The sequence below is a fragment of the Spirosoma gilvum genome (genome assembly GCF_054776815.1).
On the sequence record NZ_BAAHBH010000004.1, the window covers coordinates 1 to 115,343 of the forward strand.

The following is a 115,343-nucleotide window of genomic DNA, read 5'->3' on the forward strand; positions in this document are numbered from 1 at the left end:
AAAAGTTAAGGCTCGACAAGTGGGTGAAACCATGTATCGAGTACGTACCAGGCTGTTTTCCGACTATTTGAGTCAAGAATTAGCGAACCCCAGAATTACAGCAATTACCCTATAAGCGAAAGTCCTAGATTAATTGGCATGCTTTCGAACCCGGTTGGTTCGGATGCCAAACGGCAGGTAGAGAGGACAGGTACTAACCAGGCTGGTGACGATAAACATCCCAGCCACTACCAGACTTACAATCCCCCACGTGCCGGTTAGGGTACTTGTTGCAAAAAGACCAATCAGAATAATGGCAACAATAATCCGAATAATTCGATCAGTAGAACCCATGTTCTTTTTCATAGCCGTATTTTTTAGGCTAAGTACATACATTGGGAAACTGGTTTCAGTGATAAAAATCACACAACGAACTAAATATTCGGCTCTGTCAGGATCAGGTTGAATGGACTTCGATTAGCTTAATTCAATACCTTCGAATCGGTAGCTGTCTTCACCGAATTTGTCCCTGTTTTTGCCATGTCTGGCCGGTAATTCACAAAGAAGTTGATCCAGGTTCGTCGGGCAAGCCGGAAGAAGAATGGAGTCAGAATGATCAAGGATGGCAGAAGAACAATCAGGTAATAGTCCAGATTGATATTCAGTATAGCGTAAAAGAGCACAAACGAGCTAATAATAAACGCTACGTAGTAGGCATAACTCACGTACATGGCTCCGGTAAAAAAGCCCGGTTCGGGAGAATACCGCAGATGGCAATGATTGCACTCTTCGTGCATTTTGTCGAACTGCTTCAGGTTGTAGGCACTTTTGCTCACAAAAAAGTCTCCTTCCTGACAGCGCGGGCATTTATTGAAAAGAATGCTATAGAGTTTGGTTCCCTTTACCATGACCTTGTCGAGTTTATGTACTGATCGGGCCATTTACTGGCTGGCGATCAATTACATCTCAAAAGTAGCCGGTCATTTTACCGTAATCTGTGATAATTGTTACACAGGAAGCTGATTCTGGTAAGTAAGAAAATCCTGTGAATCCTGTCAAAAACTTCATCGACAGGATTCACAGGATTGCTTGTTATAGAAACGATAATCAGTCTTTCTTCAGGGTACTTGGACAGACGTAGTCAGTCGTTTGGATACGCCCGGCCTTCTGGATGGCCCCAAAGCCACCAGCCACATCGATCACGTTATCGTACCCCCGCGATTTCAGAATGGAAGCCGCCATCATGGACCGATAGCCACCCGCACAATGAATATAGAACGGTTCGTTTTTAGGAAACTCAGCCATGTTCTCGCTGATGTAATCGAGCGGGACGTTCTTAGCTCCATCGATATGCTCGGCAGTGAATTCTCCAGGCTTCCGAACGTCGATAACCGGAATAGGACTCTGTTCAAGGCGGTCGGCCAGTTCATCAGCCGAAATTGAGGTGATGGTATCGACCTCTTTCCCACTAGCGGCCCAGTTTTCGAAACCACCCGCCAGATACCCCAGCACCTGATCGTATCCCACTCGTGCCAGCCGGGTCAGGGCTTCCTGTTCAGTACCGGTTTCACATACCAGCAGCAATTCCTGCCGAACATCGGGAATTAGCGCACCCACCCAGGGAGCAAACTGCCCACCTAAACCGATATTGATCGAGTTAGGAATAAAGCCTTTTGCAAATACCTGCGCCGAGCGAACATCGAGTACTACAGCCCCCGTTTCGTTGGCGGCCGCTTCGAAAGCTTCCGGACTAAGCGGTTGCGTACCCCGATCCAATACCGCGTCGATGCTCTCATAGCCCTGCTTGTTCATCAGCACGTTTTGCGGGAAATATTTCGGTGGGGCCAGCAGCCCGTCAGTCACTTCTTTGATGAATTCATCACGAGTCATAGTAGCCCGCAACGCATAATTGAACCGTTTTTGATTACCCAGCGTGTCGGTCGTTTCCTTGCTCATGTTTTTGCCACAGGCCGATCCGGCACCGTGCGCCGGATACACGATCACGTCGTCGGGAAGGGTCATGATTTTAGTACGAAGCGAGTCGAAGAGATAGCCAGCCAGGTCGTCCATGGTCAGGTCTGATTTCTGAGCCAGGTCGGGTCGCCCGACATCACCAATAAACAGCGTATCACCACTGAACAACGCCTTCTCGTTGCCGTATTCATCAACCAGCAGATAACAGGTCGATTCCATCGTATGCCCTGGCGTATGCAACACCCGGATTTTCACCTTGCCCAACGGCAACTCTTCCCCATCTTTGGCAATATGAGCTTGAAAGCCCGTTTGGGCATTAGGGCCATAGACAATGGTAGCGTCGGTCTGTTTGGCTAAATCGAGGTGACCCGATACAAAATCAGCGTGAAAATGAGTTTCCAGCACGTATTTAATGGTAGCCCCTTCACGTTCGGCCCGTTCGATATAAGGCTTTACTTCCCGGAGTGGATCAATAATGGCTACTTCGCCTTCACTTTCAATGTAATACGCTCCTTGTGCGAGGCAACCGGTATAAATCTGTTCTATATGCATGATCATCAACGATTAACGAATGAAGATAGATTGAGTCTCTTAAAAAAGAAGCTCTTTGGCAATGATGTAAACCCCCATACTGAGTACAAACCAACCAAACGCCTTTTTAAGTTTCTCACCGGCTACATAGCGCGACAGATAAGAACCTACAAAAATGCCCACGACCGAAAGAGCCGTAAATTCGAGCAGAAAAGGCCAATCGACCTGCATGTTGGATAAATCGCCCAGAAAGCCAATTAGCGATTTGGTGGCAATGATTAGTAATGAAGTACCAACTGCCATTTTCATCGGTAGTCGTGCCAGTAATACCAAGGCCGGAATAATCAGAAATCCACCACCGGCTCCCACAATACCCGTCAGCGTACCGACTAAGGCTCCTTCGAGGGCAATTAGTGGTAAATTAAACTGTAATTTGCTGCTATCGTTGCCCAATTCGCCTTTTTTGTCGCGAATCATCGACATAGAAGCCGCCAGCATAACCAACGCAAAAAACAGCATGATGGCCACATTCCGGCTAAGGGCAAAGGTTCCTAGGGTGAACACTGGGTCGGGGATAGCCGGAACCAGATACTTGCGGGTCAGAAAAACAGCCAGAAAGGAAGGAAAAGCAAAAACAAAGGCGGCCCGATAATTGACCTGCTCTTTTCGCATGTAATTGACCGAGCCCACCAGCGAGGTAGTACCCACAACAAACAAGGAGTACGCCGTCGACAGAACAGGGTTAATCCCCATCATATAGACTAGAACTGGAAGCGTCAGAATACTGCCTCCGCCACCGATCAGTCCGAGACTCATACCAATAAAAATGGATGCAGAAAAGCCAATAAGTTGACTGGTTGTCATGCTTGCTAAACGTTTATGCAAAGCAACGGCATGGCCAAAGGCTTTTCCGTGATAATTGTTACATAGCCATTAATTGGGCAACATCTCAATCTTACCTCGCAGCAATCGGAGTTTTTTCATCTTTTCGAGTTGCTTCAACAGCCGCGAAATTACCTCACGGGAAGTAGCCAGTTCATTGGCAATTTCCTCGTGCGTAATGGTCAGTTCACGGCATTGGCAACTCTGTACTTTTTTCTGAAGATAAGCCAGCAGCCGCTCATCCAGTTTATGGAAAGTAACTTCGTCGATGGTAGTGAGCAGATTGTCGAACCGTTTCTGATAGGTTTGAAAAACAAACTGTTTCCAGGTCGAATAGCGGCATAGCCACTCATCTACTTTATCGACAGGTATGGCAATCAATTCGGTATCTTCTTCGGCAACGGCTGTTATTTCGCTGCGTCGACTACCCAGACAGCAGGTCAGCGACATGGCGCAGGCGTCCAACCCACCCAGATAATACAGCAGTGCTTCGCGACCCTCCTGGTCGGGCCGCATGATTTTGACCGAACCCCGAATAATAATCGGAACCGAACGGATGTATTCGCCAGGCCGGATCAGATATGCACCAGCCGGTACTATTTTGTGTTGGCCAACTTTAGTTAGATCGTCCAGTAACGCGTATTCAAACTGTCCTTTAAAGATTTCCTGCAAGTAGGGAAGAGCTACGTTCATAGCGACAAACGGGATCGGAATTTCCGCTATCATTAACCAAAGCCAGCTGAAGCAAGTTGCAAACAGCCATAAAAACTCAAACGGTCGGCCGTCAGAATATCACCTCACCTTTCAGGCTCCTTTCCCAAATTCCCGATTTGACGGTTTCTTTATCTGCCAGAACAGCCAATGGCACTATGGGTTTATAAGCCAATCGACGGGTAGTGCTTCGATCAAGCAGCAGGTCGAGTAACGAACGGTGGTGCGAAACGGTTACCAGCAGATCGACATAATTCGACTCTACATAACTCTCGATGCCAACCTGCAAACCCATGTGCGATTCGATGGCTTCCAGCGTATAAAGATCGGCGAACCGAGCCTGAAAGGCTTCACGGTCAACTTTATCCGGGGCCGATTTCATGGCATCCTCCGATAAAATAGTCAGAAAGGTAAGCTGAGCATGGTGGCTATCAACCAGATCATGCAATGTCTTTGCATTAGCAATGCCAAGCGGTTGATAATCGGTCGCAAACACCACATTCAATAGCGGTCCTGATTGGCTCGTAGCGGGTACTACCAGCACATTACAACGGTTAGATCGTACCAGCGCCGTAGCCAGACTTCCAAAAGTAATGGCCCGATCACTACCGGTTGCGCCAACTACTACCCAATCGAAATGCTCAGTCTGGAGCATCATGTTAATGGCCAGATCCGGCTCAACAGCCATCGCAACGGTTCGAAACTGGCAGTTTGTATCACCGCTCCCACTGGCTAATCCATCGGCTAGTTTACGTAAATTGGCCTCAACCTGCTCGGTCAGATCGGCATACAACGCCAATCCATCGGGCGATACGCCCAGTGTAGTTCCGCAGGCATTTAGCAGCACAAATTCAACGGGCGTTTTGGAAAAGTAACGGAGTGCGTGCCGAATCGCATTTTTCGATGCGGCTGAAAAATCGGTTGGAAGCAGAATCTTTTTCATAAAGCGTGAACATTTTGCATCAAGACAAACTAACCCTGCTCTTTCCGATAACCCAATGATGCTGGTTACCCATTTGGCTGATTTAGCGCACCAACGTCCATCGCTTTCAATAAATCAGGCCGGGTAAATCGCCCGGCCTGACAACTATGATTAAGCCACTAATTCTTCTACTTCTTTTACAGGTTTCGGAGCAGTATTCACTGACCAGCCCGTTTGTAAGCCCAGAATAAACCAGGCCAGCGCCACAATGCCCGCAGCAAAGACCGTATCGCCAATGGCACGCAGCCAACGTAGCGTTTGCATCAGATCGGTTTGCATGAACTCCATCGACCGGGCATACCAGAGTCCGTGTTCAATACTTGCCCAGGTTTGCAGCAACCCGATTGGGAACACGCTGAGCAGTACCATCAGCCCTAACCCACTATTGATAGCCCAGAATGCAAACCGGATGGCCCCCTCTTTCCAGACAACACTGGTGTTCATAGTTCGCAGGCAGAAGAGCATCAGGCCAATACCCAGGATGCCATACACGCCAAACAACGCCGTATGGCCGTGTACCGGGGTGGTGTTTAGCCCCTGCATGTAGTACAGCGCAATCGGTGGGTTGATCAGAAAACCGAACACACCCGCTCCAACCAGATTCCAGAAGGCCACCGCCACAAAGCAGTAAATAGGCCACTTATAGGCACTAATCCACGTTGTTGATCGACTGATTTTCAGATTGTTGTAGGCTTCAAAACCTAACAGCACGAGGGGTACTACTTCCAGCGCACTAAAGGTGGCACCCAGCGCCATAACTGAGGTTGGCGTTCCGCTAAAGTACAGGTGGTGACAGGTACCGATGATACCGCCAAACAGGAATATGATGGTCGAAAACAGTACCTGCCCGGTTGCGTGCTGAATCCGAAGCAGTCCCAGCCGCACAAACAGGAAGGCAATGACCACCGTAGCAAATACTTCAAAGAAACCTTCAACCCAAAGATGAACCACCCACCACCGCCAGTACTCAGCTATGGCCAGATTGGTTTGCCGTCCCCACATTAAGCCAGCCCCGTAAAAAGCCGCAATGGCAATGGATGAAATCAGAAACAGGATCAGCAATTGTCGGCTTTGAGCGGGTCGACCCGAAGCGTCGCGTTTGAGGGCGGGGTAGATGGCTCGTCCCATCAGGAACAACCACAGGATCAGTCCCACCAGCAGAAATATTTGCCAGAAACGGCCAATATCTACATACTCGTAGCCCTGATGCCCCAGCCAGAAGTTTTCGACCAGCCCCAACTTCTGCATAACGCCAAACCACTGACCGGCCAGCGAACCTACCACAATAACCAGTAACGCGATGAAGAGAAAATTGACACCCAGCCGTTGAAATTTAGGCTCAACACCCGAAACCGCCGGAGCAATATACAAGCCCGTAGCGAGCCAGGACGTTGCAATCCAGAAAATAGCCAATTGAACGTGCCAACTCCGCGAAACAGAATACGGAAGGTACTCGGCCAACGGGAAGCCAAAGAACCCCTGGCCTTCTACCCCAAAGTGGGCTGTTACAGCCCCCAGGCCGATCTGTACAACCATCAACGCCGTAACAATCCAGAAATATTTTTGGGTGGCTCGCATGGAGGGTGTTGACACCAGACCCCGAAACGGATCGCTGGCAGGCAACAACTTTGGATCAAGTTCTTCCTCGGGCGTTGATGCATGGTACCACACCAGCAGTCCAATCCCCGCCAGCAAAATAATCACACTGAACCCGGTCCAGAAAGTAAGATCGGTGCTGGGTGTATTTCCAACCAGCTTTTCGGAGGGCCAGTTATTGGTGTAGCTGACGGCTTCGTTCGGACGCTCGGTAACGCAGGCCCACGATGCCCAGAAGAAAAAGGCGTTCAGCTTCCGCATCCGTTCGGGATCTTTCACGCTGTTTTTCGGAATGGCATACGCCGTCCGCTCGGCTTCCAGCGCTTTCTCGTTCATGAACAAGCCCGCATAGTATTGGCTATTTGCCTGAATAGCCTCGGCACGAATGGGCGCAACGGTCAGCGTTTTTGCTGCTTCGTCGTACGTGTTTTTGCGCAACAGTTTCTGAAGCCTGACCGTTAAAGCCGCCTGTTGTTCGGCATTCGCGCCAGCAAAAGATTTGTCGGCGGTTGCTTTTGTCCAGGAGTTCAGAATGAAGGTCGCTTCGCGGTGAAGCCAGTCGGCAGTCCAGTCGGGCGCCACGTAAGCACCGTGTCCCCAGATAGAGCCCACCGCATGACCACCAATGGATTGCCAGACGTTTTGACCATCTTTAATGTCCTGCCCGGTAAACAGTACCTGCCCGGCAGGTGTCACTACGTTTTCGGGAATGGGGGGCGCCTGCCGGTAAATTTCTGAGCCGATATAGCCCAGGACGGCAAAGGAGCCGATCATGACCAGTGCAAAGCCCCACCAAAGTCGTCGATAGTTCATATACGTATAAATTATATAAAAGATAAAAAGGTCTTTTTTTCCGCAAAAATGACACGAAAGTCTCCTCTCCGACATGAGGTTCCTCATGCATGCGTCTGTCTTATATCAGTTAGTTGATTTGGGGAATTAATCAGAAAACCTTCAAACCAATGAGTTAAGTACCCTATCGAAAAGCGACTAGACCAATTTATACCTGATTACCAGTAGTATGTAGTTTAGTGTTTTAACGTCCTCATGGATTGAGCGATCCAAACAGCCAAGGGTTCCATTTTTGGCTTAATTACGACAGTCCAAACGCCCCAGTTGGTTAGACTTTGTTAATGGCAGTGTCCTAAAGCAAAAAGGCTAATTTTGTCAAATGACAAACCCGCGCACATTTGATATTAAAATCGATAAGCTTACTCGCTAGATTGAAAATGCTATTTCAGGCGACAGTTTTAAAACAGAGATTCTTGAGTTAACTTCAGATGACTTAAAACGGGTAAAGAAAACCGACTGGCTATTTAATTGGAAATATGAAGCTAAACAAGCAGACAAAACCGTTTACAAACTTGTTATAGAGGGGAATTAACATATTATTCAGGGACTAATAAGCATTCAGGACAGAGGTGATCATATTTTTATGGCTCTTATCGAGAGTAGCAAATTCAACCGTGGTGCTAAAAAGCTTTATTTAGGCGTACCCGGAAACCTTGTTGCCTTCGCTTGTAAGCTTTCTTTTGACAAGGGCTATGCTGGTTACGTTTCTTTTGAAAGCAAGACAAAATTGAAGGACCACTACCAGAAATCATTGGGGGCACACGTACTGTTCGGTAACGTAATGGCGATTGATACGAAAGCCGCCCACAAACTTGTCAATCAATATTTTCCAGAAAACTCGTAATTTACTGCTATGATAAAAGAGCCAAAGACTATTGATTTCTATACGTCAGGACGACAATTGTCAAACGAGGATTTCGCTTTGATTAGTCAATGGATTGCTACGGACAAGAAAAAGCAATCAGACAAGAATACAAAAGGCCGGAAGAAACATCAAAAAAATCTCGCTCAGACTGAAGGAATTGAGAATGACTAATATCAGGCAGATTTAGCTTTTTTATAAGCCTAATATCCGGTGACAGAAAATGCTTCCTGAAACAAAACAGGTGACTAAAGGCCAAAAGCCATATTCAGTCAACTTGTGTACTCAACCATCACCTATTCCTATAATTGACATTGGCTGGATTGAGCCCTGGCTGGTTCTGAACCCACAGCCACACTACCGCGCCCCACAATCCTACGGAGCCCCAGAACAGGATCGGGCCAAAATCAGGCAGAAAAGAGCCTATCCGCTGTAGCACCGATTCGATGACCAGAACGGATTCGGTAAGGGCAAAAAAGAAGACGATTAATAGGAAGGCTAGCCGGGAAAATCACAGTAGCTGGTGCTGGACTGCCCAGGCTAGTAAAAAGAAGCTGATAAACCCAATAAACACCAGGTGCAGGTAAGCAATGACCAGATGGCGTTGCCCATATGTCCACTCGGCAGCCCAGGGCATAGCAGACAATGCCTGAAGCAGAAGTTTAATGCCAAAACAGGCAAACGCCAGCCGGGCAACGAGATAAGCCGAGGCACTCAACTCCCGGCGAAGCTTGTCCCGATGTTGCCAAAGCCAGTGAATGAGCCAGCCACCAGCAATGAGTTGCCCAACAGCAGCGGCACCACCCACCAGCCAAACCCAACCGGCCGGTTGCGTCCATAAGGCCGAAAGCGTAACCGTTCCTGCTGCTGATACCACCATAGCCGCCAGAAATCGCCTTCCGGCTGACGTTGAGGGTGTTAGTCCCCGATCTTCCAGCCAACGGAAAAGCAAAGCCAGACAACCGAACACAAACCAGCCGTTATACAGAAAGTGCAGATAGTAATAGATGGCCAGATTATACCAGATCGTTTCCTGCATGTGTCGGGCTTTTAGTATCCCCAGCGCATAGGGCCCAGCCGTTGACAATACCAGAAACAAAAGCCCCCATCGCAACAGACTGATGGATAGCCGGTTGCCTTCCCGTAGATCAGTCCATAATCGCCAGGCAACATAATAGGATATGAATACGTGCAGCGTAGAAAATACAATCGATCCGGCGGCATAGCCCTGTATGGGAAAAAAAACCAGCATACCCAGCAGGGAAAGCTGGAAACCCAGCCAGCTCCATTTATACCGGCTTTGCTGAGGCTGGGGCACAAAGCTGGCTACCACGGCCAGAAACAGCGCGTTGAACGTCCAACCCAGTAACACAACGTGCGAATGGGCATGAAGCCAATAGGCATAGTTCAACTCGGCTGTCGGCCAGGCCAGCATATACCGCAACCCTACTCCGAGCAGGCCGGCAATCACCCACCAGCCGAGCGCAACCCGCCAGTGAGACGTCCCAAAAACGGATGGTAACGTTTGCTGAAGCGGCTGAATGACTGGTTTCATACCCACGAATTTATACGGAAGCATCATCTGCTCTACGTTTTTGAAAAACGGTGCAGCACCGACAATCCTTCTTCGACATCGGCCACCATTTCCTGAACGGTAAGGGTTTCCAGCGTGTGCCGCAGCGAATCCCGAAAGCCAACTACCCGATTATGCAGTGGACAGGGATTAGTGCCATCGCATTCGGGAAGGCCCAGAAAACAGCGTCGAAACATACCCAGTCCATCAATGGCGTCGATCACATCAATGAGGGGTGTCGTTAGCGTATGGTCATTGACAAAAAAGCCACCACTTGGTCCTTTGGTAGAGTTAATAATGCCCCGCCTGACCAGCCCCTGCATGATCTTACCCAGAAACGGTTGCGGCACGGCCAGTTCGTCGGCCAGTTCATGAATGCCAACCTTGTGAGTTTCTGAGCTTTTCGATGCCAGATAAACCAGCCCCCGAATGGCATAACCGCTTGTTTTCGAAATCATAGCTTGTCATTTCTGTAAAACCGCAAAGGTGTAAAGTTTAACTGAGTATTTTTGTCCTTCCGAGGCAGGAGGGGCACCAAACTTTTCTTAAAACGGAGTTGATACTCTTCGTTCCCCGGATGGACAAAAAAACTATAGATTAATACCTGTTCGTTTCGCCTTAGCCTCCTCGCGGTTCAATTAAATCTTCCTTCCAGCGCCAACGCTTTCGGAAACAGGATGTTGTTTTCCAGATGGATATGATGCATCAGATCGGCTTCCAGTTCGGCCAGTTTCGACAGCATCAGACGATGCGAGTTGCAGGCATCCGCCGGGGGTGTATAGTCATTGGTAAATTCCCGAAGCTGAAACAGCAGTCTACCCGCATCGTCATGCTCATGCTCCATACACTCGACCGGTTTTTTAATCGACATCGACTGATTCGTATTTTCCTGGGGTTCGTTGGTAGTAGCCCAAAGGTGTTTGATATATGGAAACAACGCCCGTTCCTCTTTTTGCAGGTGCGCCAGCAGTTCAGCTTTTAACTCGTCGAATAGCTGCCGAACCACCAGAAGCGTCGGATTCCGTTGGCCATGCTTAGTCGATACCTTCCAGACCAGTTCTTCAATAAATGGGAGGTTATTGTACAAATACTCGTGGTGAACATTGACAATGTAATCCGCTAGAAAATCAGGATTCCAGTACGTATAGTGTAACGGGTTGGCGCTAGACTCCTGCCCTAATTCATTTAGCTTTTCCAGTACGGTCTCAACGGACACTTCGGCTTTCTGGCAGGCGGCCGCCAGCGTTTGTTTTCCATTACAGCAGAAATCGATGCCAAGCCGCTTAAACACTTCGGCCGCCCGGATATCGTCGGCCACGATCTCTCCCACTGTAATTGCATTCGTATTCTTATCGAGTGTTGCCTTCATAGCACAGTAACAAGTTTGGTTCTGGCACAATACGATGTGCTCAATTCGGGGATAAAGATATTCGGGTCTTTTTTTCTGAAACTTGACATTAATAAGGTCGACTGCTGATGTTAGTCATATTTCCACCGATTTTATCCTGTTTCCTTTGCTCAAAAATAAAGGATGCTTATATCTTTTATTTAATCAGGACGAACCTTAATAAGGAAACAATCATGAAAACAAAGGTTATGGCGATTCTGCTAACAGTAGCTGTCGCCGGGTACGGCTGCTCCACCGACGGAGCCAAACAGCGGGCTGATGCCCCTCCTACCGATCCGGGAGAAGCCATTGCGCAAACGGAAGTGCATGGCACAGAGGTGAAAGAGGTAGCACTTTCTACCCCCCTCGATGCGGCTATGATCACAAAAGGCAAAGGAATATACGACCTAAAATGCGGCTCCTGCCATAAACTGGATAATACCAAGTTGGTTGGACCGGGCTGGAAAGGGGTCACAGAACGACGGAAACCGGAGTGGATTCTGAACATGATTCTGAACGTAGACATGATGCTCGACAAAGACCCCGAAGCCCAGAAGTTGCTGGAACAATGCCTGGTCCGTATGCCGAACCAGAATTTGACCGAACCCGATGCCCGTTCGGTACTGGAGTTTATGCGCTCAAACGATGGCGTAAAATAACATGGAGAACCTTTCTACCATCAATTCATTAACTTGTATGATTACCAAACTATTCTCAACCTCTGTGGCTGTTGCGGCACTGGGCCTGAATCTGACCAGTTGCAAGCCTAAAGATGCCGGTTCGGCTGTTTCGGGTGATGCCGCCCAGAAAGTATATGTAGCCCCCGGCAAACACGACGAATTTTATAATATCGTATCCGGCGGCTTCAACGGGCAGATGTCCGTATATGGGATACCGTCAGGGCGATTGTTTCGGATTGTGCCCGTGTTCTCTACCTTTCCGGAAAATGGCTGGGGGTACAGCGAAGAAACCAAACCTATGCTGAATACGTCTCACGGATTCATTCCCTGGGATGACCTGCACCACATTTCGCTATCGCAGACGAAAGGCGAACACGATGGCCGTTGGGCGTTCGGTAATGCCAACAATACCCCCCGAGTGGCCCGTATTAACCTATCGACCTTCCGAACCGACGAAATCCTGGAATTGCCTAACTCGGGCGGAAATCACTCCTCGCCGTTCATTACTGAAAATACCGAATATGTGGTAGCCGGTACGCGGTTCTCCGTTCCGGTCGATAATCAGGGCGATGTACCGATTAGCTCGTTCAAGAAAAATTTTAAAGGCTACATCAGCTTTATCAGCGTCGACCCGAAGACGGGCCATATGGGCATTAAGTTTCAGTTGAAAATGCCGGGTATCAGCTTCGACCTGGCCCGCGCCGGAAAAGGGAAGTCGCATGGCTGGTTCTTTTTCTCCTGCTACAATACCGAACAGGCCAATACGCTGCTGGAAGTAAACGCTTCGCAGAAAGACAAAGATTTTATTCTGGCCGTCAACTGGAAAAAGGCTGAAGAATACCTGAAAGCGGGGAAAGGCCAAACCGTACCGGCTAAATACGCGCATAATGTGTATAACGAAAAGAATCATTCGGCAACCTCAACGATTATCAACGAGGTGGTAACGCTCGATCCGAAAGATTGCCCCGGTCTGGTATATTTTATGCCTTGCCCCAAATCGCCCCACGGCTGCGACGTCGACCCTACGGGCGAATTTATTGTCGGCTCGGGTAAACTGGCGGCTGTTATTCCGGTCTTTTCCTATGATAAAATTCAGAAAGCCATTGCCGATAAAAGTTTCGATGGTGATTTCGACGGTATTCCGGTCTTGAAATACGAAAGCGTTCTCTACGGTGAAGTGCAGAAACCGGGTCTGGGGCCATTACACACCGAATTCGACGGCCAAGGCAATGCCATTACTTCGTTCTTTGTCTCGTCGGAACTGGTGAAATGGAACATCAAAGACCTGAAAGTGCTCGACCGGGTTCCTACCTATTATTCCGTCGGTCACCTCAGCATTCCGGGCGGACCAACCAGCAAGCCACACGGCAAGTACGTGATCGCCTATAATAAAATCACGAAAGATCGTTACCTGCCAACCGGCCCCGAACTGGCGCAATCGGCTCAGCTATACGACATCTCGGGCGATAAAATGAAACTGCTGCTCGACTTCCCCACCGTTGGCGAACCTCACTATGCCGAGGCCATCCCCGCCAGTTTGATTGAGAAAAACTCGAAGAAAATCTTCAAAATCGAGGAAAACGCTCACCCATATGTTGCCAAAGGCGAGAAAGAAGCCAAAGTAGTGCGCGACGGCAAAAAGGTCCACGTTTACCTGACAGCCATACGTTCGCACTTTACGCCCGACAACATCGAAGGGATACGACTGGGCGATGAGGTGTACTTCCACGTCACCAACCTGGAGCAGGACTGGGACGTTCCTCACGGGTTTGCCGTAAAAGCCAGCAATAACGCCGAGATTCTGATTATGCCCGGCGAAACCCAGACCTTAAAGTGGATACCCGATCGGATTGGCGTTGTGCCCATCTATTGCACAGATTTCTGCTCGGCGCTGCACCAGGAAATGCAGGGATACGTGCGGGTTTCACCAGCCAATAGTCAGTTGCCAATCAGCTTCAGCACCGGCAAAACCCCTGCACCGGATGACAAGACGGTAGCCAGGAAATAACCTAACAGATGAAAGAGTGAAAGAGCGAAAGAGTGAGAGAGTGATTTGTTGTCCTACTATATAAAATTCTGATTTTCAAGCGCTGATTCGCTCTTTCACTCTTTCACTCTTTCGCTCTTTCGCTCTTCAAACTCAAGTCGTATGAAAACGTACTCACGTGTGGCTGTTCTGCTGGCGGCTCTGTCGTTGATCGGAACGTATTTTTTGCCTCTCTGGCGCATTGACCTCTGGGCTCCGCAATATCCCGAGGGGCTGGTCATGAAAATCTGGCTTTCCAAACTGTCGGGCGATGTGGAGGTGATCAATGGACTGAATCACTACATCGGTATGGCTCATATCAAAGCCGAGATGTTTCCTGAATTTGGCTATATGCCGTATCTGGTGGCTTTTTTCATCGCGTTCGGGGTTTTAACGGCCCTGCTGAAAAGTCGAAACATGCTGCTGGCCAACTTCGGTATGTTTGTGTTGGCCGGTGTGGCTGCCCTATACGATTTCTGGCAGTGGGGTTACGAATACGGACATAACCTGGACCCCAAAGCGCCGATTCAGGTACCGGGCATGGCGTATCAACCGCCTTTATTGGGCTACAAAGCTCTGCTCAATTTTGGGGCCTACTCGATACCCGATCTGGGCGGTTGGATTTTTATCGTAGCCGGTATATTGGTGGCGATCGCCACGGCTAGTGAGTGGCTTTTTAGCAAACAACCGTCGACAACTAACCCGAAACGGAAAGTAGGTGGTAGTCCTATAACAGTTGCCTTATTATTGTTTGGTGTACTAATGCAGGGTTGCTCTATCGAACCGGACCCTATTCGCTATGGTCAGGATGCGTGCCATCACTGCAAAATGACGATTGTCGATCAAAAGTTTGCGGCTGAGTTTGTCACCGCTAAAGGAAAAGCCTATAAGTTCGACGATGTGGCCTGTCTGGCTCATTATCTGGCGGAAAACAAACTGGCCGACAATGAACTCGCGCTGGTGCTGGTCAATGCGTACGCAAAACCTGGAACATTGATCGATGCCCGAACGGCCGTGTTCGTCCAGAGCGACGCCATCCATAGTCCGATGATAGGCAACACTGCCGCTTTTACCCCAACAGACGATCGTTCTGAGTGGAACAAAGCCACTGCCCGGAACTGGCAGCAGATCTTAAGCCACCTACACGAATGAACAAGCCCAGACTGACCATCTTCGGACTTCTTCTGCTGCCTGCGCTCCTGTTGCCCTGGCTGGTTTCGGCCCGAACCATCCGCGTCGGAAAACAGGAACGCATTCAGACGATCCGTCAGGCACTGGTGGCTGCGGCAGCCGGTGATACCATTCGCCTAGGGCCCGGCCTCTACCGCGAACACGGACTACTGGTCGATAAACCACTGTATGTGTTTGGAGTGGGGTTTCCGGTGGTAGATGGTCAGTACAAAGGAGAGCTTATTTCGGTGACGGCCAGTAATGTAACCATCAGCGGACTCGACCTTCGCAATGTGGGGCGCACCAGTACGGTCGACTGGGCGGCCATTGGGATTTTTTCGGCCCAGCAGGTTCGGCTCATCGGCAATCGCATTCGCAACGCTTATTTTGGCGTATATCTTTCTAATGCCAGCAATTGCCTGGTGACCAAGAATACGATTGTTGGGACGCCACGGGTTGAACAGACAACTGGCAACGGTATTCATGCCTGGAAATGCGACCACTTACGCATCGAATCGAACCAGATCAGCGGCCACCGGGATGGCATCTATTTCGAATTCGTGACGCATTCAACCATTCAGCAGAACCTTAGCACCCATAACATCCGGTATGGCCTGCACTTCATGTTTTCGCATGAGGATAGTTACTTCCATAACACGTTCCGTCAGAATGGCGCTGGGGTCGCGGTCATGTACACCCGACAGGTAACCATGCGCCAGAATACATTCGAAGAGAACTGGGGCAGTGCCGCTTATGGGTTGCTGTTAAAAGACATTTCGGATAGCCGAATTGAGCAGAACACGTTTCGAAAGAACACGACGGGCATTCTGATGGAAGGCACCAGCCGCATTAGCTGCCAGCATAACCGGCTCACCGAAAACGGCTGGGGAATGCGAATTCAGGCCAGTTGCGCCGATAATACCTTTAGTTACAACACCTTTCTGTCCAACACGTTTGATGTAGCCACCAACGGCAATACTGTGCTCAATACCTTCGATCAGAACTATTGGGACAAGTACAACGGCTACGACCTGAACCACGACGGTACCGGCGATGTGCCTTACCATCCTGTGAGTCTGTACTCGGTGATTCTGGAACAAATGCCCCACGGTATTGTATTGCTCCGCAGTTTTATGGTGAGCCTGCTCGATCAGGCTGAGAAGATGATCCCGAGTCTGACGCCTGAAGCGCTGGTCGACACGAAACCCTTACTAAAAATACCATGATTACAATTTCCAATCTCACGAAGTCGTACGGACGACAAACCGTGTTATATCCCCTGTCGGTGCAGTTACAGGCAGGCCAGGCCGTGTCGTTGATTGGGCCGAACGGAGCCGGGAAAACCACCCTGATCAAGTCGATACTGGGGTTGGTTGTGCCCGATTCGGGGGATATTTGGTTTCATGGTCAATCGATTCTGGGCGGCTGGCAGTACCGGCAACACATTGGCTATATGCCTCAGATCGGCCGCTACCCCGACAACATGACCATCCGGCAGGTATTTACTATGCTGAAAGAGCTTCGGGCAACCGCCCCACAAGTCGCCAACATACCACTGGATGAAGAACTGATCGATGCCTTTGCCCTGAACAGGCATATGGATAAACCCATGCGGTCGCTATCGGGGGGCACCCGACAGAAAGTGAGCGCCTGTATGGCGTTTATGTTCAACCCTGGGGTGCTTATTCTGGACGAACCCACAGCAGGACTCGATCCACTGGCCACTGAAATTCTGAAAGATAAAATTCGCCGTGAAAAAGAAAACGGCAAGCTGATTCTGATTACGTCGCACATCCTCAGCGACCTGGAAGAGCTAACCACAGAAATCATGTATTTACAAGATGGACGATTGCAATTCTTCAACAGCGTCGACTGGCTTAAAGACGTTACCGGCGAGCAGAAACTGAGCCGGGCCGTGGCCGCCGTCATGAAAGAACGAAAGAGCGAATCGGAACGCCGAACCGGAGTGAAAGAGCGATTGAGTGATGTGGTTAATTACAATACAAGTGCCTGATTTACACAAGTAAACCCGCTCATTCTCTCAATCACTCATTCACTCTTTCTCTCTTTCGCCATGAACAAGATCATCAAATACGTCTGGCTCGACATTCTTCAGAACCGCATTGTGATTGCCTACACCCTGTTTTTACTGGTGGTTTCCGCAACGCTGTTTGGACTGGAAGATAATCCCAGCAAGGGACTGATGAGCCTGCTGAACATCGTGCTGATGGTAGTGCCGCTGCTCAGCCTGATTTTCACGACTATTCATTTTTACAATTCCTACGAATTTATCGAGTTGATGCTGGCCCAGCCGATTCACCGGAGCAAGCTGTTGCTGAGCGAGTTTGCGGGCGTTGCTTCGTCGCTGGTAACGGCTTTTCTGGTCGGAGTAGGCGGTCCAGTACTGTTTTTTGCAGCCGGTCCAACGGGAGCTGCTTTACTAGCTGCGGGTATTCTGCTCACCCTGATTTTTGTCGCCCTGGCCTTTCTGGCTTCGGTCTGGACCCGCGACAAAGCCAAAGGCATTGGGCTGGCCTTACTCATCTGGTTTTACTTCGCCCTGCTCTACGACGGGCTGGTGTTAACGATCCTGTTCACGTTCAGTGATTATCCGCTCGAAAAGGCGATGCTGGTGTTGACTACCCTGAACCCGGTCGATCTGGCCCGGATTTTTATCATGCTGCAAATGGACATATCGGCGCTGATGGGCTATACCGGGGCATTGTATCAGGAGTTTTTCGGTAGCCTGATGGGTTCTGTATACGCACTATCGGTGATGGCGGTATGGATTGTGCTACCTATCTGGGGAATGGTACGGGTATTTGCCCGAAAAGATTTATAGCCATGAAGCCCATACAACAGACCACTACTAACCAGATGACCGTTCACTCAATGGCACAATCACTCAATCGCACAATTGGGTATATCCTACCCTTAGCCGGGCTATCGCTACTGCTGGGGCTGGTGACGGGTTTGCTTCGGCTTGGCTGGTCGATTCCGATGACCGAGAGTGCTGGTCAGCATGGCGCGTTGATAGTCGGCTCGTTTCTGGGTACGCTGATTCTGCTCGAACGTGCCGTCGTGTTTCCGCAACGCTGGGCGTTGTTGGCTCCCTTGCTGAATGGGCTAAGCTTACCGGCGTTTGTAGCAGGATATCCGACAGTAGCGCAAGGCTTATTATTCATTGGTTCGCTGGGAATGGTCGGAATGACCTATCTGTTTTTATTGCGGCATCGGCACAGTTATTATTATTTGCTGGTGGGTGGCAGCATGTGTCTTGCTATTGGTAATTTACTCTTGCTGAAAACCGGATTTTATCCGCTTGCCGTTCCCTGGTGGATAGCCTTCCTATTGCTAACGATTGTAGCCGAACGACTGGAACTCAGTCGATTTTTACCCGTAAGGCTCTGGCGCCGAGGTCTGTTATGGCTAGCTGTCAGTATATTTCTGACAGGTATAGCACAACCCTTTCACGGCAATGGTCAACAATGGATGGGTGCAGGTATGATCATGCTGGCCTTCTGGCTATATCGTTTTGATATGGCCGCAAAGTCGGTACGTAAACCCGGACAGGCTCGCTATAGCGGTGCGCAGTTGCTAATCGGATTCGGCTTTCCAGACAAATCCCGGCTGATCGACGGTAAAATATTGCTCAGCCTCGGCAGGCATCCATTTCCCATCCGGGCGTGTCCGCATTAGTCCTTCCTGACGAAGCCGAACGGTATGGATTTTCTCTTTACCCACTATGCCCGCCTTTTCTAACCACTGCTTTACCGGCGTGGGTAAATCGGCCAGCATATCCGTCGTAATCAGGGTTGAATCTGACTCGGCCTGTTTCAAAAGTTGCTGAGCATCCTGATTGGCCTGTCGCTCAAATCGCAGATTGGCATAGGCAAACCCTAGAACCACCAAAATTACCAGATTGGCTATTGTTCCGGCTTTAGCATCAGGCCAGTACACAATGATGAGCGCCTGTGAGAGAACAACGCTCCCCAGGGCAAGCCCGATCCACCAATTCGTCTGCAACCAGTACCCAATAGCGGCTGCAACAAGACCAATACAGGCTAGCAACCAGCACAAACCCAACACTTTCGACAGATCAGCCGAAACCGGAATAACTGTTTTACCCGTCATTTGACGAATGACTGCTAACTGCCATTGACTGGCAAAGCCGAGCAGATGAATGAGTCCATGAATCAGGAGCAGGGACGAAAAAAAGATACGTGCCACGGTGAGAAGAGTTGAAAAGTCCTTTGAATGACTTATGAAACCAGGCCTTAACACATCGACGCTTTGGTAACCAGACGTGTTTGCTGGTTGTCGTAAAAGCTAAACTGATTGAGCAGGTTGCGAGCCGTTTGCTGAAGGGCTTCCTGGGTGAGGAATGCCTGGTGCGCTGTCAAGAGTACTTTCGGGTTAGTACGCAGTCGGTTCAACAGCTCATCCGTAATCGGTTGGCCAGAATAATCGTAATGAAACCAGGCCTGCTCGTTTTCGTACACATCAGCCGCGTAGCCCGCCAGTCGCCCGCCATCCAATGCGATTAGAACCGCTTCGGTATCGACCAGCCGACCACGAGCCGTATTTACCAATATAGCGTCCGGTTTCAGCAGGCTTAGCGATTGCCCATTAACAAGCTGATAGGTCTGCGGGGTAAGTGGGCAATGCAGGGATATGATATCGGCCTGCTGCAATACGTTTGGCAACAATACATACCGAACGCCCGCTTCCATTAATTTTTGATCGGGTCGGATGTCGCAGGCCAGCACGTTGCACCCAAACGCCAGCATGATCCGGGCAACTACTTTTCCGATACGTCCGGTACCCACTATGCCTACGGTTTTCCCATGCAGGTCGTTACCCACCAGGCCATCAATCGAAAAATCACCTGCCTGAACTCGATTATGGGCTTCGGGCAGGTGACGAATCAACCCCAGTAGCAGCGTAACGGTCTGTTCGGCTACCGAATACGGCGAATGACCGGGCATTTGCAGGAGCGTCATGTTCAACTCCGCTATAGCTTCCTGATCGACATTGTCCAATCCTACCGACCGCATACCGACGATAGAAATGCCGTTTTGTTTCAACAGTCGCAGCACAGGTCGGCTTAGGTCGTCGTTCACAAACGCGCACACAGCCCGATGACCTTTGGCCAATTCTGCTGTTTGGAGATTGAGCGGCTTGGTGATGTAGGTAAGTTGATGATGGCCAGCGTATCGCTCAAACCAGGTTTGCTCAAAGGGCAGGGCACTGAAAAAAGCAATGTTCATCGCAGTAAGCAATTAGTTGGTCCAAGATTCACAAAGGTGGCTTACGCCCTCATTCAGGTAGTGGTTTAGCCAAATCCGTTTCGATATACTGGCCATCGTTACCAAAAACGGCTACTACCGATTTTCCATCCTGCACAAAATGGGCGTACGAATAATCTGAATTATGATTCCATTTTACAGAGTCCACCTGACCAAATTTTTTCGCAAACGCTTTCTCTACTGTTTCATTTTTTGCCCCATTCGGAGAGCAGGCTAACAGAAATGTACTTAACGTAATGACAGCGGCTCCTTTTGTAATCCATTGCATAGCATTCTTGATTTAACTAGTTCGACATAAAAATCTTGTTGACAAAACAGCGCATTAGCGAGTGTGATGCAGCCACCTATGAGTCCAGCTTCCACCAGCCATATACGTCTTTATATACCACAATAGCCCCCTGCTCGTCAATGTCCAGCAAATTATAGGTAACGATTACCGGAATTGGTTGCGGAATGGCTACTGTCCTGGGTGTAGCCTTTTTGGAACAGGTTGTCAGAAAAGTGGAATCGAAGCGTGGTTTGCCCAGCGCCAGATTAGCCAGCTCGACCGGTTTTTCGACCCGAATACATCCGTGGCTCAGCGTTCGCCGTTCATTGGCAAACAGGGAACGCTGATTGGTGTCGTGCAGATAAATATCGTAGGGATCGCTGACGTTGAACTTCATCACGCCCAGCGCATTATCGCAACCAGTCGATTGCCGCAGCCGATACGGAAACGTTCTGACCGTGAATGCCGACCAGTTTATGGATTCAGGCGAAACAATGGCCCCTTTGCTGTCGATGATTTGCAGGTTCATTTCGGCCAGTATCCCAGCCGGATTTTTCCAGATTTTCGGTAACAATTCGTTCACCGCAATGGAGCGCGGCACGTTCCAGTAGGGATAGGTGACGATGCCCGTGATCTGCGCATTGAACAGAGGGGTTGGTGTACTGGCTTTCCCAACAATCACCCGGCTGGCCAACAGCGTAGTTCCATCCCGATTAATCACCCGCAGCGTAGCCGACGGAATGTTGACTACCACGCGTTTGTCGGCTGGAAATCGATTAAGCCATCGGTAAAAATTAAGCGTAGATTTGACCTGCTCAATTGTCAGTGAATCCGCCATATAATCATCGACAAGGCAACGTATGCAGTAAGCTTTTAGCTGTCGATAAGTAGGATCATGCGACTCCAGCGAATCCAGTAGTGGGCACCAGTTGGCTCCAGCCAGAAATTGATTCGTAAGCCGATTGATGCGGGTCGTATCAATTTGCTCCTTCAACGCCTGGTAGCCCAATCTTGCATGGGGTTTACCATAAACGATGTGGGTAAAATAAGCCCGAAGGCAGGTGGTATCGGGCGCTGCACAGGGCTGCTCTACACCAATTTCGCTAGCGTACTGCTGTAATCTCGCCCAGTCGTCGGGTTGCTGGGCAAAGGTCAGTAGAGGCAGGCTTACTAATATGGTAATCAGGCGGTACAGCATATGGAGCATGTAGTAATGACAGCCCAAAACTGCACACGATCAGTTTATATCCAACTGATAATGATCAGTATACACATTGAAACCAGTCAATATATTTCCTGACGTATATCATGGACAGTGCCGAAAAATTAGCCTATTTTTGAATTTAATAATCTTGACATCTACTCTTTCTAGCCAATGACGTTCGAACCTGCCTCCCAAATTCTGGCATTTGTGTTGCCAATGTCGTTTTTACGATGCGACTTAACGTTTAGCAAACGAAACGGTGCTCAGGAAGATATCCATATACCGGTTCGGCCAACCAGCAAATCCCGGTATGTGGTATCAACAGAGAAGCTTGCGAAGGGGCTTTGGCGAGTTTATCTGGAATGGTCAGATGGACGGCGGCAGTACCACGATGAACGGGAAATTAGCATCGTCTGATACGTAGGTCAGATATTATCAACAATAGTCAGGTGTTGTCTCTCATTCTCATAAGCATATAAAAAGCAAAAGCCGCTTCCGTAGAAGCGGCTGAACTCATCTATAGGCAACAGAACCATCTCTGGGCTCCGGAAGAAAGTTCGGAGGGGTGTTTAAAACAAGTTCTTAATATCGATCCGGCGGTGCATCTGCTCTTCATCTTTAAAAGGCAGCATGACCATAACCCGACCCTGCTCATGAATAGCTTCGATATGATCAGCGTCGACAAAGGACGGAATGTCCAGCACCCGAAGGAACATTGGTACCGCCAATCGTTGGCTGATACCATCTTCCTGATGTTCGCTTGTGCCAACTAGTAAGGTATAGAGAACGAGTTTACTGCCCTCAACCAGCACATTAAACGAGTTGGCTTTGACACCAGGTGCCGATAGGGTGATAATTAAGCGTTCATCTTCCCGCTCTACGTTCATAGTGGTCTGACTAGATCCACCATAAAGGGTATTCAGCAAGTCGATCTGCCCGCCTGTTCCCTGAAACACGTTTTCTATCGCTTTCATAGTGGTGTTGTTTACTGTTCAATTACTGTATTATAGACAAACCTCGTGCCTAAAGGTTTATTTAGCTTTTTTCGGCCAGTATGACAGACAAAATCATGGAAATCTTGCCGAATAATGCCTTTTTGACACGACTGAAGGCATATATGCCAATTTTTTCTCTATACATACGCTTCTACAGACTGTTGCGATTTTTGGGCTTTCTGTGGAAAGTCAGCCACACCACAATACACGCTCCTGATTGACGGAAAGCTCTCGTTCATGCTGTATCTTTGTGAATCATGCATATTCGAATTGGAACCCGAAGTAGCCGCTTAGCCGTTTGGCAGGCCGAGCATATTCAGACGTTACTTAAACAGGGCGGATTAACGTCTGAACTGGTATATATAGAAACTAAAGGTGATCTGGTACTCGACCGATCGCTGGCCAAGATTGGCAGCAAAGGTGTATTCACGCAGGAACTGGAAGACCAGCTTCGTGATGGCAGTATCGATATTGCCGTCCACAGTGCCAAAGATTTACCATCTAGCCTACCGGCCGACCTGACCATCATTGCCTTTACCGAACGCGAACAGGCCAACGACGTGCTTGTCAGTCGGGATAGCTCACTTTCGCTCAGCAGTGGACAATCTTTCCGTATCGGCACCTCATCGACGCGCCGGGTAGCGCTGCTCAAACACTATTGCCCACACCTGACTACGGTTGAGATGCGGGGAAACCTGCAAACGCGTATCCGTAAGCTCGACGAAGGCCAATGTGATGCGCTGCTGCTGGCTTACGCCGGTGCGCACCGTATGGGTTACGATGATTTGATTGCCGAATACCTGCCTATTACCGAATTTATACCCGCTGTAGGGCAGGGAACTATTGCCATTGAAGCCGCCACCACGCTGGACCCATCGATAAGCGAAGCTATTGCATGGATCGTCAATCATGCGCCGACAGCAGCGTGCCTTCGCGCCGAGCGTGCGTTTCTGGCCCGGCTGGAAGGTGGCTGTAGCATACCCTCGTTTGCGCTGGCCCACTGGACAACGGAGCAAACCATTAGCCTTACGGGTGGGCTTGTCAGCCTGGATGGTAGCCGACTGCTCCGCGAAACCTTTACTGGTGCTCCAGCCGAAGCAGCCGTAGTAGGTCATTCGCTGGCCGAAGCCATTCTGGAACGAGGGGGCGACGAAGTATTACAGCAAATCCGCCAACAACTATGACCATTAAAATTGCGACTACCGACGCCGAAATTGAGCGGTGTATACCCGCTATGCTCGCCCTGCGTTCGCACCTAACCCCAGCCGATGCTTTCGAGCGGATTCGCTCCCAACAGCAAACAGATGATTTTGTACTGGCTTACGTCGATACAGGCAATCCGGAAGAGCCGGTTCCGGCTGTGACGGGCTATCGGTATTTGAATTTGTTGTATAGCGGCAAAACCCTCTATATCGACGACCTGTCTACCTTGCCCGAAGCCCGTGGCAAAGGTTACGCTAGTGCGCTGGTAGACTTTATCGTTGATCAGGCTCGCCAGAACGGTTGTCAGTGTGTATCGCTCGATTCGGGACAAAATCCCGCCCGGTACGACGCCCATCGGCTGTATCTGAACAAACGGTTTAACATCGTCAGCCATCATTTCAAACTGGACCTTTAGGTTAATGAATAATGCAGAATGAATAATGCATAATTAGCCTGGCAGTTGTTCATTTTACATTATCCATTGTTCACTATCCATTAAATTACTTCAGAATGAATCTTTTCCGAATTAGTTGGAGTAATCTGCGGGACAAACCCCTGAGCAGCTTTCTAAGCGGTCTGTTGATGACGTTTGGCATTACAATTATCTCGCTGCTGTTGCTGCTTAACAAACAGTTGGATGACCAGTTTCGGAAAAATATTCGGGGCATCGATATGGTGTTGGGAGCCAAAGGAAGTCCTTTACAACTGATTCTGTCCAGCATCTATCAGATCGACTCGCCCGTTGGCAATATCCCACTCGATGAAGCCGAACGGCTCTCGCGCAATCCGATGATCAAAACGGCCATCCCACTAGCTATGGGCGACAATTATCGATCGTTCCGCATAGTGGGAACGAACAAAAAATACCTCGATCATTTTGACGCTACCGTTGGTCAGGGGAAGTTATTTCAGAATGATCTCGAAGTGGTTATCGGCCCTCGTGTAGCCGAGGTAACGGGCTTAAAAATTGGCGATACGTTTGCCAGTTCACATGGTTTGGATAAAGATGGCGAAGAACACGGAGATTCCAAATACAAGGTTGTCGGCATTCTAAACCCAACCAATACGGTCACTGACCAACTCATTCTGACGCCCGTATCGAGCATATGGACCATTCATGGGCACCACGACGAGCACCATGAAGCCGGTGAAGCTCACGAAACCGGCGAAGAACATGAGGAAGAGCCACGCGAAATCACCAGTATGCTCATCAAGTTCCGCAATCCGATGGGTATGATGCTGGCCCGAGGCATCAACAGCAACTCCAAACTTCAGGCAGCCTTGCCGAACATCGAAATCAACCGGCTTTTTTCACTACTTGGCATTGGCGTTGAAACCTTACGCGGATTAGCTATTGCCATTATGCTGATTTCTGGGATTAGCGTGTTCGTATCGCTTTACAATTCATTGAAAGAACGGCGCTACGAAATGGCGCTTATGCTGTCGATGGGAGCCACAAGGGCCCAGTTGTTTGGGATGCTCCTGCTGGAAGGCATCGTGCTGGCCTTGATTGGCTTTGTACTTGGTATTGTCCTGAGCCGAGTTGGGTTATGGTTATTCTCCGGAACCGTTTCGGATGAGTATCACTATAATCTGGCCGCGTTTGGCATCCTGCCCGAAGAATGGGCGCTACTTGGTATTGCGCTGCTTATTGGCATCTTAGCCGCTGCCCTTCCTGCCCTGGGCGTTTACCAGATGAACATCTCCCGCACGCTGGCGGAGGAATAAAAAAATGGATAATGGATAATGGACAATGTACAATGACTCTATTATCTATTATCCATTATCCATTATCCTAATACTTATTAATAATCGAATCAGGTAGCACCTTCACATCGATCCCGTAGGCTTTCATCAAGTTAGCCCGGTTGTTTTGTCCATCCACATAAGCGGGGTTCACAATCATGGATCGGTTGTAGTAGTACGATGCCAGTTCCAGTTTCTGACGGTTGTTCTGCGTCTGCCCTTCGCCCTGATAAATTACACCCAGGTTGTTGTAAGCCGGTGCATAGGCGTTGGCTGCCCGAATGGTTTGTTTGTAATAATACTTGGCAGAGTCGACGTTCGGCGTAATTTTCTGGAACACGTAAGCCATCGAGAAATAGGATTCTCCAAAGTTCGGATAGATCCGGGTTGACTCCTGCAGGTGATCGAGTGCCCAACGACCGTGTTTGTTGGCATGAGCAATGTTGGTATCGATCAATGCCTGCGCCTTCTTGATCTGTTCGGGGGTCGGCTTTGGCTTGATGGCGTTGGTTGCATTGGCAATCGAATCGGCCTTAGCCCGGTCTTTCAGCCCTTTTTCGATCCACTCATTCGCTACGTGTCGCTGCACCTGACAGCTATTGGGCGCATAAGGAAGGGCCGAATTAAACAGAATAAAATTGTTTTCCCAGTCGCGGTTACGCTCAACGGTTTTGAACGAGTACAAGCCAGCCACAACGGCCATTAGCCCCAGCAACGGTGCGTACCGAACCAACATCGGCTTGGCTGTGGATGCATCTGCTGATTCTGATTTGTCCCGAACAATTAGCTTCTGCAAAGCCCAGATCAGGATAAAGGCAAAACCCATCACGGCGGCATAGGCGAAACGTTCGGCGAAGATACCACCGCGCATCCAGATAAAGCCCAGTCCCGGAGCCATCGTCACAAAGAACCAGAAAATCCCAAAGCCCCAGAGCGTACGCTTCATAAACCCTTTCCAGCCTAACCAGATCAAGCCAAGCAAGGATAGGAAGCCAGCCCAGGTGAGTAGATCACCCTTACTACCCGATGGAATCACATTGTAGGAGTAATCATAGACCAGCGGGTGTGGTAGGACCAACAACCGGATGTAATACATCAAAAACTTAAAGGTCGTTGATTTCTCAGTCTGTAAAATCTTATACGGGTAGTTAGCCCAGTCGACCGGGGGAGTACCGCTTAAAGTACCGATCATCTTCTGTTTCTGGAAGAAAAACAAAGCGGCTACAATCAGGAACGGCCATAGGCTAATGAGCGACTGCCACACATTTCGACGGGCAAACCAATACTGCATAGCCGGGATCAGCGCCAGACTCACGATGGACGACTCTTTAGACAGGAAGGCAAAATACAGCGATACACACGCCAATCCTACCCAACTTGCCGATAGCGAACCCATGATCAGAACGCCAACAATACCGCCAAATGTACTCCCTGTCAAACTACTACCGATTACCCAGCCACCGACAATGGCAAACAACCCGAATAGCCCGCCAAAAGCCCAGTCGACTACAGGCCCTTTGTACCAGAACGGTGAATCTGATTCCAGGTGCTTCCAATAGGACAACAGCATCAGGGAGATAAACAGGAAGCTCAGAATTTCGTCACGTCCTTTGATATTGGCGACAATCTCGGTATGCATGGGATGCGCAATAAACACCAGCCCAATCAGGAAGGCGATGATCGTTTGACCCGGCAACCATTTCTGAAGCAATGCCCCAATGGCCAGGCCGGTCAGGGCATACAACCCGGCGTTGATCATGTGGCTGATATTTGGATTATCTTTGAAATACTCCTGCTCCATCGCAAAAGTGATCAGCGACAGCGGTCGATAATACCCCAGCGAGATGTTGCTGAAATGCCAAAACTCCGTACGCAGTAGATCAGGAATACCAGCCAGCCCTTTTTTAACGAATAAATTCTGCCCAACAGCGGCAATATCGTCGAGTGCATATTGATGCCCGAACGTGTTTATATATAGCGCAAAGGCTAACAGTGCCAGAGCAGCTACCGGCCACCAGACAACCGGCCGTTTCTCAATTGGCAAATCAGACGACGGCTCTGCGGTCGTAGCTTTAGAAACCGTTGGACGGGTTACCGGACGTTGTGGAGTCTCGTTTGCACGGGATGCACTTGGTCGGTTCGAGGTGGTTGCGGTGGTTTGAGCAGGCTTGGGTGTTGCCGGGCGAGTATTCTCGTAGGCAGGGGATTGCTTCTTTTTAGCCATGATAGCAGGTACTCATCTTATTTTGGCCGTATTAATTCTCTGGGTTGAATTGGCAATAGACTAAGTAGAGAATTACTACATTTATGGATTGATTGTAAAGTTCCGTAAGAATGTTAGCAAAATCAATTCAGATACATTATCAATTAAAAACATTTGCTTTCGCTATTGGCGTAAGCATCCTGGTTAGTGGTTGCGTGACGGTACGCCCGACCTTGCCCGGAACGAGTACAAAGGTAACTACGCTTAGCCGGGCCGATAACCTTGCACTGGGCAATCCCAGCGCTGCCAGCAGCACCGATCCCGACAATTACTTGCTGGCAAAGCCGCAATACACCCTTTCGTACAATCGTAGCCGTGGCATTGCCAACTGGGTAAGCTGGCGGCTGACATCTGCCTCAAAAGGCGATAGTAAGCGGACCAACGATTTCCGACCCGATCCTACGCTGCCAGCAGGCTGGTATGCTGTCCGATCTACCGATTATACCAATACCGGTTTCGACCGGGGCCACCTTTGCCCTTCCGACGACCGCGATGCAACCCCTGAAGACAATGCGGCTACGTTTCTCCTAACCAACATCGTGCCACAAGCCCCGCGACATAACCGTGAGGTCTGGAAAAATTTAGAAGATTACGAACGACAACTGATGAGCAACGGTAACGATGTCTATATTATTGCTGGTGTAAGCGGCACAGGTGGTACGGGTCAGAATGGGTATGCAACCTCGATTGCTAACGGAAAAATAACCGTACCAGCCACGCTCTGGAAAATCCTGATTGTTGTTCCTGCGGGCTCCGATAATACCTTTCAATTAACCGAGAACACGCGCATTATTGCGGTCAATATTCCCAACGACCAATCGGCAGCCGATAAACCCTGGCGAGCGTATATTACCAGTATCGACGCGCTGGAAACGTTGACAGGCTATGACTTTATTTCAAACGTTCCCACCGATATTCAACAAATTATTGAAGCACGAATTGATGGCGGGACTAATTAGAGCAGAACTACAGTAAGCTAAAAGTCCCTGAGAAATCGTTTAATTCTCAGGGACTTTTGATGTAGACTAAAGCTAGGCAACCGCAACTTGTGAGGCTTCCAAAACGGGACTAGTAGCCGTAATTCGCTGCGTACGCCGACGCAACACAGCCAGTGCTTCTTCCTCATTGGCAAATGCACCATTCGCGTTCACCATATTTTTCACCAGTACATCATACCGACCACGCATCAGCAGGAAAAATATTTGCAGGAAATCCAGGCCATCAAAAATAATGGCCTGATTCTTAGCGTACTTATCGATTGTTTTCAGAAAGAATGTAGGATGCTCAGTCCAGTGCATGCCTGGCCGCACATGGTGACTAATGTGGTAGCCGTCATTCCAGCACTTTTTATTGTATTTCACATTGATGCAGGTAATGCTGTTTTTATAGGCATTGCCTGGCTCTTCGCTATCGACAAATGCATGCTGCGTCCAGTTACCCATCATGGCTATAAGCCGATACACCACCAATGGCAATAGGAATACCAGCACAGTAGCCGCCCAATTCACATAAAGTAAAATACAGGCTATAACACCAAAAATGATTTCACCGGTGAGCGCACGGGTAGCCAGTTTCGAACGGTTTTTCCGTCGGAGGTACGCCAGCAGATTACGCACGCCTATAACAAAGAAACGGCCAAAATAAGCCAGAAAACTCCGGAAGCTGTCTCGTTGAAATGTCATGGTACTGCTGTCATCATCCTCCAGATTGTTCTCAGGATGATGCATGCCGATATGATGGCTATAGTAGGTTTCGGGGGTATGTCCAAAAAATGGGGCAATAATCCACGGCAGATAATTATTCATCCAGCCGTATTCATTCTTAAAAAACTGGCGGTGGCTCGTACAATGCAGCATCAGCCCAAATGGCCCTTTAAACACAAAATTACTTACATAAAAATGTGTAGCCGCCACTGTCCACCAGACCCAGCCCGTGACAAAAGGCATAAACAGCAGAATACTTAACGGAATAAGAATAAAGGTGATGCGAAGGGTAAGGTAAATAAAGGGTAAATCGCGTTCGTCTTTGATAAACTGAAGGAAAAAACGATCAACCTGAGTATAGTTTTTTTCTGTAAACGTAGGGTCCTTGATTGCGCCTAGAAGCTTCATAGTAGCTTTTACGGTGGTTAAGACTAAAGAAAAAAGGTTCAGAAGATTTCGATATCGCTATGGACGACAATCGAAACTGCCCGAACCTTCGTGTAATACTAACGAAAAAAACCGAACGGAATTGAACTTTTTTCCGTTTATGCGAAATTTATTTTTTTTCAACCGCATGTCCGCCGAACTCATTCCGCAGCGCAGCTACTACTTTTCCGGTAAAGGTATCGTCCTGCAAAGACCGATAGCGCATTAACAGCGATAGAGCAATAACGGGGGTTGGGACCTCAAGGTCAAGGGCCGTCTCGAGTGTCCATCTCCCCTCACCCGACGAAAACATCTTCCCTTTGATCGAATCAAGTTTGGGATCTTTACTGAATGCATCCTCCGTCAATTCCATTAACCAGCTACGAATCACCGACCCGTGGTTCCACATTTTTGCAATAGCCTGGAAATCGAGCGGGAACTGACTTTTGGATAATACCTCAAATCCTTCGGCAATCGACTGCATCATCCCATATTCAATACCGTTATGTACCATTTTGGTAAAGTGGCCACTACCCGAAGGGCCGGTATAGAGATAACCATCGTCAACCGAAATATCTTTAAAAACAACATGTAGCGGTTCAATAACATCAGGATCGCCACCAACCATCGTGCACGCTCCATTCAACGCACCACTCATACCGCCACTGGTTCCGCAATCCAGGAAACCGATTCCTTTTTGCTTCAGGTATTCATGCCGTCGCATCGAGTCTTTATAGTGCGAATTTCCTCCGTCAATTACCACGTCGCCAGCCTGCATAAACGGCAGTAATTGTTCAATTACCTTATCGACTAAAGGACCGGCAGGAATCATCAGCCATAGTACTCGGTTCGGAGGAAGCGCGTTATACATTTCCTGTAAGGAGTTAGCTCCCTGCGCCCCTTCAGTTTTAACGGCCTCGACCAGTGCTGCATTAATATCATATCCAACTACGGTGTGCCCATGCCTCACCAGGTTGCTAACAAGGTTAAACCCCATCTTACCTAAACCAATGAATCCAATATGCATAATTATCCAAGATTAGATAATCAAGTTGGTAAATTTTTCATTTTCCGTGTTCAGAAACGGATTAGAATTCGGTTAAGAAACCTTCTGATCCCAATTCATTAACTAAAAGCACTTCTACCTCTCACTATAAAAGCAGTAAGAGGGTTACATTGTTATTTTATACTTTATAAAACGAGTCACTTACGACACGATTACAGTGATTTTATCTCCAGTTTTCACCACTAAGCTTACAGTATCTTCACTATAAACATACTATCTCTATATAGATTACATAAATAGTAATTAAATTAAATTTTTAGTTAACATTTTTTTATCTATCAGCGGCTTAAGTAATAATAATCTTATACATTTGTCTGAATACTCTTTCATAAACCTAATCCAACATATAAATGAATAAGTTATCCGTAACTATCTTATTTTTAACCTTATGCCTATTGGGCCAGATGGCCGCTGCTCAGCAAACTGCGGCTGACTACTTCAACGAAGGCGTTCAGAAAAGCAACGCCAAAGATTACCCCGGTGCTTTACAGGCTTTTTCAACGGCCATAATTCTGAATCCGGAGAATGCCCCCAGTTATTACAACCGGGCACTGGTAAAAATTAGTCTGAATGACATCCAGGGCGCTAACCTTGACCTCGACCAAACCATTGACCTTAACCCTGGCGATGCAAATGCCTACCTGTATCGTGGTTTGAACCGAACCCGTCAGGAAGATTTTCGGGGCGCAATGCAGGATTTCAACCGGGCTATTGAACTTAATCCCAACGATGCAATACTCTATTATCAACGAGGGCTCTGTCGGCTTCAGATCAATTATACCAATAGCGCCCTGGCTGATTTCAACAAGGCTGCTGGGCTCTCTCCCACGGATGCCAATATTCTGACCGCTCGGGGAAACTGCAAAATGCAACTGGCTGATTACAAAGGAGCACTGGCCGATTTTGGTTCAGCCTTAGACAAAATGCCCAACAAAACGCAGGCGTTGAGTGGCCGTGGCTATGCTCGTTTTAAACTGGAAGATTACAAAGGCGCTATGGCCGATTTCAACCGGGCCATCGAACTTAGCAAAGACGAAGCTGATTTGTATTATCAACGGGGGTTAGTAAAATCGAGACTGGGTGAGTTTGAGAATGCGGTGGCCGATTTCGACAAAACCGTACAGCTAAACCCCAATCATTACAGAGCCCTTTTTAGCCGTGGATTTGCCAAGAGCCGTCTGAGTACCACGAAACAGGCAATCAGTGATCTGGATAAAGCCATTGAAATGGGCTCGACAAGCAATCAGAATAAGGCATACTATAGCGATTTTATCACAACCAGTACGTTACCGCTATTTGGCTCAGTAGTACAGGACCGCTATAAAGTAGTCGAACTTTCCGACGACCGTTCCGACGCCTATCTGGTGAGAGGTATGTTGAAAAACGCGGCAGGCGATGGAAAACTGGCCTTACAGGATCTAAATCGTGCCGTTGAGCTGAGCCCAACCAACGCCGAAGCGTATTTCATCCGGAGTATGGTCCGATCTTCCCTAGGTGACCAGCGCGGATCACTCATCGATTGCAACAGCACCATTAAGTTAAACCCACGCCATGCTGAAGCGTATTATTTACGGGGTGTTATTCGGTACGATTCGGGCGACGAGACGAATGCCTGTATCGATTTGAGCCGGGCTGGCGAATTAGGATACACAACTGCCTATAAGATCATCAGTGCCAAATGTAATACTGCTCCACGAGCTACGGCAGCTAAACTATAAGCCCGTTTCAAGTTTAGGTTTTAGGTTGTCTACTCACACAACCTAAAACCTAAACTTGAAATTTATACTTCTGTGGAATCAACCAAACTAATCCTATTCCAACAGCCGCTCCGATACTATCGGCAAGCAGGTCAATCCAGTCGGCACTTCGGTTTATCGGTAAACTATATTGAAGCGCTTCGATAAGTGCTCCAAACAGTATTCCGGCAATTAAGACTCTTCCTGCCGGAAAACCGGCTAATAGCCATAAAAGTGTGAATGGTGCGAAAATAAGTACATGGAGAAGCTTATCATTCCACGCGATTAACCCAGTCGGGATGTCTTTATGAGGGGTAAGACAACCAACCAGCATAATGATGGTCCAGATTACGGCTAGCCACCGGGACAGTATTGGCGAAATTTTCATAAAGTTGATCGCAATCGATTGGTTGTCAAAAGAAGAAAAAACACGATCAGGCTAAGCAAATAAATGACGTTTCGACTGTCGATAACTCCTCGACCGAGTGATCGATACTGCTCATCCAGAGCTAATAACGATAAATAATACGAGATTCCACCCAGTACCGATACACCAGCCAGCGCATTCAATCCCACGTAAAGCAGAAAACAAACAAATACACCCAAAACAAAGGCAACTACCTGATTATCATTGAATGAAGACGCCCATAAGCCTATAGCAACAAACACGCCGGCCAGCAGTATGAGCCCAATGTAGGAGCCAAATACACCAGCCGAATCGATATTCCCTGTAGGCGAACCGAGTTTGTAAAGACTACTATAATAAATTAGTGTTGGGAGCAGGACGATGATAACTAGGAGCCAGCTAGCCAGAAATTTTCCGCCTATAATTCCCCACCGACTAACGGGTTTCGTCAATAACCACTCCAGCGTACCTAGCCGTACCTCATCAGCAATAGAACGCATTGTAATGGCAGGTACCAGGAATAGTAGCAGATAAGGGGTCAGATTAAAAAACGTTCCCATATCGGCATAACCGTTTTCCAGCAGGCTCGTATCCGGAAATACCCACAGGAGCAACCCCATAGCCGTCAGAAACACCCCCATAATGATATAGGCGATGGGCGACGAAAAAAATTGATTGATTTCCTTACGAAAAATGGCCAGCACTTTTGGTTGTAATTAGCGAATCAACTACCTTATTCAAACGGATTGTTTTTATTCCTGCGTATAAACGCGGCAATAATCAATGAAAAAATTAGTCCTAACAGAATAGAACCAATCACACCGAACACAAACAAAATGCCGGGGCTCTGAAACTTTTCCATAATCCCAACGGCACTATCGATCTGCTCATCCGACATACCCTGGGCTTCCATCTGCTCACGGGCTTTATCGGCCGCACGCGTCATAATTCCGGTATCGATGAAGGTCATATAGAATACCGAGAACATGCTGGATATGAAACCCGAGATAGCTGCCGTCAGCGTACCTAGCCCGACACCTTCGCCATATGACATAAATCCACCATTGAGCGTTCTGAAATCACGCATGGCCAGAATGATACCGGCAATAGTCAATCCATAAGCGACAAAACCCAGCGCCCGGTTTCCTATGCTATCGGTAACAAACAGAATTATGGAATAAATAATGGAGACTACGGCTAAAATAAGCCCCCATTTCAGAGCAACGCGGGTTGTCGATGTTTTTTCTTCCATTCCACAGGGAGTTTAGGTAAAACTGTTATTGCAGAACACTGTAATCCTGCTTACGGAATATTAGTGAAATAATCAGTACGGGTATCACAGCCAATGCCGTTTTTTTAGTAAGCTCATCGGGCAGGAGTACCGACGGCTCCATAGCACTCGCTTTTTTCCATTGTTCAGCAAATGTTTCCGGTCCAAACTGATCCGTAATCTGCTTTTTACCATCCAGCAAAAGTTTCTTCGAATTAGCTATATACTCCGCAAACACAGCCGGGTCGACCTTGGTCACAAAAAAATAAATAAGCCAACCCGTTATCAGCGCAGCAACAGTGTTTATCACGTATCCAATGGTCAGCCCTTCCCACAGATGCAACCGTCCATGACCGATGTATTTTCGATAGTACCAGACCGAGCCTACCATCACGATAATATGAATGCCATAATCGAGTACCCGAATATTGCCAAGCGGTGGAATATCCAGGGCGTATAAGCCCAGAAAATAAACAAAGCACAAAACACCCGTTACCAGGCCCGCCAATAGCGGAATCTTCAACAACGGATGACTGAAATAATTGAGAATGCTTTTCATGATATACGAATCAATTGGCCCTGATGGACAGTACCGACCACATGCCCTGTGAACGTTTGCCCCAGAAACGGCGAATTTTTTGATTTGGAGTAGGTCCGCTCATAAACCCAGGTTTGTGTTGGGTCAAAAAGCGTCAGGCTGGCCGATTGTCCTTCGGCAATGGACTGTGAAGGTAACCGCAGGATTTCTCGAGGTCGAACCGTAAGCTTGTCAATCAATTGCGCCAGTGTCAGGTTGCGGTTATGGGTCATAAGTACCGGAAAAACTGTTTCAAGCCCAATAATCCCAAATTCAGCCTGATCGAACTCCAGATTTTTACTTTCAGCATCCTGGGGTGAATGGTCCGACACGATGGCATCAATCGTACCGTCGGCCAGGCCATCCCAAAGAGCTGCTACATCGGCAGCCGAACGAAATGGTGGATTGACCTTCAGATTGGTATCGAAATCTGCCAAAGCAGCATCGTCAAAAACCAGTTGGTGTACCGCTACGTCGCAACTAACGGGCATACCAGCCGCCTTTGCCTGCCGAATCAACTCTACCGAACGAGCCGAAGAAATGGTAGAGAAATGAATGGCAGGGGGCAGGGGGCAGAGGGCTTGGGGCAGAGGGCTTGGGGTAGTAGCAGCATCAGTATTCCTCTCCCCAACCCTCTGCCCTCTGCCCTCTGCCCCAAGCACGTAGTCCAGCAGCCGCAAGTCGCGCTCAATAATCAACTCCTCGGCCAGAGCCGGTAGCCCTTTCAAACCCAACAAGGTACTTTGAATTCCTTCGTGCATCTGTCCGAACCGTGTCAGCAATTGCTCCTCCGGGCGATTCATCAGCAACCCGTTGATGGGCTGAAGATATTGCAGCGTTTTGAGGAGTAAGTCTGGGTTCTGAAGCGGGTGCGTTCCGTCGGAAAAGGCTACAGCCCCTGCCTGATGCAGATCGAGCATTTCGGTAAAATCCTCACCAGCCGCTTTTTTCGTGACAGCGGCAATCACATGTACATTGACCGGCTGGCCTTCGGCCATGCGCCGAACGTAGCCCAGCGTTCCTTTATCATCCACCACCGGCTGGGTATTGGGCAGTACGGCAATATCGGTAAATCCACCGGCAGCGGCAGCCCGGCATACACTGGTCAGGTCTTCTTTATGTTCATAGCCGGGGTCCTGCGTCAGTACGCGCATATCGACCCAGCCGGGCGAAACATGGAGATTATCCGATTCAATAACCGGAGTATCTGTATCGGCAGACAGATTTTCGCCTAGTTGACGAATCAGTCCGTTGTCAACCAGAATATCAACTACCTGCCCGTCGAACGACGAAGCAGCATCGACTATACGGGCAGAACGGAGGATAAATTGCATAAAAAACTTCCGCTGCTTTTTGCAAAGAGGGATGGTAAAAGTGACGTAATTATCTAAAAAAAAGGCCCCTTCGGAGCCTTTTACTACTGTATTTTATCGATCAGGCACCTACCAGTTTCTGGTACGCATCGGCCGTCAACAGATCATCTTTCTGGGTACCGTCGGTCGGTTTTAGGCGAACAATCCAGCCTTCGCCATATGGATCGGTGTTAAGCAATTCGGGTTTTTTCTCAATAGCTGAATTCAATTCCAGGATTTCACCTTCAATCGGCAAAAACAGGTCAGATACCGTTTTGACAGCTTCTACAGCCCCGAATACATCACCTTTGGCCAGGGTTTGCCCAACGGTATTGATGTCTACGAAAATAATGTCGCCCAGTTCGTGCTGCGCAAAATCCGTAATACCAACAACGGCCGTGCCGTCTTCTTCTATCCGAATCCACTCGTGATCCTCCGTATAACTCAGTTCTGCAGGAAAATTCATTGTAGGGGTGATTAGCTTATGACACCTACAAAATACGGTAGCCCATCCCGAATTTGCAAACCACCTACTACTAACCGAATCAGAAAGCCAGCCATTGGTGATAAGAATCATGCGCAGCTCCCAACATGGCTATTTCACTACTATAGACGGAGGTGTAAAATTATAGGCCCCCAATCGGTCGCTACTTTGGCGCTGAATCATCCATTGTGGATAGGTCTTCGGATTACCACTTACCTGGTCGAGTTGTTCGAGCTGCTCATTGGTCAGGCTCACTTCTACGGCTTTGATGTTGTCCAGAAGCTGATCGGTATTCTTAGCACCGATGATTACACTCGTAACAGCCGGTTGAGCCAGTACCCAGGCCAGCGCAACGCGGGCGACCGAAACCCCATGCGCTTCACCAATGGTCTGCATGACATCAATGATATCATACGCCCGCTCCTGATTGACGGGCGGGAAATTAAATTCCAGCCGTCGTGAATCGCCTTCGGGTTTGTTATCACGTGTATATTTTCCAGATAAGAATCCCCCCGCTAGTGGGCTCCAGGGCAGAATAGCCATCTTCTGGTCCTGCACCATCGGTACAATTTCGTTTTCAAGATCACGACCAGCTATGGAGTAATAATTCTGGGTCGAGATAAACTTCGTCCAGCCATATTTTTCGGCAATTCCATTAGCTTTCATTATTTGCCAGGCTGCCAGATTGGAGCAGCCGATGTACCGAACCTTACCGCTCCGTACCACATCTTCCAGTCCACGCATAGTTTCTTCCAGTGGGGTAATTGGGTCGAACCCGTGAATCTGGTACAGATCGACATGATCCATCTGAAGGCGTTTCAGGCTTCCGTCGATCTGCTGCATGATCTGCAACCGACCTAAACCAACCTGATTTTTCCCTTCGCCCATACGCCCGCGTACTTTGGTCGCAATCACCAGTTCATCGCGCGACAAGCCCAGTGACTTGATGGCTTGCCCCAGCAGCCGTTCCGACTCGCCGAACGAATACACATTGGCCGTATCAATAAAATTAATGCCGTTGTCTACGGCTGTTTTCACAATGTCGTTAACGGCATTCTGCTGAAGTTCACCCATGGCTTTCCAGTAGCCATTTCCACCAAACGTCATTGTTCCCAGGCATAGTTCGGAAACTAATACGCCGGTATTTCCAAGCTGGTTGTATTTCATCTGTACGTTAATTGGGTTTATTTGTCCAACCTCTAAGCAACCGAATTGTTAGTCGGGCTTTTCATGTTGACTAGCGAATGATTCGATTATTTTTATCCGGAAACTTGGCTTCCGGCACGGTCGATAAAGCCTATCACAGGTCTATTTATACTTAACTGGCACAGTCCTTCCAGCCAATGTCAGTAAAGAAAACGGGGATGTTTCCAGCTCAGATGATTAAGAAATTATTTTTCCCCGCTGGCCAGATTTTCAAATAGATTGATGATAGCAAATCGATAGGGATTATCACGTAGAAAAAAAACGGAGGCAACATACTGCTCCGTTCCATTCGCCACCGCAGGCAAATCATATTTCTCAAATAACTGCTGACCAAACCGGGCATACCAACCATCAAACTTTCGTTTACGCGCCAATTCTCGCGAATCAGAGTCATCGCAGATATACAGAATTACTCGCTCGTGAACGGTGAAGAAATTGGAGATAATCGCTACAATCGTAGGGAGAATTGACCTATCTGCAGGGATATGAGCCAGGTCGGGAGCGGCAGTAATCTCAATAACTAGTTCATAAAACTCATCCCGCCATACTTTATCCAGAGGCACATAATCAGCGCTTGGCTTAAACCTAACGTTGTATGAAATATGATTAGTAGTTACAAAGTTATATCTGTTATCAAATCCACCAACAAAATCAAAATCATACGAACGGAGTTCCTCGTCCTGCATTTCGCTCGTCTAATCGTTTGATGGATTCCTTATATTCTTCCGTTTTGGCATACTCGCGCATCTCAGCCTGTGTTTCGCGCTTGCTCTGCATTACCTTCCGGTAAAATGCCAGCCATTTTTCCCGCTGCTCAGGCGTCAAGTCCTCTCCTCGGATAGCTTTCGGTTCTTTTTGGGCTTCCATAGTTCGTACTATTTAGTATACAAATATACAGGTTACTGTAACGTAAACAAATAATAGGCCGACATGGGTTCAGACGATGAACTGACTCGTTTATTCAGCCAGATTGAACTTCAGTTGTACGCCACCCGAGGTAGTGGCCCGCTTAAAGGAGTTCGACACCAACGGATCGTTGAAGGTCCGGTCGAAATAGAGATTAAAATTCAACCGACGACTGACAATGTAGCTGATTTGTGGGCGCAACTGGAAGTTGACGTTACCCGCTGTAACGGTCTGCTCGGCATCGAGCTTTCGCTGGATGGTGCGGGTGTCCCGGAAGGTAAGCGCACAGGAAAAGGTCAGGTCGTTTTTCAGTTTTTTATATGCCCCGTTGATACGGAACGGAATCCTTACGTTTTGTCGGGTGAATCCCAGCGAAGCGGTCAAATCTTTGTTGCTAAGTTCGGCCACCTGAGCATTTGATAAACTCAGGGCCACATCCCGACTCTGATTGTACGACAGTTGTCCGCTAATCCGGTTCTTCGTCTGAACCTGAACCCCAATCATGGGTGCAAACTTCTCCGACATGGTAATGGTACTCATGGCCACAATCGGCATAAACTGACCGAGTTGATTTGTCAGGGTACCCACCCCAAAATCCTGCACCGCCAGATTTACGTAGGCCGCTCCATAATCCAAATTGGAGATGTAGTTACCGACACTGTAGGTCGATGTATAACTATGGTTGATGGTAAACGAACTGAATGCTTTCTGAATGAATCGTAAGCCTGAAAGCCCGTTGTACGTAACCTGCCAGTTGGGCAGCGGGAAATTATAGAAAGGTGAAAACTTTGCCTTCTCTTTCTGCTGTCCACTGTAAGCGGCAAAGAATGAGGGAATCAAAACATCCTGCGCATTTAAGTCATACGTTCCGGCACGACCACCTTCTCTGGCCTGCTGATTGAGTTTACCCGCAAAATAAGTACGGTAACTCTCGAGGCTATCGAACAGCACCGATGTATTATCGCTTCGAAGCCCTTTAAACGCCGTACGGAACGACCAGAACGACATACTGAATTGGCCACTCCGTACCGGCGACTGCGTTTCAAACGGCCCACCCTGCGAACCCGGCCGGAAGTATTCCTGATAGGCATCCGTCCGGTCGAGACGCCAGTTTATCTGCATACGGAAATCTTTGAACGGCTCCAGTGTGGTGCTGGCCGTAAATTTCTTGGTGATATTCTGCTGGAAAGGCGTATTCAATACCGTACTGGGCGTCAGCCAGCCTTTCTGAGCTGCTTTGTAGGCAATGTTCCGATCCTGCCCACCGAGCACAAAGGCCAGCCCCGGTGCATTTTCAGCACTTAAACCAAACAATTTCGGCGAGGGCAGAAAACCCGGTAAAATAGTCGACTCCTGTAGGTTATACGAGAAATTGATGCCGCGAACAGTTAGTAAAGCCCGTGTAAAGTTTTTCAGCACTTTGCTATCTCCCCGCTCAATCTCTTCAATATCGCCGGGGTTCCGGGCGAAGTTTTTCCGAACCGGAGCCGGCGTATTGGCAAATCGCAGATACCGAATCTTGTTGTACAATCGGATCAAATCAACCCGACCAGTTATGCCCCGCTCGCGGTTGTTACGAATAATATTGCCAAACGGAACACCCAGCGAATCGGCAATGCCGAACGAGTTTGCCTGAAACTGATACCCAATCCCATAGGTAGCATCGGCCGCAATCCAGTCGAGTAGCGGAATTTTGTCTAATGGCAGTCGGTAGGTAGCCCGAATGTCCTGCACAAAGTTCTTGATCCGGCCCAGGTGTTTAATACTGTTCCAAATTGAGTCACGCTTAGCCTGGGTATTGATGTCACCCGCCGGTTCGTCGATAATTGCATTGGCTTGTGCATGGTAGGTAAGCACCAGACTACGCGTCAGATTCCAGGTCAGATCATAGTAGCGATTGAACAGGAAGTATTTCTCAAACTGCGGCAGAATGCCGTTTGTCGTCAGATCCGACGAGCGAAGCTGCGTTTTGATATAACTCCGGTCCATGTCGGTTCGAATCGATACCAGCGATGGCACCAGCGTAACGTTAAAATCCTTCAGCCAGCGCAGGTAAGGTGCCTCGAATGACTGAACATTTTTGAACGGCTCAAATGGTCGTGGCTGGGCGCTATAGGTATACGAAATGCCGCCTTTATTCTGTCGTTGCAGGTATTCCTGCGTCAGAATATTCGTGCGCTTCATGTCATTGAAGGCATACGTAAAGGCAAAATTTTCAATATCCCAGAAATGCGACTTGGCGTTCGGGTTCGTCTTTACCTTCCTGACGTTTGAAAAATTATACCCGCGCCGGGTAGTATTGTCCTGCACCAGTTGTCGATAACTATTCCTCTCCGCTTCATTCGATTTGGTCGATAGTGACGTCTCTAACGGCATATCCGGGTCGAGCGGATCAAAATGTGGATCGACATTCCGATGGTCGTAGTTGACATAGAATGGAATCTTCAACCCCCAGGTAGCTGGCAGAAACTTATCGATCGCCAATGCCGACGATAGGCCAAACTCGGTCGTGGTTTCAAGGGCCCGATCTCCTATTCGACTTTGTACTCCGCCGAACCCAAAGGTCGTAATGCGCCCGGAAGCCGTCAGGGTACCCAAATCAGCCAGCTTCATGCTCAAAGCCGCCACTGCCGCCGTTCCGGCATGTTGGTCGTAGCCATTGGCCCGTAGTTCATCCACCCAGACCGTAAATGTTTTCGGCCGCTCGCCATCACCCAGAATTTTAGGGTTACGCACCCCGATCATGATCGACTGTACCGAACTCAAATCGGGATTACCGACAACGGTGATCTGATAGACACCGTTTGAGGAAGTTTGTGTATACGGCAACGAAGTCTGACGGCCAAATTCGCGGTTGCGGTTTGCTTTCAAGTTGATCAGTTCCTCCAGGGCAATATCCAGTTGGTTAGCCGCTGGCCAGATGGCGTCGGCATCGGTCACACTGGGGAGTGTAGCTACCAGACGAGGAATTTCAATCTCGTAGTAGTTGTCGGTATAATCTGTTCCAACCCGTACAAATGCCGATACCTGTCCGCTTTCGTTGTCGGGGTTGTGCATGTGTACGAACATTTTGAGCCGCTCCCGGAACAACAGATTGAAGTTCGTATTCTTGAACGCTCCCCGTGAATCACCATCCCGCAGGTTCGTTACGCTCAGACGCATCGACTGTTCGTTCAGTTCAACAACGTTTGGCTGGGTGTAATCGCGGTCGCGGACGTAGCCCGGCGGTACAGAGTAAACGTACTTATCGCCACCTTGCGCCGTAACCTGGGTACTACTGTTTTCTTCAATATTGACAGTCGATACCGTAAAGTTCGCATCGTAGGGCTCGGGCACTTCCTGCAAACCGTGCTGGTTCAGGTCGCCGGTATATTTACGGTACTGATTAGCCTCCATCTGTAATTCGGCAAAACGAAGTACCACCGGATTATCGAAATCGGTCAAGTACATCCGCATGAACCGGATAGACTTAAAACCGTTGATGCTACCTACTTTCCGCAAATATTCCCGGACTGGAATTCGGAACTGATACCAGTTGACGATGCCACCGGGTGCGCCTTTCGTCGGTACGGATACTTTATCGACAATGTATTTATTCTGGCCTACTTCAATTTTCCCCGGTTGCAGATCAAGTTCGTATTCATAATAGGCTTCGTTGTCGTTGATGGTGTTGTCGATATTCAGGTCTTCGATATCGGGCAGAGTCGACGAAGCCGGTGTCAGAAACTGGTTGGCGCTGGTATTTTCGGGGGAGTTATTTTCCATACCCATATACCGCTTATAGCGAGCAATGATGTATTTCTGCCGATCAGCTTCTTCGCCCAGATAAAACTTAAAGTCATCGCCCGACGGGTCATTTTCAATTTCAGCCCTGGCGTCAGGATTGCTGGTTATTTTGGGCAGAACTGTATTCAGGTAATTTTTGAAAAAATCCCGCTCGGCTGTTACGCCAGCCGGAATGGTAGGCTGACTACTCAGTCCATCCAGCCCAATGTCCTGCTGCTCACGGGAACCACTCTGGAACGCATTGGTCACAAACTGCCGCGTTGGTGCACGGCCCCAGAATGTAGCTTCGGTTCCAGGATTACGTGCACTAATGGCTGAATCGAGCGGGAATCCGTTTTCAAATTCATAGCGACTGTCTTTGACAACATCTTCCGAAATATCGCCCAGGTTAAATACCAGTTTACCACCCCGTAGGCGGCCACTGTTATCAAAAAACTGATTCTCATTTGGTCCCCCACGAATCACCCCCGATGGACCCGGCACAAACGGGTCCATCAGCCAGAACGTAATGTTTTCGATATTGGCATTATCGAAGTCAATGTCTGACGCAATGGCTCGGGTAACCGATCCAAAATTACCCCTTGGGTTAGACAAGCGTCCGTTCTGGTCGAGATTGGGGTTATAATTGTACATACCCCGCTCGCTGGGGAAATAGGCTACGTCCAGAATGTTTTCGGGCAACTGCACCGGCCGCGCCGACCGACCGGGGAATAATTCCTGGGGTAGAAATGGCCGTTCGTACACGTGCGAATTGGCGTCGTCTACATCAATATTGGACGATACGCCCAGCACGCCCGTTGCCCCGAAAATACTAGGATCAACCGTATAGACCGATATCAGCGCCCGATTGTAGGCATAGGGTAACGGATCGGCAAAGGAGCCTTGCGGAAACTGCTGTGGCGTAGCCCCCAACCGCCAGCGGGTCGGCTGTCGAGTCAGGTCATAAATGGTACGAGCAGCTTCAAAATCATCCAGATAGCTTTCGTTTCGGGCTCTTGGGTTCGTACCCGGAAAGAGTTGCGCAACCTCACCCGTAAACTGAACGGTCGATAGTTCTTTCGTCTGTACACCGGGCAGGGCATCGAGCAAACGCGTCAGTCCAGGTGAATCTTTCCGAATGTTGGCATTCAGACCGACAATCGTATTATTGACCGGTTCGTTACCAAGTGCCACCCGAGTCAGAAAGCCAGCAGGCGTCTCTTTCATGTGCATGGCTGTCAGGCCGATGCTAATGTCGCGGTTAATGGCATAATCCAGTCGGGTTCCGATCAGTGTACGAATCTGGTTCTGGAACAGATCGGGTTGTTCGTAACTGATCCTGATTTCACGTCCGGAATTGGTTACGCTTTCGTTGATGATCCGTAACCGACCCGACTGAGCTTCCAGTACATAATCCTGGCCCGGTGTCAAGGGAACACCACCGGCTGTTACCGATACTGACTGCTCATTAACACCATAAGGCAACTGCACATCGGCTCCGTTGCCCGACTGAAACGAGCCTTTCAGGAAAAATTTATTCCGGTCGGCAAGTTGGGCCGCATCGGCTTTTGTCGTCGTATAGAGCTGTTTGAAAACGTATTTAGCCTTCAAGGCATCTTCATCGGCATCGAACTGCTTCTCCAGATAGGCCCCAAACGGCTCTAATACCGGAAAGATGATTTTGCCATACCGACTGTCGATCGTATAGTTTTCAACGTAGTCGAAATTGCCATCGGGCTGAGCGTCTAGCTGCTGATTCAACCGGTCCATGCCAAAAAGCTGCACCAATGGGCGGTTTTGAGTCCGGCGACCTTCCTGTAGGTTCGGGTTGTCGATACCCGTCAGGTCATCTTTATAAATAACCCGCAACTGGAAGCCTTGACGCGTAATTTGAGATGTACTGAGTGGATAGATGTTTTTCATCATCAGGTTCCACATCGGCAACTGAAGATTATTGCGCAGCGTTGACGACTTCAGCAGCTTCAGCACCAGCACTTCATCTGCTCTCCGCGACTGATAATCTTCGGTCAACTCCCCAACTTTATACCTACGCCCCTGATAGGTGTATTCATAAGCAACGGCCAGAATCTCATCGTTCCGAAGCGGGGTAACCAGCGAAATATACCCTAAATCGGCTTGCAGCCTGAACTCTTTATCAGTCAATCGTTTAGCACCCCGAAGCAAGTCATAGTCTGTTCCTTTGGCGAGTTGGAAGGTGCCGGTCAACTGATCGCTCGTCTGATCGATTTGCCGGAAAGGCTGGTTCGGCTGAGCAGTCAGCTTCGTAAATAAGCCATTAGACGAGTTATCGGTTGGCGTACGGTTGTTTCGGGAAAAAGGCGACAAATTCCCATTGCCTTGGTTGTACGGATTGCCCTCTCCCAAATCCTGAAAGCCGACAATGTTGCGGAGGGTTTCGGTGGTATTGGTCCGGTTGGTCACGTAAACTTCCACCCGCGTTACGTTCACCCCCGAAGTAACCTGCGGCAGTGTTTTTAACGAGGCTTCATAGTTGGCCCGGAAAAACTGCGATAGGAAAAAGTGCTGGTTCTCGTCGTAATTGTCGGCTCGAATTTCAAATGGTCGGTTCGAGGTACCTCCGCGCAGAACGATCTCATTCTTGCGGGAGCGCTGCTGTGAAGCGACCAGGGTGGCATTCAGTTTACCGAACCGTAACTGCGTCTTGATCCCGAACAGATTTTGCACCCCCGGAATGAGCTGACTGTTGACGGCCCAACTGATATTACCGACTTCCAGCCCCTGAATGATGCTTTCATTTTGAGGGGTAAATCCTGGCATGCCGGGTGCAGACCCGTTCATTCCGGGAACATTGGGCAGGTTTGGCGCATTCGGCAAACCAGGTAGACTCGGCATTCCCTGCCCTGTACCGAACGCAGGCAACCCGCCACCTGGACGGTAGTTAAGCTTCAGCGCATTCTCAAAATTAAAGCTGGCCTTTGTATCGAAGTTAGCCAGTACGCCCAGCTTTTCACCAATTTTACCATTGAAGTTGATACTAATCTGTTCATTGAACAGGAAATTTCCCGTCCGGCGTTGACGAACCGGGTATGCGGGGTTATCGTTGAACTGATAGAGATAACCAAAGTCGAGGGTTACAAATCCGTTTGGCTTGAAATCGACCTGACTGCCACCAAAAAGCCGATCAATAACGGGAGGAAGTTCCAGTTTGGGTATTAAGCCACGTCCACTGATGGCGCTCTGACCATCGCGTTTAGCACTATATTCCCGCCAAAGATTCTGTTCGAGAGTCTGGTTCTGAATCTGATTATACGTCGAGTACGGAATGGTTTCGGCCGGACGATAAGGTAACCCAAACTGCGATGGCGGTAATGCTAATCCTGGAATCGGCTGCCCAGGCGCTGTTGTTGTTGAGGTAGCTGGAGTAATAGGCTCATTACGTCCCGGTGTATTATTGGCCGGAGGAGCACCCGAAAGCGACACACCCGATCGCACACGTTCCGTTACACCAATACCGCCATCGGGCGAAAGCCGGAAATCGGTCGAAACGCCTTTTGGATCGCGTAGAATAAAGGGAGAACGGGAAGGGCGATCCGAGAAACGAGTGGCCCGGCGGTCGGGCCAGTTTACAGTTGGTCGACGGTTGGCGCTACGTGCCGCCCGAATACTGTCGGTCCGGTCCTGAATAGCCTGTTTAACTGAATCGGCCCGCATAATAGCTTTCCGACGCGCTTCGGCTCTTGCCGAGTCATTAGCCGCCTGTTGCCGTCGAGCAGCGGCCCCACGGCGGGCAGGTGTGGGTTGATTCTGACCGAATGTTACACCCAGTCCAAGCAATACCCAGCATCCCAGCGTAAGCCACCCATTTGGTAAAAACGAGAATCGACTAACGACGGGAAAAATATGATGGATAACAGGAATGTGAACAAAGTAAGGGTTCACCATTGAGGGTACTTTCAGGTTCAGAATTAGTAGCGTATGGAATGTTCTTTTATCAAACGGCCAAAAACGGCCTATTCGTCTAACAGATTAATAGATTTTTTAATAGGCTATACTTTGATTCGCTAAAGATAAGCCCCAAAATTAAGCATTAAGGCGATGTCATACGAATAGTTTGTCTGCGATTATCGATTAATTACTATAGAACATCAAATGCCTTACAATTACCGCGCCATAATCTCTCTACCTTGTTTATAGATCGTTTGTACGTAGAGAAGTACTGGACAGGCACTGTGATTCAGGCAAAATGCCTATACTTGAACATGGAAATTTCGTTAATCGGCGCAGGAAATCTGGCCTGGCATCTTGCTCCAGCCCTTGAAAACGCAGGGCACCATATCAATGAAGTCTATAGTCGGCAGCTTCAGCATGCCCGACAACTGGTGAGTAATCTGTATGATGCCCGCACCCACTCCGATCTGAATTTTGCGGACAGCCCTTCGCAGTTATTTATCCTGGCTGTTTCGGATCAGGCCATTGAAACGGTCTGTTCGCAGCTCGTTCTTCCCGAAAATGCCATCCTGGTTCATACGTCGGGCGGTCAGTCGCTTCAAGCACTGGAACACTGGATGGCTATATACAGCGATGTTCCGGTACGGACGGGTGTTTTTTACCCGCTTCAAACATTTACCAGAGGACGGTCGTTCATGGCTTTTGAAGGGATTCCGCTGTGTATCGAAGCGTCTGACCCGGCCACAGAAGACTCGCTGGTTCAGCTTGGACAGGATATTAGCGATATTGTGTACATCGTTTCTTCCGACGAACGGCTAACCCTGCACGTTTCAGCGGTTTTTGCGTGCAATTTCACTAATCACCTGATGGCGCTGGCCCACGATTTAACGGTGCAGAAAGGGCTGGAATTCGATCTGCTCAAGCCCCTCATTTCCGAAACGTTTCGGAAGGGTCTGGCCGTTGGGAATCCAGCCGATGCGCAGACCGGTCCCGCTCGTCGGGCAGATCTGAGTACCCTCGACAGGCATCTGACGTACCTTCAATCGCAACCCAGACTTTTGGAAATGTATCAGGTACTCACCGAAAGTATTCAACAGTATTATATAACCCATGAATAGAAAGTATCTTGTCATAACCCTGTTGTCTGTATCATGGCTGATTTCCCTGCGAAGTTTAGCCCAATGGCAACCCCAATCGGTGAGCACTGATGCCAGTTTTCGGGCGGTCAGTGTGGCTAACGCTGAGGTGGTCTGGATTGGCGGAACCAAAGGCACTTTTGTCCGAACAGCCGACGGGGGCAGTACCTGGCAAACGGGTACCGTTCCGGATGCGCAAACGTGTGATTTCCGGGATGTACACGCTGTGGATTCCCAAACGGCTTACTTCATGAGTGCCGGGCCCGCCGAAAATGGACAGGCCCGTATTTACAAAACAACCGATGCCGGACAAACCTGGGCATTACTCTATAAAACGGAGCAAAAAGGCATCTTCTTCGATGGTATCGATTTCTGGGATAGCCAGCACGGCATCGTCTTCAGCGATCCGATCGACGGGCGGTGGGTTATCCTCACGACTGACGATGGGGGTAAAACCTGGCAACCCATTCCGCCGTCGGCCTTACCACTTATGCAACCCAATGAAGCCGCTTTTGCCGCTAGTGGCACCAGTCTCGTTGTGGAAGGAAAACGTAACGTGTGGATTGCGTCGGGTGGTGGGTTAGCCGGACGCGTTTTTCACTCCCGCAACCGGGGCAAAACCTGGACTGTCAGCAATACAGCGTTGCCGGGTGGAGAAGCCACGGGCCTGTTCGGTATGCGGTTCTTTAGCGATAAAGTTGGCGTGGTCGTTGGCGGAAATTATAAACAGGAAAGCCAGCCCGGCCCGAATGTCGCCATAAGCCGCGACGGTGGGCAAACCTGGCAGAATGTCTCGCAAACCAATCCTCCAGGGCTGAAAGAAGCCGTTGCCCTACTTCCCGGCGATCGGTTGCTGACAATTGGCCCATCAGGTACCAGCTTATCGGCCGATCAGGGACAAACCTGGCAAAAACTTGATACCGAAGGCTTTCATTCGATGGCCTGTGTAAAAGGCACCTGCTATGCCGTTGGTGCTAAAGGTAAAGTAAGCAAGCAGGTGTTTAAATAGACAGGTGTAAATCTGAAATAAGGGACCGCTCCGGCGAACCGGCAGATTCGTTGCTTGAGTTTGTTTTACCGATTCTGTGGAAATACACAGTACACTATGGCAACAGCTGTCGCAAGATTAGAGCGATTTGTGAGACTGGTAGACAAAATCCAAAAAAGAGGTGGCTAGCCACTATCATCACATTTCCGACCAGTACAGCAGGTAGTTCGGAGTGAGACCGTTTGTGTCCGAAAAGTTGATAAGGTTTCTAAAAAATAGCAAGCTGTGCTGAAATAATCACCTCGTGTAAAAGCCGCGCCCACTGCTTGTGAGCGCGGCTTTTGCGTGTTCGTGGGTGTACTGGTCAAATCACCAGATTTATTTTTAATAGCTGTCGACGCTAACCCGTAGCATACGGTAGCAGGTAGGCATAGGGTTTTGTTGTCTACTTTGTTCGCTTAAAAATGCGCGGAATCCGGCCACTTTGCAACTGGCCCGAAAACAGAGTAATCTTTAGTAGCTACGGCCCAAATACACCAACTGCGGGCGGGGTTCGCGACCGATCTGGCCTTGCTGCTGACTATGTCCGGCCCCTTAGTGGGATAGTCTCTCAAAATAGTATTCGGTTTTGATACTAGTAAGCAACCTGCATAGCCTTTCAAGCATCTTGGGTTTGAGAGCTCACAAACCATACGGTCATGCTACAGAACTACCTTAAAATCGCTTGGCGCAACCTGATTAAGCGCCAAAGCTATTCCGTCATCAACATTGCTGGTCTGTCATTAGGTATGGCAGCTTGTTTGCTTATTGGCTTATTTGTAAGAGATGAGCAGCAGTACGACAAGTTTGTTCCGGGAGCTGAAAACGTTTATCGCGTTTATCAACAGACGAAAGGAGATGTAAACAATAGCATAGCCACGGTGCCTCCGACATTTGCAGTAGCACTCAAGCAGAACTTTCCAGAGGTCGAGGATGCAGTTCGTGTGATGGCTTTTAAGTCAAAACAACTAGTTGAAGCGAACGATAAAAAGCTGTACGAAGAGAACGGGTTCCTTGTGGACAGCAATTTCTTTGAGCTGTTTCCGCTCCGTTTCCGATATGGATCAGCACCCAGAGTCTTCAGCGATCCAAAATCCATTGTGATCTCTGCAGCTATGGCGGAAAAATATTTCGGCAAAGAGGATCCGGTTGGCAAGAAACTTACGCTTTCTAAAGATGTACTGCGTGTGCTGGGTGTGCTGGAAAATAACGAGAAGTTCCACTTACCACTTAATTATCTGATTTCGCTGAACACGGCAGGCATCCCTGCCGACATGATGCAAAGCTGGCAATGGTATCCTTTCAACACGTATGTGAAGCTAAGAAATGGCACTAGCGCAGCTCCGCTCCAGGCAAAGTTCCAAAGCTTTTCAAAGCCTTTCATGAAAGGCGAGGGTGATATCAATGTGCCCTACTTCCAGCCACTTATGCAGGTACACCTCTATTCATCCGATTTTAAGTACGATATGTCCATCAGGGGTAACATCACGTATGTGAAAGCCCTTTCTGTTATCGCCATTTTCATATTACTCATCGCCTGCTTTAACTTCGTAAACCTCGCTACCTCGAGGTCGATAAAAAGAGCGAAGGAAGTAGGAGTGAGAAAAGCGGTTGGTGCGGGCAGAAAAGAGCTAATGTTACAGTTTGTTGGTGAAACAATACTGTTAGCCGCTATGAGTATGGTTGTTGCTATTGCAGCCACATGTGTGCTGCTGCCTTCCCTTAATCGTTTTACGGAAAAGAGCATGGTTTTTGACCTGATCAGCAACCCCATGGTTGGACTCACATTAGGGGCGCTTACATTGATAGTAGGTATCCTTGCAGGCTTCTATCCTGCAGGGGTACTATCCGCTTTTCGGCCTGTGAAAGTTTTAAAAGGGAGTGCCGTATCTGATACGGCGCTCGCAGGTGCAACATGGCTGAGAAATGGACTGGTGGTAATACAGTTTTCATTATCAGTGCTGCTGATCATTAGTGCCATTGTGGTCATTAGCCAGGTGCGTTATATGCACAATAAAGATTTAGGTTTCAGAAAGGATCAGGTTCTGTTCTTTCCAATGAAAGGTGAGAACCTTCAAAAGAAGTATGCAAGCTTTAAACATGAATTGATGCGCTACCCGGCAATAGCGTCGGTATCTATTGGCTATGGCTTCCCCGGTGATGCTTTCGGCGATGGCTTTTTGACCGTAAAAGAAAATCCTGAAGTAAAGCCAACAAAAGCCACACTGGTGATGGTTGATGAAGATTATATAAAAACACTGGGGCTACATCTACTTTCAGGCAGGGATTTTTCGAAAGATATTGCCGGTGACGTAAGCGCCTACATCATCAATGAGACGGCTGTTCGTGAATTGGGATTAAGCAGTCCTGCAAAAGCTATCGGGAAAACGCTGTCATGGCCTACATGGAGAAACCCGGACTCATTAAAAACTGGGCCGGTGATTGGCGTTGTCAAAGACTTCCACTATAAAAGCCTGCACGAAAAAATAGAACCCACTGTGCTTCAAATCTACCCGCAGGCCTATTCTAAAGTGGCAGTCAAGATAACTGGCGCAAACATCGAAATAGCTATTGGCCAGATCAGCAATGTATGGAGCCGTTACAGCCCCGACTATCCTATTGAGTACAATTTCCTTGATGAAAGCTTTGGTAAGATGTATAAAGGAGAAGACAAGCTTAAAACCTTGCTTACGCTTTTTACAGCAATAACTATTTTTGTATCTTGTCTTGGTCTACTGGGTTTAGCCGCTAATGCTGCGGAGCAGAGAAGAAAAGAGCTTGGAGTGCGAAAAGTGCTGGGGGCTACAGTGGAGGGACTTGTCGTGCTGCTCTCAAAAGATTTTGTGAAGCTCATGCTGATTTCTCTTTTGCTTGCTTCTCCTGTTGCGTGGTACTTCATGAACCAGTGGTTGGACAATTTCCCTTACCGAATTACCATTAACTGGTGGATGTTCGCAGTGGCAGGAGGACTTGCAGTGGCGCTGGCATTAGTAACAGTGAGTTTCCAGACCGTAAAGGCTGCCCTCTCTAACCCCGTAAAAAATTTAAAGACAGAGTGATTTTATTGATGCAGTAGTGTGGGGTGTCATGTGTAGTTATATCTGTTTAACCTCTCCTCACTTCTTAGGCCCGAATAAAGGTGCAGATACATGAAGACTTTTTCGTCTCACTTCGGGAATGATCTATCCAGACATCTGGAGGGGCGGGCCTAGAAAGCGCTGATCTTTGTGCAGCTCTATCAAAACTTAACTTCGACTCAAAAACGTTATATTTGTGAACCAACCTTTAAAGTGATGGCAACAGACTCAAAAGATCCTAAAACCTCGGTTAAGAAATCGTCTGCCAGTGGCCAGCTTGCCACCAAGTCAAATATGAAGGCAGGACTAGGGTTGTTTAAGGACAAAATCGTCAGTGAGTCGTCGGCATGGGACCACGATCTGCGGGTGACGATTAAAAAATGAAGAAATATTTACTGGATACCCACATCCTGATCTGGTGGCTAACCGATTCGTCCGACTTACCAGCCCCCATTAAAACCATTCTTCAAAACCGTACGAATGAATTCTACGTCAGCCATGAAAGCCTGCGTGAAATTATCATTAAGGCTAAGCTAAAGCGGGCGATTTCCAATTAAATGGGGTTACCATTGCCGACATTGCCAATGCGTTACGCCAAACGCTAGGGGTGAAACTACTGCCATCAAAGGTTGTCCACTTAGCGAAGCTGGAAGCCCTATTACCAGTACACAATGATCCCTTCGACCATATTCTGATTAGTCAGGCCATTGCTGAGCGGTTGATCCTCATTAGCCACGATGGTAATTTTCCTTTCTACGAAAGTCGAGGTTTGAAGCTATTAAGAGCTTAAGTTCCGTGTATTTCTGACAGAAATAGTCTGACTCTTGCTCGAAAGCGTTCACCAAAAGATTCGTCCCCTTGTCTCATGTGGGAGGATTTATTGAGACGAGTAACGCTTGGCCACTTGGTTCAATAAACTCTTTCCCTGCCCCCATCCAGACCAATTACAAGCCCGAAATAATGCGGGCATAAATGTCGTTAAGTCGATTCACATCATAACGCCACCACACTCCAGTTAGTAGCATACGACATAGAGCATCTTGGTTAACCTTTCCATAGAAGCAGTAACTGCTAGTTGATCACTATTGTAGGTAGCTTTTTTTCGGTACTTTTGACGGGTAAGGAATGAACGACTCCGCACCCGAGGAATCTTACCTCAATTCAAAATATAGTATCATATGCGCCCATGAAGCAGTTGGTTATCCAATCGAGCCAGGGCGCCAAACCTAGCAAACAGCGTAATTCCATTTTACTACTTGTCGGCCATGTTGATGTCACCCGATGAAAAGCTACTGAGGTCTGTACTCGATAACCATCCCGAACCGATCGTATTGCATACCCCCGTGTTCGAATCCGAAGCGGGGGATACGATTGTGGATTTCATCCTGCTCTACTTCAACGGCGCTGCCAGGCAGCAGGCTACTCTGCCGTATGCCCTGATGAACGGGCAAAAAGTGAGTGAGCTATCTGGCTATAGCCAGGAAGGAAGAAAACAGCTTACTCAGCAATTAAGCCAGGTCTATTCCTCGGGCAACGATTTACACACTACCTATTACAATGAACAGCTTGACATTCATTTTGACGTACTCCGACGCAAACTAGACGGGGCTATCCTCTCGATTACCAAGAATGTTAATGCCGAAATGAAGGAACGCCTGGAAAAACAGCAGCAACAGGCGTTAGTAGATCTGATCCTTACCAATTCCCTGAATGGCTGGTACGTGCTGGATGCGGTGTTGAATGAGCAACGAGACGTAATCGACTTTCTGTTCACCCGAGTGAATACTGTATTTTTACAGGTCAGTGGTCTTTCCCAGGAGCAAGTGATCGGAAAACGTCTTTTAGCACTGTTTCCAGCCACAAAGGATATCGGTTCTTTTGAACGATACAAACAGGTCTATCAGACAGGCATCGCTCAACGAAGCCAAGCGCACTACACGGCCGGGAGTTCGGATGCCTGGTACGACAGCGTGGTGGCCAAGTTGGGGGAGCGTTCGCTGCTGGTAACGTTTGCGGATGTTACCGAGCTTAAGGCAAAAGCCAGGGAGCTTGAAAACAAGAATTACATTCTGGACAACATCTTCACCCATTCATCGAATGGGATTTCGTTTGGTCAGGTTATTCGCAATCAAGAAGGACAGATCATTGATGGTAAGCCGATCATGGCCAATGAGGCAGCCATCCAACTAGTGGGCATTCCAAAGGAGCTCTATTTTTCGAAAACATCGGTTGAACTGGAGCCCAATATTTTAAACACCCCCTATTTTCAAAAAATTGTCCACACCATGGACACCGGTGAACCTTCCCTGGTCGAATACCAACTGGAGTCGACCGGACGCTGGATCGAGATTTCACTTTCCCGCATGGATCGGGATCACCTGATTATCATCTTCACCGATGTTACTGACATAAAAGCGATTGAACTACAAAAAGAACGGCTGATCGACCAACTCAAACGAACCAATGCGGCCCTTGAAAATTTTACTCGAGCGGCTTCCCATGACCTGAAAGAACCTCTCCGCAAAGTGCACTTGTTCACCGACCGGCTGCACCAACGGTTGGCCGCCAAGATGAATGAAGAAGAAATTGCTTTGATGGAAAAAGTAAAAGGAGCCAACCGGCGAATGATGCTACTGGTAGACGACCTACTCGCCTATGCGGATATGAGTTATGCAACTCACCTGTTGGAAGCGGTTGACTTAAACGAAAAAGTTGCGGAGGTTCTGTCGGACCTGGAACTAGTGATCCAGGAAAAAGGCACGACCATTGAGGTCGCGAAGTTGCCAGTGGTCAACGGTTACGGCAGGCAATTAGGGCAACTCTTTCAGAACTTAATCAGCAATGCCCTGAACTATAGTAAACCCGGCCAACCATCAGCCATAACCATAACCGTAAAAGAAATAGCCAAAGACAAGGTAGCGGCACCGTTTATTGCTGATTCGGACCACTATTACCTGTTTCAGGTAAAGGACAATGGGATCGGCTTCAAGCAGGAGTATGCCGAAACGATCTTCCAGGTATTTACCCGCCTTCACAGTAAGGAAAAATATCCGGGTAGCGGTATCGGGCTTTCCATTGTAAAAAAAGTAGCTGAAAACCATCGTGGCTTTGTCTATGCGGAAAGCCAAGAGGGGCAGGGTGCCACCTTCAGTGTGCTACTGCCTCGCAATACGTAAACAAATCAGTATTTAGTTGACGGAGAAGTACAGCTAACCCATTGCATTAGCAAAAGCAAAGCTTCAGCATATGGGATAATTTAAAAAACGGACCGCAGCCGCGGGCGGTCGCTCCGTCGGCCCGGCAAATTCGTCACTTGTGGTGTTTTTACCGAAATGGAGATAATTCTACTCTGTCGTTGCAGTCATAGCATCAGCCCGGTAAGAAGCCGTAGTAAGAAAAGCACGTTTGGTGACCAGATCATGGTTATTCACTGGTGCACCGCAGCCACCAGGACCGCCTATCTCGCCTAACTTTGACGATTGTGATCAGCCCATTCTACTCGAAATGACCAGCCGAACCCCTAAGAATTCGGTTGATGTTTTCTTTGTAGACCTCGCCCACAGGAATCTCTTTGTCACCAATACAGACCAAATCCCGTCTGACAGCCGTAATTTTTCGTACAGATACTAGATACGACTTATGGGTACGAACAAAGGACGACGCCGATAACTTTTCTTCCATCGCTTTGATGGACAGGCGGGTCAGCACCGGTTTAGGACTAGAGGATAGATAAATCTTGATATAGTCTCCTAACCCCTCGATGTAGGTAATATCGGATACCCCAATTTTTACCTGGCTATATTCGACAGGAACAAAAAAATCCACCAGTTCTTCAGTGAATGCAGGCATTACGCCCTGTTGTAAGCCAAACAACTCATGTGCCCGGTTGCAGGCTCTCAGGAAACGCTCGAAGCGGAAGGGTTTGACCAGGTAATCGACGACCTGTAAGCTATACCCTTCCAGCGCATACTGTTCGTAGGCCGTTACCAGAATGGTCAACGGGGGCTTACTTAGCGATTGAAGAAACTCAAGCCCACTTAGGCGTGGCATCTGAATGTCTAGAAAGATCAGGTCGATAGCATTGGTTTGCAGCAGGGTTGTCGCTTCCAGCGCATGTTTACAGCTGGCTATCAATTCCAAAAAAGGAATCTGCCGGATCGTGTCTTCCAGCAGCTCACGAACCAGGGCTTCATCATCAATCACCAGACAACGCATCAACATAAAGACAAAGTTAAGGTAACGTCAAACCAGTTATCCGTATCGGTAATGAGTAAGGTGTGGGTCGTGGGGTAAAGCAGGGCCAATCGCGCCCGCAGGTTAGCCAGACCGATGCCCCGATTTGGATCGGTATGAGCCACCGACTCAGCTTCGAATCGGTTCCGCAGGCTAAATACTAACTTCTCCTGTCGAACCATTAGATGCAGGTGAATCTGGGCATTTTCGATCACACTCCCCCCGTACTTAAAGGCATTTTCGACCAAGGGGATCAGCAGCATCGGTTCAATTTGGCAGGAATGATCAGTCCGATCGACGTCAATCTGACTGGTAATGAATACGTCCTGACCAAATCGGAGTTTCTGTAAATTAATATAGCTGTTGAGATAATCCAATTCCTGTTCAAGCGTGATTTTTCGACCCTGCCCATTATAGAGCATGTAGCGCATCAGCTCGGAGAGCATCAGCAGGGAAGGCTCGAGCTGGTCTGATTGCTGGCGGGCTAAGGAAATTAGATTGGTTAAGACATTGAACAAAAAATGGGGGCTGACCTGCGAGCGAAGAAATGTTAACTCAGCCCTGAGTTGCTCGGCCTGCTGCTTAGTTTGCTGTTGCTGGGCTAGTCGCTGATTGAGGAGGCTACGATAGACCATGCTCAGAAAGAAAAAAGCCACCGAAGGGCCAAAGATAAATTTAGCCGCATTGGCCTCACCCTGAACAGCGGGGAACCAACTCACCAATAGCTGATACTTAAGCCGAAACGAGAGCAGAATAAGGCCAACGCCAGCCACCAGGTACAACCACCAGTAACGCCGGTTCAACAGGCGGGGATACAGAACATAAGCATTGCTATAGAAAATAGCTAAGTGGATCAGCCCGGTCAAGGTGAAAAATAGACCCGGCATTACGCCTATTTTATAGTCGTTGGCAGCCGTCGAGACTATGTAAGGGAGCAACAGGTAGGTGCTCCAGAGCAAGCTATGAAATCCAACGAAGATAAATCGGGATGGTAGAATCGAGTTCATTTGAGGGATACGACGGTGGAAACGTTCGGTAAGTCGGGCAACGAATTGGGCCTTTCGGGCGAACTGCGGGTGTAGCTTATCCAAACTTCGGCTCCGATTAAGTGCATCACAAAACCAATCCAGAATCCGGTACCAAAAAAATCAGCCAGTACCAGGCCCGTCCATAGACGGGCAGCAAATAACAGGGCGTTAACCAGCCGGATGGTCGCCACCGCCAGCCCAATGGCGTAAACCCGAATCATCCACTCCCGATGCCCGACCACGTTGCCCTGCCGAATAGAGCGAAATCCTTGATAGAGCGCCACCAGAAAAAAGAGGGAGAACAACGTGGTGGCGGCTGCCTGACTAAACCCGCCAATGGGGGGCACCACGAAGCTCATCCACAGCGCGGTTATGCCGATCAAGCTACTGGCGACCAAAAAAATACGACCACTCCATCGGTGCCAATTCGGGTGACGACGGCGAATGCCGCGGCTAAACTGAAGGGGCCCCAATCCGATAAAAAGTAGGGCGGGCAGGATGTGAATCAGGGTTAACAGAGGAAACTGGTTGAAAATAGCGTCCAATTCTCCGAATGGAGAAGCCGGCCTGGACGTAGTCACCGATACTTGATCCACACTGACCAGCGTCGGCCACAGGGCAACGGTTCGCCGGATGACGATGCCCACCCCGATAAGTGACAGCAGTGTTAACAGGCCATAGCCGATGAAAAGCCTTCTCCTAGGGGAACGCGCGTTGTTTTTCGACGGAACAGTTAATTTCATCTTGGCTCAATAAGAAGTCGTTAGGTAGCGGGTTAAAACTGATTCAACAGTGTACTCAGGTTGAAGCTTTTAACATCCTGGTCAATGCTCAACTGGTAGATTGCTTTCTTATGCGGGCCATCAACCCCCACCCGATAGATTCCACTGGCAAGGTGGCTTATGTTTATAAGACCAGCGTGCTCTTTTTCTTTCGACTGTTTTTTGTAGATATAGTGGAATGAATCATCGGCGATGGTTATCAGCAGTGGTTCACCGGCCGGATTTCGGTAAGAAAGCAGGAGCTGGCTAGGATTAACAAGCTTCAGATTGACAATCGGTCGAATCAAACCGATCAGCCCAGGCACCTTAGCTTCGGAATCTGACATTAATTTTTCGCTATGAGAAATCGCTGCCCATTGATTACCAGCCAGTAAGTCATATGATTTTACCTGATTACCCACCAGGTTGTGATTTACTAACCGCGTTAATAGATCGTCAAATTGGCGTACGGTACGTTTAGATAATTTGATATAGCGATCTTTGATATTTTCCTGATAGAGTAATTCATGCCGACTCGTATAAAAGCTGACGCGCGTCATACGTGTCGCATAGTCCGTGTAAACTCGCCAATAGTCTTGAGTTGAATCTGCGTTTGTCGGTTGATCATCGGGGAATGGTTGGCCTATTGCCTGACTGCAAGTCAGGAGCAACGAGCCAATCAGTAGGCTTCTCAAGAACCAGCAAAGAGATAAGTACAAAACAATCAACATCGTCTTAGCGTCTAAACATGAAACCAATAAACCAGTAATTAACTAGTGGAGCCTGGTAATAAACCCCTGTTTCGGTTAAGTCGAGACGAAGATATGGGCCGGAAAGCAGGGCCTGTAAAAGAATCGACAAACGGTCAACATGTGTCTGTCAACCGGGTAAATAAAGCAACTTACTTATACCGACAAGGGTAAACATTGGCCAGCGTCTTTATAATAAATGAATGGTCGGCTAGACATGGGCTTACTCATCCACCTAAGTCGGTTAAACAGACCAAGTCTGAATGGTAAGCCCTGGTTGAGTCAACAACTTTAGTTAACCGCTCATTTTGCTCAGTACTATTCTCAAGCTAAATGACCTTTTCCATGGAACTGAAGCACTGGTATCGCGTTTAAGCGGGATCTAGCTGATTTAAAGGGTTAACTTTAGAAGGACACTTAACAATTGGCCACTACGGGTTGACTTCAAGAATCCGGATGGGTAGTGGCTAACTGTTGACCTTTTTGGTTAGTTTAGCAGTGGGTATTCGAACCAACATATGACTTCATATTCAACACCCCCTCTTCAGAATGGCGATGCCGAAAACGAACGGTTGCGCTTTGCGCTACAAGCCGCCGGAATTGGTACGTGGGATATCAACCTACATACCCAGCTGGCTTGGTGGGATCAACGCACCCAGGAGCTCTATGGAATAATCGGTTCCCATACCCGTTCGATTACCCAACCCCAGGACCTGCTAAGCTATGTTCACCCTGGTGATCAGCTAGCCCTGGAGCAAGCCATGCAATGGGCGCTGAACCCTCAATCTGGCGGCAAATATGCCATTGAGTTCCGCATCCATCGCCGGGACAATGGGCAGCTACGTTGGCTTCAGGCGATTGGTCAAGCTTATTTTGATGAGCAGAGCCAGCCTATCCGCCTGTCAGGTACCGCCCAGGATATTACCCAGGCGGTTATGGAACGCCAACTTACTCAACAAGTGCAGGAAGATCTGCAACGAGCTATTGAACTGGCCCAACTGGGAACCTGGCAATATGACTTGACCACTGGCCAGATTGATTATTCACCACGGCTTCGGAACTGGCACGGCATTGAAGCCGATCAGCTGATTACCCCAGAGCAAGCCTTTCGGTTTGTGCATCCTGCCGATTGGCCGCGTGTACGGGCATCGATGCAAGCGGCCACCGCCCCCGGATCGGATGGCCATTATGAGGTGGAATACCGAATCCGCCTAGGCCCTCAGGAAGCTGAACGGATATTTTATTCGTTGGGGAAATCGTATTTTACCCCACAGGGCCAAGCCTATAAGATCAGTGGCATGGTGCAGGAGGTGACCCAACAACGACGGGGGCAACTGGCACTTGAACAACAGGTTATTCAGCGAACCCAGCAGTTGGAATCGTCCTTGACGGAGTTACGGCGCTCTAATGAGCGTTTGCAGCAGTTTGCTTATGTAGCCAGTCATGATTTGCAGGAGCCCCTGCGAAAGATCCAGCAATTCGGTGACCTGCTGATGAAAAAGTATGGTAGCCAGTTAGGCACTGATAGTAGTTATTTGTCGCGCATGCAGGTAGCTGGAGCGCGGATGTCCCGCCTAATCAAGGACCTATTAGCGTACTCGCGCATTGGGACTCAGCCTCAACTGGCTCATGCCGTTTGTCTGAACTCACTACTAGAGGGCCTGATTCAGGATTTCGAGCTACCAATTCAGGAGACAGGCACTCAGCTGACGGTGGACGACTTGCCGACCGTTAGCGGAGATGAAGCTCAATTAAACCTGCTTTTTCGAAACTTACTAAGTAATGCCCTCAAATTCCATCTAACACCAGCGGTTGGTGAGCAGGTCGTGCACCAGGTTCGGGTATTGGCTGCCCGGATCTTGGCTGAAGACTTACCTGCCGGAGTCCATCCGGTTCAGGCAGCCTTTGCCTATCACCGGATCGATGTAGCAGATAACGGGATCGGTTTCGATGTGAAATATCTGGACCGCATCTTCACGGTGTTTCAACGGCTCCATTCGCCCAAAGAGTATGCCGGTACGGGTATTGGATTGGCCATTTGTCAGCAAGTCGTAACCAATCATGGTGGGTGGATTACCGCCCAAAGTCAACCAGGTAAGGGAGCCACCTTCAGTGTATATCTACCGGAATAAAAGTGAGCTGAGGAGTAAGTAAACCAGGTATCGTTTAAAATCTATTTTGATTTTCTGGAGGGCTATTGTGGTCGTTTTCTTGCCACTATTGACGATTAAAATGAGCGATTTAAGAGCATTAGCTGACTGACGAAGGAGAATACCTATAAGCTCTAAACCAAATAAACTTCCATTGGTGTGAGTACTAATTCATTCTTTGCAGGGCTTACTAGATTACCTGAGCTAGTCGTTGGTAGAAGGCAAAATTGCCAACCTGAAGGAGAATACATTGCCCTGGAGAAAACAAAACGCAGGCTATTCTAACAAGAGCCTGCGTTTGCAACAGAGTAGTCAATTACGTTTACAGCTTACCATCAATCTGTTTTGCCACTTTCAAGTGCGTTTTCACCAAGGGATGAGCGGCTTTGCCAACCCCTTTCAGGCTCGCATCCGATGCCGTTGATTCTACCGTTGCCATCACTTTATCCAGCTTTTCATGGCCTTTCACTCCCGTTTCATCCATGTACATCTTGTCCAGCGATGCCCCCGACATACCCTGTAATTTAGCAACCATTGCCTGCGTATCTGAATCGGGGGCAGATGGCAACGTAACGCCTTTGGCACTAGCAATCTCCTGTAGTTTGGCCGATAAACCGGTTTGCTCATCGACTTCGGCCTGGGCGTATTGACGAACTTCGGAACTACTGGCTTTTTGAACCGCCACTTTGCTCATTTCTAACTGCATCATGCCCCCTTTGGCTACGTCCATCATCAGATTCTGATCGGCGCTGGACAGCTTAGCTGGGGTTGCCGCTACGGCACTGACAGCTGCAGCCCCTTTTTGATTCTGGCTGTCAAATTCAGCTTTGGTTTCTTTGCCAACCATGGTCGTGGTCGCGCTATTCATATTGGCACTATTCTGCTGGGCAAATCCAGTAGCCGTTGTCAGCAGGGTCATTACCATTCCTAATCGAAGGGATTGAGTGATCATAACGTGAGTTAATTTGGGTTGAATAAATTCGTGATTTAACCCGTCTAACGACCTGTTGGATAGGATTGTTTGGCGCTTTTAGAAGCAATAAGCTAATGAGTGAATCTGGCTGTGGGCAGACAAAAAACTCCCCGACCGAGCAGGGAGTGAACTTATGACAACTGACGAGTCGCTACGGTTTTAGTACTGTTACATCGTACTCCATAGCGAACGAATTGTTCGTTGTGGTTCCCCATATCTTACGAAGCATTCCCGTGGAGATCGGCATACCATCGCTGTTGAGATCGTAATTGTAGGTTACGTCTTCGAAGACGCTATTCGAAGGCAGATCGATAACCTTGTACGAAGTTAGGAGCTTGTTCGAAAACTTACCATAAATGGGCAGATACCGATTAATCTGGTCATTCATCATAATCCAGTATGGGTTCAGATGAGTTTTGTCCATTGCGCCATTAAATTGGCACTGCATCACCTGTTTTTTGCCATTATCCGAAATGTCGACTTTCGTCACATTGCCGCTGCCATCGTAGCTGAAGGTGTACTGTTGATTTTTGTTGCTGACAATCGATTGCAGGTTTCCGGCGGCATTGTACTGGTAATCATACTCAACCTGGTTTACTTGCTTGCCAGTCTGGTCATAGTCATTAACGACTGTCATCTTAGCCCGTTTTTGGGCATCGAAAAGAATCAGTGTTTTGCCAAATACCTTATTGTTGCCATAGCGCATGATGGTCATGCCTGATCCGTTAGAAGCCCGAATGTACTCCGAATAACTATTCGGACTAGCTAAAGAGATTTCCTTGACAATATCGCCGTTGGCATCATAGGCTAGCTGCACATTGCCGAACTTGACCAACGTGTATTTTTTTAAAACATTTACTGTGACATCGCCGGATGGATTGGGCAAGTTGACGGGGAGCAGGGGACGGCTGTTAAATGGGCCAGGATCATTGTCTGAAGTGGGCTGCACCGACTCCATCAGCCTATCTTTGGTACAAGAAACTACGCTCATAGACAGAGCGACTCCCAATAGGGCAAGCGTACTTTTTACAAAAGTGTTCATTGTTGTTGTTTTGTGATTGATAAGAAAACATAGCTTGTTCATTAGTCTGAACACCACAAAGCTAACAGGGGGCGAGTGGAGGGCCCAGCCCGAATCAACAATAGGAGTGGTCGGGTAAATAACTACCGGGATAGCTGGTCTGACGAGTAGACAAAGGCTCCTACGTTTGTGACGCAATTTAGCGGGATTGGTTTCATAAAGCCTTGTATTTCAACTATTCGATTGAATTCCTGTGGAGCGATTGTTGAGACAGTTGTATAGACATTTGAACACCATGCCCAACTACTTAAGGGTAAAGTCCACAGTCTTCACTAAAAACAACTTTTACATTTTGTTAACATTCTTTTGCAAGACTTGAGCTAGACATCAACATAAAGACTTGTAAGTTGCTGAAAATCAATAGCATCAAAAAAAAGAAAAAAGATGAAATATGTACCTATATATGTATTGTTGTTGCTGGCAGTTTTTTGTACTGCCTCTAAAGGGCAAGGGAAAGCTGATAGCTCAAAAGAAACTAGTAAGGCGGACAACAACCAGGTAATTACCTCCCACGGGCCTAAAACGATAACGCGAAATATCATTCAGGATCGAAAAGGCAACATTTGGATAGCGGCATTTGATGGTATTTTTCGGTATGATGGAAAATCGTTTACCAATATAACCAGCAACGTGAGTTCAGTTCGTTTCTTCTCCCTGTTGGAAGATAGAAAAGGGGTCTTGTGGTTCGGCTCTATAGGCTCAGGAGTTTTTCGATATGATGGCCAATCCTTTCAACAGTTTACTATAAAGGATGGGCTTCTTAATAATGATGTGGGTAGTATGTATGAAGATAAAAAAGGGGCCATCTGGTTTGGTGTTTTTGGCGGAGCCAGTCGGTACGATGGAAAATCTTTTCGGAACTATATCATCGATGGAGATTCAATGGTTGAAGACCGGACAGGGAAGACTTTTCTGCAAAGACCCCCTTATGAAGTAACTTCTATCTTGGAAGACAAAACCGGTAAACTTTGGTTTGCTACCAGAAGTAATACCTTCGTCTATGATGGAAACACATTTACGGTATTCAGAAAAAGGGACAGTAAACCCTTTACAAATGTTCGTACCCTAATCGAAGATAGAAAAGGGGCTATCTGGCTGGCTGGCAGCGATGGCCTTTGGCGCTATGACGGCCGTTCGTTGACCAACTTTATATTGGCTTTTACGGGCTATGTTTACGAGGATAAAAAAGGGGCTATCTGGACGAGTTCAGATAGCGATAAACAAGGGGCTTTCGGGCTTGGTGTACAAAGCATTATCAGCCCAAAAGGCTGGTTGCTTTCCCGATTTAATGAACATTCCTTATCTACTACCAGGGTACCCACGGTAATAAGGGCCAATGAAGGCATGCTTTTTGGCATACTACAGGCTACTGATGGCAGTATTTGGTTTGGATCACTGAACGGGGTACATCGTTATGATGGAACGACCATCACGGACTTTAATAGGAACGAGAATCAGAAATGATATCGATGCTGTCGCTTCAGACGCCCGTTTTCATGTGACGTCCGGCGAGTTTCAATTAATCACATCAATTATATCTAAGCGCAGTCTCAAATTGTTATCTCACAAATCAAAGTTCCATTTTCAGGAATATCTATGAGTTTGTCAAACGGTCATTTTGATAGATGACCAATTTGATATGCTTTTTAGATTTTCCCAAACGTTATCAGTGCTGACAGAATGCCATAGCTTTACCTAACATGAACAGCACCCAGAAAATCCACCAATAATTTCTTTTATCGTTTTTTGAATTGGTACGAGGGGCGCCGGGACTGAGGTGATAATTTTCCCGGTAAATTGCATAATTACTCTTGATTGTTTTTTTAAGGTTTTCGTCGCACTTGATCCGAACAAGCTGGTGTGTGATTTCATACACAAAATGGCGCTGGGTATGTTGCACCGTAACGGTATAATTGACCGCATTTACGCAAAAACTATTGACGATCCCCCAAAATGTATATTCCGGTAAGCTATTCAGAAAATCGGCCCAGTCGTCGTATACGATGAAACCAAACGCAGCCGAATCACGTGCGGAGCTGGGCCGTTCGATAGCGACTTCGAGGGCTGAAACAACGTCGTGTATTTGTTCGTAGATCATACCCAGAATGCCATCCTGATACTGAACCGGCAAGGCAAAAGCAACCGCCAGAGGCTCTTTCGCCTGACTGAACAGCCGATTTTTTAACAGCCACGAACAGTGTTCCTGCAAGGCATTGGCCAGGGTTTGATTCCAGAAAACACTCGGCTCACTACCCCATCGTTTCTCGCTGACGGCTTTCGACGGAAAAACCTCCTCGGTTGGATGTTCGAGCCAGGCCAGCAATGCTTTATCCTGAAAAATAAGAACATGTTCGCTCAGATTCGACACGTCTTTCAATCGGTCGATGGCTTTGAGCGCTTCATCTTTTGTGTACTGCCTGTCACCAATGGCAATGGTATAGTCGGGCGTCAGGTTAAATTCGGCCAGTAGTTTTTTCCGTAACTGGACCAGCGATGCCGGGGTCAGCCCGCTGGGCAACAGTTTCAGTCCGTCCAACAGGTGTAAAGGCGATTGATAAGCCATAGTCGTAAAATCAGCCCAGGCCAGTGCCTTTAATTTTCGTTTCGACCACCTCGCTGTTTTTAGTCAGCCCCAGCAAATTCAGAAAAACTCCTCTAAGCTCATCATAATTCTGCCGATCCAGTGCTTTTTCCCCCCGCTTGATTTCAGCCTGCGCCCGCTGGTAATCCGTAAATTCGTGCAGGGATAGACCTGCATAAATGTGAAAGAACGATACCAACAACGTGGGCGTATATAAAACCGTGTTATGGTATACCCGACGGCAACGTGCGTACTGCCCTTCAACCCGAAAGTAATTGTTCCCTCGCATGGCTTCCGACTCATTGGCTTTCAATTGCTGAATCTCGTCGCGCTGCTTCGGCGATAAGTCCTGCAAGGTATCGGCCCAGTTTTGGAGCGACCCCATCAGATCATAATACCTTTCTTTGGTTCGGATCACCCGATTGCTAACCGGGCCACTGGTATACAACTGCCGGGCTAGTTTACGCTTAGCCTCATCAAGCTGATACTTCTCATCGGTCAGCGTATCGGGCTGTACCTGTCGGGCCTGTTCATGCAGTTTGCGGGCTCGGTCGACCAATTCCTGAAGTTGGGCGGCTGTTTCGTATTCCTCATTTTGCAGGGCTTTCTGCAAGTCAAAGTCAAGCTGGCCCCGTAGTTCCTGAATCTCGTCGCGCAGTTTGACCAGGCTAACATAGCGCTGCGTCGGGCTGAATACCTCATCAATCTGTTGATCGGTCATACTCAAATGCAGGCTCACCGACACATCCCGCGACTCGCTCATGTCGATTTTAAGTTCGACATCCGAACCTTTTATCAGATCGGCGGGCAAATCAGTAGCCCGCACTTCAATGACACCTATATTCTTGTTAGTACTGGGATGCTGGGTTGCATCGCCTTCGAGCAGATTGATAATCAGGCTTTCGTCCGACCCTTTCCGAATAGTCCGGCTGATTTCCCGGTAAATCGTTTTGGTGAGTGGTAACACGCTGTTTCGACTAAAAATTAGCTCACAGCGCGTCGCATTATTGAGCAGATCATCAACTTCAATGCAGATATCTTCAGGCAGCGGCTGGCCATACAGACTAAACAATCCATGCGTAATCGTAACCGGCTCGACCTGAACCGGAACAGGATTATTGTAACTGTCATACACGCTAATCGTAAACGTATTGACCCGATTCGGCAATAGTCCGACAAATTCCCCAAAGCGGGCCGTAAGTGGTCGAAGTGACGTATCAAAACCACCATCGGTACGGATAATGCGATAAAACAGTCCTTCGGACGCAACCGTTGCACTGGCCGAAATGTACTCTTCCAGGTCTTTTGTGGTTTTGTTGTACCCCGTTTGTATCTGAATAGCTGGTAATAAATCCGTTGACTCAACCTTTGTTCGGGTTTTCTGCCGGGCGGGCGTATTACCGGCAAAATAAGCGGCTCCTACGGCCACAGCCGTTGTCGGGTCAGCATCGGTATTCACTGGCAAGCCGGTTCGCTCTGCCAGCGTGGTCCGAACGTAGGGAATATAGGTACTACCGCCAATCAGGACGATTTCAGAAATATCGTCGGTATGCAGATTGTTCCGCGACATGATCGTTTCCAGCATAGTGATCGTATCGTCGATCCGGTCATGGATAACCGCATTCAACTGCTCACGGCCAACGGGTATCAGCAGATCAAGCTCATCGCCCTCTGCAGTTTCAAACGTTACTTCAAATTCCGTTGAGAGTTGGGTAGTTAGTTCTTTTTTGGCTTCTTCCGCTTTCAGCAGTAGCACATAATACAGTTTTTCATAGCGGGCATTATGCGTAAGCAATTGACTCGCGAGGTCTGTCTGGCCCGTTTGCCGGATAATTTCGGGAACGAGTACATCCATGACCAGCGAATGATCGAAATCGACCCCGCCCAGGTAATTATTACCCTGATGGTCCAGCACCCGCATTTCGTTGTTTTCGATGCCAATCAGCGCCACATCGAACGTACCGCCACCGAGATCATACACCAGCCATTTGCCCGACTCTTTCTCTGTCGTATGCTTGTTAAAGTAAGCCAGTGAAGCCGCAATCGGCTCCTGTAGCAAAACTACCTCCCGAAAACCTGCCTCTAACCCTGCCTGTTTGGTCGCATTGCTCTGAACGGTATCGAAGCTGGCGGGTATGGTAATGACCACACTTTCGGGAATATCGCCCGTATGGATGAAATTTTTGAGTTCTTTCAATACCAGCGCCGATAGCTCAATGGGCATGATGGTCTCCTGTCGCGATGGGATCGAATAGGTTTCGCTGGTGCCCATTTTTCGCTTGAAGCTCGAAAATACGTTGAGCGGGTCTTTCAGGAGCCACTCCCGCGCTTTATCGCCTACTAACACCCGTTCTTTTCGGAAAGCCACACAACTGGGCAATGTTTCTTTCAGGCCAATGGGATTTTTGAATACCTCCGCCTGAGCTCCGGTAAACCGGGCAATCAGGGAGTTGGTTGTCCCTAAATCGATGCCAAAATTGATGGTCTGCATGGATAGATGATTTATACGCTCTCGACTATAACGATACCGGCCTGCACAATCTGTCCATGCTGGCTGACAATCGGCTTAATCACCTGCGTAATGGTCAAATTCTCCATTGAGTTACCGGTTACACTGGCCTCAACATCGGTTCGGGTTTCGGTGTAGCGTTCGCCTTCGGGACTATGAAATGTGGTGCCTAGTTCGGCCAGTGCCTGTCGGATACGCTGTATAGGACGCAGATACCCACTACCCGACTGACCCTCTTTAGCGGCCTTTTTTTCGAGTGCATGTACCTGGTTGGCAATATCAATAAGCGGTTGCATGACGAATAAACTGCATTTTAGAAACCGCAAGTTAAAAATAATTGACTTATGCCCTAAAGGCGGTTTATTCGGGTAAGCGACGGTCTCTACTCACCTTCGATTTTTGTGCTTAGCCTGTAAACTTAAAACCTTTATAAACTACAGCCAATCGTTTCTTCGTTATTCAGCCGTGTTGAACGATTAACCCAATCCGGTTATGCTTGTGAGAGCGGTTTTCTCCCTACCCACGTTAATTTTAAGTACAGCCCTGTCGGGCTCTTTACTGGCCCAAATTCCTTCCTCGGGGTCATTCATTTGCAGCTACACAGGTGGCAAAGTCAATTCAGAAGTTGTTTGTTCACCCACTACCAACTCGAATGTGCATGCCGAACGCGTGGTCGATCGGATTCTGAAACCGATTGGCCTGATGCGGAATTTCAAGGTCATCGAGTGTTCCAATACCTCCAACTGTTTTGCGACCGTTCTGAAAGGTCAGCGATTCATCGTGTACGATGGAGCGTTCATGCAGGAAATTGAGGAAGAAACCGAGACCGACTGGTCGGCCATTAGTATCATGGCGCACGAAATTGGCCACCATTTGCAGGGCCATACCATCGATGGTCGGGGTGGTCAGCCCCTGAAAGAAATCGAGGCCGATAAGTTTTCGGGCTTTGTGCTGCATCAGTTGGGGGCGTCGCTTGACGAATCGCTGGTGGCTGTTCGGAAATTAGGCAACGAACGGGCTACTCCGACGCACCCGGCCAAACCCGAGCGCATCGAAGCGATTCGCAAAGGCTGGCTGGAAGCAGAGGCTATGTACCCCAAAAGCCGGGTGATGGTAAAAACACCGACAGCGATGGCTCCAAAACCGATTGCAACAAACAGCCCTGCTTCTACCGCCCGACCAGTTGTAGCGCCTAAAACTCCCGCCCGAGCAACCGTTGGTTGCGTTTCGGGCGATTGTAAAGATGGAACAGGTGTATTCGTTTACCCTACGGGCGAACGTTATGCGGGCGAATTTGAAGAAGGTGATAAACACGGCGAAGGCACTGAATACTACGCCGATGGGAAGGTCAAATACAAAGGTGGTTTTCGCGATAACCTGCGTTGCGATTACGGCGTCTACTTCTACCGAAACGGCGATAAGTTCGTCGGCTGGTTTAAGAATAACATGCCCAACGGAAAAGGTACCTACCATTTTGCCGACGGTGATCAGGTTGCCGGAACCTTCCGAAACGGTCAGCCAGTGCAATAGCCGATTTGGCGAGTAGCAAAGTAGATTTTCGAGGCTTCATCTTCCAGTCCATTTGGTGGTGGACATTGATAGGAAGTTGAAGCCTCTTCTGTTTTAACTGGCTCGGTACCGTTTCGCAATGACCACCCAAATCTTCAGATACCGATCTTCCCTACTGTCACAAAATAAATTTCCGAAACCTTCTTAGGCTTTTATCGTCTTTAGGTAGATATAACAATTGGCAACGAAGTACACATCTGGACGGTACAGAAGAAAATTTTGTCAGTATACTATCGTTACTTCTATTGGACGTAAAAAAAGTTTTTGCTTAAAAACCCCTCATATGAGCTGTATAAGTACAATTTGGCATAATTATAGATTATATCTTCATTAATTAGACAATTTTATCATTAAATAGTTAAATATTTGTTCTTTTTACGAAAATCACCAATAAAATAAGCTATGGGTGCTGTAGTAAAACTATCCATAAAGAATGTAATCGACCTTTGGTTTGCAGAAGATACACCAATCCGTCAGTACCGTGCTCGCATGAATCCGAGATTGTGGGAAATGTGTCAGCAAGTCAGTAAAGATTTTGTTGCTCCCTCGGGTCGGCTGATGCCCAGTCAGTACCGGAAATCGGATAAAGTAGCCTTTGCCAAACTGGTTTTAGACCGATTGGGAGACCGGGAAGCGGCTATCGAAGATGATATGCTTGAGTTGACCTATTAAGGGCGATTAGTACCGAAAAAGATAGGCTAATCCTGACAAACGAATGATTAGCCCTGTTGCGTAAGAGATTCATCACCTTACTGCGTTGATATCTATTTGTAAATAAATCAGCCGATTTCCATAGTACGACTACACTATATTCAGTTCTTAATTGTAGTCATAATCAACCAACTACTGCTCATTTACCCTTCATTTTAGCGGGTTCAATCTCCTTCAACGTATAGGCTACAGCCTGCGGGCCAGGCTCAGCCATTAAGTGCATCCATTCGCTATATTGACGGGTAAACGAAGCACCGTAATAAAATATAAGTGAAGAGTAAAAGATAAACAGGAGCACCAGGATAATAGCCCCCGAATGCCCATACAATGAGCCAACCTGACTATTAATTAGCAGTCGGCTTAATATACTCTCCCCAATCTTAAACAGGACACTGGTAAAAGCCGCCCCTAGCCAGACCGCCCTCCAGGTAATTCGTACATCGGGCAGAAACCTAAACAGAATAGCAAACCAAATCATACGAATCAGGACAGAGGCAACCAGATGTCCTAAATCGGCCATGATCTGATAATAGCTCAGTGCCGAAAGCATCCAGTCGGTGCTGAGTCTGCCTAAAAACTGCTCCAGCGTAACGGATAAGGCAAAAAGAACGCCCGAACCAATAATGATGGTGAGTGCAACCAGCTTGTTTCGCAGAAAATAAACCAATGGATGCTTTGATCGGCTTCTTACATTCCAAAGCTGATCCAGTGAATTTTTGACAATTGCAAACAAGGTGGTTGACGCCAGTAACACTAAAAAAATACTAAGTACGGCTAGCGAATTACTCGGCTTAGGTTGCCGCAAACGATGCGAAATTACTTCCAGTTGACGAGCACCTTTTGGTCCAAATAAATCAGCCAGTTCATCAAAAAGATGCCCACTCACGCCCTCCGATTGCACAACAAACAGAGGATCTAATAGCGTACTCAGAATTATGACGATAGGAGGAAGCGCGAAAAAAGAGAAGAACGCCGTAGCTCCGGCCATTCGGATCGGGTCGTTGGCCTGCAAGTGCGCCAGAGCGCTTTTCAAAATCTGAAAAATCGGGGTGACTCTTTTCAAACGATAGTCGGGTAATAATATCCGTCATGAATAACCCTTATCTAACCAATAAGGTTTATAGAGAATGAGCTAACATAATTCAATCTGAATCAAGAACTTATAAGTTACACTTAACAATTCTGGGGCCAACGAAAAGCCCGGCATACTGTTGGTGTGCCGGGCTTTGTATATACCACTTATGGGTTAGTCTGGAGAAGTTATCATTGAGACGTGAACCCAGCTAGTAAGTAACAAATTATCAGTTAGTAGGCACGATATAGTTGCTCGTCCGCGGTTGCATCGCGGACGAGCGAGCAGAGTCTTACAACCACCGGCTGATAAATTCGCCAAACGTGTCTTTGTACTGATCGCTCACCGGGATGGTCGTCGAACCGATCTGGACCGAATTTCGGGTTACTGCATGGATACGATCAAGAGCCACGATAAACGAGCGGTGTATGCGCATGAACTGTCGGGGAGGCAGCTTCTCTTCCAGCGATTTCAGGCTGGTCAACGACAATAAAGGTTTATCGGGTTCGCTCTGCCGATAAACTTTCACATAATCCTTCAGCCCTTCGATATACAGAATATCGCTATACGACACGCGAACCAACTGATATTCAACCTTCAAAAAGAGATAGTCATCACTCGATTCGGCAACAGCAGGCGCAGCAGACGATATCACAATGGGCTTGTTATCGGGCCGTTGTACGAGTTCGAAATAGTTGCGGGCTTTACTCGCAGCTCGCAGAAATTCTTCGTAATTGAACGGTTTAAGCAAATAATCCAGCGCATCGACCCGAAAGCCATCAAGGGCAAACTGATCGAATGCCGTGGTAAAAATAATCCGGGTGGTCTGCGCTCCCCGATTGTTTCGTTCCAGCACACGGGCCAGTTCAAGCCCGGTCAGGTCGGGCATCTGTATATCCAGAAAAATAACATCGACCGGGTGCTGCAAGATATATTGCAAGGCCTGAACGGCACTACTAAAACGGCCTGACAACTCCAGAAAGGGCGTTTTTTCGATAAACGCACAGACCAATCCAAGCGCCAGCGGTTCATCATCGACAGCAATGCAGGAAAGCGTCATGCCAGATTCAAAGTTAGTTGCACGTGGTATTCACCAGCCATCGTATGCTCGTTGATATACAGCGTATACTGACCTGGGTACAACAGATCGAGCCGACGACGGGTATTGACCAGACCAATGCCGTTACCCGTTTCGAGCGAGGACGATTTCTGGGTAAATAACGTATTCTGCACATCCATCTGCAACTGGTTATTCTGCTGCTGTACACTGATCCGAATCCAGCTTGGTTCCAGCGTACTAACACCATGTTTAAACGCATTTTCCACAAACGGCAGAAACAACATTGGGGCAATCGACTGATCGCGCAAGGGCGAAGGTGTATCGAGCGTAACGGTCACCTTATCCGTCAATCGGAGTTGCATCAGTTGAATGTAATCACTCAAAAAATTAATCTCCTTACTAAGCATCGTTGTTCCCGATTGAGTTTCGTATAGCACGTAACGCATCATGCGTGAGAGCCGGTGCAGGGCTTCGCGGGCCGTTTCGACATCGATCAGGGTCAGCGCATAAATGTTGTTGAGCGTATTGAAAAAGAAATGCGGGTTAATCTGTGCCTTTAAAAACGACAGTTCCGAGGTAGTTTTGGCCTGCTCCAGAGCCAGCCGGAGGTTAGCATCCATTTGCCACTTCTGCAACAACGCCATGCTGGTGCTAATGCCCAGGATCAGCAGAATAGTAAACAGATTCGGTTGAATCCAGCCGTAGTATTTAACCTTGCCGGTCCCGTCTGGATGGAAAGCCCGATGCACTAAAATCGGCAAATTAAAGCTCCATTCAATAAAAGCCAGAATCAACATGACCAGCACAATGACGCCAAACAGCGAAAGCAAATAGCGGCTTGTCTGGCCGGGTAACAGGTACCGGGGTACAAATACGTTGGCGTTCAGATAGAACACACCAACCATCAGCACGAAAAAGATACTCTGCCGAATCCAGAATAGATCCGGAAAATGAATCTCGGACGTGAACGACTGAAAGAAAAGCAGATAGCCCATCAGTCCCCAGCCTAAAACATGGCTCAGCAAAGGGACGTATCGACGAGAAAACAACGCTGCACCCATAATTTGTAGTTTCTGTAGATTCCGGGTTTCTCTACTCTACAACTGTCTGTTTAAAAACAACAGAAACGATAGATTAAGCACCGTTCAAGAGTGTTACAAGTTTAGCGGAAAAACTGAATAATCGTCTGGCTAATCGTCACATTTACAGACTTTCCCGATAGTCCGGCCATTTTAACCGACGAATGGCCTACTTTCTGGCGGTAGCCATGCAAGCAGCCGTTCATCGGCGAAAATGGCCTTTCTGCCGACGTTTTCATCGCTACGGTCTATTGTATTTTTTGGATTAAAACAATGCATGTTGCTTTGCTGCGTCAATGATGGTTCTTCACAACGATGCAAAAGCGATTCTTACGTCTCTTATTAACTCTTGGACTTGGTTGCGGTTTCACGCAAACACTATATGCACAGTTTGGCCCTCCGGGTGGCGGTCCTGGTGGATTTAATCAGGACAACCGTCGTCAGAAAACTGAATTTACGGGCGTAGCCGACGATGCACCCAAAGGAAACGGAAAAATAAACGGTCTGCTGGTCGATTCCACCTCCGGTAAACCCGTTGAGTTTGCCACCATCGCCCTCATTAGCGTAAAAACCAACAAGCCAGTCGACGGTACTACATCGGATGCCAAAGGAGTTTTCTCGATGACCAAACTGGCTCCGGGCGATTACCGACTTCAGTACTCCTTTATCGGTTATAAAAACCTGGACTCCAAACCATTTACGATTGCCAAAGGTACCGAGATCAACATGGGTTCAGTACGCCTTACTGCTGACATTCGCACCTTAAGTGAGGTAGTGGTAACGGGTCAGGCAGCACTGATCGAGGAAAAAGTGGACCGGCTGGTATTCAATGCCGATAAAGATATTGCCACCAAGGGCGGTGATGCGTCGGACGTTTTGAAACGAGTACCCATGCTATCGGTCGATCTGGACGGGAATGTCAGCCTGCGCGGTAGCCAGAATATCCGGGTGTTGATCAACAACAAACCATCTACAATTGTCGCGGCCAGTGTAGCCGATGCCTTGAAGCAACTACCTGCCGACATGATCAAGTCGGTTGAGGTAATTACCAGTCCATCGGCCAAATACGATGCTGAAGGTGCTGCCGGGATTATCAACATCGTTACCAAAAAGAATACCTTGCACGGCCTGACCCTGAACGTCGATGCCGGTGCGGGTTTACGCGCTTCTAACCTCGGGTTGAATGGCTCATATCGCCAAGGCAAGTTAGGAATCACGCTGGGTGGTTTCGGCCGGGCTATGTACAACCGCGCTTCATCGACTCTCGATCAAACAACCCTGGTCGGTACGCAATACCAGAAAACCCATCAGGAAGGTACTGCTTTCGACAAACCTATTTTCGGCCAGTACAATCTCGGCTTCGATTACGATCTGGCTAAAAATCAGTCGCTGTCGGCGAATGTCCGGTTCGGTACCCGTAATTTCATTCAGCAACAAACCCAGTTGACCAATTCGTCTATTGGTGATTCACTCCTGAGCTTAACCAATCGGGATGTAAACCGGAAAGACCTGTCGAACTCCGTCGATATGAACCTCGATTACATTCGCACGTTTAAACCGCAACAGGAATGGTCTATTTCAACACAGTATAGCCGCACGGGATTAACGAATAATTTCTTTGCGGATATTATGAACGACGCCAACGTCCTGACACGCCGTCAGCAGAATATCAACAACAATACCAACCAGGAAATGACTCTTCAGACGGATTATCAGACGCCCGTCAAAAAGAATCAGTTGTTGGAATTTGGGGCAAAAGCCATCATGCGAACAGTGGACAGCCACTTTAGATACCTGATTGGTGGTAGCACGGGTGAACTCACCATCGACCCATCCAACCAGTCGGGCTCACTGGCCTATAATCAGAACATTGGTGCGGGTTATATCTCGTACACCTACGTCACGCCCAGCAAGTACACCTTCAAGATCGGCACCCGTTACGAGTACACCAGTATTTCGGCCAAGGCAAATGAAAGTACCACACTGGCTATTCCGAATTACAGCAACCTGGTACCCAGCATCAACGTATCGAAAAGCCTGAAAGGCGGAACTACAGTAAAGGCAGCTTATAACCGTCGGATTCAACGGCCCGGTCTGCAACAGCTGAACCCTAACCCGAATGCCGCTAACCCGCAAATGATTCAGGTCGGTAATCCAACGCTGAGCCCTGAACTGACCGACAACGTAGAGCTGAGCTTAAGCTCAACCATCAAGAAAGTCTATCTGAACGCAGCCGTCTTTGGCCGGTTAACGAATAACGCCATTACACAGATACGCATCCCATCGGATTCGCTGCCAGGCGGTATCATTACGACCTTCCAGAATATCGGTGTGCAACGCACAATGGGAGCCAATGTGTTCTTCAACGCTAACCTGACGCCAAAATGGAGTTTAAACGGTGGCCTGGACGGTTACTACATGTACATGCAGGGTTTAACACCCGGCGCCGATGGCAAGTCGATCACCATCAGCAATTCGGGCGTTAGTATCGGCGGTCGTTTGATGAGCCAGTTACAGCTCGATAAAGGCTGGAGTGCTCAGGTATTCAGTTTCTTCCGGGGACCTAATCCTCAGTTGCAAGGTACAATGGGTAGTTTCTACATGTACTCGCTGGGTGTTCGGAAAGATCTGGCCAGCAAGCGGGGCAGTATCGGTCTGGCAGCTGAGAACTTCGTAGGAGGTGGTGTAACCATGCGTACTACGTTGAATTCGCCACTACTTTCGCAAGACAATGTTACACACCTATACAATTCTAACTTAAAAGTCACGTTTACGTATCGGATTGGTAAAATGACGTTTGAGCAACCTCGTCGGAAAGTTCGTTCGGTGAATAACGATGACGTGAAAGGCGGGGAAGGTGGAAACGATGGTGGTGGGCAACAGCAACAGGCAGCCCCAGCCGGAGGTCAATCGGGCGGAGGACGTCCTCGGTAAATTACCTGTTAAATCTACTTACTCAGTACGTCAGAATATAACCAGATTCAGTAGATTCACGGGTTGTTTGCGACTATGTAAGCAACCCTTAGTTCTGGAAGGCCGTATTATCAATCAAACCAATGTCAATTTACTTTAGCTTGTAGTTCCCGTTCACCTTAAATCCAATTTTACAATCAATGAAAAACCAATTGAAATCTTTAGTACTTACAGCCGCTGCTCTGTTTGCTTTTTCAACTACATACGCGCAAACCTGGGCGCTGGATAAAGCACATGCTAAAGTTGGCTTTACGGTTACCCACCTGATGCTGTCGGAAGTCGATGGCTATTTCAAAACATTCGAGGCAAAAATTAATGCTGCCAAGCCGGATCTTTCGGATGCCGTTTTCGAATTCTCAACCGACATCAATAGCATCGATACGGGTAACGAACGTCGTGATGGCGATTTGAAAGGCGATCGCTGGTTCGATGCAGCCAAATACCCGACCATGTCGTTCAAGAGCACCTCGTTCAAGAAAGTGGCCGATAATAAGTACAAAGTAGCTGGCGACCTGACCATGCATGGTGTTACCAAACCTGTTACCCTCGACGCGACGATGGTAGGCCCTAAGCAAATGCCCGGCCGTGATGGCAAGCCTGGCCCGGAGAAAGTAGGTTTTAAAATGACCGGCCAAATTAAGCGTACCGATTTCGGTGTAGGCGGAGCTGGTGCTATGCCGGTGAGCGAAGAAGTTGAATTACGGGCTACCGGTGAGTTCACCAAGCAGTCGTAATCAGTCGATAATTAGCCAGTACAGGTATGACCCCGATGGTGTCAGATGTTTATAGCTAGCATGCTTTTCTATAAACATTTGACCGCATCGGGGTCATACCTATTACAGACCAGTAGATAGGTTTTTTGAACAGTAAACGGATAAGCTACGCAGAAAGCAGAGTATCGACAAGCATTTACCGAATACGCTCAACGACTCGTTTTGAAATAGGCGCATTGCTGCTTACATTCGACTTGATTATCAACGCATTCTTTAAACCAGCCTCTACTAACTATGAAAAAACTAGGTGCAGTTCTTGCTCTGGGTATAGCCGGGCTTTTACTGCTGTCAACTACCACCCGACCGGTTCGTCATCAGTACGGAATGGTAACGGGTACGCCTACGATCAAGTCCATCAATGCGCTGGCATTTGGGCCTGATGGAATCCTGTTCATTGGTGACGGACGAAGTGCTGCCGTTTTTGCCGTTGATACGAAGGATATTACGCCGGTTGAAAAGCCAAATCCGGTCGACGTCAAAAACATTGACCAGAAAATTGCGGCTTTGCTGGGCACCGATGTAAAAAACATCACCATTCAGGATATTGCCGTCAATCCGACGTCGAAGAATGTGTATTGCGCTGTACAGCACAGCGATGGAACCCCCGTTTTGCTGAAAGTAGAAGGAGATAAAGTAGCTGCCGTTTCGCTGAAAGAGATTCCGTATTCAACCGTAACCTTAACCAATGCCCCTGCCGAAGACGCTAAAGACCGGCGGGGAGAATCCCTTCGAATTGCCTCCATTTCCGATATGGGCTTTTCGGATGGGAAAGTGCTGGTGAGTGGCCTGTCGAATCAGGAATTTGGCTCTACGTTCCGCAGCATCCCGTTCCCGTTTACCAACGCACAGGATCAAACCTCGCTCGAAATCTACCATGCCGCTCACGCCAAGTACGAGACCATGGCACCCATCAAAACCTTTACCACGACTGAGATAAAGGGCAAAAAATACCTGCTGGCGAGTTATACCTGCACCCCACTGGTTCTGTTCCCGATGGACGAACTGAAGCCCGGAACGCATGTAAAAGGTCGGACGGTGGCCGAAATGGGGAGTGGTAACCAACCGCTGGATATGGTCATGCTGAAAAAAGGGGGCGAATCGTTCCTGCTAATGGCCAACTCAAACCGGCCGGTATTCAAGGTGCGTTATAAAAATCTGGAAGATTTTCAGGGTTCGCTGACAACACCTGTTACCGAAAACTTCGCTACGGCTGGGGTGAACTTTGTATCGCTGCCATTGACCAACGTACTGCAAATCGACAAACTCGACGATGGCCGGATGATTCTATTACAACGTCGCTCAAACGGCAATCTTGATCTTTGGACTTCCAATGATTGGTTACTGTAAATCAACAACACAACCAACGATCAGGCTATGCGCAATGTGTAGCCTGATTTTTTTTAGTGCATTTCTGATACTCGCTTGCCAGTCCGGCGAAACTACCGATCTCACCATTCGCTGGAACGACAAGCGCGCAAAGAGCCTGCTTATTCCCAAACGTTTAGTCTCGTCCGTTCCCGCCGATTCGGTAGCACAACTTCTCACCGTACATCTGCTCAATGAGGAAACAGCCATTGCCGGGCAATACCAAGACATTGGTGACGACATCCTCTTTGAGCCACTCATACCTTTTACCCGTGGGTTGCGTTATGCCGTCTGGCTGCGCGATAAGCCTGTCCGTGAGATAAGCATCCCATCATTATCAGCCGACGATCATCCTGATTTACTGGCCATTTATCCAACACAGGATACCGTCCCCGAAAATCTGTTAAAAATCTATCTCCGTTTTTCACGGCCGATGCGCGAAGGCCAATCAGAAAAGTACGTTGCCCTGATTAAAAATAACCGGGATACGGTAAAGGGAGCCTTCCTGAACCTCCAACCCGAACTTTGGAATACCGACCGAACCATGCTTACCCTTTGGCTGGACCCAGGCCGTATCAAACGCGACCTACAACCCAACAAACTGTTAGGCGCTCCACTGGATGCGAATCAACGCTATCAACTGGTTGTATCGCCCAACTGGCTCGACCAGCAAGGTGCTAGCTTATCGAAACCGACCATCAAAACGTTTGTTACAAAGCTTCGGGACGGCCAGCCGCCAAACCCTGCTACATGGGCCATTCATTCACCTTCGTCTGGGAGCACACAACCACTCACGATAGCATTTGGTAAAGGACTTGATTATAGTTTGTTAACCGAAACGTTCCACGTGTTCCAGCAGAATGGCAAGCCCCTATCGGGTGTCTGGCAAATTGGAACCAATGAAAAGCAGAGTTCATTTAAGCCGGATAGCCCATGGCAAGAAGGGCGCTATACAGTCCGAATTGAATCCAGGCTGGAAGATTTAGCGGGTAATAACCTCAACCGTCCGTTTGATCGGGACATAACCCGTAAATCGCAGGCTAATACCGATCAACCATTTAAAGAAGTGTTTTTCGAGGTACGCTAATACGCCGATTTCCTATAGAAGGGGATCGATATAATAACAGAAAAGCCCCTCCCCTTGGACTAAGAGGAGGGGCCAGAAAGATATAAACGAACTCAAAGCAAACGGCCCAGGAAAATGAGCACAATGGCACCACCAACGGCAATCAGCAGATTCATAATCAGGCCGTCGTTGTCAGGGTCGTTACCAAGCTTCCGGGCAATAAAGCCGCCAAGAAATCCACCAACAATACCAAGAATAACATTAATGTACCATGGATTATGACTTTCCATGATGCGACTGGCAATATAGCCCGCTATGCCGCCAATCAGAATAGAATACAAAAAACCCATACGTTTAAGAGATTAGGTGAGATGCCATTAGGCAATACAAGTGTACTCAAAAGCTACCATAATGCTACTATAGACAAATTAAATGCACGATAGTCACAGCTTTAATGGGTATAATTACCATAAAAACGACTCTTTAAATTAGCTAAAAGACAATCTCTTCTTAGTATAAACACATGAATCGGTCTTCTTCGGGAAATCCCCTCCTGCTTTCTCAACGAGCCATGCGTATTGCTGCTGCAAGCCTTATTGTTGGCGGTACGTTTGTAGGCGCTTTTCAGAATCGCAACCTCAACAGGGCTTCAGGGTCGTACCTGAACCGTTTGTTTACTCAACTGAGTGACGACGACAAACATGACCCAAAATATGCAGTGGGTAGTCTGAACGTAGCTCCTGGGCTCGAAGCAACCCTCTTTGCCGCTGAACCTATGCTCACCAACCCCACCAACATCGATGTCGATGCCCGTGGGCGCGTATGGGTATGCGAAGCCTATAACTATCGGCCCGCCATCAACGGCAATCCCACCCGCAAGGAAGGCGACCGCATTGTGATTCTGGAAGATACCAATGGCGATGGCAAAGCCGATCTCACGAAAGTCTTTTACCAGGATCCTAGTATCGAATCTCCACTGGGCATCTGGGTGCAGGGCAATAAAGTGATCGTCTCCGATAGCCCGAACGTATGGGTACTCACCGACGAAAACGGCGACGACAAAGCTGACAAAAAAGAACTACTGTTTACCGGTATTGGTGGAGAGCAACACGACCACGGCATGCACACCTTTGTGTTTGGGCCTGATGGTAAGTGGTATTTCAACTTCGGCAATTCGGGCGAACAACTGCTGGATAAAGATGGTAACGCCATTGTGGACATTGCCACGGGCAAAACCATCAATAAGCAGAATTTCAAACAGGGCATGGTGTTCCGCTGTGATCCCGATGGCAAGAATGTGGAGGTACTGGCTCAGAATTTCCGCAACAACTACGAGATCGCCGTCGATTCATATGGCACGCTCTGGCAATCGGACAACGACGACGATGGCAACAAAAGCGTTCGAATCAACTACGTGATGGAGTATGGCAACTACGGCTATACCGACGAAATGACCGGCGCTGGCTGGCAAGCCAACCGCGATAACCTTGAGCCCGAAATTCCACGTCGCCACTGGCACCTGAATGATCCGGGTGTGGTTCCCAACCTGCTTCAGACCGGAGCTGGTTCGCCTACGGGGATTATTGTCTATGAAGGCAACCTGCTTCCTGAAGTCTTTCGGAATCAGGTTATTCACTGCGATGCCGGTCCAAACGTAGTGCGCTCGTATCCGGTGCAAAAAGAGGGGGCGGGGTATAAAGCCCAGATTGTTAACGTATTGGAAGGTGCCCGCGATCAGTGGTTCCGTCCTGCCGATGTCTGCGTTGCTCCTGATGGCTCGCTGATCATTGCTGATTGGTACGATCCAGGTGTGGGTGGTCACCAGGCGGGTGATCAGAATCGGGGCCGGGTTTACCGGGTAGCGCCCCCCAACTCGCCCTACACGATGCCCAAAGTTGATGTATCGACCACAGATGGCGCTATTGAAGCCCTACAGAGTCCCAATATGGCTATTCGGTACGCAGGTTGGCAAAAGCTCCACGGCATGGGCGCTAAAGCTGAAAAGGCTCTGGCAAAACTGTACAAATCGTCAGATAACCGGGACCCCGGACGGCCACGCATGCAGGCACGGGCGTTATGGCTGCTGAGCCAGTTGGAGAACGGCAAAAAATATATTGAAACAGCCCTGAAAAGTCCTAATCCCGATTTACGAATTACCGGTCTTCGAGCCGCTCGTGAACGGAAAATGGATTTCATTCCTTATGTAAAACAGTTAGCAAACGATCCAGACGCGCAGGTACGTCGGGAGTGCATCCTCGCGCTTCGTCGCAGTACTTCGCCTGATGCACCGGCTCTATGGGCACAGCTCGCCAGTCAATACGATGGCAACGACCGGTGGTATCTGGAAGCACTGGGAATTGGCGCCGATGGCAACTGGGATAGCTATTACACGGCCTGGTTAAAGCAGGTGAAAGGCGACCCGATCGCTAATGCAGCCGGGCGCGATATTGTCTGGCGAGCCCGTACCAAAGAATCTGTTCCCTTATTGGCTAAACTGGCTGGCGATCCATCGGTTGCAGTGGCCCAACGGTTGCGTTATTTCCGCGCATTCGACTTCAACCCTGGCGCTACCGAAAAATCCAATGCGTTGCTGAGTATTTTACAGGCCAATAATGGCTCTACGGATGTTACCAAACTAGCCCTGCGCCATCTGGACCCCGCTTTCGTACGCGATTCGCCCGTAGCGACCAATGCCCTTGCCAAGTTGATCAACGATGTGTACGGAACTCCTGAATACATCGAGCTGGTCACACGCTTTGAACCCGTTTCGGAAAATAATCACCTGAAACAACTGGCGCTGGCCAAGCCGATGGAGGGTATGGGACGGGATGCCGCTCGGCAGTTGCTCAAACAAGGCGGAGGGCCACTAGCCTGGGAAGTTATCAATGGGTCAGATGCAGAAGCCGCAACCAACATGCTGGTTGCTTTACGGCGGATAGGTAACAAGGAATCCATCAATATCCTGAAAATGGTGGCCTTGGATTCCAAGCGTCCGGCTGCCATTCGCCGGGAAGCCACCCGTTCACTCGGGGGAAGTTCTGAAGGTGCTGATCTGGTGGTCGAATTATTAAAGTCCGGTGATATTACGGGCGATTACAAGAAAGCGGCTGTGCAGGGTGTCAGCAACGACTGGCGCAAAAACATCCGCCAGCAGGCCGCCAGTTACCTCGACGGTGGTCAAAGTGCCGAAGGTAAAAAACTGCCTGGCATCAATGAACTACTGACGATGAAAGGCGATGCCGCCAGAGGGGTTAGTGTCTTTAAAAATAATTGTTCTATTTGCCACCAGGTCAATGGCGAAGGCATGGATTTCGGGCCAAAGCTCTCCGAAATTGGCTCTAAATTGCCAAGAGAAGGACAATACCTGGCTATCTTACACCCCGATGCCGGAATTAGTTTTGGTTTCGAAGGCTGGGAAGTGAAGTTCAAAGATGGTAGCTCCATGACGGGCATTGTCTCCAGCAAAACCGAAACGGATCTGCAAATGAAATTCCCCGGCGGTGTCGTCCAGAACTACAAAATGGCCGATGTTATCTCGATGAAGCAAATTGATTCATCCATGATGCCATCGGGCCTTCAGGAGGCCATGAGTACACAGGAATTAGTCGATTTAGTAGAATATCTAACCAGTTTGAAGAAAAAGTAACCGGGATTTAACGGATTTAGGGATTAATCTGATTTTGTTGATTTGCTTTCACTGAAGAGCTTCGAAGAAGCAAAAAACAAAATCTGTTTTTATCCATTAATCAGTTCAATCCCGGTTCAGACCAATTATGCAACGACGCAATTTCGTAAAATCAACGTTGGGCGCAGCGGGCCTGGGCCTGACTGCCGCAGCCGAATCAGTCGCCGACAACTGGCACTCGCAGCCTGCTTTTCTGGCCAAGAATACCTTCAAGCTGAAATATGCCCCTCACTTCGGCATGTTCGAAAACAGCGCAGGCAAAGACCCCATCGACCAGCTCAAATTTATGGCCGACATGGGTTTCACAGCGCTGGAAGACAACGGTATGATGGGTCGTGATGCGGCTTTACAGGAAAAGATTGCTAAAGAGATGACCCGCCTGGGCATGACCATGGGCGTGTTTGTACTTGATAAAGGCGGAAATGGCCAGAACACGCTAGCCGCTGGCAAACCCGAATACATCGAGATTTTCCTGAATGGTTGCTGGAAAGCTGTTGAAACCGCCAAACGCGTCAATGCGAAATTCACGACTGTCGTTCCCGGCGATTTCGAACGCAACTTGCCTATCGGCATTCAAACCGGCCATGTAATCGACGCGCTACGCCGGGGTGCCGATATTCTGGCCCCAGCGGGCTTAACGATGGTACTGGAACCCCTCAGTGATACGCCCAACCTATTCCTGCGCACCTCCGACCAGACGTACGAAATTTGCCGGGCTGTGAATAGTCCTGCCTGTAAGATTCTGTTTGATATTTATCACATGCAGAAAAACGAAGGGCATATTATTCCGCACATCAACTGGTGCTGGAGTGAAATTGGTTATTTTCAGATGGGCGATAACCCCGGCCGAAAAGAGCCAACAACGGGCGAAATCAATTACAAGAACATATTCAAGCACATTTACCAGAAGCAGAAAGCCGAAAACAAAGAATTCATCTTCGGTATGGAACACGGCAATTCGCAGCCCGGTAAAGAAGGAGAAATGGCCGTCATCAAAGCATACGTGGAGTCAGATAGCTTTACGGTGTAAGCTTTTTTGTCATTCCGACCGGGACGCGTCCCGGTCGGAATGACAAAAATTGTAAAAGCAAACGGGTAATCAGGTCAATTATAAATCCTGATTACCCGTTTTTCGCACGTAAATGTCTTCTTAGAGAACAATCACTGAGTTCTCTTCACCCGATACACCACTGGCTACATATTTATCAGCAGCCCAATCGTTCATCCATGTCGTACCATCTAACACGTAGCGGAATTGGTATTCGCTACCAACAGGTAACTCAACGGTTGTTTTATATGAACCGTCCTTTTGCTTTTTCAGAGCCTGGGCATTAACATCCCACCCATTAAACTCTCCGGCCAGGGCGACCGTTTTCGCACCATTGACGGCCTCAGCCGACAATTCAAACGTTACTTTTGCAATAGGTTTGCTTTTCAGAAATTGTTTGGCAACTGCCATAGAGGTACACTATTTGGTTTCAACGCAAAATTATAATACAAAATAAGCAATATCATAATTATCAGCGCGTTATAGACGAAAATTCTTTAAATAACCCTATTTTATGTAGCCTGTTTCATAAATACTAATCTAAGAAACGTACAATTTTTTTTGTGTCTAAATAAAGTGTATTTACCCGTTTGCAGCGTATTCTTTTCCGTTTTTAAAGCCTTCTATTCGACAAAATAAATTAGAATTTAACTCTGGCAGTTGGCCGAATTATTTCTTCACACCAAAGGCGGACAACCTCGTAAATACTTACTAATCATAAAATTTCCATACATCTGGCTCCCATAAAGCTTCTGATTTCCCCTTAATATTGCCTGTAACCTGCAAAAAATCTATTAAAACAGGGAATTATAAATACCGTACTAGATACTAAAAGCGAAACGGTTAATAAGGACTAAAAAACTCGAATTCAAACTATAGGCAACTGAGTAAAATTAAATTATATACAAAGTCATAAAGATTAATTTTATGATACTTTACATTTATTACATTGTCACAAAAAATAATCTCCCTTACCTATCTGTAAGCAGCGAATCGACAATTTTTTGAATTGAAGCAAATCGTTTCTCATAATTCCCTCCAACAAGTACGTAAGGTAATTTACGGTGCTCCAGCACATCCCGAAAACGAGCCAGCATTTCGGGTCGGCGGTTCCCCTGGTCGCGTAGGTCGTCGGCCACCCAGGGAACATCAATATCGAGCAAAATATACTGGTCATAAAGTACCTGATGCTCCAGTTCATACAAGATGGGTGGTACATGCTGGAAATAAATTTCAGAATAGATCTGGGTAGTAATCAAATCGGTATCACAGAATAAAATCCGATTAGCCACTTGCTCGGCAGCCTTAACGGCTTCGGTTTGGGCCTTCCCTATCCGAATAATATCGTGTACTGTAAAATTGTTGGATGTAAGAAACTGACGAGCCATTTCCGGCACAAACGTCGTCTGATAAGCCGTTGCCAGCCGATGCGCCAGTGTTGTTTTCCCCACGCTTTCCGGACCATATAGACAAACTTTTTTAACGAAATAGGGGCGAACTATGTCAGGTATGTAGTCCCAGTATTTTGTCGGTTGTTGTCGAATTAGCGTCGCCGAAATGGGCACCTGCTGCCGGGGTGGATCAAACGCAATATGAATCAATCCAGAATGATGCGCCAGCGGAATCGCATAGGCTTCCGACGAAAAAAATACGCTCACAGTCGGAAATCGACGTTTGATGAACGCGGCCCACAACTTGGTAGCTTCCCAAAGTGGCAAGGCAGGGTCATGAAAATCGTCGGATTCAGCCACGACCTGAATGGTTGGGTATGGAACCAGTAGTTCGGTTAGCCAACGGAGTCGCAGTTCGGGCGGAATCACATCGTCGGGCGTGACGGTCATTGACACAATAAGTTGGTCGCATTGCCGACGGGCAAACTCGATCAGGGCCAGATGCCCTTTATGCACGGGCATAAATTTGCCAAACACCAGTCCTGTTACCATAAAAAATTATCGAACGACTGCGCCATAACTTCGGTATTCACGAGTCCAGGTCCAGGCACCCATAGCCGCGACGAAACAGAAGACAAAATACTCAGCGCCAACGAATTTCACCCCCTTCACAAAATACATATAGGTCAGAATGGTATCGACCGCCAACCAGACATACCAACATTCAACACGCTTTTCAATCATCAGAAACGTAGCCACAATACTCATGACTGTTGTGAATGAATCGAGATAGGGGAACGCACTGGGTTTACTGAACAGCACTGGAAACCACTCGTGCAGATTGCTCGCAAATGTTCCCAGCACCACCGTGGCGATTACGCCCGAAATGGTCCAGATTATAAGCTGACGGGTCGGTATACGGCTGATACGGAGTTCCTGATGCTGATTGGCTTCAAATTGCTTTGGGTGCGTCCATCGCCACCATCCCTGAATGTTGGTGATAAAGAAAAACACCTGCAAAAACATATCGGGATAGAGTTGTATCTGGTAAAACAGAAAGAAAAACAGCAATACACTCACTGCGCCAATTGGCCAGCTCCAGACATGCGCCCGTGCCGAAAGCCATACGGCTACCGCTCCAGTAGTGGCGCCAAAGAATTCCAGATAACTCATGGGATAGTCCCACACGGTAAAGAAAATAGATTCAATGTCAAAAAAATTGGGCATGTATCCAGTAATCAAGGGGAACTTTTGATCTTTAACGCTGCGAAAGTACGCATTAACCATTTACCCAAACTCTTACCTATGCAACGTATTGCCATGCTTGGGGGCGGCTTTATTGGCCGCTTCTACGCCGATTCGATTCATGGTCAGCGCAGCCGCGATAAGGTGGTGGCGATCTACGCCCGCCGTCAGGAAACCGCCGATAAATTCAAGGCCGATTATGGCTGCAGCTTTGCCTCGACCGATATGGAAGAGATCATTGCGCATCCCGATGTGGATATGGTCTGCATCGCACTACCTAACAACATCCACGAAACGGCCGTCAATCTCTGTGCTAAGCATAAAAAATCGGTTGTCTGCACTAAACCCCTCGGTCGCACGGGCGAAGAAGCCTTGCGTATGATGAAAACGGTAGAAGAAGCGGGCATTTTCGCGGGTTATCTGGAAGACCTTTGCTATACGCCCAAATTTTTGAAAGCACTGGACAGCGTAAAAAATGGCGCTTTGGGCCGTATTCTCTGGGCGAAATCGCGCGAAACACATCCTGGCCCTCACTCCGACTGGTTCTGGGACAAAGAGCAGGCTGGTGGCGGTTGTATGCTCGACCTCGGCTGCCATTGTGTCGAAATTTCCCGGAATTTCATTGGCAAAGATGTTAAGCCTGTTGAGGTTATGTGCTGGGCCGCCACGCAGGTGAAACCCATCGAAGCTGAAGACCATGCCATTGCGCTGGTCAAATACGAAAACGGTGCTATCGGCCAGTTTGAAGTAAGCTGGACCTTCCGGGGTGGTATGGACCTGCGCGACGAAGTGATGGGCACCGAAGGCACGATCTGGATCAACAATTTCCTACGTACGGGCTTTGAGATGTTTTCGACCGGCAAGGGAGCCGATTATGTGGCCGAAAAAGCCGAATCGAACACGGGCTGGCTCTTCCCGGTGGGTGATGAGGTGAATGACCTGGGTTACAACCACATGTTTACGGATATGTTCTCCGCGCAGGAAGATGGACGTGACCCTGCCGAAACCTTTTACGATGGCTATATTGTCAATGCAGTGCTGGATGCAGCTTATAAATCAGCCGAAACCGGCCAGTGGGAAAGGGTAAATCTTCCGGTATGGCGCGGCCAGGAAGGCCTAAAACCCGAATCAACCCTGATCGAATACGATGCCGACCATTATCTGATCAAACAGGAAATGACCCACGACGGCCGAAACAAGCTGATTCTGAAAGAAAAAGCCAGCGGCAAAATCATCGAGCGGGATGTCGTGTAGCTCCTAAGCATGACCAACATTATGCTCCTGAGAAACTAAGACTTACAGCAGGTTGCTCAAATTAGCGAAGAAAGAATAAACCACGGCATTTGTGACTCAGTGGTGACATAAATTTCTGAAAATCATAATATTTTAAAATAATTAATTATCTTGCAAGGGATGCACAAAAATAAAAACGCCGGACTCATGTGCGTTCCGGCGTTTCGGCATTCTTTTCTTAACTTAAACGCTTATGGGGCGTCAATTGAATGACGCATTTTCCTGACTGATGTTGCATTATAACACCACAGTTTTACGAGTGGTCAAATAAATGTACAAACGGTCAGCCAAAAACGCCGGTCCTTAGGGTACCGGCGTTTTTGGTTTGAATAATTCGTAACAAAACGAGTGAAATAGAACAATTTCTTTAGATTTGTGTACGTAACAGTGATTTATTGACTAGCTTTTATGTTTAATAGTTAAGGGTATACGTCCCTGTTGCAGGCAACACGTATTGTGAGAATTATCGGTTCAACTCAACGGATTGTATTCATAAAGCAGCCATTTACAAATTACCACTCTACCTGAACTAACAAAGCAAATACCTTTGCTTTCAAACCTGTCATTTCTACATGAATACGCAATCAGCCATTGACCTATACCCCTGGAGACGTTTCTATCCGAAAGAAGTCCCCTACGAAATTAACCCTGACGCTTACCCTTCCTTGGTGGCTTTATTTGAGGAAGGTTGTCAACGGTTCGCCAATCACTCGGCCTATGCCTGCATGGGCAAACAGATTACGTTTGGTGAATTGAATACATTAGCCACACAGTTTGCTTCCTTTTTGCAGAATGAACTTCATCTGCAAAAAGGGGATCGTCTGGCAATCCAGATGCCGAACACACTGCAATATCCGGTTGCCATGTTTGGCGCCTTAAAGGCAGGGCTCGTGGTTGTCAACACAAATCCGCTGTATACTCCCCGCGAGATGCAGCACCAGTTTAAAGACTCGGGTGCCAAAGCAGTGGTCATCCTGGCCAACTTTGCCAGCAATCTGGAGAAAATCATCGATCGTACCGACATTCAGCACGTTATCGTTACGCAACTTGGCGATTTACTCGGCTTCCCGAAAAAGCAGATCGTTAACGCAGTGGTCAAGTACGTCAAAAAGCTGGTTCCAGCGTATAAGTTACCCGATGCCATTTCGTTCAGCGATGCGTTGAGTCGGGGGCGTCAGCAACCGTTCAAATCCGTCGATATTCAAAATACGGATCTGGCGTTTGTGCAATACACCGGGGGCACCACTGGGGTTTCGAAAGGAGCTATGCTCAGCCATCGAAACATTATCTCGAACGTGGAAGGCCAGCATTATTGGATGAAACCAGGCCATATCCCTGATGGCGAAGGAATCATCGTTGCCGCCCTCCCGCTTTACCACGTTTACGCATTGACAACAAACGCGTTGGCAGCCTTGAAAAGCGGGGCTATGAACCTGCTGATTACCAACCCCCGAGATCTGAATGCATTTATCGACGACTTGAAGAAATACAAGATTACGGCCTTCACCGGCGTCAATACGCTTTACAATGGGCTCTTGAATCACCCTCGTATCAACGAAGTTGATTTCAGTCATCTGAAGGTTACTTCGGCAGGTGGTATGGCGCTTCAGACAGCCGTAGCCGAACGCTGGGCCAAGCTGACCGGCAATACGCCCTGCGAAGGCTATGGACTGACCGAAACCTCGCCCGTTTTATGCTCAAACCCGATTGATGGCACTGTTCGGGTGGGAACAATTGGTATCCCCTGGCCTAGCACCGAAATGAAAGTTATCCGGGAAGATGGTACCGACGCCCCCATTGGCGAGCCTGGCGAAATCGTTGCCCGAGGGCCACAGGTGTTCAAAGGGTATTATAACCGACCCGACGAAACCGCCAAGTCAATGATGGGCGACTGGTTTAAAACGGGCGACGTGGCCGTGATGAATGAAGATGGGTTCTTCAAAATCGTTGACCGCAAAAAAGATATGATCCTGGTCTCGGGCTTTAATGTTTATCCCAACGAAATTGAGGATGTTGTGGGCCAATGTCCAGGCGTGTCGGAAGTAGCCTGCATCGGTATTCCGGATGAAAAATCGACGGAAGTGGTTAAAATTTTCGTCGTCAAAAAAGACCCTAATCTAACAGTTGACGCCATCAAGGAGTTCTGCCGTGAGAACCTGACGCCCTACAAAGTCCCTCGTGTTATCGAATTCCGGAACGAATTACCCAAATCGAACGTCGGCAAAATTCTGCGTCGCCCTTTACGGGATGAAGAATTAGCGAAATTGAAAAAGTAAGACTTGTTCAAGTTTAACGTTTCAGGTTTCAAGTTGGCTGACTGTACGGAAGTAATTGTACGTCCACCAACCTGAAGCCTGAAACGTTAAACATTTTACGCATCCATCGCCATTACTTCCTGCTGAAAGCCTTTAACCTGCTTCATAAAGCGGCTGGCTTTCCGGCGCGACACTTCAATACGATCGCCATTCACCAGACTGACGCTTAGCTGCTGGCGATCAGGGTGTACGGCCTCCAGATACAATAAGTTGATAATGTTTTTTTTGTGCGGCCGAACAAATACTCTGGGCGATAGGCGGGTTTCCATTTTCTTCAGCGTAAGCGATACCATCAACTGGCTACCATCCGCAAAATGAAATAAGGTGTAGTTTCCTTCGCCTTCCAGCCGCACTATACGGTGCATGGGCATTTTTTTACGGCACCCCCAAAACGGAAGTGTTAGATCGGGCATAGCAAACTGACCGGCAATTTGCTCAACATGTACATTTGATAGAGGTTTGGTCAATAGAGCCTTTTTCATTTTGTGGAGACATTAAAAGGGTGTGAATAAACAAAACGTTAATTTTTGCTTTAGCAAGTTTAAACAAAATTCATTATCAAGCAATTAGCTAATCATAAATTATTTCAATATAAGCTAAATAAAAGTCAATAATTCACAAATAGCCACTGTAATGCTAAATTAGAACACGCTTTTGCGAACTAATTGAATCGCTTTAACCTTGTTCCACCTAAGAACAAGTCTCATTCAAATCAGCATGGCAACCCTGCTCGATTTAGTCGGTAATACCCCTTTAGTTGAACTGAACCGGCTCAATCCCAATCCCAACGTTACGATTTACGGTAAACTCGAAGGCAATAATCCGGGCGGCAGCGTCAAAGACCGGGCGGCAGCCAGTATGATCCAGGGCGCGCTAGGCCGTGGCGATCTTAAGCCAGGTATGAAGCTGATTGAAGCTACCAGCGGAAACACCGGCATTGCACTGGCCATGATTGCCCGACTCTACAATATCGATATCGAGCTGGTCATGCCCGAAACATCGACCCGTGAGCGGGTTCTGACCATGGAAGCGTTCGGGGCGAAGGTGATTCTGACCGAAACCATGGAAAGTGCCCGTGACTATGCGGAAGAACAAATGCAAAAGGGCGGCTATCTGATGCTCAACCAGTTTGCCAATCCTGATAATTACCTGGCTCATTACCGAACAACGGGCCCTGAAATCTGGCGCGATACAGCCGGGAAAATCACCCATTTTGTGTCGTCGATGGGCACTACAGGCACCATCATGGGTACTTCACGCTATCTGAAAGAGCAAAATTCGGATGTGCAGATCGTTGGTTGCCAGCCTACCGATGGGTCGTCGATACCGGGCATTCGCAAGTGGCCTATCGAGTATCTCCCTAAAATTTTTGACCCCAAACGGGTTGATCGCGTCATCGAAATTTCGGCCGAAGATGCCACCCAAATGACGCGCCAACTGGCGAGTGCTGAAGGTGTTTTTGCAGGCATGAGTAGTGGTGGAGCTGTTTATGCAGCCGTTCAACTGGCGAAGGAGCTGGAAAGTGGCGTTATTGTCTGCATCATCTGCGACCGGGGTGACCGGTATCTGTCGTCCGACTTATTTGGATAAACCTTACAGGTTTTCAAAAGCCTTTTAGGTTTATGGGCGTATTTTTGCAGCATGTACAAGCGTATTATCCTACCATTGCTGTTTCGTTTCGATGCCGAAACGATTCACCATACTGTCACTACACTGCTTAAACTGGCCCTGTCGATTCCCGGAGCTTCATTCCTCTGCCGAAAACTGTATGTCCTCGAAGACCAGCGTTTAGCCCGTACCGTTTTTGGCCTCACGTTCCCCAATCCAGTTGGCATGGCGGCTGGTTTCGACAAAAACGCCGAACTGGTCAGCGAGTTGAGCGATCTTGGTTTTGGCTTTGTTGAAATTGGCACTGTTACCCCCCGACCACAACCCGGTAATCCCCGCCCTCGACTGTTTCGTCTGAAAGCTGATGGAGGGCTTATCAACCGAATGGGCTTCAATAATAAAGGCGTAGCCCCAGCGGCCGCACGGCTTCGGCACTTTGCCCGGAACCGCAACGGTAATCCGGTGATTATTGGTGGTAATATTGGCAAAAACAAGGATACGCCCAACGAAAAGGCGCTGGACGATTACCTGATCAGTTTCCGCGAGTTGTTCGATGCCGTAGATTACTTTGTAGTAAACGTGAGTTCGCCTAATACCCCTGGCCTCCGCGACCTTCAGGAACGAGAGCCACTCACGAAGCTATTGACGGCGTTGCAGCAGGAAAACAATCAGCGTCCTGCCCCTAAACCTATTTTACTAAAAATTGCTCCTGACCTCACCAATGGGCAGCTGGACGACATCATCGCCATTGTAAGCGACACCAAAATCGCGGGCGTTATTGCCACCAATACGACCATCAGCCGTGAGAACTTACGCACCGAACCAGCCGTTGTTGACCAGATCGGTGCGGGTGGTGTCAGTGGACGCCCTCTACGGAATCGGTCTACGGAGGTGATTAGCTATCTGCATCAAAATTCAGGGGGAAGTTTCCCAATCATTGGTGTTGGCGGGATCACGACAGCCGACGATGCGCAAGAAAAACTCAGGGCCGGAGCCAGTTTGGTGCAAGTGTACACAAGCTTCATATATGAAGGCCCTGCCTTGGCCAAACGCATCAATCAACAGCTTTTGCAGACGTTGTGAATCAGCAATTTTAATTTGCGTGTGACTGCACTAGCTACCTAGCGTCTCCGTATTGATGGAATCAATGCCTTATCGGCCTTTTTAGACCCGGTTGGTAAGATGTTGTAATATTTTGCAGTACTACACAGTTTTTCGGTAAAAAGTGGGAAATTTACCTACTGCTATCGCCCTAACCCCAAGTTTATGGCACAACCAACCACGTCTCCACGCCAGAATACGCTCCGACGTCCAGACGAACGGAACGAGCCACGTCCCCGCTTGCCAAACAACAAATCCAATGGTCGCTCAAAGGGTCCCTCCTTCAACTGGGGAGCGGCACTGGATCGCTGGTTTACTGATCAACGTTCTGTACTGACCCTTGGCGTTCTGCTCATGGGTCTGGCCATTGGCCTACTGGTAGCGTTTATCTCCTATTTGCTTAACGGTCCTGCCGATCAGAGCGTTGTTGGCGCTGCATTCACAGAGCCCTTAGCCGAAACCGGCAACGAAACCCGGAACTGGGTAGGTCTGGTGGGTGCCTATATTGCCCATGTGTTTGTCTTTCGCTGGTTCGGTGTAGGGGCACTGGCTATCCCTGTCATTGTATTCCTGGCTGGTTATAAACTAACCTTTGGTTCCGAACTGTTACCCCTCAGCCGCACCACAACGGCCTTACTGTTTGCGGCTGTATGGTGTAGCCTGATGTTGGGCTATATTGTCCTCGTCACCGATTCGGCAGCCACATCCAGCGTATGGTGTGGGGGTATCGGTTATGAACTGAACGTATTGCTGTATGGCCTGTTTGGCTGGGGAAATCTGGCGTTCATCGGATTCATGCTCTTTTTCTTTGTGGTCTATTTCTTCGATGTACAGCATATAAAAATGCCCGATTTCTCGCGCCCGGCCCGCCCGAAGACTAGAAATCGATCAGACAATCCACTACAGACCTATGAAGAGAGTGAGGCCGAGCCAGACGAGGAAGACGACTTTAATCTTAGAGATTTTGCCGAAGAAGCCAATCCGTCTACGACTCCACCTCCTGCAAACACCTTCGTTAAAAACGACCGGGTAGATACCTATACGGAAAACGTACAAGAGGAAGCGACTCCACCAGCCGATGCAATTGCCAAAACAACTGGCGTTACGCTGACAATCAAAAATCGGGATGCTGTTGTCGACGAACCGTCGGATGAAAAAGAACTGGATAGTGTGCCATCCTCACTCATTGAACCCGATCCGTTTGAAGATAACGATCTGGCGTCGATCCACGGGTTATACGACTCTACGCTCGATCTGCCCCAGTACCAGTATCCAACCAACGACCTGCTGACGGACTATCAAAACAACCGGAAAGCGCAGGTTTCGGACGATGAACTGACGGCCAACAAAGAGCGAATCGAAACCACACTTCGCAACTTCGGTATCGAGATTGACTCCATTCAGGCATCTATCGGCCCAACGGTTACGTTGTATGAAATTGTACCGGCGAAAGGGGTACGTATTTCCAAAATTAAGAGCCTGGAAGACGACATTGCATTAAGCCTGTCGGCGCTGGGTATTCGTATCATAGCGCCCATGCCGGGGATGGGGACAATCGGTATTGAGGTGCCGAACAAAAACCGCGAAATGGTTTCGATGCGGTCGATGATCACCAGCGAGGCCTTTTCGAATTCGAAGTATGATTTACCGGTTGTGCTGGGAAAAACCATATCAAACGAAATTTATGTAGCCGATCTGGCCAAAATGCCGCACTTACTGATGGCCGGGGCAACTGGTCAGGGAAAATCGGTCGGGTTGAACGTACTACTTACCTCACTGATTTATAAGAAGCACCCTTCGCAGTTAAAACTGGTCCTGGTCGATCCCAAAAAGGTAGAACTGACGCTCTTTAACAAGCTGGAACGGCATTTCCTGGCTAAGCTACCCGACTCCGACGAGCCGATCATTACCGATACCAAAAAAGTGGTGAATACGCTTAACTCGCTTTGTATCGAGATGGACGCCCGCTACAACCTGCTGAAAGATGCCGGTTGCCGAAACCTGAAAGAATACAACGCCAAGTTTGTGAAACGGCGGCTGAATCCCGAAAAAGGCCATCGCTTCCTGCCCTACATCGTTCTGATTATCGACGAATTGGCCGATCTGATGATGACGGCGGGTAAAGAAGTCGAGCAACCCATTGCCCGACTGGCTCAGTTGGCGCGTGCTATTGGCATTCACCTGGTAGTGGCTACGCAACGTCCGTCGGTAAACGTGATTACGGGATTGATTAAGGCCAACTTCCCGGCCCGGTTATCGTTCAAGGTAACGTCAAAAATCGACTCCCGGACGATTCTGGACACGGGCGGGGCCGAGCAGCTCGTTGGTATGGGTGATATGCTGCTATCCTCAAATTCTGAGATCATCCGTCTGCAATGTCCGTTTGTGGATACCAATGAAATTGAAGAACTCTGCGAATATGTTGGCAACCAGCGCGGCTACGACGATGCCTACGCCCTTCCTGAGTTTGTCGGTGATGATGGTGGGCAAAACGATGATAAAGATGTCGATCTGGGTAACCGCGACCCAATGTTCGATGAAGCCGCTCGCTTGATCGTTATTCACCAGCAGGGAAGCACCTCCCTGATCCAGCGTAAGCTCAAACTGGGCTATAACCGGGCAGGCCGATTAATCGATCAGTTAGAAGCCGCTAAAATTGTCGGGCCGTTTGAAGGCAGCAAAGCGAGGGATGTTCTTGTCCAGGATTTACAAATGCTGGAAGACATACTTAAGCGGCTGAAAGGCGAATAACTAGGTTGTTTCAAGTTTAGAGTTTCAGGTTTCCAATTGCTGACGCATCAATAACCTTCGCGTCAGTAACTTGAAACCTGAAACTTCAATCACTTCTTCTTAAAACAATTAAACTTTTCCATTCACTTTCCCGTCTAAGAACTATACACGGGCTAAAACCTGTATTACTGAGTAATAATTATAGAAATGAAGAAAATTGCATGGGTGCTAAGCGTAGCTTTACTGACCGTATCAGTAGCTTTCGCTCAGAAAGATAAACGGGCCCAGAGCATTCTGGATGCCATGAGCAAGCAGTATAAATCTCTGAAATCATACCAGGCCACATTTACATACACAAGTGCCGGAGGAGGTGCAAAAGAGTCGTATAAAGGTGATCTGACGGTAAAAAACGAAAAGTTTCACTTGATTCTGGGCGGACAGGAAGTATTTACCGATGGTAAAACCATGTCGACCTACATCAAGGAGACCAATGAAGTAAACGTTCAGGACTACGATGCGAGCGGTGGTGGCGAACTAAACCCGACGCAGATTTATACGATTTATAAGCGTGGCTTCGATTACAGGTTTTTGAAAGAGCAAAAAGAAGGTAGCCGGACGCTTGAAGTCATTGAACTGACGCCCAATCGCCCCAAAAGCCCTATCGCCACTATACAGATTTCGGTCGACAAAGCCGACAAATCGGTCCGTAACTGGCTGATCACTAATAAAGACGGCAAGCGTACAACCTATAACATTACCAAGTTTACACCCAACGTAAACGTCCCCGATTCGTATTTCGTTTTCGACAAAGCGAAATACCCAGGTGTCGAAGTGGTTGACTTACGGTAAGTATAATGGACAATGAATAATGTATAATGAGCAACGTATACTTTCTTGTTAGCCACATCATACATTGTCCATTATACATTATTCATTGTCCATCCCTACACTTTCTCCCCAAATGCCAGGTCGCCGGAATCGCCAATGCCTGGAACGATGTAAAAATGCTCGTTCAGGTGGTCGTCAATTGCCCCTAACCAAAGATGGCACTGCGGAAGTTGCTGCTGCACATGGCGGACGCCTTCAGGGCTGGCAATAACAGCGGCAATATGCGTTTGCGAAGGAATTCCGTATCGAAGTAAGGCATGATATACTTTTTCGAGCGAACGGCCCGTGGCAAGCATCGGGTCGCAAAGGATGAGTGGTTTCCCGCTCAGATCAGGGCTGACAATGTAGTCCATCGCGATCTCGAAGTCATCATGATCGGCTGATGAATACCCCCGATAAGCTCCGGCAAACGCATTCTCAGCCTGGTCGAAATAATTGGCAAATCCCTGATGAAAAGGTAGCCCGGCACGGAGAATCGTAGCCAGAACGGGCTGTTGTCGAAGCACTTGTGTGTTTGATACGCCAAGAGGTGTTTGTACTTTGACGGATTGATAGGGTAATTTTTTTGAGATTTCATACGCCATTAATTCACCAAGTCGTTCAAGATTACGACGGAATCGCAGCCGATCCTGCTGAATAGAAACATCTCGAAGTTCGGCGATAAATTGGTTCGCTATGGAAGGTTGCTGGGCAAAAACAAACATGGTTTGTAGGCTTCTTTGCCTGTAAATTAGCCCTAAGGTTGGCGTATATCCAAACCAATTGCCTAATTTAAGCGGCTCATACGGTTCAACCCAGTTCTTAAGAAGCCCGATAGGGCCAATGTTAGTACAGTACATGCGCCACAACGGTTACGTTATCTGTTTCTTTTTCTTTTCGTTATGTGTGCGGGCACAAAGCCCGTTTGTACCGCTCAACGCTGACTATTATCACCTTATAGACCGGCTCGAAATTCGTCAGGGGCATTGGGCTGAAGGGTTTCATAGTACGCTTAAACCCTATAACCGTCAGAGTGTTATCCAGCTCGTCGACAGTGTAGCCGCACATCCTACGCGTAACCTGTCAGACACCGATTACTTTACGATTGGGTACCTCCGCGATGACAGTTGGGAATGGGCTACTGCCTACGATACGGTTAGTAAAGATCCATTTACCCGGCATCTGAAATCCCCTAAAACGGTTGGTGATAGTCGCAAACCGCTATTAACTCATTTTTATAAAAAGAAGGCCGACTTCTACAACTTACAAACTCCCGACGTCGATCTACATGTGAATCCGGTCTTTTATATCGGCCCCGGCCTTGATCGAACCTCGTACAATTCCGATGTACCGCCTACAGACCAGCAGCTTCTTTTTGTGAATACGCGGGGGCTGGAGGTGCGGGGAACCATCGGCCGTAAACTTGGCTTTTACACCTATTTTTCAGACAATCAGGCTATTTATCCTGAATACATCCAACAATATGGCCAAACTTATGGACAGGGGCTTGAGTATAGTAGATCAGGTACACTACAGCGCACAGCGCCCGGTGAAAGCTTTATAAAAGATTTTGGCACTAAAGGCGTCGATTTTCTATCAGCACGCGGTTATATCACGTTTAATGCGCTGAAAGTTATCAATGTTCAATTTGGTCACGACCGAAATTTCTTTGGAAATGGCTTTCGGTCGTTGTTTCTATCCGACAACAGTCCGGCCTATTTATTCCTGAAATTATCGACCCGACTGGGTAGCCGAATTCAATACACAAATCTGTTTACCTCACTCCAAAATACCCAGGCTGTGGTAGCCAAGGAGGAAAAGCTGATTCCCCCAAAGTTTGCCGCGATTCACCATCTAAGCATTAACCTGACTGACTTTCTCAATCTGGGTATATTTGAGGCCGAAGTCTTTAGCCGCGACCGACTGGATTTGAGCTACTTGAACCCAGTTATTCTATATCGGTATGTAGAGTCTAGCCTGGGTAGTAAAGATAATGCCTTTATTGGTATTGATTTAAAGGCCAATTTTCTGTCGCATTTTCTGGTTTATTCACAAATTTTGCTGGACGAGTTCCGATTGAAACCCCTTCTAGCTGGTCAGGGTGACTGGACCAACAAGTTTGCCATTCAGGTGGGTGGTAAATACATCGACGCTTTTGCGGTACCTAATCTAGACGTGCAGCTTGAGATGAACCTGGCACGACCCTATACTTACTCGCATGAATCGGGGGTGGGAGTTAGTGCCGGACAAACCAATTATGCACATTTTAGCCAGCCGATGGCCCATCCACTGGGCGCTAATTTTGTAGAAGGGCTAGGCATTGTTCGGTATCAGCAGAAAAAATGGTCGTTCAATGGTATAGCTGGCGTCATGATGTACGGAGCCGATACCGCTCCGGATATTAACTATGGCGGTAATATATTAAAAGACTACACTACTCGCTTCCGGGATGAAAGCAATTTTATTGGCCAGGGACGTAAAAACATCATCACCTATGCCGATGTGCGGGCTTCGTACATGATCCGGCATAACATATTTCTGGAGGGACGTTTTCTCTATCGCTATCAGGATAGCCAGTTACGGACCAACAGCTATAGTGAACAAATGGCAAGCTTTGCCCTGCGCTGGAACCTCCCCTACCGAAACTGGGTATTTTAGGCATTGCTCCATCAACTCATCATTATCTGTATATAAGTAAACTTGTGAAAATATATTATGTTATTTTCTGTCATCCCGACGCAGGAGGGATCTTCGGAGACGGCATAAAAGGTAATCTCCGAAGATCCCCGCTCCGGCGGCCCGGTCGTTCCTCGGGATGACAGAAACGTCCTAGCCGCCTACGCTAAACTAGTTTCGCTTGATTACTTAACAGGCTGATCATTAGACCATAGAATTAATTGAACCTATAAAATCTGTATCAGGTGTTGGCCGGTAACGCCCAACTTTACAACTTTACAGACGATAAAACTTTATAACAGACTCAATGATTGATCTCATTCGTCAGGAGTTAACTGAGGCCCAATCGGTTTTGGATAATTTCCTGGCTAACCCCGCCCACCTGGAAGCTATTGAGCAAGCGGCTACACTCATGGCCGATGCGTTGAAAACAGGCCATAAGATCATTTCCTGTGGCAATGGTGGCTCCCACTGCGATGCCATGCACTTTGCCGAAGAGCTGTCTGGCCGTTACCGGGATAACCGTCGTTCGCTGGCAGCGATTGCTATTTCAGACGTGAGCCACTTGTCCTGCGTCAGCAACGACTTCGGGTATGAATACGTGTTTTCGCGGTTTATCGAAGGACTGGGCAACGAGGACGATGTTTTACTTGGATTAAGTACCAGTGGCAACTCGGGCAATATTATCAAAGCCGTAGAAGCCGCCCGTCAAAAAGGCATGAAAGTGATTCTGTTAACGGGAAAAGATGGAGGCAAATTGGCCAATCAGGCTGACGTCGAAATTCGGGTTCCTCATTTTGGTTACGCCGACCGTATTCAGGAGATTCACATCAAGGTGATCCACCTCTTTATTCTGCTGATTGAGAAACAGATTATTGGTTGATTGGTTGGTTAGTTAAGTGGTTAAGTGGTTGAATATACCAAGGACCAATTAACCACTTAACTAACCAATCAACTAATAATCTCCACCGGCGCCACCACCACCGAAGCTGCCGCCACCAAAGCCGCCGAAGCTTCCTCCACTATCTCCGCCACCGCTCCAGCCGCCACCACCGCCTGAGCTTCCCCAACCCGAGCCCCAGCCCGGAGTTGGTAAGAAAACGGGGCCACCCCAACCACCACCGCGATTTCGGTTGCTACCTCCTCCGCGATTTCGGCGGGAAATGATAAAGATGATGATCAGAAAGATGATCAGTACAATGAAGAAGGTTCCAGCTCCTTCATCATCAGAATTAGACTTAGGCTCAGCCTTGTATTCACCCTGAAGTCGTTGGATAATTTCGGTAGTACCTGCATCGAGGCCCTGATACCACTGCTCCTGTTTGAAAGCCGGTGCTATTGTATTACTGATGATTCGCTTGGCAATAGCATCAGGAATAGCACCTTCTACGCCATAACCCGTAGCAATGTAGATCTTACGGGTTTGAGTAGCCCAGGCAAGAAGTAGTCCATTGTTCTTTCCCTGTTGTCCCACCCCCCACTTTCGGCCCACCTGAAACGCAAAATCACCGATCGGGTAGGGTTCGGTGGTTCTGACAATGACAATCGTAATCTGCGTAGAGGTTGAGTCGTTATAAGCCCGAAGCTTTTGCTCCAATTGCGCCCGTTCGTTACTGCTCAAAATCCCAACAAAATCATTGACCAGCCGGGGAGGATTCGGTTTGTCAGGGATGACATTATCCGTTGCCGTATCCTGCGCCCAAGCATTAATGGAGGCAATCAACAGGAGCGCTACAAACCCGGGACGAAGTATTCGAGCTAGGAAATTTACAAAGAGGTGTACATTCACGGTAGTATCAGTCAAACGAAATATCGTCGGAGAGTTCGTTGGTGTCGTCGCTGGTGTAAGGGAAATAATGCTTTAACTGTTCACCAGCACGTTCAATTCCCCGGCTTAATCCTTCGGCATAAGCGCCATTTACAAAATAGCTACGCATCAGGTCTTTCGTGCTTTCCCAGAAATTTACCGGCACTTTGGCATCAATTCCTTTATCGCCAATTATAGCAAATTTCCGATCGGCATGAGCGAGATAGAAGAGCACTCCATTCTGATCTTTAGTCTGGTGCATGCCTAATTGAGCAAATACATCAATAGCCCGCTGCACCGGATCGGCCTTGGGGCAATGCGCTTCGACATGCACGCGTATTTCGCCCGATGTGGCCTTTTCGGCCTGTCGGATAGACTCGACAATGCGCTGTTGCTCGTCGGTAGAGAAAGGGTTGGTTTGCATGGTGCAGGGTGCAGGGTGCAGGGTGCAAGGAGCAGGGAATAAGGTTAATTTCTTTTATCCTTACCCCATGCACCTTGCTCCATGCCCCCTGCTATTAAAACTGAACCGTTGGAGCGCTTTGAGCTGCCTGCGAAGCCTCGAAGAAGCCTTTTACAGGGAAACCGAATATACCGGCGAAGATATTGTTCGGGAATGAGCGTACCGACTGGTTATAGACCCGAACGGCCCCGTTGAAATCATTTCGCGCTACCGAAATGCGGTTTTCTGTTCCTTCCAATTGTGCCTGCAACTCTGAAAAGTTCTGAGTGGCTTTCAGTTGCGGATAGCTCTCAGCAACAGCCAGTAAGCGCGACAGTGAACCGCTCAACTGATCCTGAGCCGCCTGGAATTTCTGAATATTCTCGGGCGTCAACTGGTCAGCATTTAATTTTATACCCGTCGCGTTGGCACGCGCCTGAATCACAGCGGTCAACGTACTTTTTTCAAAATTAGCCGCCCCCTGTACAGTCCGTACCAGGTTAGGAATCAGATCCGAACGGCGTTGGTATTGAGTTTGGACCTGGGCCCACTTTTCCTGAACATTCGTATCATTCTGAACCAGACCGTTGTAGGAGCTACAACCGTACATACCCAGAATAAGGGCAATCACTATGACAACAATTAACGATTTTGACATGGTTTCCTGAAATGCAAAGGTTATGACTTGGATTCAAAGTTGTCCAAAACTACAAATTTGTCTACGTAAAACTACGCCAACGGTGTTTTTCTCATCTTTGTCCCACATTTGTATGGATAATTGGTAGCCATCAACTCATTTTAGCTGTTTAATTCATACGCTTAGGTTGATCGATAGAGTTATTGGCCAGAAACATACAGTATTTATGAATCTTGATTTAAGTGGTAAAACGGCCTTGGTTGGGGGTAGTACACAGGGGATTGGCCATGCCAGTGCTGTAGAATTAGCCTTGCTGGGCGCTAATGTTATTTTGATGGCTCGTAATGAGCCAAAGATGCAATCCGTATTAACGGAACTCGATACGTCAAAAGGTCAGATTCACCGATACCTAGTGGCCGACTTTAGCCAGCCAGATGCTGTGCTTACAGCCATTACGAAACATCTGGCTCAGTTTCCTGACGTACATATTCTGGTCAATAACACCGGTGGCCCGCCGGGAGGCCCTTTGATTGACGCCAAACCTGAAGAGTTTATCCAGACATTTCACAACCACTTGCTGAACAATCACATATTGGTGCAGGCTATTGTCCCATCCATGAAGCGACTGGGTTATGGCCGAATCGTGAATATTATCTCTACGTCAGTCAAACAGCCGATTGTTGGCCTGGGGGTTTCTAATACGATTCGGGGGGCAGTAGCGCAATGGGCAAAGACGTTGTCGCTCGAAATTGGCCGTTTTGGCATAACTGTAAACAATGTCCTTCCTGGCTACACACAAACGGCACGACTGGAATCCACACTAGCTTTGCGTGCGAAAACGTCCGGTAAATCAGAAGAAGAAATTGCAGCCCAGTTGGCTCAGGAGATTCCGATTGGTCGGTTTGCTACTCCAGAAGAAGTAGCCGCAGCCGTAGCCTTCCTATGTACACCCGCAGCGGCATCGATCAATGGCATTAATGTGCCGGTCGATGGTGGGAAGACGGGAAGCTTGTAGAAAAGTTATACAGTTGCAGGGTTATAGTGTTGTAAAGTTTCTGGAGTCAAATATCAACTTTACAACGCTATAACCCTGCAACTGTATAACTCAAACAAGATTATTCTTAAACGCATACGCTACCATACCTGCAGTATTTTTAGTGCCGGTCTTTTCGAGAATACGTAATCGATGACCTTCGACGGTTCGGGGACTCAGGAAAATTTTCTCACTGATTTCATTGGTCGACAAGCCTTCACAAATCAGCATTAACACCTCTTTTTCGCGTTCAGAAAGTAAGATTTTGCTATTATAAAATGCATTGACGGGTTTGTTGACCGTTGGTTTGTTGGTCATCTTGCGTAACATCGCCTTCGAAACGAATTCGTTCAGATACACACCTTCGTCCATTACTTTCCGAACGGCTTTTTCGACCTCGCCAGCTTCCGCATCTTTCAACAGGTATCCACTAACTCCTTTCTCCAATAAGTGCAGAACCATCCGGTCTTCATCGTGCATGGTGAGCACAACAATTTTTATAAGCGGGTGATTTTCGCGTAGGTAGTCGGCAGTTGCCGTACCATCCATAACCGGCATCTGTAGATCCAGAAGAACGACGTCAGGCATTTTCCGAGCAATTTTCTCAATCAGTTCCTGACCATTCCCTGCTTCCAGAATCAACTCAAAATCATGAATCTGGCCAAGAATAGTTGCCATCCCGACGCGGAATAGAGTATGATCGTCGCAGAGGGCCAGCTTAATTTTTCGCATAGAGGAGGGTAGAGTTAAAGGATATACCGTATGAGTCGTAAAGTCGGCCATTCGGTAAACAAATTAACTCAATAAATCGACAGGCTGTGCATCATGGAGTTGAACCTGCACATGAATCCTTGAACCACGACCAGGGGCAACATCAAACGTAACGTGGCCATTCACTACATTCAGACGGCTTTCAATGTTGCGAAGCCCCAGACCTGTTTTCCGGTTTTCCATAACTGCATCAAAATCAAAGCCTACGCCATCATCAACGACCGACAGGCGAACTTCATTTTCGAAACGAATCAGATGGATGGTAACGTGCCGGGCCCGGGCGTGTCGGATGGCGTTGTTGAGCAGTTCCTGGGCAATACGGTAAAGCATTAGTTCAAGTGCCGGCAGAAATCCAAGTTCTGGCTCAGGATAAATTAACTCAACCTCAATTTCATTATCAGTTGCCCGATCGGCCAGTTCTTCCAAAGCGGCCAGCAGACCAAAACGCTCAAGGGTGGTTGGCACCAGATTTCGGCTGATTCGCCGAACATTGGTCATAGTTTCGTCAATCATGGAGCGGGTTTTCTGAAACTGAAACCCAACCTGTAGTTCACCCCCTAGTTGCTGCTCCAGCTGGTTCAGGCTCATTTTCGTGATCGACAGCATGGTCCCGATACCATCGTGCATATCTTCGGCCAGCCGTCGGCGTTCTTCTTCCTGCCCGCGAAAGGTGGCTTCCATCAGCTCGCGACGATGCTGCGCCTGTAACTCTTTAAACGCTAACTGTTGTTTGGCCTGTTTTTGCTGGTAATAGGCCACGAAAATGATGATGAACACCGCCATCATCAAAAGCACGGCCGTACCTACAGCAATTACAAAACCAGAATCCATCGACATACCTTTATTCTACCGCGATCTAAACAACACAAAATTGATCAATCTACCTCTGAAAGTCAACGAATTAAGGCCTCGATTGAGCGAGCGGCAAAGAGTTTATAGTTATTAAGTAACCGAAAGTTACTTTCTACTTTTTATCGTGTGAAAATATGAGGCTAAATTTGATTCTCTTCATCGTATCGACTTAACCAGATGCCCACACTCGACAATACACAGAAAAGGATATAGAAGATCAGGTTGGTATACCAGTACTGGCGAAATACTTCGGGCCTAGCGTCCTTCGACAGAACTTTATCGCTTAAGAGGAATATAAAAAACGTGCCACAAAAGTATAGTAACAACCCACTACTTATCCAGAACATGGAATATAGTATAATATTTTTTATGTTCATTTCGGACAGCACGCGCTCAAAAAAAAACAAGATTAGAATTAATCCGTAAACGCGGACTGTAGAGAAATTTCCAATAGAAAAATCATGTGCCGAATAAAAAAAGCAGTTCAGTAGAAAGGCTAATGAACCACCCCAAATAATCGCTTTTCTGTACGTTTTTGAGGAAATTCGGCAGTTACTGTAAAAGAGAAGGCTTAAAAAGCCTAGTTCAATAAATGAAAAAAAATTATAAATGAATAAATTATTCGTTCGGCTATCAGCTAGTATATTAGAACTAATATCTCTTAAAAAAATAAGTACGAAGAAAGCAACGAGCAGCTTGTTTTCGTACTTCGTATACTTTAGAAATAATAACCCCATTAGAATTGGTAAAAGGGTTATTATTTCAGCAATAAAAGCGACAGGATATTCCTCAAATGAGGTAAACAAATGCTCCATTCTCTACTATTGACCACAAAATTGCGGGCAGGGTCTTCCATCGCCTACTACCATCTCTCCATCGTCACCGCCGTCGTCTTTCAGACCGCTCTGACTTACAGGTATCGGTAAGTCGTGCCCGCGTTCATCGACACCCGTAAGCAGAATTCGTGGCTTAAGCTGGCCTTTACCGGCTTCGGTTGGTTTTCCATCCTCATCCTCCCATCGCTTGGCATAATGAACCCTGATTCCGACGCATCCTTTTTGCTTCAGCAATTGGTTAATTTTAGCAGCGCCAAAAAATTCGGAGCGGGTATACTCATCTTCTTTTAGTCCACAGGCCAGCTTGGCGCTGCGGTAAGCATCCTTCATCGGAACGCTTTCTTTTGGATTTAGAAAGCGTCCTACCTGTTCATTAAACACGGAATCAGTCATGATTAAAACGTACGGAGTAAAATAGGAAGTACTGGTTGTATTAGGTGGATATAGTCGGAAAGCTACCCGAAATTACAAGAAGCAGAATTGTATAACAAATCAACCTAAAGTCTACTTAAGACATATAATAGACTCAATTTCAAAGCATTAAGTCTTTTAATATAAAAACCTAATACGTAGTTCTACGTATCAAATTACGGATTTTTGCCTGATTCAATCAGGCCAATCAAAATCGGGGATTTTGCGCTCAAATGAGTGTATGGGTACCCTTACCTTTGTACTGTAGCTGATGCCTCGTCAGCAACGACATTTTCTCATAGGTTAGGTTAATGAAAAATGCCAGCACAATTTGCGCTGGCATTTTTTTATGTTTGAACTTCAAATAGCTCTTCATTTCGCCAAGTTCCTTATCCATTCATATGACTGCCAAACCAGTTAGCCATTCTCGTACGACACTTACCGAATTAATGATTCCGTCTTATGCCAATTTTGGCGGACGTGTTCACGGAGGTATTCTCTTATCACTGATGGATAAAGTGGCCTATGCCTGTGCTGCCAAACATGCCGGTCAATACTGCGTAACGGTATCGGTCGATGGGGTCAATTTCCGCCAGCCTGTTGAAGTGGGGGAGTTGGTTTCGCTGATGGCCTCAGTCAATTACGTAGGTCGTACGTCGCTGGTCGTCGGCATAAAAGTGGTAGCCGAAAATGTACGTTTGGGTTCAGTGAAGCATACGAACACCAGTTATTTTACAATGGTTGCTAAAAATGAAGCTGAACAGCCTACTGAAGTGCCTCCTCTTTTGCTCGAAACAACGGACGATGTCAGGCGGTTTCTGGAAGCTATGAAACGAAAGGAGTTGCGCGCATCTTATAGCGAACATTTTGACAATGCCCGAACCCGTATGCTGCTGAATGAAAGCCTTGACAAGCTGCAACATGAACGCTGCCAGCTTACAGATAGTCTGAACCGGGATTTATGTGATTAAACTGATTGGCTTGATTTTGTTTATTCTAGTATGAATTAAGGCTGAGTTTTTGTCATCCCGACGAAGGAGGGATCTCAAGGCTCCCTAATCAATTACTAAGGCTACATTGAGATCCCTCCTTCGTCGGGATGACAAAAACGCTTATTTCAAGCGCTTATTTTCAAAAGTTTAAACAGTCTCTCTATGTAATCGCAATTGGCTCTGAATTACTTTGAAAACAAATTTCACAAAATCAGCCAAATCAGTTTAATCACATAAATCCCGGTTCAGATTTCACCCCGCACTAGCTTTGCACCGGCCACCATGTTGGCAAGTTTCTGTTTAGCAGCCCAGCGGGCTGTTTGACTAAGGCCACAATCAGGGGCTACGGCCAGTTTTTCTGCCGGAACATAAGGCAGGCATTTTCGGATACGTTCAGCGACATCATCGGGTGTTTCGATGTAATAGCTTTTTACATCGATAACGCCCACAGCGACATCGAACTTTTCGGCAAACCGTTCGAGCAGGTTTACCTCCGAAAAATTCAGCACGGTCATTTCCGTATGCAGTTCATCGACATGCATATCCAGGAAGTCGGGTAACATCGGTGCAATGGTTTTCTTACCAACAGACCGGCCTTTGTAATTTCCAAAACACAGGTGCATTGATAAGCGAGTCTTTCCGACTCCCGGCGCCACCGTCCTGTTAAAAATATCGACGAATCGTTTGGTATCTTCGCGGTACGCATAACACGACATGGAAGGCTCATCGACGCAAATTTCGGGTACGCCCAATTCAACCAGCCGGGCAATTTCCTGACTAACCAGTGGCAGCAGGGCTTCCGTCACGTCCCAGCGATCTTTGTAAAGATTTCCGGGAAGTAACCGTCCACTCAAGGTATATGGCCCTGGAATTGACACTTTAATCCCCTGCCCTTCGGGTGCCAGTCGTTTTAGGCGCAGATATTCTTCAACCACTCCCAATCCATTTGGGGCTGTAAGTGGTTCCATAATGTTATGCTTCCCGCGCTGATCGTGTGCTGGCGGCCCGAATCGACGCAATTCAGTTTCGTTATTCTGTATCCCGTTGATGTAGCCATAGAACGAAAGATTGAAATCGAATCGGGTTTGTTCACCGTCGGTTATCACATCCAATCCAGCCGAAACCTGATCGTGGACCGAAGCAATCACCGCATCTTCAATTAGTTCATTAATATCGGCCGGGCCGAACTGAGTCAGGTGCTGGCTGGAAAATTCAAGCCAACCCGGAAAAGGCATAGAACCAACAACGGTTGTTTTAATAGGAACAGGCTGCACAGAATGAGTTGAGTTTAGGGTTTGTTGTTAGCTTATAACGGTTAACTGCTTAGTTTTCAGCACGACGAATACCAACAGATCAGGTGGCTTTAGGAATTTTTATAGCAACCGGGTCCCAATTGATGACCTTACGCTGGGCTGCGCTCAGATTGGCCGCCAGCGATGGAGCTGCGGCACGTAGCCCAAACTCGGCATCTTCCCGAACCAGCGATGGATTGTTTTCTCGGATTGCATTGAAGAACACAATCATATGGTCGAGCCGATCGTCGTATCCATCGGGAGCCGTATAGGTAACGACAGGTTCATTCTGTACAGTCCGGGTAAACTGACTAGCTGGATATTTCTGCTCATACTGCCGGATAAACTCGTCCTGCATAGCCTGTGGGTACGTGAAAAGCGCGTCGTACCCTCGGCTATACATAGGCGCATTGGGCCGTTTAAGCCGGTTCATCACAAACGAATTCCAGCCAATGTCGATAACACCTTCCGTTCCGACTAATCGGGTATGAATGTCGCCACCCGCACCTGTAGCCAGATTGACTCGGGTCGTAAATTGGAAAGATGGATGCTTATCCGTTTTGGGATAGTCCATCATGGCCGTCACCAGATCGTAGGCATCGCGCCCATCTTTCCAGTAATTCAGATCCCCAAGAGCGAAAATTCGGGTTGGGCCGAGCGAGCCCGTAATGGTATGAACACCCGTGACCAGGTGAACAAACAAGTCGCCCGCTACGCCCGTACCATAATCTTTATAGTTCCGCCAGCGGAAAAATCGCTCGGCCTGAAAAGGATGTTTGGGCGCATCGCCTACGTAACGATCCCAGTCTAATTCTTTAGGGTCTAGATTAGGAGGCATTGTATACTGCCAGGCCCCTAACGCATCCGTCCGATCCAGAAACGTTTCTACAGACGTCAGCTCACCAATGTGGCCTGCTTCATACCGTCGTTTTGCTTCGAGGACCGCCGACGCACTTGCCCGCTGACTGCCTACCTGAAACACTTTACCTGATTTTTTATGTGCTGCAATAACGGCCTGTCCCTCTTCGATGTGGTGCACCATCGGCTTTTCACAGTACACATGTTTTCCGGCTTTCAGCGCAGCGATCGAGATATGATCGTGCCAGTGATCGGGTACACAGATCAGAACAGCATCAACATCTTTACGGGCCAGCACTTCCCGATAATCGCGAGTAGTGAACAGATCTGGCCCCCAGACTTCTTTTGCCCTGACCAGACGTGGACCGTATAAATCAGCTACGGCTACTACTTTCGTACCCGGCACCTTAAGGGCGCAATCGAGATCGTAGTGGCCAATGATTCCAGCGCCAATCAGACCAATATTGATTGTATCGGCTGCGGAGCGAGGTTGGATGATTTCGATCAGATGTTCGCGGTAATCTGTCGTTGAGGAAGCCAGGGCGTCTACACCAGCCAGGGTAGATCCACCGGCCAGCAAAGCCGACGTACCTCCAAGCCGACGGAGGAATTTACGACGTGAATGCATAGGTAGGGTTCAGTTGCAGGAAGCCGAAATATACCATTTTATCAATAAAAAGTACCGACTCCTTTTCTATCGAATTGGGTATTCCCACCAAAGCATATCCTCAATCTGATCGAATAGTCGAAACCCACTTTTTTCCAGTACTTTCTGAGAGGCCACATTCTTAGCCTGCGTATCGGCTACTACCCGACGAACTTCAGGCTGCTCACTCGCCCACTTTACCAGTCCGCAAACCATTTCGGTCATATACCCCTGTCGATGTACAGCGGAGTATGTACCGTAGCCAACTTCTATAGTACCGGTTTCATCGGGTTCGCCTTTAAATTTTGCTTCGGCTACAAATTGCTGTTTTTCGCGGTCGATGGCCATCCACAGCGTATGGTACAACGGATCGTTGGTGGGATCTTTTAATCGGGGAATCGTAAAATGAATGACAATGCTTAATACAGGTTCGACCAGTTCCCGACAGCCCGTTTTTAGGCCCATTTCCTCCTCTAGCTGATGCGTGTCGGCTGTATACAGATACAACTGCTTAAGCGTAAGTGGGACTAGAGTCAGGCGCTGAGTTTCAATCATTTACCTTATACTTTTCTAAGTTAAAACCAACCAGAGGCCCAACAAAAATATATGCCTTCTGAACTAGTCTTCCATAGAACTCTATATTATTTTCCTCCCAGCCAGCTTCACTATCGACAGATACACCATATTCGGCCAGCTTGTTGCTATCAAATAATAAAATACCCGATAGATTCAAAAGTTCTTGTTTTGTTAAAACGCCTTGTACCTGTTTAACCAAATACTTTAAAGCACCCGGTTGATCTTTATCAATCCATGTTGCCGCCACTAACATATCCCAGGCAATAGCATCCTCAGGTAATACTAAAGCATATAAGGCAAATGGCCCTTTCTGCTCTTCTATAGCTTTGCGCAACTGACCAATTTTATTAGCAAGTGCTTTCATAAAATTCTAAGTAACGTTTTTGCGGCACTGATCATTCTGGCGGCAGACAAGGTTGTTGCAGTACCTGTTATCGCATAACGCAACTCCGGTTTCCACAGTTTCAAGTCAGACCACTCAGCTAAATAAAGGGTTTTAACTGTATCTTCAACTCCCGACAATCGAAGCAGAATATCAAAATCATGTGTTTTAAAACTACTTAGTCCCTGAAATTCACCGTTTGTTTCAGGAAAGCCACGCCACTTCAATGTCTTACATATGCGCAGTTTTAAACCGATCTCAACGGCATAACCACTCAGATAACTAGCTCCATCAAAGCGTTTAGCCTTTAATAAAAGCTCAGCATCCGCTAAACGGGCCGTTGCAATTTTTTTCAGTTCAGATTTAGGTATCATACTTGTCCTTCACTCACGCTCCAGCCACCGTCAACGGTCAGCACTTGCCCAGTCGTAAATGCGGAATAATCGGACATGAAGTAAACAGCCGCTCCATCCAGATCATCGGGCTGGCCAATCCGACCGCCATCCAGAGGCTGCTTGGTTCTGGTAAAGGCTAGTATTGTGTCGTCCTGTACAGCCCGTTGCGCCATCGGCGTTTCGACCAAGGCGGGGGCCAGCACATTGACCCGAATATTATCGTTGGCGTAGTAAGCGGCCACTGATTTTGTAAAGCCAATCACAGCCGATTTCATGGCCGCATACGCATGGGTGGCAAAATAAGCCGGCGAAGGGCGCGACCCAAGTACAGAACCCATATTAAGAATCACTCCCCCGCCACCCTGAGCCCGAAACGCCCGTACGGCAGCCTGATTGGAAAGCATGAGCGAGGTGAGGTTCAGATTAACGGTATAATTCCAGCCATCGAGGGTAAGGTCATGCAGCGGCCCATCGCCGAACCGCCGACCGCTGCCCCCGGCCACATGATAGAGCCCATCGAATCCACCAAAAATCTGCTGGCAAAGCGCAATGGCTTTCGGCGCTGTTTGCGGATCAGATGCATCGCCCGACATCGCCAGCCCGTTTCCATCCAATTGTCTTTCGGCAGCCGTACAGCTTTCTGGATTACGCCCTACCACCACAACCTGTGCTCCTTCGCGTATAAAGGCCAGTGCAGCTGACAGGCCCATACCTGTAGTGCCACCAACTACTACAATCTTTTTAGAATCTAACCACATTCGGATATACTGATGAATTTAGGTATGCAAGAAACAAAATTGACCGGCTATCGCCAATAAGTCTTTAAGATTGTTACTTACCTGCCTTTTTTCTGCAACTCAAGAACCTGTTTCGCGCTGACAAAACTTGCATTTACAGATTGTTCGTGGCCATAAACTGCTTAATAAATTCATCAAAATTCTGATCTGCCTTAAATCCCAACTGTAATGCCCTTGCGTTATCGACCCGGCCGGGCCAGCTACTGACAATGGCATTGATGGCTGGATCAGGTTTAAACAGAACCCGCTCAAGCGCTTCTTTACCGGCAATCCGCTCAAGCGAATCCAGCATTTGCTGTACAGTAACACTAATTCCAGGTAAATTGACCGTACGCCAATCGCCAAAATCTGTTCCATCCAGCAAAGCTCCGTTCAGGATATTTTGAATAACGGTATCCGGGCTCGATAACCACAGCGACAAATCAGGCTCTACCGGGCATATAGCCTGCTCCCCCTGAATGGGTTCGCGGATAATGCTGCTCACAAAGGAAGAAGCTGCCAGATTAGGCCGACCAGGCCGAACACAAATAGTGGGTAACCGAAGTACACGGCCATCTATATAGCCTTTTCGGGTGTAATCATTCACCAGTAGTTCACCAATAGCTTTTTGGGCTCCGTATGACGATTGCGGCCTGACGGCTACTGTGTCGTCGACAATAGCGGGTAATGTCCCTCCGTATACAGCCAGCGAGCTGGAAAAGACAAATCGAATCGATGCCTGTTGATGGCGACAGGCTTCCAGCAGATTACGGGTAATATCCAGATTGATTTTCCAGCCCAGATCAAAGTCCTTCTCCGCATGACTACTTACAACGGCCGCCAGGTGAAACACCATCTGAGTTCTGGCTGAGATAATCATCGCTGCAGCCCCTTCTGCCGACAAGTCTAGCTGTTGGCAACGAATTCGATCGTTTTCTACAGGCTTCGGTGGCATCACAACATCAACCAGCAATAGTTCATCGAACGGTACTGAACTGCTCAGCAGGGCTTTTGCCAGTCGCTGTCCAAGAAAACCGGCTCCACCCGTAATAATTAGTTGCATAACGCTATATCCTTTTGACCTATGTAAAGCCAAATTTCCATAGAAACTCCTGATAGTTACGTAAGAGCGTATAGTATACGAGCCTTTCAGCACTCAATCAGGTAGCACTACTTACCAATATGTATCAATCTGTTAATCAGAAAATAGAGCAATTGCCACCCGACTACCCAGTTGAACTACTACCGGCTATTCGCGAAGCTTTTGACAAACGCAGCCAAACGATTGTTGTACTCGATGATGACCCCACCGGCACCCAAACCTGTTATGATGTAACGGTACTTACCGCCTGGCGTGTTGATTTAATTACGGAAGAATTACGGAAGCAACCGTCCATTTTATACATCCTAACCAACTCGCGTAGCTTACCGGAAAACGAAGCGATTGAACTTGCCCAGGAAATTGGTCAGAATCTGAACGAAGCGGTTCGGCAAAGTGGCCGGGATATCGTTGTGATCAGCCGAAGTGATTCTACCTTACGGGGCCATTTCCCAGCCGAAGTAGATGCCATCGCGCATGTATTAGGATTGAATAAAGCCATAACGGTTCTGATTCCAGCCTTTATTGAAGGAGGTCGCTATACGATCGATGATGTGCATTACCTGGTCGAAAATCAGCTGCTAGTGCCTGTTTCGGATACGCCGTTTGCCCACGATGTGGTATTTGGGTATACACAAGCTAATCTGAAACAATGGGTGGAAGAAAAAACAAGGGGCCGTTTACGCGCATCGGACGTACATTCTATTAGTCTCGATGACATACGCACGGGTGGCCCTGAAGCAGTAAGTGAAACCTTGCAACGTTGTAGCGATGGCAGCGTCTGTATCATCAATGCAATCAGTTACCGCGACCTGGAGGTGGTGGTTATGGGGCTGTTGCAGGCTGAAGAATCAGGCAAAAAATTTCTGTATCGAACATCGGCTACGTTTGTTCCTCTTCGGGCCGGATTGGCATCCAGCAAACCGTTTATGCCTACCAAAGCAGACACGAGGTCAACAACTGGCTATTTGGTCATTGTAGGGTCGCATGTTCCCAAAACAACTGAGCAGCTTACCTGGCTCCTCGAACGGGGAAAGTACAAAACGATCGAAGTACACGTTGGCGACCTCCTGACTATGAGCAATCCATCAGCCCAAATAAATCGAATCAGTAAACAAGCCGACGACTGGATTTCTACCGGTGCAAATGTTGTGATTTACACGAGCCGGCAGCAGGAAACAGGAAATGATTCATCTGCCAGTCTGAAAATTAATGCCTTAGTATCTGGCTTCCTTGTCAATATTCTGCAACAGCTCACCGCACGACCGAAGTTCATTGTCGCCAAGGGCGGTATTACCTCCAGCGATCTGGCTTCGAAAGGATTATCCGCCGAAAAAGCATTCGTACTTGGCCCCATTCTGCCTGGTGTACCGGTCTGGCAAATGAATACAGCCAGTAAATTTCCAGGCATCATTTATGTTGTTTTTCCGGGAAATGTAGGAGACAATACATCGCTGGAAACCGTTTGCCAGATGTTGTCGACCTAGCCTTCTGATGTCAAAATTCTTGGCCGCCTGCCCCCGAATTTGGCTGAAGAATCAGGCAAAAATAAAAGTGACAATTGTAAAAAAACGCAGTCAAATACA

Annotated in this window: 103 protein-coding genes and 1 pseudogene; 44 read left to right on the plus strand and 60 right to left on the minus strand. The window is 48.1% G+C overall.

The window, feature by feature from the left end:
* A pseudogene (locus ACYVFD_RS11385) lies at positions 1-115 on the plus strand (IS701 family transposase); the annotation flags it as partial.
* 14 nt (positions 116-129) lie between these two features.
* Here the strand turns inward: ACYVFD_RS11385 and ACYVFD_RS11390 are convergent.
* From ACYVFD_RS11390 to ACYVFD_RS11420, 7 genes are all read right to left on the minus strand, one after another.
* Positions 130-345: a YgaP family membrane protein gene (locus ACYVFD_RS11390; RefSeq protein ID WP_461090149.1), complete on the minus strand. Its 216-nt coding sequence runs from the start codon at positions 343-345 to the stop codon at positions 130-132.
* 116 nt (positions 346-461) lie between these two features.
* Positions 462-887, minus strand: coding sequence for a DUF983 domain-containing protein (locus ACYVFD_RS11395; protein WP_461090150.1), 426 nt, complete (start codon positions 885-887; stop codon positions 462-464).
* A 199-nt stretch (positions 888-1,086) separates the two neighbouring features.
* The gene (locus ACYVFD_RS11400) at positions 1,087-2,505 is read right to left on the minus strand and encodes an MBL fold metallo-hydrolase (protein WP_461090151.1); all 1,419 of its coding nucleotides are present in this window, start codon (positions 2,503-2,505) and stop codon (positions 1,087-1,089) included.
* Between the two features lie 39 nt (positions 2,506-2,544).
* On the minus strand, positions 2,545-3,348 hold the full coding sequence (locus tag ACYVFD_RS11405) for a sulfite exporter TauE/SafE family protein (RefSeq protein ID WP_461090152.1): 804 nt from the start codon (positions 3,346-3,348) through the stop codon (positions 2,545-2,547).
* Positions 3,349-3,417: 69 nt separating this feature from the next.
* Complete coding sequence (locus ACYVFD_RS11410) at positions 3,418-4,059, minus strand: Crp/Fnr family transcriptional regulator (RefSeq protein WP_461090153.1); 642 nt, start codon at positions 4,057-4,059, stop codon at positions 3,418-3,420.
* Between the two features lie 91 nt (positions 4,060-4,150).
* On the minus strand, positions 4,151-5,020 hold the full coding sequence (locus tag ACYVFD_RS11415) for a universal stress protein (protein ID WP_461090154.1): 870 nt from the start codon (positions 5,018-5,020) through the stop codon (positions 4,151-4,153).
* A 150-nt stretch (positions 5,021-5,170) separates the two neighbouring features.
* A complete protein-coding gene (locus ACYVFD_RS11420) occupies positions 5,171-7,468 on the minus strand; it encodes a nitric-oxide reductase large subunit (RefSeq protein WP_461090155.1) in 2,298 nt (765 codons plus the stop codon).
* Between the two features lie 622 nt (positions 7,469-8,090).
* Between ACYVFD_RS11420 and ACYVFD_RS11425 the strand changes: the two genes are divergently transcribed.
* From ACYVFD_RS11425 to ACYVFD_RS11435, 3 genes are read left to right on the plus strand one after another with little or no spacing between them, the layout of a single operon-like run.
* On the plus strand, positions 8,091-8,351 hold the full coding sequence (locus ACYVFD_RS11425) for a hypothetical protein (RefSeq protein WP_461090156.1): 261 nt from the start codon (positions 8,091-8,093) through the stop codon (positions 8,349-8,351).
* Positions 8,352-8,360: 9 nt separating this feature from the next.
* Positions 8,361-8,543: a hypothetical protein gene (locus ACYVFD_RS11430; RefSeq protein ID WP_461090158.1), complete on the plus strand. Its 183-nt coding sequence runs from the start codon at positions 8,361-8,363 to the stop codon at positions 8,541-8,543.
* 49 nt (positions 8,544-8,592) lie between these two features.
* Positions 8,593-8,805, plus strand: a complete 213-nt coding sequence (locus ACYVFD_RS11435) for a hypothetical protein (protein WP_461090159.1) — start codon at positions 8,593-8,595, stop codon at positions 8,803-8,805.
* A 75-nt stretch (positions 8,806-8,880) separates the two neighbouring features.
* Here the strand turns inward: ACYVFD_RS11435 and ACYVFD_RS11440 are convergent, their stop codons facing one another.
* From ACYVFD_RS11440 to ric, 3 genes are all read right to left on the minus strand, one after another.
* Positions 8,881-9,924: a hypothetical protein gene (locus tag ACYVFD_RS11440; protein ID WP_461090160.1), complete on the minus strand. Its 1,044-nt coding sequence runs from the start codon at positions 9,922-9,924 to the stop codon at positions 8,881-8,883.
* Between the two features lie 32 nt (positions 9,925-9,956).
* Positions 9,957-10,400: an RrF2 family transcriptional regulator gene (locus ACYVFD_RS11445; RefSeq protein ID WP_461090161.1), complete on the minus strand. Its 444-nt coding sequence runs from the start codon at positions 10,398-10,400 to the stop codon at positions 9,957-9,959.
* Between the two features lie 176 nt (positions 10,401-10,576).
* The gene (gene ric, locus ACYVFD_RS11450; RefSeq protein WP_461090163.1) at positions 10,577-11,311 is read right to left on the minus strand and encodes an iron-sulfur cluster repair di-iron protein; all 735 of its coding nucleotides are present in this window, start codon (positions 11,309-11,311) and stop codon (positions 10,577-10,579) included.
* 212 nt (positions 11,312-11,523) lie between these two features.
* Between ric and ACYVFD_RS11455 the strand changes: the two genes are divergently transcribed.
* The 7 genes from ACYVFD_RS11455 (at position 11,524) to ACYVFD_RS11485 (ending at position 18,904) form a co-directional block, all read left to right on the plus strand.
* Complete coding sequence (locus ACYVFD_RS11455; RefSeq protein ID WP_461090164.1) at positions 11,524-11,988, plus strand: c-type cytochrome; 465 nt, start codon at positions 11,524-11,526, stop codon at positions 11,986-11,988.
* Between the two features lie 37 nt (positions 11,989-12,025).
* Positions 12,026-14,017: a Sec-dependent nitrous-oxide reductase gene (gene nosZ, locus ACYVFD_RS11460; RefSeq protein WP_461090166.1), complete on the plus strand. Its 1,992-nt coding sequence runs from the start codon at positions 12,026-12,028 to the stop codon at positions 14,015-14,017.
* Positions 14,018-14,158: 141 nt separating this feature from the next.
* Positions 14,159-15,187, plus strand: coding sequence for a nitrous oxide reductase accessory protein NosL (locus tag ACYVFD_RS11465; RefSeq protein ID WP_461090167.1), 1,029 nt, complete (start codon positions 14,159-14,161; stop codon positions 15,185-15,187).
* Positions 15,184-16,431: a nitrous oxide reductase family maturation protein NosD gene (locus ACYVFD_RS11470; RefSeq protein ID WP_461090168.1), complete on the plus strand. Its 1,248-nt coding sequence runs from the start codon at positions 15,184-15,186 to the stop codon at positions 16,429-16,431. Before ACYVFD_RS11465 ends, ACYVFD_RS11470 begins: the two co-directional genes overlap by 4 nt.
* A complete protein-coding gene (locus ACYVFD_RS11475; protein WP_461090169.1) occupies positions 16,428-17,219 on the plus strand; it encodes an ABC transporter ATP-binding protein in 792 nt (263 codons plus the stop codon). The genes ACYVFD_RS11470 and ACYVFD_RS11475 overlap by 4 nt, the downstream gene beginning before the upstream one ends.
* Before the next feature lie 60 nt (positions 17,220-17,279).
* A complete protein-coding gene (locus ACYVFD_RS11480; RefSeq protein WP_461090170.1) occupies positions 17,280-18,047 on the plus strand; it encodes an ABC transporter permease subunit in 768 nt (255 codons plus the stop codon).
* Between the two features lie 2 nt (positions 18,048-18,049).
* Complete coding sequence (locus ACYVFD_RS11485; RefSeq protein WP_461090171.1) at positions 18,050-18,904, plus strand: hypothetical protein; 855 nt, start codon at positions 18,050-18,052, stop codon at positions 18,902-18,904.
* Here the strand turns inward: ACYVFD_RS11485 and ACYVFD_RS11490 are convergent.
* The 4 genes from ACYVFD_RS11490 to ACYVFD_RS11505 all read right to left on the minus strand — a co-directional run bounded on the left by ACYVFD_RS11490 (position 18,803) and on the right by ACYVFD_RS11505 (position 21,989).
* Positions 18,803-19,435 carry a DUF6544 family protein gene (locus ACYVFD_RS11490; protein ID WP_461090172.1) on the minus strand — a complete coding sequence of 211 codons (633 nt, stop codon included), beginning with the start codon at positions 19,433-19,435 and terminating at the stop codon, positions 18,803-18,805. The genes ACYVFD_RS11485 and ACYVFD_RS11490 overlap by 102 nt on opposite strands.
* Positions 19,436-19,482: 47 nt before the next feature.
* Positions 19,483-20,475: a 2-hydroxyacid dehydrogenase gene (locus ACYVFD_RS11495; protein WP_461090173.1), complete on the minus strand. Its 993-nt coding sequence runs from the start codon at positions 20,473-20,475 to the stop codon at positions 19,483-19,485.
* 49 nt (positions 20,476-20,524) lie between these two features.
* On the minus strand, positions 20,525-20,782 hold the full coding sequence (locus ACYVFD_RS11500) for an RNA-binding protein (protein WP_461090174.1): 258 nt from the start codon (positions 20,780-20,782) through the stop codon (positions 20,525-20,527).
* A 76-nt stretch (positions 20,783-20,858) separates the two neighbouring features.
* A complete protein-coding gene (locus tag ACYVFD_RS11505; RefSeq protein ID WP_461090175.1) occupies positions 20,859-21,989 on the minus strand; it encodes a L,D-transpeptidase family protein in 1,131 nt (376 codons plus the stop codon).
* A gap of 168 nt (positions 21,990-22,157) precedes the next feature.
* On the opposite strand from ACYVFD_RS11505, the gene ACYVFD_RS11510 reads away from it, so the two are divergent.
* On the plus strand, positions 22,158-22,403 hold the full coding sequence (locus tag ACYVFD_RS11510; RefSeq protein WP_461090176.1) for a FixH family protein: 246 nt from the start codon (positions 22,158-22,160) through the stop codon (positions 22,401-22,403).
* Between the two features lie 152 nt (positions 22,404-22,555).
* On the opposite strand, the gene ACYVFD_RS11515 is transcribed toward ACYVFD_RS11510, so the two are convergent.
* Entirely contained in the window at positions 22,556-22,960 is a 405-nt protein-coding gene (locus ACYVFD_RS11515; RefSeq protein ID WP_020597639.1) for an Hsp20/alpha crystallin family protein, read from the minus strand.
* 278 nt (positions 22,961-23,238) lie between these two features.
* On the opposite strand from ACYVFD_RS11515, the gene hemC reads away from it, so the two are divergent.
* The 3 genes from hemC to ACYVFD_RS11530 all read left to right on the plus strand — a co-directional run bounded on the left by hemC (position 23,239) and on the right by ACYVFD_RS11530 (position 25,912).
* Positions 23,239-24,165 carry a hydroxymethylbilane synthase gene (gene hemC, locus ACYVFD_RS11520; protein ID WP_461090178.1) on the plus strand — a complete coding sequence of 309 codons (927 nt, stop codon included), beginning with the start codon at positions 23,239-23,241 and terminating at the stop codon, positions 24,163-24,165.
* Positions 24,162-24,599, plus strand: coding sequence for a GNAT family N-acetyltransferase (locus ACYVFD_RS11525; protein ID WP_461090179.1), 438 nt, complete (start codon positions 24,162-24,164; stop codon positions 24,597-24,599). The genes hemC and ACYVFD_RS11525 overlap by 4 nt, the downstream gene beginning before the upstream one ends.
* A gap of 95 nt (positions 24,600-24,694) precedes the next feature.
* Positions 24,695-25,912: an ABC transporter permease gene (locus tag ACYVFD_RS11530; RefSeq protein ID WP_461090180.1), complete on the plus strand. Its 1,218-nt coding sequence runs from the start codon at positions 24,695-24,697 to the stop codon at positions 25,910-25,912.
* A 67-nt stretch (positions 25,913-25,979) separates the two neighbouring features.
* Here the strand turns inward: ACYVFD_RS11530 and ACYVFD_RS11535 are convergent, their stop codons facing one another.
* A complete protein-coding gene (locus ACYVFD_RS11535) occupies positions 25,980-28,154 on the minus strand; it encodes a tetratricopeptide repeat protein (RefSeq protein WP_461090181.1) in 2,175 nt (724 codons plus the stop codon).
* Positions 28,155-28,264: 110 nt separating this feature from the next.
* Here ACYVFD_RS11535 and ACYVFD_RS11540 point away from each other — a divergent pair, with 110 nt between their 5' ends.
* Positions 28,265-29,152, plus strand: a complete 888-nt coding sequence (locus ACYVFD_RS11540; protein ID WP_461090182.1) for a DNA/RNA non-specific endonuclease — start codon at positions 28,265-28,267, stop codon at positions 29,150-29,152.
* Positions 29,153-29,224: 72 nt separating this feature from the next.
* Here the strand turns inward: ACYVFD_RS11540 and ACYVFD_RS11545 are convergent, their stop codons facing one another.
* Positions 29,225-30,304, minus strand: coding sequence for a fatty acid desaturase family protein (locus ACYVFD_RS11545; RefSeq protein ID WP_461090183.1), 1,080 nt, complete (start codon positions 30,302-30,304; stop codon positions 29,225-29,227).
* 148 nt (positions 30,305-30,452) lie between these two features.
* Positions 30,453-31,349 carry a phosphogluconate dehydrogenase (NAD(+)-dependent, decarboxylating) gene (gene gnd, locus ACYVFD_RS11550; RefSeq protein ID WP_461090184.1) on the minus strand — a complete coding sequence of 299 codons (897 nt, stop codon included), beginning with the start codon at positions 31,347-31,349 and terminating at the stop codon, positions 30,453-30,455.
* Positions 31,350-31,738: 389 nt separating this feature from the next.
* On the opposite strand from gnd, the gene ACYVFD_RS11555 reads away from it, so the two are divergent.
* On the plus strand, positions 31,739-33,106 hold the full coding sequence (locus ACYVFD_RS11555) for a tetratricopeptide repeat protein (protein WP_461090185.1): 1,368 nt from the start codon (positions 31,739-31,741) through the stop codon (positions 33,104-33,106).
* A gap of 49 nt (positions 33,107-33,155) precedes the next feature.
* Here ACYVFD_RS11555 and ACYVFD_RS11560 read toward each other — a convergent pair whose 3' ends face one another.
* The 10 genes from ACYVFD_RS11560 to sov all read right to left on the minus strand — a co-directional run bounded on the left by ACYVFD_RS11560 (position 33,156) and on the right by sov (position 47,014).
* Positions 33,156-33,512 carry a VanZ family protein gene (locus ACYVFD_RS11560; RefSeq protein WP_461090187.1) on the minus strand — a complete coding sequence of 119 codons (357 nt, stop codon included), beginning with the start codon at positions 33,510-33,512 and terminating at the stop codon, positions 33,156-33,158.
* Complete coding sequence (gldF, locus tag ACYVFD_RS11565; RefSeq protein WP_461090189.1) at positions 33,509-34,234, minus strand: gliding motility-associated ABC transporter permease subunit GldF; 726 nt, start codon at positions 34,232-34,234, stop codon at positions 33,509-33,511. The genes ACYVFD_RS11560 and gldF overlap by 4 nt, the downstream gene beginning before the upstream one ends.
* Positions 34,235-34,263: 29 nt before the next feature.
* Positions 34,264-34,782, minus strand: coding sequence for a DUF4199 domain-containing protein (locus ACYVFD_RS11570; protein WP_461090190.1), 519 nt, complete (start codon positions 34,780-34,782; stop codon positions 34,264-34,266).
* A gap of 25 nt (positions 34,783-34,807) precedes the next feature.
* Complete coding sequence (locus ACYVFD_RS11575) at positions 34,808-35,359, minus strand: DUF4199 domain-containing protein (protein ID WP_461090192.1); 552 nt, start codon at positions 35,357-35,359, stop codon at positions 34,808-34,810.
* Positions 35,356-36,711 carry a dihydroorotase gene (locus ACYVFD_RS11580; RefSeq protein ID WP_461090194.1) on the minus strand — a complete coding sequence of 452 codons (1,356 nt, stop codon included), beginning with the start codon at positions 36,709-36,711 and terminating at the stop codon, positions 35,356-35,358. The genes ACYVFD_RS11575 and ACYVFD_RS11580 overlap by 4 nt, the downstream gene beginning before the upstream one ends.
* A gap of 100 nt (positions 36,712-36,811) precedes the next feature.
* The gene (gcvH, locus tag ACYVFD_RS11585) at positions 36,812-37,195 is read right to left on the minus strand and encodes a glycine cleavage system protein GcvH (RefSeq protein WP_461090195.1); all 384 of its coding nucleotides are present in this window, start codon (positions 37,193-37,195) and stop codon (positions 36,812-36,814) included.
* Between the two features lie 129 nt (positions 37,196-37,324).
* Positions 37,325-38,380 (minus strand): aldo/keto reductase, encoded by a 1,056-nt coding sequence (locus tag ACYVFD_RS11590; RefSeq protein WP_461090197.1) that lies wholly within the window; start codon positions 38,378-38,380, stop codon positions 37,325-37,327.
* A 224-nt stretch (positions 38,381-38,604) separates the two neighbouring features.
* Entirely contained in the window at positions 38,605-39,105 is a 501-nt protein-coding gene (locus ACYVFD_RS11595) for a DUF6169 family protein (protein WP_461090198.1), read from the minus strand.
* On the minus strand, positions 39,077-39,286 hold the full coding sequence (locus tag ACYVFD_RS11600; RefSeq protein ID WP_461090199.1) for a hypothetical protein: 210 nt from the start codon (positions 39,284-39,286) through the stop codon (positions 39,077-39,079). Before ACYVFD_RS11600 ends, ACYVFD_RS11595 begins: the two co-directional genes overlap by 29 nt.
* A 90-nt stretch (positions 39,287-39,376) precedes the next feature.
* Positions 39,377-47,014 carry a T9SS outer membrane translocon Sov/SprA gene (gene sov / locus ACYVFD_RS11605; RefSeq protein WP_461090200.1) on the minus strand — a complete coding sequence of 2,546 codons (7,638 nt, stop codon included), beginning with the start codon at positions 47,012-47,014 and terminating at the stop codon, positions 39,377-39,379.
* A 317-nt stretch (positions 47,015-47,331) separates the two neighbouring features.
* On the opposite strand from sov, the gene ACYVFD_RS11610 reads away from it, so the two are divergent.
* The 6 genes from ACYVFD_RS11610 to ACYVFD_RS11635 all read left to right on the plus strand — a co-directional run bounded on the left by ACYVFD_RS11610 (position 47,332) and on the right by ACYVFD_RS11635 (position 55,436).
* On the plus strand, positions 47,332-48,138 hold the full coding sequence (locus ACYVFD_RS11610) for a Rossmann-like and DUF2520 domain-containing protein (RefSeq protein ID WP_461090202.1): 807 nt from the start codon (positions 47,332-47,334) through the stop codon (positions 48,136-48,138).
* Positions 48,131-49,165 (plus strand): WD40/YVTN/BNR-like repeat-containing protein, encoded by a 1,035-nt coding sequence (locus tag ACYVFD_RS11615; protein WP_461090203.1) that lies wholly within the window; start codon positions 48,131-48,133, stop codon positions 49,163-49,165. Before ACYVFD_RS11610 ends, ACYVFD_RS11615 begins: the two co-directional genes overlap by 8 nt.
* A 677-nt stretch (positions 49,166-49,842) precedes the next feature.
* Positions 49,843-52,242: an ABC transporter permease gene (locus ACYVFD_RS11620; RefSeq protein WP_461090204.1), complete on the plus strand. Its 2,400-nt coding sequence runs from the start codon at positions 49,843-49,845 to the stop codon at positions 52,240-52,242.
* Between the two features lie 234 nt (positions 52,243-52,476).
* Positions 52,477-52,644, plus strand: a complete 168-nt coding sequence (locus tag ACYVFD_RS11625) for a hypothetical protein (protein WP_461090206.1) — start codon at positions 52,477-52,479, stop codon at positions 52,642-52,644.
* The gene (locus ACYVFD_RS11630; RefSeq protein WP_461090207.1) at positions 52,641-52,817 is read left to right on the plus strand and encodes a type II toxin-antitoxin system VapC family toxin; all 177 of its coding nucleotides are present in this window, start codon (positions 52,641-52,643) and stop codon (positions 52,815-52,817) included. Before ACYVFD_RS11625 ends, ACYVFD_RS11630 begins: the two co-directional genes overlap by 4 nt.
* Before the next feature lie 708 nt (positions 52,818-53,525).
* Positions 53,526-55,436, plus strand: a complete 1,911-nt coding sequence (locus tag ACYVFD_RS11635; protein WP_461090208.1) for a sensor histidine kinase — start codon at positions 53,526-53,528, stop codon at positions 55,434-55,436.
* A 319-nt stretch (positions 55,437-55,755) separates the two neighbouring features.
* On the opposite strand, the gene ACYVFD_RS11640 is transcribed toward ACYVFD_RS11635, so the two are convergent.
* The 4 genes from ACYVFD_RS11640 to ACYVFD_RS11655 all read right to left on the minus strand — a co-directional run bounded on the left by ACYVFD_RS11640 (position 55,756) and on the right by ACYVFD_RS11655 (position 58,842).
* Positions 55,756-56,481 carry a LytR/AlgR family response regulator transcription factor gene (locus ACYVFD_RS11640; RefSeq protein ID WP_461090209.1) on the minus strand — a complete coding sequence of 242 codons (726 nt, stop codon included), beginning with the start codon at positions 56,479-56,481 and terminating at the stop codon, positions 55,756-55,758.
* Entirely contained in the window at positions 56,475-57,500 is a 1,026-nt protein-coding gene (locus ACYVFD_RS11645; RefSeq protein ID WP_461090210.1) for a sensor histidine kinase, read from the minus strand. Before ACYVFD_RS11645 ends, ACYVFD_RS11640 begins: the two co-directional genes overlap by 7 nt.
* On the minus strand, positions 57,497-58,168 hold the full coding sequence (locus tag ACYVFD_RS11650; RefSeq protein ID WP_461090211.1) for a DUF2306 domain-containing protein: 672 nt from the start codon (positions 58,166-58,168) through the stop codon (positions 57,497-57,499). Before ACYVFD_RS11650 ends, ACYVFD_RS11645 begins: the two co-directional genes overlap by 4 nt.
* 128 nt (positions 58,169-58,296) lie before the next feature.
* Positions 58,297-58,842, minus strand: coding sequence for a hypothetical protein (locus ACYVFD_RS11655; protein WP_461090212.1), 546 nt, complete (start codon positions 58,840-58,842; stop codon positions 58,297-58,299).
* A 707-nt stretch (positions 58,843-59,549) separates the two neighbouring features.
* Here ACYVFD_RS11655 and ACYVFD_RS11660 point away from each other — a divergent pair.
* Entirely contained in the window at positions 59,550-61,163 is a 1,614-nt protein-coding gene (locus ACYVFD_RS11660) for a sensor histidine kinase (RefSeq protein WP_461090213.1), read from the plus strand.
* Positions 61,164-61,503: 340 nt separating this feature from the next.
* On the opposite strand, the gene ACYVFD_RS11665 is transcribed toward ACYVFD_RS11660, so the two are convergent.
* Both ACYVFD_RS11665 and ACYVFD_RS11670 read right to left on the minus strand, forming a co-directional pair.
* Positions 61,504-62,133 carry a DUF4142 domain-containing protein gene (locus tag ACYVFD_RS11665; RefSeq protein WP_461090214.1) on the minus strand — a complete coding sequence of 210 codons (630 nt, stop codon included), beginning with the start codon at positions 62,131-62,133 and terminating at the stop codon, positions 61,504-61,506.
* Positions 62,134-62,305: 172 nt separating this feature from the next.
* Complete coding sequence (locus tag ACYVFD_RS11670; RefSeq protein ID WP_461090215.1) at positions 62,306-63,196, minus strand: hypothetical protein; 891 nt, start codon at positions 63,194-63,196, stop codon at positions 62,306-62,308.
* Between the two features lie 423 nt (positions 63,197-63,619).
* Here ACYVFD_RS11670 and ACYVFD_RS11675 point away from each other — a divergent pair, with 423 nt between their 5' ends.
* Positions 63,620-64,699: a ligand-binding sensor domain-containing protein gene (locus ACYVFD_RS11675; RefSeq protein WP_461090216.1), complete on the plus strand. Its 1,080-nt coding sequence runs from the start codon at positions 63,620-63,622 to the stop codon at positions 64,697-64,699.
* Positions 64,700-64,901: 202 nt separating this feature from the next.
* On the opposite strand, the gene ACYVFD_RS11680 is transcribed toward ACYVFD_RS11675, so the two are convergent.
* Genes ACYVFD_RS11680 through ACYVFD_RS11690 form a run of 3 tightly spaced genes read right to left on the minus strand, consistent with a single transcriptional unit; the run spans position 64,902 to position 68,621 of the window.
* Positions 64,902-65,798 (minus strand): hypothetical protein, encoded by an 897-nt coding sequence (locus tag ACYVFD_RS11680; protein WP_461090217.1) that lies wholly within the window; start codon positions 65,796-65,798, stop codon positions 64,902-64,904.
* A gap of 10 nt (positions 65,799-65,808) precedes the next feature.
* Positions 65,809-68,307 (minus strand): Hsp70 family protein, encoded by a 2,499-nt coding sequence (locus ACYVFD_RS11685; RefSeq protein ID WP_461090218.1) that lies wholly within the window; start codon positions 68,305-68,307, stop codon positions 65,809-65,811.
* A gap of 11 nt (positions 68,308-68,318) precedes the next feature.
* On the minus strand, positions 68,319-68,621 hold the full coding sequence (locus ACYVFD_RS11690; protein WP_461090219.1) for a hypothetical protein: 303 nt from the start codon (positions 68,619-68,621) through the stop codon (positions 68,319-68,321).
* Positions 68,622-68,817: 196 nt separating this feature from the next.
* On the opposite strand from ACYVFD_RS11690, the gene ACYVFD_RS11695 reads away from it, so the two are divergent.
* A complete protein-coding gene (locus ACYVFD_RS11695; protein ID WP_461090220.1) occupies positions 68,818-69,855 on the plus strand; it encodes a M48 family metalloprotease in 1,038 nt (345 codons plus the stop codon).
* A gap of 441 nt (positions 69,856-70,296) precedes the next feature.
* Complete coding sequence (locus ACYVFD_RS11700; protein WP_461090221.1) at positions 70,297-70,566, plus strand: hypothetical protein; 270 nt, start codon at positions 70,297-70,299, stop codon at positions 70,564-70,566.
* Positions 70,567-70,744: 178 nt separating this feature from the next.
* Here ACYVFD_RS11700 and ACYVFD_RS11705 read toward each other — a convergent pair whose 3' ends face one another.
* From ACYVFD_RS11705 to ACYVFD_RS11720, 4 genes are all read right to left on the minus strand, one after another.
* Complete coding sequence (locus ACYVFD_RS11705) at positions 70,745-71,668, minus strand: YihY/virulence factor BrkB family protein (RefSeq protein WP_461090222.1); 924 nt, start codon at positions 71,666-71,668, stop codon at positions 70,745-70,747.
* Between the two features lie 301 nt (positions 71,669-71,969).
* Positions 71,970-72,737, minus strand: coding sequence for a LytR/AlgR family response regulator transcription factor (locus tag ACYVFD_RS11710; protein ID WP_461090223.1), 768 nt, complete (start codon positions 72,735-72,737; stop codon positions 71,970-71,972).
* Positions 72,734-73,798: a sensor histidine kinase gene (locus tag ACYVFD_RS11715; RefSeq protein ID WP_461090224.1), complete on the minus strand. Its 1,065-nt coding sequence runs from the start codon at positions 73,796-73,798 to the stop codon at positions 72,734-72,736. Before ACYVFD_RS11715 ends, ACYVFD_RS11710 begins: the two co-directional genes overlap by 4 nt.
* Before the next feature lie 101 nt (positions 73,799-73,899).
* Complete coding sequence (locus ACYVFD_RS11720) at positions 73,900-74,055, minus strand: hypothetical protein (RefSeq protein ID WP_461090225.1); 156 nt, start codon at positions 74,053-74,055, stop codon at positions 73,900-73,902.
* Positions 74,056-74,131: 76 nt separating this feature from the next.
* Here ACYVFD_RS11720 and ACYVFD_RS11725 point away from each other — a divergent pair, with 76 nt between their 5' ends.
* From ACYVFD_RS11725 to ACYVFD_RS11740, 4 genes are all read left to right on the plus strand, one after another.
* Positions 74,132-76,750 carry a TonB-dependent receptor gene (locus tag ACYVFD_RS11725; protein WP_461090226.1) on the plus strand — a complete coding sequence of 873 codons (2,619 nt, stop codon included), beginning with the start codon at positions 74,132-74,134 and terminating at the stop codon, positions 76,748-76,750.
* Positions 76,751-76,929: 179 nt separating this feature from the next.
* Positions 76,930-77,523, plus strand: a complete 594-nt coding sequence (locus tag ACYVFD_RS11730; RefSeq protein WP_461090227.1) for a YceI family protein — start codon at positions 76,930-76,932, stop codon at positions 77,521-77,523.
* Positions 77,524-77,796: 273 nt separating this feature from the next.
* Positions 77,797-78,909, plus strand: a complete 1,113-nt coding sequence (locus ACYVFD_RS11735) for a hypothetical protein (RefSeq protein WP_461090228.1) — start codon at positions 77,797-77,799, stop codon at positions 78,907-78,909.
* A gap of 34 nt (positions 78,910-78,943) precedes the next feature.
* The gene (locus ACYVFD_RS11740; protein ID WP_461090229.1) at positions 78,944-80,014 is read left to right on the plus strand and encodes an Ig-like domain-containing domain; all 1,071 of its coding nucleotides are present in this window, start codon (positions 78,944-78,946) and stop codon (positions 80,012-80,014) included.
* 92 nt (positions 80,015-80,106) lie between these two features.
* Here ACYVFD_RS11740 and ACYVFD_RS11745 read toward each other — a convergent pair whose 3' ends face one another.
* The gene (locus ACYVFD_RS11745; protein ID WP_461090230.1) at positions 80,107-80,343 is read right to left on the minus strand and encodes a GlsB/YeaQ/YmgE family stress response membrane protein; all 237 of its coding nucleotides are present in this window, start codon (positions 80,341-80,343) and stop codon (positions 80,107-80,109) included.
* 221 nt (positions 80,344-80,564) lie between these two features.
* Between ACYVFD_RS11745 and ACYVFD_RS11750 the strand changes: the two genes are divergently transcribed.
* Both ACYVFD_RS11750 and ACYVFD_RS11755 read left to right on the plus strand, forming a co-directional pair.
* Complete coding sequence (locus tag ACYVFD_RS11750) at positions 80,565-83,639, plus strand: PVC-type heme-binding CxxCH protein (protein WP_461090812.1); 3,075 nt, start codon at positions 80,565-80,567, stop codon at positions 83,637-83,639.
* Between the two features lie 127 nt (positions 83,640-83,766).
* Positions 83,767-84,708 (plus strand): hydroxypyruvate isomerase family protein, encoded by a 942-nt coding sequence (locus ACYVFD_RS11755; RefSeq protein WP_461090231.1) that lies wholly within the window; start codon positions 83,767-83,769, stop codon positions 84,706-84,708.
* 120 nt (positions 84,709-84,828) lie between these two features.
* On the opposite strand, the gene ACYVFD_RS11760 is transcribed toward ACYVFD_RS11755, so the two are convergent.
* The 3 genes from ACYVFD_RS11760 to pnuC all read right to left on the minus strand — a co-directional run bounded on the left by ACYVFD_RS11760 (position 84,829) and on the right by pnuC (position 87,344).
* Positions 84,829-85,137: an isoamylase early set domain-containing protein gene (locus tag ACYVFD_RS11760; protein WP_461090232.1), complete on the minus strand. Its 309-nt coding sequence runs from the start codon at positions 85,135-85,137 to the stop codon at positions 84,829-84,831.
* Positions 85,138-85,697: 560 nt separating this feature from the next.
* On the minus strand, positions 85,698-86,669 hold the full coding sequence (locus ACYVFD_RS11765; RefSeq protein ID WP_461090233.1) for an AAA family ATPase: 972 nt from the start codon (positions 86,667-86,669) through the stop codon (positions 85,698-85,700).
* A 6-nt stretch (positions 86,670-86,675) separates the two neighbouring features.
* Positions 86,676-87,344, minus strand: a complete 669-nt coding sequence (gene pnuC / locus ACYVFD_RS11770; protein ID WP_461090234.1) for a nicotinamide riboside transporter PnuC — start codon at positions 87,342-87,344, stop codon at positions 86,676-86,678.
* A 78-nt stretch (positions 87,345-87,422) separates the two neighbouring features.
* Here pnuC and ACYVFD_RS11775 point away from each other — a divergent pair, with 78 nt between their 5' ends.
* Positions 87,423-88,616: a Gfo/Idh/MocA family protein gene (locus ACYVFD_RS11775; RefSeq protein ID WP_461090235.1), complete on the plus strand. Its 1,194-nt coding sequence runs from the start codon at positions 87,423-87,425 to the stop codon at positions 88,614-88,616.
* Between the two features lie 611 nt (positions 88,617-89,227).
* Positions 89,228-90,931 carry an AMP-binding protein gene (locus ACYVFD_RS11780; RefSeq protein ID WP_461090236.1) on the plus strand — a complete coding sequence of 568 codons (1,704 nt, stop codon included), beginning with the start codon at positions 89,228-89,230 and terminating at the stop codon, positions 90,929-90,931.
* A gap of 95 nt (positions 90,932-91,026) precedes the next feature.
* Here the strand turns inward: ACYVFD_RS11780 and ACYVFD_RS11785 are convergent, their stop codons facing one another.
* Positions 91,027-91,452, minus strand: a complete 426-nt coding sequence (locus tag ACYVFD_RS11785; RefSeq protein WP_461090237.1) for a LytR/AlgR family response regulator transcription factor — start codon at positions 91,450-91,452, stop codon at positions 91,027-91,029.
* A gap of 235 nt (positions 91,453-91,687) precedes the next feature.
* Between ACYVFD_RS11785 and cysM the strand changes: the two genes are divergently transcribed.
* The 4 genes from cysM to ACYVFD_RS11805 all read left to right on the plus strand — a co-directional run bounded on the left by cysM (position 91,688) and on the right by ACYVFD_RS11805 (position 97,258).
* Positions 91,688-92,560: a cysteine synthase CysM gene (cysM, locus tag ACYVFD_RS11790; RefSeq protein WP_461090238.1), complete on the plus strand. Its 873-nt coding sequence runs from the start codon at positions 91,688-91,690 to the stop codon at positions 92,558-92,560.
* A 51-nt stretch (positions 92,561-92,611) separates the two neighbouring features.
* Positions 92,612-93,661: a quinone-dependent dihydroorotate dehydrogenase gene (locus ACYVFD_RS11795; RefSeq protein ID WP_461090239.1), complete on the plus strand. Its 1,050-nt coding sequence runs from the start codon at positions 92,612-92,614 to the stop codon at positions 93,659-93,661.
* Between the two features lie 183 nt (positions 93,662-93,844).
* A complete protein-coding gene (locus ACYVFD_RS11800; protein ID WP_461090240.1) occupies positions 93,845-96,430 on the plus strand; it encodes an FtsK/SpoIIIE family DNA translocase in 2,586 nt (861 codons plus the stop codon).
* Positions 96,431-96,616: 186 nt separating this feature from the next.
* Positions 96,617-97,258 (plus strand): LolA family protein, encoded by a 642-nt coding sequence (locus ACYVFD_RS11805; protein WP_461090241.1) that lies wholly within the window; start codon positions 96,617-96,619, stop codon positions 97,256-97,258.
* A gap of 95 nt (positions 97,259-97,353) precedes the next feature.
* Here ACYVFD_RS11805 and upp read toward each other — a convergent pair whose 3' ends face one another.
* Entirely contained in the window at positions 97,354-98,001 is a 648-nt protein-coding gene (gene upp, locus ACYVFD_RS11810) for a uracil phosphoribosyltransferase (protein WP_461090242.1), read from the minus strand.
* Positions 98,002-98,134: 133 nt separating this feature from the next.
* Between upp and ACYVFD_RS11815 the strand changes: the two genes are divergently transcribed.
* Positions 98,135-99,934, plus strand: a complete 1,800-nt coding sequence (locus ACYVFD_RS11815; RefSeq protein WP_461090243.1) for a hypothetical protein — start codon at positions 98,135-98,137, stop codon at positions 99,932-99,934.
* A gap of 325 nt (positions 99,935-100,259) precedes the next feature.
* Positions 100,260-100,835, plus strand: coding sequence for a D-sedoheptulose 7-phosphate isomerase (gene lpcA, locus ACYVFD_RS11820; RefSeq protein ID WP_461090244.1), 576 nt, complete (start codon positions 100,260-100,262; stop codon positions 100,833-100,835).
* Positions 100,836-100,907: 72 nt separating this feature from the next.
* Here lpcA and ACYVFD_RS11825 read toward each other — a convergent pair whose 3' ends face one another.
* The 3 genes from ACYVFD_RS11825 to ACYVFD_RS11835 form a co-directional block, all read right to left on the minus strand.
* Positions 100,908-101,756 carry a TPM domain-containing protein gene (locus tag ACYVFD_RS11825; protein ID WP_461090246.1) on the minus strand — a complete coding sequence of 283 codons (849 nt, stop codon included), beginning with the start codon at positions 101,754-101,756 and terminating at the stop codon, positions 100,908-100,910.
* On the minus strand, positions 101,749-102,183 hold the full coding sequence (locus ACYVFD_RS11830) for a TPM domain-containing protein (RefSeq protein WP_461090247.1): 435 nt from the start codon (positions 102,181-102,183) through the stop codon (positions 101,749-101,751). Before ACYVFD_RS11830 ends, ACYVFD_RS11825 begins: the two co-directional genes overlap by 8 nt.
* A gap of 94 nt (positions 102,184-102,277) precedes the next feature.
* Positions 102,278-102,859 carry a LemA family protein gene (locus ACYVFD_RS11835; protein WP_461090248.1) on the minus strand — a complete coding sequence of 194 codons (582 nt, stop codon included), beginning with the start codon at positions 102,857-102,859 and terminating at the stop codon, positions 102,278-102,280.
* A gap of 205 nt (positions 102,860-103,064) precedes the next feature.
* Here ACYVFD_RS11835 and ACYVFD_RS11840 point away from each other — a divergent pair, with 205 nt between their 5' ends.
* Positions 103,065-103,853 carry an SDR family oxidoreductase gene (locus tag ACYVFD_RS11840; protein WP_461090249.1) on the plus strand — a complete coding sequence of 263 codons (789 nt, stop codon included), beginning with the start codon at positions 103,065-103,067 and terminating at the stop codon, positions 103,851-103,853.
* Between the two features lie 90 nt (positions 103,854-103,943).
* On the opposite strand, the gene ACYVFD_RS11845 is transcribed toward ACYVFD_RS11840, so the two are convergent.
* The 3 genes from ACYVFD_RS11845 to ACYVFD_RS11855 form a co-directional block, all read right to left on the minus strand.
* The gene (locus ACYVFD_RS11845) at positions 103,944-104,603 is read right to left on the minus strand and encodes a response regulator transcription factor (protein ID WP_461090250.1); all 660 of its coding nucleotides are present in this window, start codon (positions 104,601-104,603) and stop codon (positions 103,944-103,946) included.
* A 63-nt stretch (positions 104,604-104,666) separates the two neighbouring features.
* Positions 104,667-105,479, minus strand: coding sequence for a sensor histidine kinase (locus ACYVFD_RS11850; protein ID WP_461090252.1), 813 nt, complete (start codon positions 105,477-105,479; stop codon positions 104,667-104,669).
* A gap of 836 nt (positions 105,480-106,315) precedes the next feature.
* Entirely contained in the window at positions 106,316-106,723 is a 408-nt protein-coding gene (locus ACYVFD_RS11855; RefSeq protein ID WP_461090253.1) for a hypothetical protein, read from the minus strand.
* Positions 106,724-107,142: 419 nt separating this feature from the next.
* Here ACYVFD_RS11855 and ACYVFD_RS11860 point away from each other — a divergent pair, with 419 nt between their 5' ends.
* Positions 107,143-107,712, plus strand: a complete 570-nt coding sequence (locus tag ACYVFD_RS11860; RefSeq protein ID WP_461090255.1) for an acyl-CoA thioesterase — start codon at positions 107,143-107,145, stop codon at positions 107,710-107,712.
* 266 nt (positions 107,713-107,978) lie between these two features.
* Here the strand turns inward: ACYVFD_RS11860 and ACYVFD_RS11865 are convergent, their stop codons facing one another.
* The 7 genes from ACYVFD_RS11865 to denD all read right to left on the minus strand — a co-directional run bounded on the left by ACYVFD_RS11865 (position 107,979) and on the right by denD (position 113,721).
* The gene (locus ACYVFD_RS11865; protein ID WP_461090257.1) at positions 107,979-109,007 is read right to left on the minus strand and encodes a methionine synthase; all 1,029 of its coding nucleotides are present in this window, start codon (positions 109,005-109,007) and stop codon (positions 107,979-107,981) included.
* A gap of 79 nt (positions 109,008-109,086) precedes the next feature.
* Entirely contained in the window at positions 109,087-110,511 is a 1,425-nt protein-coding gene (locus ACYVFD_RS11870) for a Gfo/Idh/MocA family protein (RefSeq protein ID WP_461090258.1), read from the minus strand.
* A 66-nt stretch (positions 110,512-110,577) separates the two neighbouring features.
* Positions 110,578-111,084 (minus strand): GNAT family N-acetyltransferase, encoded by a 507-nt coding sequence (locus tag ACYVFD_RS11875; RefSeq protein WP_461090259.1) that lies wholly within the window; start codon positions 111,082-111,084, stop codon positions 110,578-110,580.
* The gene (locus tag ACYVFD_RS11880) at positions 111,077-111,469 is read right to left on the minus strand and encodes a hypothetical protein (RefSeq protein ID WP_461090260.1); all 393 of its coding nucleotides are present in this window, start codon (positions 111,467-111,469) and stop codon (positions 111,077-111,079) included. Before ACYVFD_RS11880 ends, ACYVFD_RS11875 begins: the two co-directional genes overlap by 8 nt.
* Positions 111,466-111,861 carry a hypothetical protein gene (locus tag ACYVFD_RS11885; RefSeq protein WP_461090261.1) on the minus strand — a complete coding sequence of 132 codons (396 nt, stop codon included), beginning with the start codon at positions 111,859-111,861 and terminating at the stop codon, positions 111,466-111,468. Before ACYVFD_RS11885 ends, ACYVFD_RS11880 begins: the two co-directional genes overlap by 4 nt.
* Complete coding sequence (locus ACYVFD_RS11890) at positions 111,858-112,640, minus strand: SDR family NAD(P)-dependent oxidoreductase (protein WP_461090262.1); 783 nt, start codon at positions 112,638-112,640, stop codon at positions 111,858-111,860. The genes ACYVFD_RS11885 and ACYVFD_RS11890 overlap by 4 nt, the downstream gene beginning before the upstream one ends.
* Before the next feature lie 133 nt (positions 112,641-112,773).
* Positions 112,774-113,721 carry a D-erythronate dehydrogenase gene (gene denD, locus ACYVFD_RS11895; RefSeq protein ID WP_461090263.1) on the minus strand — a complete coding sequence of 316 codons (948 nt, stop codon included), beginning with the start codon at positions 113,719-113,721 and terminating at the stop codon, positions 112,774-112,776.
* 119 nt (positions 113,722-113,840) lie between these two features.
* Here denD and ACYVFD_RS11900 point away from each other — a divergent pair, with 119 nt between their 5' ends.
* Positions 113,841-115,244 carry a four-carbon acid sugar kinase family protein gene (locus tag ACYVFD_RS11900; RefSeq protein ID WP_461090264.1) on the plus strand — a complete coding sequence of 468 codons (1,404 nt, stop codon included), beginning with the start codon at positions 113,841-113,843 and terminating at the stop codon, positions 115,242-115,244.
* Positions 115,245-115,343: the final 99 nt, after the last annotated feature.

Bases quoted from the DNA above. Each gene is read 5' to 3' on its own strand.
- ACYVFD_RS11390 (WP_461090149.1), bottom strand. From the start codon at position 345: ATGAAAAAGAACATGGGTTCTACTGATCGAATTATTCGGATTATTGTT.
- ACYVFD_RS11395 (WP_461090150.1), bottom strand. From the start codon at position 887: ATGGTAAAGGGAACCAAACTCTATAGCATTCTTTTCAATAAATGCCCG.
- ACYVFD_RS11400 (WP_461090151.1), bottom strand. From the start codon at position 2,505: ATGCATATAGAACAGATTTATACCGGTTGCCTCGCACAAGGAGCGTAT.
- ACYVFD_RS11405 (WP_461090152.1), bottom strand. From the start codon at position 3,348: ATGACAACCAGTCAACTTATTGGCTTTTCTGCATCCATTTTTATTGGT.
- ACYVFD_RS11410 (WP_461090153.1), bottom strand. From the start codon at position 4,059: ATGAACGTAGCTCTTCCCTACTTGCAGGAAATCTTTAAAGGACAGTTT.
- ACYVFD_RS11415 (WP_461090154.1), bottom strand. From the start codon at position 5,020: ATGAAAAAGATTCTGCTTCCAACCGATTTTTCAGCCGCATCGAAAAAT.
- ACYVFD_RS11420 (WP_461090155.1), bottom strand. From the start codon at position 7,468: ATGAACTATCGACGACTTTGGTGGGGCTTTGCACTGGTCATGATCGGC.
- ACYVFD_RS11425 (WP_461090156.1), top strand. From the start codon at position 8,091: ATGGCTCTTATCGAGAGTAGCAAATTCAACCGTGGTGCTAAAAAGCTT.
- ACYVFD_RS11430 (WP_461090158.1), top strand. From the start codon at position 8,361: ATGATAAAAGAGCCAAAGACTATTGATTTCTATACGTCAGGACGACAA.
- ACYVFD_RS11435 (WP_461090159.1), top strand. From the start codon at position 8,593: ATGCTTCCTGAAACAAAACAGGTGACTAAAGGCCAAAAGCCATATTCA.
- ACYVFD_RS11440 (WP_461090160.1), bottom strand. From the start codon at position 9,924: ATGAAACCAGTCATTCAGCCGCTTCAGCAAACGTTACCATCCGTTTTT.
- ACYVFD_RS11445 (WP_461090161.1), bottom strand. From the start codon at position 10,400: ATGATTTCGAAAACAAGCGGTTATGCCATTCGGGGGCTGGTTTATCTG.
- ric (WP_461090163.1), bottom strand. From the start codon at position 11,311: ATGAAGGCAACACTCGATAAGAATACGAATGCAATTACAGTGGGAGAG.
- ACYVFD_RS11455 (WP_461090164.1), top strand. From the start codon at position 11,524: ATGAAAACAAAGGTTATGGCGATTCTGCTAACAGTAGCTGTCGCCGGG.
- nosZ (WP_461090166.1), top strand. From the start codon at position 12,026: ATGATTACCAAACTATTCTCAACCTCTGTGGCTGTTGCGGCACTGGGC.
- ACYVFD_RS11465 (WP_461090167.1), top strand. From the start codon at position 14,159: ATGAAAACGTACTCACGTGTGGCTGTTCTGCTGGCGGCTCTGTCGTTG.
- ACYVFD_RS11470 (WP_461090168.1), top strand. From the start codon at position 15,184: ATGAACAAGCCCAGACTGACCATCTTCGGACTTCTTCTGCTGCCTGCG.
- ACYVFD_RS11475 (WP_461090169.1), top strand. From the start codon at position 16,428: ATGATTACAATTTCCAATCTCACGAAGTCGTACGGACGACAAACCGTG.
- ACYVFD_RS11480 (WP_461090170.1), top strand. From the start codon at position 17,280: ATGAACAAGATCATCAAATACGTCTGGCTCGACATTCTTCAGAACCGC.
- ACYVFD_RS11485 (WP_461090171.1), top strand. From the start codon at position 18,050: ATGAAGCCCATACAACAGACCACTACTAACCAGATGACCGTTCACTCA.
- ACYVFD_RS11495 (WP_461090173.1), bottom strand. From the start codon at position 20,475: ATGAACATTGCTTTTTTCAGTGCCCTGCCCTTTGAGCAAACCTGGTTT.
- ACYVFD_RS11500 (WP_461090174.1), bottom strand. From the start codon at position 20,782: ATGCAATGGATTACAAAAGGAGCCGCTGTCATTACGTTAAGTACATTT.
- ACYVFD_RS11505 (WP_461090175.1), bottom strand. From the start codon at position 21,989: ATGCTCCATATGCTGTACCGCCTGATTACCATATTAGTAAGCCTGCCT.
- ACYVFD_RS11510 (WP_461090176.1), top strand. From the start codon at position 22,158: ATGACGTTCGAACCTGCCTCCCAAATTCTGGCATTTGTGTTGCCAATG.
- ACYVFD_RS11515 (WP_020597639.1), bottom strand. From the start codon at position 22,960: ATGAAAGCGATAGAAAACGTGTTTCAGGGAACAGGCGGGCAGATCGAC.
- hemC (WP_461090178.1), top strand. From the start codon at position 23,239: ATGCATATTCGAATTGGAACCCGAAGTAGCCGCTTAGCCGTTTGGCAG.
- ACYVFD_RS11525 (WP_461090179.1), top strand. From the start codon at position 24,162: ATGACCATTAAAATTGCGACTACCGACGCCGAAATTGAGCGGTGTATA.
- ACYVFD_RS11530 (WP_461090180.1), top strand. From the start codon at position 24,695: ATGAATCTTTTCCGAATTAGTTGGAGTAATCTGCGGGACAAACCCCTG.
- ACYVFD_RS11535 (WP_461090181.1), bottom strand. From the start codon at position 28,154: ATGGCTAAAAAGAAGCAATCCCCTGCCTACGAGAATACTCGCCCGGCA.
- ACYVFD_RS11540 (WP_461090182.1), top strand. From the start codon at position 28,265: ATGTTAGCAAAATCAATTCAGATACATTATCAATTAAAAACATTTGCT.
- ACYVFD_RS11545 (WP_461090183.1), bottom strand. From the start codon at position 30,304: ATGAAGCTTCTAGGCGCAATCAAGGACCCTACGTTTACAGAAAAAAAC.
- gnd (WP_461090184.1), bottom strand. From the start codon at position 31,349: ATGCATATTGGATTCATTGGTTTAGGTAAGATGGGGTTTAACCTTGTT.
- ACYVFD_RS11555 (WP_461090185.1), top strand. From the start codon at position 31,739: ATGAATAAGTTATCCGTAACTATCTTATTTTTAACCTTATGCCTATTG.
- ACYVFD_RS11560 (WP_461090187.1), bottom strand. From the start codon at position 33,512: ATGAAAATTTCGCCAATACTGTCCCGGTGGCTAGCCGTAATCTGGACC.
- ACYVFD_RS11570 (WP_461090190.1), bottom strand. From the start codon at position 34,782: ATGGAAGAAAAAACATCGACAACCCGCGTTGCTCTGAAATGGGGGCTT.
- ACYVFD_RS11575 (WP_461090192.1), bottom strand. From the start codon at position 35,359: ATGAAAAGCATTCTCAATTATTTCAGTCATCCGTTGTTGAAGATTCCG.
- ACYVFD_RS11580 (WP_461090194.1), bottom strand. From the start codon at position 36,711: ATGCAATTTATCCTCCGTTCTGCCCGTATAGTCGATGCTGCTTCGTCG.
- gcvH (WP_461090195.1), bottom strand. From the start codon at position 37,195: ATGAATTTTCCTGCAGAACTGAGTTATACGGAGGATCACGAGTGGATT.
- ACYVFD_RS11590 (WP_461090197.1), bottom strand. From the start codon at position 38,380: ATGAAATACAACCAGCTTGGAAATACCGGCGTATTAGTTTCCGAACTA.
- ACYVFD_RS11595 (WP_461090198.1), bottom strand. From the start codon at position 39,105: ATGCAGGACGAGGAACTCCGTTCGTATGATTTTGATTTTGTTGGTGGA.
- ACYVFD_RS11600 (WP_461090199.1), bottom strand. From the start codon at position 39,286: ATGGAAGCCCAAAAAGAACCGAAAGCTATCCGAGGAGAGGACTTGACG.
- sov (WP_461090200.1), bottom strand. From the start codon at position 47,014: ATGGTGAACCCTTACTTTGTTCACATTCCTGTTATCCATCATATTTTT.
- ACYVFD_RS11610 (WP_461090202.1), top strand. From the start codon at position 47,332: ATGGAAATTTCGTTAATCGGCGCAGGAAATCTGGCCTGGCATCTTGCT.
- ACYVFD_RS11615 (WP_461090203.1), top strand. From the start codon at position 48,131: ATGAATAGAAAGTATCTTGTCATAACCCTGTTGTCTGTATCATGGCTG.
- ACYVFD_RS11620 (WP_461090204.1), top strand. From the start codon at position 49,843: ATGCTACAGAACTACCTTAAAATCGCTTGGCGCAACCTGATTAAGCGC.
- ACYVFD_RS11625 (WP_461090206.1), top strand. From the start codon at position 52,477: ATGGCAACAGACTCAAAAGATCCTAAAACCTCGGTTAAGAAATCGTCT.
- ACYVFD_RS11630 (WP_461090207.1), top strand. From the start codon at position 52,641: ATGAAGAAATATTTACTGGATACCCACATCCTGATCTGGTGGCTAACC.
- ACYVFD_RS11635 (WP_461090208.1), top strand. From the start codon at position 53,526: ATGTTGATGTCACCCGATGAAAAGCTACTGAGGTCTGTACTCGATAAC.
- ACYVFD_RS11640 (WP_461090209.1), bottom strand. From the start codon at position 56,481: ATGTTGATGCGTTGTCTGGTGATTGATGATGAAGCCCTGGTTCGTGAG.
- ACYVFD_RS11645 (WP_461090210.1), bottom strand. From the start codon at position 57,500: ATGAACTCGATTCTACCATCCCGATTTATCTTCGTTGGATTTCATAGC.
- ACYVFD_RS11655 (WP_461090212.1), bottom strand. From the start codon at position 58,842: ATGACGCGCGTCAGCTTTTATACGAGTCGGCATGAATTACTCTATCAG.
- ACYVFD_RS11660 (WP_461090213.1), top strand. From the start codon at position 59,550: ATGACTTCATATTCAACACCCCCTCTTCAGAATGGCGATGCCGAAAAC.
- ACYVFD_RS11665 (WP_461090214.1), bottom strand. From the start codon at position 62,133: ATGATCACTCAATCCCTTCGATTAGGAATGGTAATGACCCTGCTGACA.
- ACYVFD_RS11670 (WP_461090215.1), bottom strand. From the start codon at position 63,196: ATGAACACTTTTGTAAAAAGTACGCTTGCCCTATTGGGAGTCGCTCTG.
- ACYVFD_RS11675 (WP_461090216.1), top strand. From the start codon at position 63,620: ATGAAATATGTACCTATATATGTATTGTTGTTGCTGGCAGTTTTTTGT.
- ACYVFD_RS11680 (WP_461090217.1), bottom strand. From the start codon at position 65,798: ATGGCTTATCAATCGCCTTTACACCTGTTGGACGGACTGAAACTGTTG.
- ACYVFD_RS11685 (WP_461090218.1), bottom strand. From the start codon at position 68,307: ATGCAGACCATCAATTTTGGCATCGATTTAGGGACAACCAACTCCCTG.
- ACYVFD_RS11690 (WP_461090219.1), bottom strand. From the start codon at position 68,621: ATGCAACCGCTTATTGATATTGCCAACCAGGTACATGCACTCGAAAAA.
- ACYVFD_RS11695 (WP_461090220.1), top strand. From the start codon at position 68,818: ATGCTTGTGAGAGCGGTTTTCTCCCTACCCACGTTAATTTTAAGTACA.
- ACYVFD_RS11700 (WP_461090221.1), top strand. From the start codon at position 70,297: ATGGGTGCTGTAGTAAAACTATCCATAAAGAATGTAATCGACCTTTGG.
- ACYVFD_RS11710 (WP_461090223.1), bottom strand. From the start codon at position 72,737: ATGACGCTTTCCTGCATTGCTGTCGATGATGAACCGCTGGCGCTTGGA.
- ACYVFD_RS11715 (WP_461090224.1), bottom strand. From the start codon at position 73,798: ATGGGTGCAGCGTTGTTTTCTCGTCGATACGTCCCTTTGCTGAGCCAT.
- ACYVFD_RS11720 (WP_461090225.1), bottom strand. From the start codon at position 74,055: ATGAAAACGTCGGCAGAAAGGCCATTTTCGCCGATGAACGGCTGCTTG.
- ACYVFD_RS11725 (WP_461090226.1), top strand. From the start codon at position 74,132: ATGCAAAAGCGATTCTTACGTCTCTTATTAACTCTTGGACTTGGTTGC.
- ACYVFD_RS11730 (WP_461090227.1), top strand. From the start codon at position 76,930: ATGAAAAACCAATTGAAATCTTTAGTACTTACAGCCGCTGCTCTGTTT.
- ACYVFD_RS11735 (WP_461090228.1), top strand. From the start codon at position 77,797: ATGAAAAAACTAGGTGCAGTTCTTGCTCTGGGTATAGCCGGGCTTTTA.
- ACYVFD_RS11740 (WP_461090229.1), top strand. From the start codon at position 78,944: ATGTGTAGCCTGATTTTTTTTAGTGCATTTCTGATACTCGCTTGCCAG.
- ACYVFD_RS11745 (WP_461090230.1), bottom strand. From the start codon at position 80,343: ATGGGTTTTTTGTATTCTATTCTGATTGGCGGCATAGCGGGCTATATT.
- ACYVFD_RS11750 (WP_461090812.1), top strand. From the start codon at position 80,565: ATGCGTATTGCTGCTGCAAGCCTTATTGTTGGCGGTACGTTTGTAGGC.
- ACYVFD_RS11755 (WP_461090231.1), top strand. From the start codon at position 83,767: ATGCAACGACGCAATTTCGTAAAATCAACGTTGGGCGCAGCGGGCCTG.
- ACYVFD_RS11760 (WP_461090232.1), bottom strand. From the start codon at position 85,137: ATGGCAGTTGCCAAACAATTTCTGAAAAGCAAACCTATTGCAAAAGTA.
- ACYVFD_RS11765 (WP_461090233.1), bottom strand. From the start codon at position 86,669: ATGGTAACAGGACTGGTGTTTGGCAAATTTATGCCCGTGCATAAAGGG.
- pnuC (WP_461090234.1), bottom strand. From the start codon at position 87,344: ATGCCCAATTTTTTTGACATTGAATCTATTTTCTTTACCGTGTGGGAC.
- ACYVFD_RS11775 (WP_461090235.1), top strand. From the start codon at position 87,423: ATGCAACGTATTGCCATGCTTGGGGGCGGCTTTATTGGCCGCTTCTAC.
- ACYVFD_RS11780 (WP_461090236.1), top strand. From the start codon at position 89,228: ATGAATACGCAATCAGCCATTGACCTATACCCCTGGAGACGTTTCTAT.
- ACYVFD_RS11785 (WP_461090237.1), bottom strand. From the start codon at position 91,452: ATGAAAAAGGCTCTATTGACCAAACCTCTATCAAATGTACATGTTGAG.
- cysM (WP_461090238.1), top strand. From the start codon at position 91,688: ATGGCAACCCTGCTCGATTTAGTCGGTAATACCCCTTTAGTTGAACTG.
- ACYVFD_RS11795 (WP_461090239.1), top strand. From the start codon at position 92,612: ATGTACAAGCGTATTATCCTACCATTGCTGTTTCGTTTCGATGCCGAA.
- ACYVFD_RS11800 (WP_461090240.1), top strand. From the start codon at position 93,845: ATGGCACAACCAACCACGTCTCCACGCCAGAATACGCTCCGACGTCCA.
- ACYVFD_RS11805 (WP_461090241.1), top strand. From the start codon at position 96,617: ATGAAGAAAATTGCATGGGTGCTAAGCGTAGCTTTACTGACCGTATCA.
- upp (WP_461090242.1), bottom strand. From the start codon at position 98,001: ATGTTTGTTTTTGCCCAGCAACCTTCCATAGCGAACCAATTTATCGCC.
- ACYVFD_RS11815 (WP_461090243.1), top strand. From the start codon at position 98,135: ATGCGCCACAACGGTTACGTTATCTGTTTCTTTTTCTTTTCGTTATGT.
- lpcA (WP_461090244.1), top strand. From the start codon at position 100,260: ATGATTGATCTCATTCGTCAGGAGTTAACTGAGGCCCAATCGGTTTTG.
- ACYVFD_RS11830 (WP_461090247.1), bottom strand. From the start codon at position 102,183: ATGCAAACCAACCCTTTCTCTACCGACGAGCAACAGCGCATTGTCGAG.
- ACYVFD_RS11835 (WP_461090248.1), bottom strand. From the start codon at position 102,859: ATGTCAAAATCGTTAATTGTTGTCATAGTGATTGCCCTTATTCTGGGT.
- ACYVFD_RS11840 (WP_461090249.1), top strand. From the start codon at position 103,065: ATGAATCTTGATTTAAGTGGTAAAACGGCCTTGGTTGGGGGTAGTACA.
- ACYVFD_RS11845 (WP_461090250.1), bottom strand. From the start codon at position 104,603: ATGCGAAAAATTAAGCTGGCCCTCTGCGACGATCATACTCTATTCCGC.
- ACYVFD_RS11850 (WP_461090252.1), bottom strand. From the start codon at position 105,479: ATGTCGATGGATTCTGGTTTTGTAATTGCTGTAGGTACGGCCGTGCTT.
- ACYVFD_RS11855 (WP_461090253.1), bottom strand. From the start codon at position 106,723: ATGACTGATTCCGTGTTTAATGAACAGGTAGGACGCTTTCTAAATCCA.
- ACYVFD_RS11860 (WP_461090255.1), top strand. From the start codon at position 107,143: ATGACTGCCAAACCAGTTAGCCATTCTCGTACGACACTTACCGAATTA.
- ACYVFD_RS11870 (WP_461090258.1), bottom strand. From the start codon at position 110,511: ATGCATTCACGTCGTAAATTCCTCCGTCGGCTTGGAGGTACGTCGGCT.
- ACYVFD_RS11875 (WP_461090259.1), bottom strand. From the start codon at position 111,084: ATGATTGAAACTCAGCGCCTGACTCTAGTCCCACTTACGCTTAAGCAG.
- ACYVFD_RS11880 (WP_461090260.1), bottom strand. From the start codon at position 111,469: ATGAAAGCACTTGCTAATAAAATTGGTCAGTTGCGCAAAGCTATAGAA.
- ACYVFD_RS11885 (WP_461090261.1), bottom strand. From the start codon at position 111,861: ATGATACCTAAATCTGAACTGAAAAAAATTGCAACGGCCCGTTTAGCG.
- ACYVFD_RS11890 (WP_461090262.1), bottom strand. From the start codon at position 112,640: ATGTGGTTAGATTCTAAAAAGATTGTAGTAGTTGGTGGCACTACAGGT.
- denD (WP_461090263.1), bottom strand. From the start codon at position 113,721: ATGCAACTAATTATTACGGGTGGAGCCGGTTTTCTTGGACAGCGACTG.
- ACYVFD_RS11900 (WP_461090264.1), top strand. From the start codon at position 113,841: ATGTATCAATCTGTTAATCAGAAAATAGAGCAATTGCCACCCGACTAC.